The organism is Streptomyces sp. DG2A-72 (genome assembly GCF_030499575.1).
Taxonomy (GTDB): domain Bacteria; phylum Actinomycetota; class Actinomycetes; order Streptomycetales; family Streptomycetaceae; genus Streptomyces.
In genome coordinates, this window is record NZ_JASTLC010000001.1 from 1 (window position 1) to 113,046 (window position 113,046).

The 113,046-nt window shown below is 69.0% G+C and carries 113 protein-coding genes and 19 pseudogenes; 70 read left to right on the forward strand and 62 right to left on the reverse strand.

The features are described from left to right. From QQY66_RS50135 to QQY66_RS00025, 6 genes and pseudogenes are all read left to right on the forward strand, one after another. Positions 1-358 (forward strand): annotated as a pseudogene (locus QQY66_RS50135) (hypothetical protein); the annotation flags it as partial. Beyond that, complete coding sequence (locus QQY66_RS50140) at positions 355-711, forward strand: hypothetical protein (protein WP_367666945.1); 357 nt, start codon at positions 355-357, stop codon at positions 709-711. The pseudogene QQY66_RS50135 and the gene QQY66_RS50140, both read left to right, overlap by 4 nt. Positions 712-1,389: 678 nt before the next feature. Next, positions 1,390-1,572, forward strand: coding sequence for a hypothetical protein (locus QQY66_RS00010; protein WP_301976951.1), 183 nt, complete (start codon positions 1,390-1,392; stop codon positions 1,570-1,572). Further along, on the forward strand, positions 1,542-2,069 hold the full coding sequence (locus tag QQY66_RS00015) for a hypothetical protein (protein ID WP_301976952.1): 528 nt from the start codon (positions 1,542-1,544) through the stop codon (positions 2,067-2,069). Before QQY66_RS00010 ends, QQY66_RS00015 begins: the two co-directional genes overlap by 31 nt. Then, the gene (locus tag QQY66_RS00020; RefSeq protein WP_301987075.1) at positions 1,991-2,206 is read left to right on the forward strand and encodes a hypothetical protein; all 216 of its coding nucleotides are present in this window, start codon (positions 1,991-1,993) and stop codon (positions 2,204-2,206) included. The genes QQY66_RS00015 and QQY66_RS00020 overlap by 79 nt, the downstream gene beginning before the upstream one ends. A gap of 97 nt (positions 2,207-2,303) precedes the next feature. Further along, a complete protein-coding gene (locus QQY66_RS00025) occupies positions 2,304-3,191 on the forward strand; it encodes a hydroxymethylglutaryl-CoA synthase (RefSeq protein WP_301976953.1) in 888 nt (295 codons plus the stop codon). Positions 3,192-3,212: 21 nt separating this feature from the next. Here the strand turns inward: QQY66_RS00025 and QQY66_RS00030 are convergent, their stop codons facing one another. Beyond that, positions 3,213-3,353 carry a hypothetical protein gene (locus tag QQY66_RS00030; protein ID WP_301976954.1) on the reverse strand — a complete coding sequence of 47 codons (141 nt, stop codon included), beginning with the start codon at positions 3,351-3,353 and terminating at the stop codon, positions 3,213-3,215. 252 nt (positions 3,354-3,605) lie between these two features. Here QQY66_RS00030 and QQY66_RS00035 point away from each other — a divergent pair. The 6 genes and pseudogenes from QQY66_RS00035 to QQY66_RS00060 all read left to right on the forward strand — a co-directional run. Next, positions 3,606-4,642, forward strand: a pseudogene (locus QQY66_RS00035) (3-oxoacyl-ACP synthase III family protein). A gap of 139 nt (positions 4,643-4,781) precedes the next feature. After that, positions 4,782-5,065, forward strand: a pseudogene (gene tatA / locus QQY66_RS00040) (Sec-independent protein translocase subunit TatA). 150 nt (positions 5,066-5,215) lie between these two features. After that, complete coding sequence (locus QQY66_RS00045) at positions 5,216-5,551, forward strand: hypothetical protein (protein WP_301987076.1); 336 nt, start codon at positions 5,216-5,218, stop codon at positions 5,549-5,551. Then, positions 5,452-5,805, forward strand: a complete 354-nt coding sequence (locus QQY66_RS00050; protein ID WP_301976955.1) for a twin-arginine translocase subunit TatC — start codon at positions 5,452-5,454, stop codon at positions 5,803-5,805. The genes QQY66_RS00045 and QQY66_RS00050 overlap by 100 nt, the downstream gene beginning before the upstream one ends. A 10-nt stretch (positions 5,806-5,815) precedes the next feature. After that, the gene (locus QQY66_RS00055; protein WP_301976956.1) at positions 5,816-6,061 is read left to right on the forward strand and encodes a hypothetical protein; all 246 of its coding nucleotides are present in this window, start codon (positions 5,816-5,818) and stop codon (positions 6,059-6,061) included. Positions 6,062-6,463: 402 nt separating this feature from the next. Continuing rightward, positions 6,464-7,055, forward strand: a pseudogene (locus QQY66_RS00060) (malonic semialdehyde reductase); the annotation flags it as partial. Positions 7,056-8,007: 952 nt separating this feature from the next. Here the strand turns inward: QQY66_RS00060 and QQY66_RS00065 are convergent. The 7 genes and pseudogenes from QQY66_RS00065 to QQY66_RS00095 all read right to left on the reverse strand — a co-directional run bounded on the left by QQY66_RS00065 (position 8,008) and on the right by QQY66_RS00095 (position 14,354). Then, on the reverse strand, positions 8,008-8,253 hold the full coding sequence (locus QQY66_RS00065) for a hypothetical protein (protein ID WP_301976957.1): 246 nt from the start codon (positions 8,251-8,253) through the stop codon (positions 8,008-8,010). A 73-nt stretch (positions 8,254-8,326) separates the two neighbouring features. Beyond that, positions 8,327-9,583, reverse strand: coding sequence for a condensation domain-containing protein (locus QQY66_RS00070; RefSeq protein ID WP_301976958.1), 1,257 nt, complete (start codon positions 9,581-9,583; stop codon positions 8,327-8,329). A gap of 544 nt (positions 9,584-10,127) precedes the next feature. Beyond that, positions 10,128-11,000, reverse strand: coding sequence for a hypothetical protein (locus QQY66_RS00075; RefSeq protein ID WP_301976959.1), 873 nt, complete (start codon positions 10,998-11,000; stop codon positions 10,128-10,130). A 957-nt stretch (positions 11,001-11,957) separates the two neighbouring features. After that, positions 11,958-12,290, reverse strand: a pseudogene (locus QQY66_RS00080) (sec-independent translocase); the annotation flags it as partial. A 170-nt stretch (positions 12,291-12,460) separates the two neighbouring features. Then, on the reverse strand, positions 12,461-13,414 hold the full coding sequence (locus QQY66_RS00085) for an aromatase/cyclase (RefSeq protein WP_301976960.1): 954 nt from the start codon (positions 13,412-13,414) through the stop codon (positions 12,461-12,463). A 188-nt stretch (positions 13,415-13,602) separates the two neighbouring features. Further along, positions 13,603-14,106 carry a thioesterase II family protein gene (locus tag QQY66_RS00090; RefSeq protein WP_301976961.1) on the reverse strand — a complete coding sequence of 168 codons (504 nt, stop codon included), beginning with the start codon at positions 14,104-14,106 and terminating at the stop codon, positions 13,603-13,605. Continuing rightward, the gene (locus QQY66_RS00095; protein WP_301976962.1) at positions 14,088-14,354 is read right to left on the reverse strand and encodes a hypothetical protein; all 267 of its coding nucleotides are present in this window, start codon (positions 14,352-14,354) and stop codon (positions 14,088-14,090) included. Before QQY66_RS00095 ends, QQY66_RS00090 begins: the two co-directional genes overlap by 19 nt. Before the next feature lie 432 nt (positions 14,355-14,786). Between QQY66_RS00095 and QQY66_RS00100 the strand changes: the two genes are divergently transcribed. Continuing rightward, positions 14,787-14,999, forward strand: a complete 213-nt coding sequence (locus QQY66_RS00100) for a hypothetical protein (protein ID WP_301976963.1) — start codon at positions 14,787-14,789, stop codon at positions 14,997-14,999. Then, positions 14,989-15,655, forward strand: a pseudogene (locus QQY66_RS00105) ((Fe-S)-binding protein); the annotation flags it as partial. The gene QQY66_RS00100 and the pseudogene QQY66_RS00105, both read left to right, overlap by 11 nt. Before the next feature lie 557 nt (positions 15,656-16,212). On the opposite strand, the gene QQY66_RS00110 reads toward QQY66_RS00105, so the two are convergent. The 5 genes from QQY66_RS00110 to QQY66_RS00130 all read right to left on the reverse strand — a co-directional run bounded on the left by QQY66_RS00110 (position 16,213) and on the right by QQY66_RS00130 (position 21,621). Further along, a complete protein-coding gene (locus tag QQY66_RS00110; protein WP_301976964.1) occupies positions 16,213-17,034 on the reverse strand; it encodes an AfsR/SARP family transcriptional regulator in 822 nt (273 codons plus the stop codon). Between the two features lie 800 nt (positions 17,035-17,834). Continuing rightward, complete coding sequence (locus tag QQY66_RS00115) at positions 17,835-18,677, reverse strand: AfsR/SARP family transcriptional regulator (RefSeq protein WP_301976965.1); 843 nt, start codon at positions 18,675-18,677, stop codon at positions 17,835-17,837. Between the two features lie 265 nt (positions 18,678-18,942). Beyond that, on the reverse strand, positions 18,943-19,632 hold the full coding sequence (locus tag QQY66_RS00120; RefSeq protein WP_301976966.1) for a ScbR family autoregulator-binding transcription factor: 690 nt from the start codon (positions 19,630-19,632) through the stop codon (positions 18,943-18,945). A 74-nt stretch (positions 19,633-19,706) separates the two neighbouring features. Then, positions 19,707-21,293, reverse strand: a complete 1,587-nt coding sequence (locus QQY66_RS00125; protein WP_301987078.1) for an acyl-CoA carboxylase subunit beta — start codon at positions 21,291-21,293, stop codon at positions 19,707-19,709. Positions 21,294-21,432: 139 nt separating this feature from the next. Continuing rightward, a complete protein-coding gene (locus tag QQY66_RS00130) occupies positions 21,433-21,621 on the reverse strand; it encodes an acyl-CoA carboxylase epsilon subunit (RefSeq protein WP_301976967.1) in 189 nt (62 codons plus the stop codon). 335 nt (positions 21,622-21,956) lie between these two features. On the opposite strand from QQY66_RS00130, the gene QQY66_RS00135 reads away from it, so the two are divergent. Then, a complete protein-coding gene (locus QQY66_RS00135; protein WP_301976968.1) occupies positions 21,957-22,946 on the forward strand; it encodes a ScbA/BarX family gamma-butyrolactone biosynthesis protein in 990 nt (329 codons plus the stop codon). Between the two features lie 150 nt (positions 22,947-23,096). Here the strand turns inward: QQY66_RS00135 and QQY66_RS00140 are convergent, their stop codons facing one another. Further along, positions 23,097-24,011 (reverse strand): NAD(P)H-binding protein, encoded by a 915-nt coding sequence (locus tag QQY66_RS00140; RefSeq protein WP_301976969.1) that lies wholly within the window; start codon positions 24,009-24,011, stop codon positions 23,097-23,099. 262 nt (positions 24,012-24,273) lie between these two features. Here QQY66_RS00140 and QQY66_RS00145 point away from each other — a divergent pair, with 262 nt between their 5' ends. After that, entirely contained in the window at positions 24,274-24,933 is a 660-nt protein-coding gene (locus QQY66_RS00145) for a ScbR family autoregulator-binding transcription factor (RefSeq protein WP_301976970.1), read from the forward strand. On the opposite strand, the gene QQY66_RS00150 is transcribed toward QQY66_RS00145, so the two are convergent. Continuing rightward, positions 24,930-26,687, reverse strand: a complete 1,758-nt coding sequence (locus QQY66_RS00150) for an FAD-dependent monooxygenase (RefSeq protein WP_367667068.1) — start codon at positions 26,685-26,687, stop codon at positions 24,930-24,932. The genes QQY66_RS00145 and QQY66_RS00150 overlap by 4 nt on opposite strands. Before the next feature lie 178 nt (positions 26,688-26,865). Here QQY66_RS00150 and QQY66_RS00155 point away from each other — a divergent pair, with 178 nt between their 5' ends. Next, the gene (locus QQY66_RS00155; RefSeq protein ID WP_301976972.1) at positions 26,866-27,585 is read left to right on the forward strand and encodes a DUF2625 domain-containing protein; all 720 of its coding nucleotides are present in this window, start codon (positions 26,866-26,868) and stop codon (positions 27,583-27,585) included. On the opposite strand, the pseudogene QQY66_RS00160 reads toward QQY66_RS00155, so the two are convergent. The 3 genes and pseudogenes from QQY66_RS00160 to QQY66_RS00170 form a co-directional block, all read right to left on the reverse strand. After that, a pseudogene (locus tag QQY66_RS00160) lies at positions 27,535-28,387 on the reverse strand (IS5 family transposase). The gene QQY66_RS00155 and the pseudogene QQY66_RS00160 overlap by 51 nt on opposite strands. A gap of 67 nt (positions 28,388-28,454) precedes the next feature. Further along, positions 28,455-29,317 (reverse strand): IS5 family transposase gene (locus QQY66_RS00165; protein ID WP_301987079.1). Its coding sequence is split into 2 segments (ribosomal slippage): positions 28,455-28,958 and positions 28,961-29,317, totalling 861 coding nucleotides; the frame shifts between segments, so codons are not numbered across the junction. Positions 29,318-29,657: 340 nt separating this feature from the next. Further along, a pseudogene (locus QQY66_RS00170) lies at positions 29,658-30,662 on the reverse strand (IS701 family transposase); the annotation flags it as partial. Between the two features lie 369 nt (positions 30,663-31,031). Between QQY66_RS00170 and QQY66_RS00175 the strand changes: the two are divergent. Further along, positions 31,032-31,778 carry a phosphotransferase family protein gene (locus tag QQY66_RS00175; RefSeq protein ID WP_301976973.1) on the forward strand — a complete coding sequence of 249 codons (747 nt, stop codon included), beginning with the start codon at positions 31,032-31,034 and terminating at the stop codon, positions 31,776-31,778. Between the two features lie 120 nt (positions 31,779-31,898). Next, complete coding sequence (locus QQY66_RS00180) at positions 31,899-32,435, forward strand: hypothetical protein (protein WP_301976974.1); 537 nt, start codon at positions 31,899-31,901, stop codon at positions 32,433-32,435. A gap of 242 nt (positions 32,436-32,677) precedes the next feature. On the opposite strand, the gene QQY66_RS00185 is transcribed toward QQY66_RS00180, so the two are convergent. After that, on the reverse strand, positions 32,678-32,854 hold the full coding sequence (locus QQY66_RS00185) for a sulfatase-like hydrolase/transferase (RefSeq protein WP_301976975.1): 177 nt from the start codon (positions 32,852-32,854) through the stop codon (positions 32,678-32,680). A gap of 105 nt (positions 32,855-32,959) precedes the next feature. On the opposite strand from QQY66_RS00185, the gene QQY66_RS00190 reads away from it, so the two are divergent. The 4 genes and pseudogenes from QQY66_RS00190 to QQY66_RS00205 all read left to right on the forward strand — a co-directional run. Beyond that, complete coding sequence (locus tag QQY66_RS00190; RefSeq protein ID WP_301976976.1) at positions 32,960-34,837, forward strand: hypothetical protein; 1,878 nt, start codon at positions 32,960-32,962, stop codon at positions 34,835-34,837. Positions 34,838-35,215: 378 nt separating this feature from the next. Beyond that, positions 35,216-35,368 carry a hypothetical protein gene (locus tag QQY66_RS00195; RefSeq protein WP_301976977.1) on the forward strand — a complete coding sequence of 51 codons (153 nt, stop codon included), beginning with the start codon at positions 35,216-35,218 and terminating at the stop codon, positions 35,366-35,368. A 148-nt stretch (positions 35,369-35,516) separates the two neighbouring features. Then, positions 35,517-36,056 (forward strand): annotated as a pseudogene (locus QQY66_RS00200) (LacI family DNA-binding transcriptional regulator); the annotation flags it as partial. A 17-nt stretch (positions 36,057-36,073) separates the two neighbouring features. Further along, positions 36,074-36,541: pseudogene (locus QQY66_RS00205) on the forward strand (substrate-binding domain-containing protein); the annotation flags it as partial. Between the two features lie 58 nt (positions 36,542-36,599). Here the strand turns inward: QQY66_RS00205 and QQY66_RS50145 are convergent. The 12 genes from QQY66_RS50145 to QQY66_RS00260 all read right to left on the reverse strand — a co-directional run bounded on the left by QQY66_RS50145 (position 36,600) and on the right by QQY66_RS00260 (position 45,018). After that, a complete protein-coding gene (locus QQY66_RS50145) occupies positions 36,600-36,971 on the reverse strand; it encodes a helix-turn-helix domain-containing protein (protein ID WP_367666946.1) in 372 nt (123 codons plus the stop codon). A gap of 162 nt (positions 36,972-37,133) precedes the next feature. Beyond that, positions 37,134-38,351, reverse strand: coding sequence for a recombinase family protein (locus QQY66_RS00210; RefSeq protein ID WP_301976978.1), 1,218 nt, complete (start codon positions 38,349-38,351; stop codon positions 37,134-37,136). Between the two features lie 58 nt (positions 38,352-38,409). Further along, positions 38,410-39,051 carry a recombinase family protein gene (locus tag QQY66_RS00215; RefSeq protein ID WP_301976979.1) on the reverse strand — a complete coding sequence of 214 codons (642 nt, stop codon included), beginning with the start codon at positions 39,049-39,051 and terminating at the stop codon, positions 38,410-38,412. Between the two features lie 8 nt (positions 39,052-39,059). Continuing rightward, positions 39,060-39,602 (reverse strand): hypothetical protein, encoded by a 543-nt coding sequence (locus QQY66_RS00220; protein ID WP_301976980.1) that lies wholly within the window; start codon positions 39,600-39,602, stop codon positions 39,060-39,062. A gap of 15 nt (positions 39,603-39,617) precedes the next feature. Continuing rightward, the gene (locus QQY66_RS00225; RefSeq protein ID WP_301976981.1) at positions 39,618-39,998 is read right to left on the reverse strand and encodes a hypothetical protein; all 381 of its coding nucleotides are present in this window, start codon (positions 39,996-39,998) and stop codon (positions 39,618-39,620) included. Between the two features lie 62 nt (positions 39,999-40,060). Further along, positions 40,061-40,729: a response regulator transcription factor gene (locus QQY66_RS00230; protein ID WP_301976983.1), complete on the reverse strand. Its 669-nt coding sequence runs from the start codon at positions 40,727-40,729 to the stop codon at positions 40,061-40,063. Then, complete coding sequence (locus tag QQY66_RS00235; protein WP_301976984.1) at positions 40,726-42,039, reverse strand: sensor histidine kinase; 1,314 nt, start codon at positions 42,037-42,039, stop codon at positions 40,726-40,728. Before QQY66_RS00235 ends, QQY66_RS00230 begins: the two co-directional genes overlap by 4 nt. A 74-nt stretch (positions 42,040-42,113) precedes the next feature. Beyond that, on the reverse strand, positions 42,114-42,533 hold the full coding sequence (locus QQY66_RS00240) for a hypothetical protein (protein ID WP_301976985.1): 420 nt from the start codon (positions 42,531-42,533) through the stop codon (positions 42,114-42,116). 295 nt (positions 42,534-42,828) lie between these two features. Beyond that, entirely contained in the window at positions 42,829-42,969 is a 141-nt protein-coding gene (locus QQY66_RS00245) for a DUF5988 family protein (protein WP_301976986.1), read from the reverse strand. A 130-nt stretch (positions 42,970-43,099) separates the two neighbouring features. Beyond that, positions 43,100-43,267, reverse strand: coding sequence for a hypothetical protein (locus QQY66_RS00250; RefSeq protein WP_301976987.1), 168 nt, complete (start codon positions 43,265-43,267; stop codon positions 43,100-43,102). 172 nt (positions 43,268-43,439) lie between these two features. Further along, complete coding sequence (locus tag QQY66_RS00255) at positions 43,440-44,102, reverse strand: hypothetical protein (RefSeq protein ID WP_301976988.1); 663 nt, start codon at positions 44,100-44,102, stop codon at positions 43,440-43,442. A 226-nt stretch (positions 44,103-44,328) separates the two neighbouring features. Continuing rightward, complete coding sequence (locus QQY66_RS00260) at positions 44,329-45,018, reverse strand: thioesterase II family protein (protein WP_301976989.1); 690 nt, start codon at positions 45,016-45,018, stop codon at positions 44,329-44,331. Positions 45,019-45,245: 227 nt separating this feature from the next. Between QQY66_RS00260 and QQY66_RS00265 the strand changes: the two genes are divergently transcribed. The 3 genes from QQY66_RS00265 (at position 45,246) to QQY66_RS50150 (ending at position 46,359) form a co-directional block, all read left to right on the forward strand. Beyond that, positions 45,246-45,695, forward strand: a complete 450-nt coding sequence (locus QQY66_RS00265) for a helix-turn-helix domain-containing protein (RefSeq protein WP_301976990.1) — start codon at positions 45,246-45,248, stop codon at positions 45,693-45,695. 51 nt (positions 45,696-45,746) lie between these two features. Continuing rightward, positions 45,747-45,947, forward strand: coding sequence for a hypothetical protein (locus QQY66_RS00270; RefSeq protein WP_301976991.1), 201 nt, complete (start codon positions 45,747-45,749; stop codon positions 45,945-45,947). A gap of 97 nt (positions 45,948-46,044) precedes the next feature. Then, positions 46,045-46,359: a transposase gene (locus QQY66_RS50150; RefSeq protein ID WP_367667069.1), complete on the forward strand. Its 315-nt coding sequence runs from the start codon at positions 46,045-46,047 to the stop codon at positions 46,357-46,359. Here the strand turns inward: QQY66_RS50150 and QQY66_RS00275 are convergent. From QQY66_RS00275 to QQY66_RS00300, 6 genes are all read right to left on the reverse strand, one after another. Next, positions 46,346-47,314 carry an SDR family NAD(P)-dependent oxidoreductase gene (locus QQY66_RS00275; protein ID WP_301976992.1) on the reverse strand — a complete coding sequence of 323 codons (969 nt, stop codon included), beginning with the start codon at positions 47,312-47,314 and terminating at the stop codon, positions 46,346-46,348. The genes QQY66_RS50150 and QQY66_RS00275 overlap by 14 nt on opposite strands. A 334-nt stretch (positions 47,315-47,648) precedes the next feature. After that, complete coding sequence (locus tag QQY66_RS00280; protein ID WP_301976993.1) at positions 47,649-48,689, reverse strand: hypothetical protein; 1,041 nt, start codon at positions 48,687-48,689, stop codon at positions 47,649-47,651. A 201-nt stretch (positions 48,690-48,890) separates the two neighbouring features. Beyond that, on the reverse strand, positions 48,891-49,055 hold the full coding sequence (locus tag QQY66_RS00285) for a hypothetical protein (protein WP_301976994.1): 165 nt from the start codon (positions 49,053-49,055) through the stop codon (positions 48,891-48,893). Positions 49,056-49,369: 314 nt separating this feature from the next. Next, positions 49,370-49,861, reverse strand: coding sequence for a GNAT family N-acetyltransferase (locus tag QQY66_RS00290; protein WP_187828854.1), 492 nt, complete (start codon positions 49,859-49,861; stop codon positions 49,370-49,372). A gap of 166 nt (positions 49,862-50,027) precedes the next feature. Then, entirely contained in the window at positions 50,028-50,234 is a 207-nt protein-coding gene (locus QQY66_RS00295; protein ID WP_301976995.1) for a hypothetical protein, read from the reverse strand. Next, positions 50,206-50,886, reverse strand: coding sequence for a transposase family protein (locus QQY66_RS00300; protein WP_301976996.1), 681 nt, complete (start codon positions 50,884-50,886; stop codon positions 50,206-50,208). Before QQY66_RS00300 ends, QQY66_RS00295 begins: the two co-directional genes overlap by 29 nt. Positions 50,887-51,355: 469 nt before the next feature. On the opposite strand from QQY66_RS00300, the pseudogene QQY66_RS00305 reads away from it, so the two are divergent. After that, a pseudogene (locus tag QQY66_RS00305) lies at positions 51,356-51,550 on the forward strand (CorA family divalent cation transporter); the annotation flags it as partial. A gap of 286 nt (positions 51,551-51,836) precedes the next feature. Here QQY66_RS00305 and QQY66_RS00310 read toward each other — a convergent pair. Next, positions 51,837-52,247 carry a tyrosine-type recombinase/integrase gene (locus tag QQY66_RS00310; protein WP_367666947.1) on the reverse strand — a complete coding sequence of 137 codons (411 nt, stop codon included), beginning with the start codon at positions 52,245-52,247 and terminating at the stop codon, positions 51,837-51,839. A gap of 165 nt (positions 52,248-52,412) precedes the next feature. Between QQY66_RS00310 and QQY66_RS00315 the strand changes: the two genes are divergently transcribed. Then, a complete protein-coding gene (locus QQY66_RS00315) occupies positions 52,413-52,814 on the forward strand; it encodes a winged helix-turn-helix domain-containing protein (RefSeq protein WP_301976997.1) in 402 nt (133 codons plus the stop codon). Then, positions 52,775-53,368, forward strand: coding sequence for a transposase (locus QQY66_RS00320; RefSeq protein WP_301976998.1), 594 nt, complete (start codon positions 52,775-52,777; stop codon positions 53,366-53,368). The genes QQY66_RS00315 and QQY66_RS00320 overlap by 40 nt, the downstream gene beginning before the upstream one ends. A gap of 37 nt (positions 53,369-53,405) precedes the next feature. Here QQY66_RS00320 and QQY66_RS00325 read toward each other — a convergent pair whose 3' ends face one another. Together QQY66_RS00325 and QQY66_RS50155 are read right to left on the reverse strand one after the other, a co-directional pair. After that, on the reverse strand, positions 53,406-55,211 hold the full coding sequence (locus QQY66_RS00325) for a cholesterol oxidase substrate-binding domain-containing protein (RefSeq protein ID WP_301977000.1): 1,806 nt from the start codon (positions 55,209-55,211) through the stop codon (positions 53,406-53,408). A 213-nt stretch (positions 55,212-55,424) separates the two neighbouring features. Then, positions 55,425-55,787 carry a winged helix-turn-helix domain-containing protein gene (locus tag QQY66_RS50155; protein ID WP_367666948.1) on the reverse strand — a complete coding sequence of 121 codons (363 nt, stop codon included), beginning with the start codon at positions 55,785-55,787 and terminating at the stop codon, positions 55,425-55,427. 489 nt (positions 55,788-56,276) lie between these two features. Between QQY66_RS50155 and QQY66_RS00330 the strand changes: the two genes are divergently transcribed. Next, on the forward strand, positions 56,277-56,618 hold the full coding sequence (locus QQY66_RS00330) for an HNH endonuclease (protein WP_301977001.1): 342 nt from the start codon (positions 56,277-56,279) through the stop codon (positions 56,616-56,618). A gap of 33 nt (positions 56,619-56,651) precedes the next feature. On the opposite strand, the gene QQY66_RS00335 is transcribed toward QQY66_RS00330, so the two are convergent. Both QQY66_RS00335 and QQY66_RS00340 read right to left on the reverse strand, forming a co-directional pair. Beyond that, positions 56,652-57,338: an HAD family hydrolase gene (locus tag QQY66_RS00335; RefSeq protein ID WP_367666949.1), complete on the reverse strand. Its 687-nt coding sequence runs from the start codon at positions 57,336-57,338 to the stop codon at positions 56,652-56,654. Positions 57,339-57,752: 414 nt separating this feature from the next. Then, on the reverse strand, positions 57,753-58,526 hold the full coding sequence (locus QQY66_RS00340; protein WP_301977003.1) for an SAM-dependent methyltransferase: 774 nt from the start codon (positions 58,524-58,526) through the stop codon (positions 57,753-57,755). A 1,378-nt stretch (positions 58,527-59,904) separates the two neighbouring features. Here QQY66_RS00340 and QQY66_RS00345 point away from each other — a divergent pair. The 4 genes from QQY66_RS00345 (at position 59,905) to QQY66_RS00360 (ending at position 63,534) form a co-directional block, all read left to right on the forward strand. After that, the gene (locus QQY66_RS00345; RefSeq protein WP_301987080.1) at positions 59,905-60,750 is read left to right on the forward strand and encodes a helix-turn-helix transcriptional regulator; all 846 of its coding nucleotides are present in this window, start codon (positions 59,905-59,907) and stop codon (positions 60,748-60,750) included. Next, positions 60,747-61,544, forward strand: coding sequence for an SAM-dependent methyltransferase (locus QQY66_RS00350; protein ID WP_301977005.1), 798 nt, complete (start codon positions 60,747-60,749; stop codon positions 61,542-61,544). The genes QQY66_RS00345 and QQY66_RS00350 overlap by 4 nt, the downstream gene beginning before the upstream one ends. A gap of 254 nt (positions 61,545-61,798) precedes the next feature. After that, positions 61,799-63,007 (forward strand): helix-turn-helix domain-containing protein, encoded by a 1,209-nt coding sequence (locus QQY66_RS00355; RefSeq protein WP_301977006.1) that lies wholly within the window; start codon positions 61,799-61,801, stop codon positions 63,005-63,007. 41 nt (positions 63,008-63,048) lie between these two features. Further along, on the forward strand, positions 63,049-63,534 hold the full coding sequence (locus QQY66_RS00360) for a hypothetical protein (RefSeq protein ID WP_301977007.1): 486 nt from the start codon (positions 63,049-63,051) through the stop codon (positions 63,532-63,534). A gap of 589 nt (positions 63,535-64,123) precedes the next feature. On the opposite strand, the gene QQY66_RS00365 is transcribed toward QQY66_RS00360, so the two are convergent. Then, the gene (locus QQY66_RS00365) at positions 64,124-64,690 is read right to left on the reverse strand and encodes a TetR/AcrR family transcriptional regulator (RefSeq protein ID WP_301977008.1); all 567 of its coding nucleotides are present in this window, start codon (positions 64,688-64,690) and stop codon (positions 64,124-64,126) included. A gap of 86 nt (positions 64,691-64,776) precedes the next feature. Here QQY66_RS00365 and QQY66_RS00370 point away from each other — a divergent pair, with 86 nt between their 5' ends. From QQY66_RS00370 to QQY66_RS00380, 3 genes are all read left to right on the forward strand, one after another. After that, the gene (locus tag QQY66_RS00370) at positions 64,777-65,202 is read left to right on the forward strand and encodes a nuclear transport factor 2 family protein (RefSeq protein ID WP_301977009.1); all 426 of its coding nucleotides are present in this window, start codon (positions 64,777-64,779) and stop codon (positions 65,200-65,202) included. 349 nt (positions 65,203-65,551) lie between these two features. Continuing rightward, entirely contained in the window at positions 65,552-66,250 is a 699-nt protein-coding gene (locus tag QQY66_RS00375) for a uridine kinase (RefSeq protein ID WP_301977010.1), read from the forward strand. Between the two features lie 226 nt (positions 66,251-66,476). After that, positions 66,477-66,947 carry a hypothetical protein gene (locus tag QQY66_RS00380; protein WP_301977011.1) on the forward strand — a complete coding sequence of 157 codons (471 nt, stop codon included), beginning with the start codon at positions 66,477-66,479 and terminating at the stop codon, positions 66,945-66,947. On the opposite strand, the gene QQY66_RS00385 is transcribed toward QQY66_RS00380, so the two are convergent. Both QQY66_RS00385 and QQY66_RS00390 read right to left on the reverse strand, forming a co-directional pair. Then, complete coding sequence (locus QQY66_RS00385) at positions 66,919-67,860, reverse strand: IS5 family transposase (RefSeq protein WP_301977012.1); 942 nt, start codon at positions 67,858-67,860, stop codon at positions 66,919-66,921. The genes QQY66_RS00380 and QQY66_RS00385 overlap by 29 nt on opposite strands. A 280-nt stretch (positions 67,861-68,140) precedes the next feature. After that, positions 68,141-68,278 carry a hypothetical protein gene (locus QQY66_RS00390; RefSeq protein ID WP_301977013.1) on the reverse strand — a complete coding sequence of 46 codons (138 nt, stop codon included), beginning with the start codon at positions 68,276-68,278 and terminating at the stop codon, positions 68,141-68,143. Positions 68,279-68,566: 288 nt separating this feature from the next. Here QQY66_RS00390 and QQY66_RS00395 point away from each other — a divergent pair, with 288 nt between their 5' ends. The 7 genes and pseudogenes from QQY66_RS00395 (at position 68,567) to QQY66_RS00425 (ending at position 77,294) form a co-directional block, all read left to right on the forward strand. Beyond that, complete coding sequence (locus QQY66_RS00395; protein WP_301977014.1) at positions 68,567-72,478, forward strand: HEAT repeat domain-containing protein; 3,912 nt, start codon at positions 68,567-68,569, stop codon at positions 72,476-72,478. Between the two features lie 157 nt (positions 72,479-72,635). Continuing rightward, a pseudogene (locus QQY66_RS00400) lies at positions 72,636-73,115 on the forward strand (DnaB-like helicase N-terminal domain-containing protein); the annotation flags it as partial. 66 nt (positions 73,116-73,181) lie between these two features. Next, positions 73,182-73,927, forward strand: a pseudogene (locus QQY66_RS00405) (hypothetical protein); the annotation flags it as partial. Positions 73,928-73,974: 47 nt separating this feature from the next. Then, a complete protein-coding gene (locus QQY66_RS00410) occupies positions 73,975-74,238 on the forward strand; it encodes a hypothetical protein (protein WP_301977015.1) in 264 nt (87 codons plus the stop codon). 391 nt (positions 74,239-74,629) lie between these two features. Continuing rightward, complete coding sequence (locus tag QQY66_RS00415) at positions 74,630-75,550, forward strand: hypothetical protein (protein ID WP_301977017.1); 921 nt, start codon at positions 74,630-74,632, stop codon at positions 75,548-75,550. A 368-nt stretch (positions 75,551-75,918) separates the two neighbouring features. Further along, positions 75,919-76,299 (forward strand): hypothetical protein, encoded by a 381-nt coding sequence (locus QQY66_RS00420; RefSeq protein WP_301977018.1) that lies wholly within the window; start codon positions 75,919-75,921, stop codon positions 76,297-76,299. Between the two features lie 590 nt (positions 76,300-76,889). Next, entirely contained in the window at positions 76,890-77,294 is a 405-nt protein-coding gene (locus tag QQY66_RS00425) for a hypothetical protein (protein WP_301977019.1), read from the forward strand. An 86-nt stretch (positions 77,295-77,380) separates the two neighbouring features. Here QQY66_RS00425 and QQY66_RS00430 read toward each other — a convergent pair whose 3' ends face one another. Continuing rightward, positions 77,381-77,533, reverse strand: coding sequence for a hypothetical protein (locus QQY66_RS00430; protein WP_301977020.1), 153 nt, complete (start codon positions 77,531-77,533; stop codon positions 77,381-77,383). 60 nt (positions 77,534-77,593) lie between these two features. Here QQY66_RS00430 and QQY66_RS00435 point away from each other — a divergent pair, with 60 nt between their 5' ends. From QQY66_RS00435 to QQY66_RS00445, 3 genes and pseudogenes are all read left to right on the forward strand, one after another. Beyond that, positions 77,594-78,007, forward strand: coding sequence for a hypothetical protein (locus tag QQY66_RS00435; RefSeq protein ID WP_301977021.1), 414 nt, complete (start codon positions 77,594-77,596; stop codon positions 78,005-78,007). 1 nt (position 78,008) lies between these two features. Further along, positions 78,009-79,826 carry a hypothetical protein gene (locus QQY66_RS00440; RefSeq protein ID WP_301977022.1) on the forward strand — a complete coding sequence of 606 codons (1,818 nt, stop codon included), beginning with the start codon at positions 78,009-78,011 and terminating at the stop codon, positions 79,824-79,826. Between the two features lie 23 nt (positions 79,827-79,849). Beyond that, positions 79,850-80,132, forward strand: a pseudogene (locus QQY66_RS00445) (MFS transporter); the annotation flags it as partial. Between the two features lie 143 nt (positions 80,133-80,275). Here QQY66_RS00445 and QQY66_RS00450 read toward each other — a convergent pair. Further along, positions 80,276-80,977, reverse strand: coding sequence for a TetR/AcrR family transcriptional regulator (locus QQY66_RS00450; protein WP_301977023.1), 702 nt, complete (start codon positions 80,975-80,977; stop codon positions 80,276-80,278). 130 nt (positions 80,978-81,107) lie between these two features. On the opposite strand from QQY66_RS00450, the gene QQY66_RS00455 reads away from it, so the two are divergent. The 4 genes from QQY66_RS00455 to QQY66_RS00470 all read left to right on the forward strand — a co-directional run bounded on the left by QQY66_RS00455 (position 81,108) and on the right by QQY66_RS00470 (position 83,543). Then, positions 81,108-81,506, forward strand: coding sequence for a VOC family protein (locus QQY66_RS00455; protein WP_301977024.1), 399 nt, complete (start codon positions 81,108-81,110; stop codon positions 81,504-81,506). Positions 81,507-81,573: 67 nt separating this feature from the next. After that, the gene (locus QQY66_RS00460; protein ID WP_301977025.1) at positions 81,574-82,230 is read left to right on the forward strand and encodes a CatB-related O-acetyltransferase; all 657 of its coding nucleotides are present in this window, start codon (positions 81,574-81,576) and stop codon (positions 82,228-82,230) included. Further along, positions 82,227-83,135, forward strand: coding sequence for a virginiamycin B lyase (locus tag QQY66_RS00465; RefSeq protein ID WP_301977026.1), 909 nt, complete (start codon positions 82,227-82,229; stop codon positions 83,133-83,135). Before QQY66_RS00460 ends, QQY66_RS00465 begins: the two co-directional genes overlap by 4 nt. A gap of 60 nt (positions 83,136-83,195) precedes the next feature. Beyond that, positions 83,196-83,543 (forward strand): YciI family protein, encoded by a 348-nt coding sequence (locus tag QQY66_RS00470; RefSeq protein WP_301977027.1) that lies wholly within the window; start codon positions 83,196-83,198, stop codon positions 83,541-83,543. Between the two features lie 733 nt (positions 83,544-84,276). On the opposite strand, the gene QQY66_RS00475 is transcribed toward QQY66_RS00470, so the two are convergent. After that, positions 84,277-85,167: an NAD(P)-dependent oxidoreductase gene (locus QQY66_RS00475; protein WP_301977028.1), complete on the reverse strand. Its 891-nt coding sequence runs from the start codon at positions 85,165-85,167 to the stop codon at positions 84,277-84,279. Positions 85,168-85,393: 226 nt separating this feature from the next. Here QQY66_RS00475 and QQY66_RS00480 point away from each other — a divergent pair, with 226 nt between their 5' ends. The 3 genes from QQY66_RS00480 (at position 85,394) to QQY66_RS00490 (ending at position 87,173) form a co-directional block, all read left to right on the forward strand. Continuing rightward, positions 85,394-85,729, forward strand: coding sequence for a helix-turn-helix domain-containing protein (locus QQY66_RS00480; RefSeq protein ID WP_301987081.1), 336 nt, complete (start codon positions 85,394-85,396; stop codon positions 85,727-85,729). Between the two features lie 61 nt (positions 85,730-85,790). Then, complete coding sequence (locus QQY66_RS00485; RefSeq protein ID WP_301977029.1) at positions 85,791-86,567, forward strand: transposase; 777 nt, start codon at positions 85,791-85,793, stop codon at positions 86,565-86,567. 75 nt (positions 86,568-86,642) lie between these two features. Next, positions 86,643-87,173: a ferredoxin gene (locus tag QQY66_RS00490; RefSeq protein WP_301977030.1), complete on the forward strand. Its 531-nt coding sequence runs from the start codon at positions 86,643-86,645 to the stop codon at positions 87,171-87,173. A 68-nt stretch (positions 87,174-87,241) separates the two neighbouring features. Here the strand turns inward: QQY66_RS00490 and QQY66_RS00495 are convergent. Beyond that, a pseudogene (locus QQY66_RS00495) lies at positions 87,242-88,456 on the reverse strand (IS110 family transposase). Between the two features lie 295 nt (positions 88,457-88,751). On the opposite strand from QQY66_RS00495, the gene QQY66_RS00500 reads away from it, so the two are divergent. The 3 genes and pseudogenes from QQY66_RS00500 (at position 88,752) to QQY66_RS00510 (ending at position 90,524) form a co-directional block, all read left to right on the forward strand. Further along, positions 88,752-89,327 carry a DUF317 domain-containing protein gene (locus QQY66_RS00500; protein WP_367667070.1) on the forward strand — a complete coding sequence of 192 codons (576 nt, stop codon included), beginning with the start codon at positions 88,752-88,754 and terminating at the stop codon, positions 89,325-89,327. Positions 89,328-89,448: 121 nt separating this feature from the next. Next, a pseudogene (locus tag QQY66_RS00505) lies at positions 89,449-90,328 on the forward strand (GNAT family N-acetyltransferase). 61 nt (positions 90,329-90,389) lie between these two features. Further along, positions 90,390-90,524: a hypothetical protein gene (locus tag QQY66_RS00510; protein WP_301977031.1), complete on the forward strand. Its 135-nt coding sequence runs from the start codon at positions 90,390-90,392 to the stop codon at positions 90,522-90,524. Between the two features lie 340 nt (positions 90,525-90,864). Here QQY66_RS00510 and QQY66_RS00515 read toward each other — a convergent pair whose 3' ends face one another. Further along, positions 90,865-91,710 (reverse strand): IS5 family transposase, encoded by an 846-nt coding sequence (locus QQY66_RS00515; protein ID WP_301977032.1) that lies wholly within the window; start codon positions 91,708-91,710, stop codon positions 90,865-90,867. Between the two features lie 425 nt (positions 91,711-92,135). Next, a pseudogene (locus QQY66_RS00520) lies at positions 92,136-93,071 on the reverse strand (IS256 family transposase); the annotation flags it as partial. A 195-nt stretch (positions 93,072-93,266) separates the two neighbouring features. On the opposite strand from QQY66_RS00520, the gene QQY66_RS00525 reads away from it, so the two are divergent. Next, positions 93,267-94,082: a hypothetical protein gene (locus tag QQY66_RS00525; protein ID WP_301977033.1), complete on the forward strand. Its 816-nt coding sequence runs from the start codon at positions 93,267-93,269 to the stop codon at positions 94,080-94,082. A gap of 50 nt (positions 94,083-94,132) precedes the next feature. On the opposite strand, the gene QQY66_RS00530 is transcribed toward QQY66_RS00525, so the two are convergent. The 4 genes from QQY66_RS00530 to QQY66_RS00545 all read right to left on the reverse strand — a co-directional run bounded on the left by QQY66_RS00530 (position 94,133) and on the right by QQY66_RS00545 (position 95,913). Further along, positions 94,133-94,657, reverse strand: a complete 525-nt coding sequence (locus tag QQY66_RS00530) for a DUF6262 family protein (RefSeq protein WP_301977034.1) — start codon at positions 94,655-94,657, stop codon at positions 94,133-94,135. Next, a complete protein-coding gene (locus tag QQY66_RS00535) occupies positions 94,654-94,893 on the reverse strand; it encodes a hypothetical protein (protein WP_301977035.1) in 240 nt (79 codons plus the stop codon). The genes QQY66_RS00530 and QQY66_RS00535 overlap by 4 nt, the downstream gene beginning before the upstream one ends. Positions 94,894-95,049: 156 nt before the next feature. Then, positions 95,050-95,763 (reverse strand): hypothetical protein, encoded by a 714-nt coding sequence (locus QQY66_RS00540; RefSeq protein WP_301977036.1) that lies wholly within the window; start codon positions 95,761-95,763, stop codon positions 95,050-95,052. Continuing rightward, the gene (locus tag QQY66_RS00545; protein WP_367666950.1) at positions 95,764-95,913 is read right to left on the reverse strand and encodes a hypothetical protein; all 150 of its coding nucleotides are present in this window, start codon (positions 95,911-95,913) and stop codon (positions 95,764-95,766) included. Positions 95,914-96,687: 774 nt separating this feature from the next. Between QQY66_RS00545 and QQY66_RS00550 the strand changes: the two genes are divergently transcribed. From QQY66_RS00550 to QQY66_RS00565, 4 genes are all read left to right on the forward strand, one after another. Continuing rightward, entirely contained in the window at positions 96,688-97,710 is a 1,023-nt protein-coding gene (locus QQY66_RS00550) for a GlxA family transcriptional regulator (protein ID WP_301977037.1), read from the forward strand. After that, positions 97,707-98,468 carry a DJ-1/PfpI family protein gene (locus QQY66_RS00555; RefSeq protein ID WP_301977038.1) on the forward strand — a complete coding sequence of 254 codons (762 nt, stop codon included), beginning with the start codon at positions 97,707-97,709 and terminating at the stop codon, positions 98,466-98,468. The genes QQY66_RS00550 and QQY66_RS00555 overlap by 4 nt, the downstream gene beginning before the upstream one ends. Positions 98,469-98,873: 405 nt before the next feature. After that, positions 98,874-100,133: an ISL3 family transposase gene (locus tag QQY66_RS00560; RefSeq protein ID WP_301977039.1), complete on the forward strand. Its 1,260-nt coding sequence runs from the start codon at positions 98,874-98,876 to the stop codon at positions 100,131-100,133. Continuing rightward, a complete protein-coding gene (locus tag QQY66_RS00565; protein ID WP_301977041.1) occupies positions 100,130-100,447 on the forward strand; it encodes a transposase in 318 nt (105 codons plus the stop codon). The genes QQY66_RS00560 and QQY66_RS00565 overlap by 4 nt, the downstream gene beginning before the upstream one ends. 183 nt (positions 100,448-100,630) lie before the next feature. Here the strand turns inward: QQY66_RS00565 and QQY66_RS00570 are convergent, their stop codons facing one another. The 4 genes from QQY66_RS00570 to QQY66_RS00585 form a co-directional block, all read right to left on the reverse strand. Next, on the reverse strand, positions 100,631-101,650 hold the full coding sequence (locus QQY66_RS00570) for a hemolysin family protein (RefSeq protein ID WP_301977042.1): 1,020 nt from the start codon (positions 101,648-101,650) through the stop codon (positions 100,631-100,633). Beyond that, positions 101,647-102,990 (reverse strand): hemolysin family protein, encoded by a 1,344-nt coding sequence (locus tag QQY66_RS00575; RefSeq protein ID WP_301977043.1) that lies wholly within the window; start codon positions 102,988-102,990, stop codon positions 101,647-101,649. The genes QQY66_RS00570 and QQY66_RS00575 overlap by 4 nt, the downstream gene beginning before the upstream one ends. Before the next feature lie 245 nt (positions 102,991-103,235). Beyond that, positions 103,236-104,258 (reverse strand): hemolysin family protein, encoded by a 1,023-nt coding sequence (locus tag QQY66_RS00580; protein ID WP_301977044.1) that lies wholly within the window; start codon positions 104,256-104,258, stop codon positions 103,236-103,238. Beyond that, the gene (locus tag QQY66_RS00585; protein ID WP_301977045.1) at positions 104,255-105,589 is read right to left on the reverse strand and encodes a hemolysin family protein; all 1,335 of its coding nucleotides are present in this window, start codon (positions 105,587-105,589) and stop codon (positions 104,255-104,257) included. The genes QQY66_RS00580 and QQY66_RS00585 overlap by 4 nt, the downstream gene beginning before the upstream one ends. A 382-nt stretch (positions 105,590-105,971) precedes the next feature. Here QQY66_RS00585 and QQY66_RS00590 point away from each other — a divergent pair. The 4 genes and pseudogenes from QQY66_RS00590 (at position 105,972) to QQY66_RS00605 (ending at position 108,704) form a co-directional block, all read left to right on the forward strand. Next, positions 105,972-106,191 (forward strand): annotated as a pseudogene (locus QQY66_RS00590) (hypothetical protein). Positions 106,192-106,287: 96 nt separating this feature from the next. Beyond that, a complete protein-coding gene (locus tag QQY66_RS00595) occupies positions 106,288-107,295 on the forward strand; it encodes a sporulation protein (RefSeq protein ID WP_301977046.1) in 1,008 nt (335 codons plus the stop codon). A 469-nt stretch (positions 107,296-107,764) separates the two neighbouring features. Next, positions 107,765-108,220, forward strand: a complete 456-nt coding sequence (locus tag QQY66_RS00600) for a tellurite resistance TerB family protein (protein WP_301977047.1) — start codon at positions 107,765-107,767, stop codon at positions 108,218-108,220. Between the two features lie 202 nt (positions 108,221-108,422). Then, on the forward strand, positions 108,423-108,704 hold the full coding sequence (locus QQY66_RS00605; protein ID WP_301977048.1) for a hypothetical protein: 282 nt from the start codon (positions 108,423-108,425) through the stop codon (positions 108,702-108,704). 90 nt (positions 108,705-108,794) lie between these two features. Here QQY66_RS00605 and QQY66_RS50160 read toward each other — a convergent pair. The 3 genes and pseudogenes from QQY66_RS50160 to QQY66_RS00615 all read right to left on the reverse strand — a co-directional run. Then, positions 108,795-108,944: pseudogene (locus tag QQY66_RS50160) on the reverse strand (transposase); the annotation flags it as partial. Positions 108,945-109,057: 113 nt separating this feature from the next. After that, complete coding sequence (locus QQY66_RS00610) at positions 109,058-109,990, reverse strand: M56 family metallopeptidase (RefSeq protein ID WP_301977049.1); 933 nt, start codon at positions 109,988-109,990, stop codon at positions 109,058-109,060. A 6-nt stretch (positions 109,991-109,996) separates the two neighbouring features. Further along, positions 109,997-110,386 (reverse strand): BlaI/MecI/CopY family transcriptional regulator, encoded by a 390-nt coding sequence (locus QQY66_RS00615; protein ID WP_301977050.1) that lies wholly within the window; start codon positions 110,384-110,386, stop codon positions 109,997-109,999. Positions 110,387-110,575: 189 nt separating this feature from the next. Between QQY66_RS00615 and QQY66_RS00620 the strand changes: the two genes are divergently transcribed. The 4 genes from QQY66_RS00620 (at position 110,576) to QQY66_RS00635 (ending at position 112,985) form a co-directional block, all read left to right on the forward strand. After that, complete coding sequence (locus QQY66_RS00620; protein WP_301977051.1) at positions 110,576-110,842, forward strand: GlsB/YeaQ/YmgE family stress response membrane protein; 267 nt, start codon at positions 110,576-110,578, stop codon at positions 110,840-110,842. Between the two features lie 156 nt (positions 110,843-110,998). Then, positions 110,999-111,574 (forward strand): TerD family protein, encoded by a 576-nt coding sequence (locus tag QQY66_RS00625; RefSeq protein ID WP_301977052.1) that lies wholly within the window; start codon positions 110,999-111,001, stop codon positions 111,572-111,574. A 93-nt stretch (positions 111,575-111,667) separates the two neighbouring features. Further along, entirely contained in the window at positions 111,668-112,321 is a 654-nt protein-coding gene (locus tag QQY66_RS00630) for a hypothetical protein (protein ID WP_301977053.1), read from the forward strand. 79 nt (positions 112,322-112,400) lie between these two features. Beyond that, positions 112,401-112,985 (forward strand): TerD family protein, encoded by a 585-nt coding sequence (locus QQY66_RS00635; RefSeq protein WP_301977054.1) that lies wholly within the window; start codon positions 112,401-112,403, stop codon positions 112,983-112,985. Positions 112,986-113,046: the final 61 nt, after the last annotated feature.

The following is a 113,046-nucleotide window of genomic DNA, read 5'->3' on the forward strand; positions in this document are numbered from 1 at the left end:
AGGGCGTCGGCGGCGCGGCCAAGCCCTCGGAGCAGGCGGTGGCGACTGCGGCATCGCCCTGCTGGACCCGGGCGCCCCGCACGACATCGCGCACGTACACAGGCGGTGGGCCGCGGCCGGGGTGCTGCCCCTGCCGAACGCGCCCCGCCCCGGAAGGGAACGAGGAATGAGCGCTTCACGCAAGGATGACCACGTCCGGCTCGCCATGGAGCAGCAGCATGCTCACACCGGACACAACCAGTTCGACGAGGTGTCGTTCGTCCACCACGCCCTGGCCGGCATCGACCGGCCGGAGGTGTCCCTGGCCACGACCTTCGCCGCATCACCTGGCAGGCGCCGCTCTACATCAACGCGATGACCGGCGGCAGCGTCAAGACCGGTGCCATCAACCGGGATCTGGCCACCGCCGCCCGGGAGACGGGGCTGGCCATCGCGTCGGGATCCATGCACGCCTACTTCAAGGACCCCGGCTGCGCGGACACCTTCCGGGTCCTGCGCCGGCACAACCCGCACGGGTTCGTCCTGGCGATGCTTAATGCCACCTGCTCGGTCGACAACGCGCGGCGCGCCATCGACCTGCTCCAGGCCAACGCCCTGGATCCACATCAACACCGCCCAGGAAACGCCCATGCCGGAGGGCGACCGGTCGTTCGCGTCCTGGCCCGGGCAGATCGAAGAAGCATCCGCGGCGTCCGTCGACGTCCCCGGTGATCGTCAAGGAGGTCGGCAACGGGCTAGTCGGGCAGACCGCCTCTGCGGCTTGCGAACCTGGGGTGCGCGCGGCGGATCTCAGCGGCCGGGGCGGCACGGACTTCGCCCGCATCGAGAACGGCCGCCGCGAAGTCGCCGACTACGCCTTCCTGCACGGCTGGGGCAGTCCACCGCCGCCTGTCTGCTGGACGCGAGCGATGCCGGCCGGCCCGTCCTGGCCTCCGGGGTGCGCCACCCCCGGACGTCGCCCGCGCGCTGGCGCTCGGCGCCGTTGCCGTCGGCTCGTCCGGGGCTTCCTGCGCACCCTGCTCGACCACGACGTCTTTGCGCTGATCGCGCAGATCTCTAAGGTGGCTCGACCAGCTCGCGGCACTGCAGACCATGCTCGGCGCGCGTACCCCCGCCGACCTCACCCGCTGCGACCTGCTGCTGCACGGCACCCTGCGCACGCTGACCGGGGCATCGACACACGGCGGCTCGCCCAGCGTTCCAGCTCCATCGACGCCCTTACCGAGATGACGGGAAGCACACGATGACCGAAGCACACGCGATAGCCGGGGTCCCGATGAAGTGGGTGGGGCCCCTTCGTATTTCCGGGAACGTCGCCACCACCGAGACCCACGTGCCGCTGGCCACCTACGAGTCGCCGCTGTGGCCCTCCGTGGGCCGGGGGGCGAGGTGTCCAGGCTGGCCGAGCAGGGCATCGTCGCCACCCTCGTCGACGAGCGGATGACCCGTTTGGTGCTCGTCGAGGCCAGTAACGCGCAGACCGCGCACACCGCCGCGCGGATGATCGAGGCACGCATCGACGAGCTGCGCGAGCGGAGGTGGTGCGCGGCTGCAGCAGGTTCGCCCAGCTGATCGGCATCCGGCACGAGATCACGGCCAACCTGCTGTTCATCCGGTTCGAGTTCTCCACCGGCGACGCCTCCGGGCACAACATGGCGACGCTGGCGTCCGACGCGCTGCTGGGGCACCTGCTGCAGACCGTTCCCGGCATCGCCTACGGATCGATCTCCGGGAACTACTGCACGGACAAGAAGGCCACCGCGATCAACGGCATCCTCGGCCGCGGCAAGAACGTGGTCACGGAACTGCTCGGCGCCGTGGGAGGCGGTGGAGGGCGTCCTGCACACGACGGCCGCGAAGATCGTCGAGCTGAACATCCGCAAGAACCTGCTCGGCACCCTGCTCGCCGGCGGATCCGCTCGGCGAACGCCCACTACGCGACACGCTGCTCGCGTTCTACCTGGCCACGGGCCAGGACGCGGCCAACATCATCGAAGGCTCGCAGGGCGTCGTCATGGCCGAGGACCGCGGCGGCGACCTCTATTTCTCCTGCACGCTGCCCAACCTGATCGTGGGCTCCGTCGGCAACGGCAAGGGCCTCGCCTTCGTGGAGACGAACCTGACCGGCTCGGCTGCCGGGCCGAAGCGTGCGCCCGGCGAGAACGCGCGCCGGCTCGCCGTCATCGCCGCGGCCACCGTGCTGTGAACTCTCGCTGCTCGCGGCCCAGACGAACCCCGGTGAACTCATGCGCGCACGTGGCGCTGGAACGCGACAACACGACCGTAAAGGTAGGTGCATAGGCATGTCCCTCTCCATCGGAATACACGATCTGTCGTTCGCGACAGCCGAGTTCGTCCTGCCGCACACGGCACTGGCCGCCTACAACGGCACCGAGATCGGCAAATACCATGTGGGCATCGGCCAGGAGTTGATGAAGATTCCGGCCGCCGACGAGGACATCGTGACCATGGGGGCGGCGGCGGCTGCGCCCGTCATCGCCCGGGACGGCAGCGACCGGATCCGCACGGTCGTGTTCGCCACCGAGTCCTCCATCGACCAGGCGAAGTCGGCCGGTGTGTACGTCCATTCCCTGCTCCAGCTGCCCTCGGCGACCCGGGTCGTGGAGCTGAAGCAGGCCTGCTACGGGGCGACGGCGGCCCTGCAGTTCGCCATCGGCCTGGTACGGCGTGATCCCGCGCAGCAGGTCCTCGTGATCGCCAGCGACGTCTCCAAGTACGAGCTGGACAGCCCCGGTGAGGCCACCCAGGGCGCGGCGGCGGTGGCCATGCCGGTCGGCGCGGATCCCGCCCTGGTGCGCATCGAGGACCCCTCCGGCCTGTTCACCGCCGACGTCATGGACTTCTGGCGGCCCAACTACCGGGATGCTGCTGGTCGACGGGCAGGAGTCGATCAAACGCGTATCTGCAGGCCGTCGAGGGCACCTGGAAGGACTACGCGGAGCAGGGCGGCCGCACGCTCGAGGAGTTCGCCGCGTTGCTACCACCAGCCGTTCACGATGGCCTACAAGGCGCACCGCCACCTGCTGAACTACTGCGGCTACGACACCGACAAGGACGACATCGCGCGCGCCATCGCCCGCACCACGGCCTACAACACCGTGATCGGCAACAGCTACACCGCGTCGGTGGCCTCGCCCTCGCCGCGCTGCTCGACCAGGCAGACGACCTGACCGGCCGGCCCGTCGGCTTGTTCAGCTATCGTCCGCAGCGTCGCCGAGTTCTTCGCCGCCACCGTGGTCGCCGGCTACCGCGAGCACCTGCGCACCGGGCAGAACCGCCAGGCGATCGCCCGGCGCAAGCCCGTCGACTACGCCGGCTACCGCGCGCTGCACGCGCGGTCCTTCCCGACCGACGGCGGCCACCACGCCACCGAGGCACAGACCACCGGGCCCTTCCGGCTGGCCGGGTCAGCGGCCACAAGCGCCTCTACCAGACGCGCTAGCAGCACCTTGAGTACCCCGTCGCGCTGCGTGGGCAGCCTTCTCGGCGGGTTCTGCGCAACGGTCTTAGTCATGGCCGCATACCTGCCGGCCTTTCACACCTGTGTTCACAGACCCATTAAGGATTAAGGGGAGGGCACGCGCATGAGGGATGTCAAGAACCTCGGTCCGGTGCCTGATGGGCCGGACCGGATCGTCGGCGCCATCGATGTCAGGATTCTCGGTACGGGCGCCTACGTGCCGCCAAGGGTCGTCTCCAACGACGAAGTCGGTGCGCCGGCCGGGGGTGGACGACGCCTGGGTCACCCGTAAGACCGCGATCCGCCAGCGGCGTTGGGCCGCCGTCGGGCAGGCCACCTCGGATCTGGCGACGGCCGCGGCGCGTGCCGCGATGGAGTCGGCCGGCATCACCGCCGAGCAGCTGTCCGTGATCGCGGTCGCCACGTCCACGCCGGACCGGCCCCAGCCGCCCACGGCGGCCTATGTCCAGCAAAACCTCGGCGTCGGCATGGCGGCGTTCGACGTCAACGCGGTGTGTTCCGGCACGGTGTTCGCGCTCTCCGCGGTCGGCAGCGTGATCCTGCGGCGGGGCGGCTATGCGCTGGTCATCGGCGCGGACGTGTACTCGCGCATCCTGAACCCGGCCGACCGCAAGACGGTCGTGCTGTTCGGGGACGGCGCCGGCGCGATGGTCCTGGGCACGACCGAGAAGGGCCCGCTCGTGCGGCATGTCGCGCTGCACACGTTCGGTGACCTCTCGGGCCTGATCCAGGTGCCCGCGGGCGGCAGCCGGCTGCCCCTGGACCGGGCCGGCCTCGACGCGGGCCTGCAGTACTTCGCGATGGACGGGGCGGGAGGTGCGCCGCTTCGTCGTGGAGCAGCTGCCGCAGCTGGTCAAGGGATTCCTCCACGAGGCCGGTGTTGAGCCCGCCGACATCAGCCACGCTACCATCCCGCACCAGGCCAACGGCGTCATGCTCGACGAAGTCCTCACGGACCTGGCCATGCCCCGCGCCACCATGCACCGCACGCTGACCCACTACGGCAACACGGGAGCCGCCTCCATCCCGATCACCCTGGACGCGGCCGCCCGCGCGGGCGCCTTCCGCCCGGGCGAGCTGATCCTCCTGGCCGGCTTCGGCGGGGGCATGGCGGCGAGTTTCGCGCTGGTCGAATGGTGAAGAGGCCCTGGAAAACGGCTCAAGAGACAGTTGCACGGCCACCCGACGGCCTTCCTCGCATCATATTCTCCTCTCGTCGTGCTCCATTTGGCCGGTACCTCCACCGACACATCCTGCTTCGGCAAGAAGGAAGTGGCACATGACAGGCAATCTGAAGCCCCTGGAGATCGTTCTGATAGTTGCTCGCATCGCGCTGCTTTTCGGCGCGAAGAAGCTCCCGGAAATGGCCCGGTCGCTCGGCAAGTCCGGCTCGCATTCTCAAGAGCGAGGCCAAGGCGATGAAGAAGGACGACGAGGCGGCGGCGATGGCGCACAACCCCGCTGAGGCCGCCGGGCAGGCCGCGCCCCGCACCCTGAAGGCCGCGCCAGGACGCGACGGGCTCCCGTGCGGTGACCGAGCCGCGCCACACCATCCACAGCTGACGCCGCGTTCCGACGGCCGCCGCACGAGACGGAGGAACGTGGGGTGCTCAAGACTGCCCGCAAGCAGGACAAGAACGCCGAGGGGCGCATGCCCCTCGCGGAGCACTGCGCGAGCTGCGTAACCGGCTGCTGAAGTCGGTCCTGGGCGTCCTGGTCGTCACGGTCGTCGCCGCTGTCTTCTACAAGGAACTGATCCACTTCCTGCTGAGGCCGATCCTGGACTCCGTGGGCTGTGCGGACCGCTCGCGCCGGCAGGTGAGTGGCGTGCCGTGCGCCGACATGACCGTCAACGGGCTCATCGCGCCCTTCTCGATCGCGCTCAAGGTCTCGCTCATGTCCGGCGTGGGCCGGCATCGCCGATCTGGCTCTACCAGCTGTGGGCCTTCATGGCTCCCGGCCTGCACACCCGTGAGAGGAAGTACGCGCTGGCCTTCGTCGGCGCCGGTGTGCCGCTGTTCCTCGGCGGTGCCGTGCTCGCCTACGTGATTCTTCCGCAACACCCGCGACCGTCCTTTTGGGGCTTCACCCCCCAGGACACCAGAATCTGCTCCCGGTCGACGACTACCTCTGCAACTGGTGACCGCATGGTGATCGTCTTCGGGCTCGCCTTCGAGCTGCCGCTGCTGCTCGTGCTGCTCAACATCACCAAAGTGCTGACCGGGAAGCGGCTGGCCGGCTGGTGGCGCGGCATGCTCATGGGCATCGCCCTGTTCTCCGCGTTCGCCACGCCGACCGGGTGACCCGCTGACCATGCTGTCGCTGGCCGCCCCGATCGCGCTCCTGTGCGTCATCGCGCTGGTCATCTGCCTGCTCAACGACAGACGCCGCGCCCGCAACGACCCCGACGCCGGCCTGGGCGACGACGAAGCGTCCCCCCTCGGCCTCTGCCCGCAGGACGTGGACGCGGCCGAGCTGGTGTACGCGGCACCGCACGTCACCGCGCAGGCCGGCCCGGACCAGGAGCGGCGGCTGAACGGCCACGACGACATCACCTGACGGGCCGCGGCGGTGACCAGCAGTCCCCGCGGTGACGAAGCAAGGCCGCCCCGTGGCCCGGGCGGCCGAAAGGGGTCACGCCTTGCGCAGCGGCCGCCATGTCACGACCTGCACCGCCGTGTCCGCCCCGCACCTGCTGGTCGCTGCGCCCGGGATGCTGCTCGGACAGCTCGCCTGCCCGCCGGCGTCCGCGCTCGCCGGGATCGGACGGTTCGCCGTGCCGCGTCCCGTGCGCCGGCCGCCGCCGGCCCCCGGCACGTTCGCAATCCGGCCGGCGCGTTCAGCGACCGGGGCCGCACGGTGAGAGCGATCACGCACGACCGGGGGTTCCCGGGAGACACAGGCATGCTCCGCGCAGTGCCCGCACGCTGGTCCACCGCCCCTGACACAAAGGTTGCAGCCATGTCGCTTGTCCTTGGCACCACCGCCCAGAACCTCCTGTTCCGGGAGGCCAGAACCGCCAACACGTTCACCGACGAGCCGGTGACCGAGCAGCAGGTCCAGGCGATCTACGACTTGGTCAAGTACGGCCCGACCGCCTTCAACCAGGCCCCGCTGCGCATCGCCCTCGGTCCGCTCCCGCCAGAGGCCCGCGGCCGCCCTGGCGCAGCACATGGCCAGGGCCAACCGCGCGACGACCGCCACTGCCCCGCTGGTCGCGATCCTCTCCGTGGACAACGAGTTCCACGAGGAGCTGCCCAAGCTGCTCCCACACTTGCCCAGCAGGTCAAGGACATGCTCTACGCCGAGCGCCCGGTCCGCGAGCGGTCCGCCCTGGTCAACGGCGCCCTGCAGGCCGCGTACTTCATCATGGGCGTCCGCTCCGCCGGCCTGGCCGCCGGCCCGATGGCCAGGGTTTCGACTTCGCCGGCGTGCAGAAGGACTTCCTCGGCCGCGCAGCCATGGCCCCGCCTGCAGTGTCCTCGTCAACATCGGCAAGCCGGGCCCGGACGCCTGGGTGCCGCGCTCCCCGCGGCTGGACATCGACGAGGTGCCATCACCACCGTCTGGACCGGCCGGCCCGGCCGGTGGTCGGCTGCCGTCAAAGACCCGCCGTCCGGCGCGGTACGTCCGGCCACAGCTCACGGGCGAGCTGCCGCTCCGTCCTCGAGAGCGGCAGGTCCGCGCGCAATCGCTGCGCGGGGTGGGCGGGGCGGGCGGGCCTTGCCCGGGCGTGTGCGAAGGGATCCTGGAGTGCACGAGGCCGAAGAGGGGCCGCCCGCCGCGTCATACGCCTCGGGGCCGGCGTGGATGGCCCCGGAGGTCACCAGGGACCGCCACAGCGGGCGCAGGCAATGGTCCGCCATCGCCTGCCGGCCGCGACGCAACAACCGTTTCATGACCGCTCCCTGCACCTTCGCTCGCGGCTGTCTTCGCAGGCTGTCAAGGTCCACTCGCACCTCGGTCGAGGATGCCCGGGCCGCAGCGACTCGCCTCGCCGCCCGGGCCGTCCTGGCAATCAGTCGCACACCGCGCACGACGTGGGGCTCCCAAGGTGTCGTCTTCGTCGATTCCGGCAAGCCGGAGCGGCGGGACGTGCGGCAGGGAAAGATCCATCCGCTCGTTGGGCATCCTGCTGCCCTCTTCTGCGTGTCGTACATCCGATCCTCCTGTCCGGCCGGCTCACGTGGGGTGGCGGCCGGGCTTGTACGGCCGCCGGCCGTGACGCCGGCGCCGTGCATGAGGCTCCCGACGGCTCAGAGCTCCTGCGGACGAGTCCGGCAACCGGGCGGGGGCCGCCCGTGCATCAGCCACCCTGCACAACGTCACACGAAAAACGCTCGAAAAGCGGTGGGGAAAACGCTTGAGGAGCGGTGGGGAAAACGGCGGGCAGGCAGCGCCCCGGCGGGCACCGGGCGCACCCCGGGGTGCGGCTGCCCCGCAGCCGCGGCCGTCGGGCACGCGTGCGGGGCCGCCCCCCCGGGGTGCCCCTCGCGCCGTCGGCGTCAGATGGCCCCTTCGGTGGCGGCCTTCAGGGCTCCGGCCAGATCGCGGGCCCGCTCCCACTCGTCTGCCGTCGCACCGGCGAGTACCACCCGCGGCGGGCGGCCGCCGTCCGCCGCGATGCGCCGGGCGATGTCACAGGCGCGGGCGCCGGCTTCGGAGAATCCGCCGAGCAGCAGGGATTGGTCCCTGCCGAGCGCGGTGAGGGCGGGCTGTGCGCCGTCAGGGTCGGCTTCGGCGGGGAGCACCAGCAGTTCCTGGGGGCCCGGATAGGCGTGGGCCAGCAGGTCGTAGCAGGTCGGGGGGCGCCCGGCGGCGGTATCAGGGCAGATCGTCCCCCGCCTGGTCCTGGCGCGCCGCGCGCAGGGTGACCAAGGGGGTGTCCTGGCCGTCCCTGAAGGCGTCGGCCATGAGGGGTACGGTGCTGCCCTCAAGGAACTGCAGGGCTTCTTCGACCGTGGTGGACTCGTCCGCCCACAGGGGAAGTTCACGCAGCAGCAGGGCACTGTGCGCCAGCAGCGCGCCGGCCGCCTCCTCCCCGAGCTGGGCCCGGTTGTGTACCTCCGTGAGGACCAGGCCGCCCGCGCTGTCGTGGTGGGCCAGCAGCCCGACGGGGAGCACGGAGGTGGGCGGGCAGGATGCCGGGAACTCGGCCCGCAGACCGTGGGCGGCGAGTTCGGCCTCCAGGCCTTCCACCGGATGGGGCGGATCCTCGAAGGCGATGACGGTGTCGGCGTCCACGCTGCTGTGGCTCCAGGCGCGGATCCAGTCGGCGGGTACCCATTCGTATGCGGACATCTCCATGGCGCGGTCGCGCAGTTGCCGCAGCAGACGCGGCACGGTGCCCGCCGGGTCCACCTCGACGGTCATGGGGAGCGGGTTGTGCAGCGGCCCCGGTATCCGGGCCGCGCCGTCCAGCGGTATGCCGCGTCCCGACACCGTCACCGCGAAGCAGACGGGGGCCGCTTTGGTGGCGCCGGAGGCCCAGTAGATCAGCATGGCCCAGACGGCCTGCAGCACGCTGCTCTCGGCCGTGCCCCAGGTGCCGGCCCAGCGGGCGAGGCGGGCGGTGTCGGCGGGATCCAGGCGGAGCCGGGCGCGGCCGGCGCCGGTCAGGCCGGTGGCGGCGGGCCGGCCGGGCCGCCGAGGCCGCACCGTCGGGGGGCGCGCTGCGCGCCCAGAACCCGCGGGCGGGCTCCGGGTTCTGGGCCGCGACCCAGGCCGTGTAGTCGCGCAGGTCGGGGCGGCGCTCACCGCCGGGCAGGACGCCGCCGGCGAGATAGGCGCGGTAGAGCCGCGCAGCAGGATGTGCGCGCTCCAGGTGTCGAGCAGGGCCCGGTGGTGCTGACCAGGATCCGGGGTGGGGGCGATGGCGGGGGCGGGCGGGGTCCGCTGCGCCTCCAGCAGGGTGAGGCGCAGCAGTGCGGGGCAGTGCAGGTCGAAGCCGCGCAGCCGGTCCCGCTCGAGGAAGGGGTGCCAGTCGTCGTCGCTGATGGCCCGGCGGGTGATCTCGGGCGTGACCCGGTCGTGCACCACGAGCAGCGGTTCGCCGCCGCCGGTGAACGCGGTGCGCAGCACCGTCTCGCGGTCGAAGACCGACTGCCAGGCTGCGGCGAAGCGGCCGGCGTCGAGCGGGCCGTGCCAGAGCCATACGAGCTGCTCGACATCGGCGTCCGGTGCCGGGCCGTCCCTCGCCGCCCGTGTACAGCGCCGACTGCTGGGGGGTGGCCCGCAAGACGAGCGGAGCCGGGGTGGCGGGCTCGTCGGCCAGTTCTGCCAGCAGATCCTGCAGCAGGTCCTTGAGGGCGGCCACCGATGTGTCGGTGACGCCGTGGGCCGGGGCGGTGGCCCAGTCGAGAGTGATGTGCAGCCGGCCGTCGGCGAGCTGGGCCCCGGCCTCGACACGGTGCAGGGGCCGGCCCGGCGCGCCGGCGCGCGCGGGGCGGGCGGAGCCGGGCAGCAGTTCGCCGGGGGCCGGGCACGGTCAGACACGTCCGGGCGGGCGGCAGTTGCGCGCAGCCGGCGCCGCGAGCAGCGGATCGGGGCTCCACTCGCGGCAGGCTCCGAAGTCGCGCCGCCCGGGCGCCGCCCGCGCAGTCGGCCAAGGGGCCGGCCAGAGCGGTCAGTTGGCGAAGCGGGTCGAGGCCTTGGTCCGGTGTGAGATGGACCGGGTAGGGGTCGGGTGAGCCGGCCCACGCGGGTGTCGTAGGCTCCGCCGGCCGCTGCGGGGGTCGCTGCGTACGTCGAAGCTGACCTCATCGGATCCCTGCCAGCGGGCAAGGGCGAGGGCGAACACGCCGGTCAGCACCTGTGCGGGGGTCAGCGCGAGCCGCCGGGCCAGGACCTGGACGATCCGCTCGGTGTGGTCCTCGTCCAGGACGAACCCGGTGCGGCGGGCCTCCCCAAGCCCGGCCGTGCGGGCGGGCGCCGGGGCGGCGTCGGGCGCATCGCCCGGCCTGGCCGGCGGGGCGGGCCGGCGGGAAACGCCCGCCCGCTGCCTGCGCCCGGCGACCAGGCTCCAGCGCCGCGCCTCGGCGGGGTCACGGGCCAGCTCCCGCAGTTCGCCGATCCAGTCGGCCAGGCCGTCGGGCCGGTGCTGCGGCCGCGCCGGACGTCCGGCACCAACCGCGTCGAGGGCGGCGGCCAGGTCGTCGAGCAGGATGCGCCAGGACGCGGCGTCCACGGCGAGCTCATGCGCGACCACGGCAAGCCGGTCGGCACGCGGTCCGGCCGGACGGCGGTCCCTGGCGAGCAGCGCCCGCAGCTGGATGCCGGCGCGCGCGTCGAGCGTGCGGCCGGTGAAGTCCACAGCCGCGCCGAAGTCGGCCTCGTTGGTGAACTCCCTCTCCACCAGCGGCGACCCTGGTGACCTGCCGCCCCGTCCTGGGCCTGGGCGGTGAGCCGGCCGTCCGGGCCGCAGATGCGGGCAGCGCAGCTGAGGGTGGGCGGCCAGGACGGCACCCAGGGCCTCGCGCAGCGCGCTCGCGTCCGGCACAGCGTCCGTGTTGCGAGCAGCACCGCCTCATAGCGGTGCGCTGCGCCGGATGCGAGGACCGCGCGCTGGGCGGTGGTCAGCGGGTGGCCGGCGGCCGGCGGCGGCTCGGTGAGCCGATCGGCGAGGCGGCCCGAAACCAAGGCGGCGGGCCCTGCCTGCGTCGCCCACAACCGCAGCGTGTGGTGGTCGGGGCCGTGCCGCAGCAGCTGGTGCTGCGGCACCGGCCGATCCAGGTCATCGGCGCTGAGCTCGCCCAGGATGTGGTCCAGGGCGGCACGGTCGAGCGGCCCGCGCAGCTCGAGGTCCCACCGGCTCGCGTACGGGGCGGGGCCGGGGGCGACGAGCACGGAGATCGGCGCGTGGGGGCAACGGTGAACAGTCATGGTGGCCGGGGTGTGCGGTCCGTCGCGAGGGCCGGGTACCCTCTCTCCTTTCTGCGGGCGCTGAACGGGCACGTGCGGGCTCCTAGAACGACCCGGCCGCCGGGCCAGGCGGCGGCGGCCCGGCCGGGGCGGCGGACGGATCACGTCCCCTCGCGCCGTACAGGGGCCGGGGCGGCGGCACGGTGGAAGGCCACGCACCGGCCCGGGCAGGCGGGGCTGGCAGGGGTGGATGCGGCGCGGGCGGCGCAGGGCGGCGTATGCGTGGGCCGGGCCGGGCTGTCGTGCCTGTCCCCCATGACGGCCTCCTGGCCTGGACGTCCACAACGGTCGGGCTAAGCACGCGTGAGTTGCCGGGCACGCGTCGGCGTTCGTTTTCCCAAGCGGGTGTGCAGCGGGGGCCGAGCGGTGCCCCAGGGCAGGGCCCGTGACCACACCAGCCGGGGCGCCGGGCCCAGCCGCGCCGGGCCCAGGCGGGCCGAGCGCCCGGCCAAGGGGCGTTGCCTCAAAAAGGGGGGGCGGGGCGGGGACGTTCAGGTGGCGGCTACGGCGGCGAGGGGGGTCCGGGCCTGCGGGGCGACTCGCTCTCCTGGCCGTTCACCGCGTCGGCGACTTCTGCCGCTTGTGTGCGCAGGTCGAAGCCGTTACGGATCTCCTTGAGCCCCAGTTCGTCGTCGCCCAGCTGCTTGCGGATGAACGTCTTGGGATTCAGGTCCTCGAAGTTGACGTCCTTGAACTCGGGGCCGAGTTCCTCGCGGATGTCCTGCTGGGCCTGGTCCGAGAAGGCACGGACCTTCCGGATGATCCGGGCCGCGTCCTGAATTACCTTCGGCAGCTTGTCCGGGCCGAAGATGAGCACGGCAAGAATCGCGAGCATCACCAGCTCAAGCGCGCCTATGTCATTGAACATTGCAGCTCCTCGCCATGTCCGGGCAAAAACCACGGTACGGGGTGCCCGGCGAGGCACTGCTTTCCTTTGTGCCGCGGCTCGACTCCTTTCCAAGGATTCCCGCAGCACACCGCTGCCGTTTCCCGTGCGCAGGGCTGCTTTTGGGCGCGGCCGCCCGCGCCCGGCCGCGGTCACAGCATGCGGACGGCGCTTTCCGCGTGCTGCTTGGCCAGGGCCAGCAGGGCCCGGCAGTTTCGGCCGAGGGTCTGGCGCACATGCCAGCGGGCGTGTGCCAGGCCCGCCTGCTCGCCCAGCACGGCGGTGATGTTCTCCTCGCGCAGCACGACGCTGTGCTGCGCGAGGACGGTCACCCCCGTCTCGTCCGGGACGACGGACCATTCGCCGGTGTGTGCCCCCAGCAGGGGGGAGGTCGCGGTCTCCTTGTAGACGATGCGGCCCGCGTGCGGGAAGCAGATCCGCACCGACTCGGCGCTGTGCGAACCGGACTCGGTCAGCGTCTGTACGGTCATGCGCTGCACTCCGGGCGCGTCCTCGGCGAGGTCGACCCGGGTGACGTGCGGGACCAGTTCGGGCCAGGCCCCGGCCCGGTAGAGAAAGTCGTAGACCAGCTCGGCCGGGCCGTGGATGCGCACCGAGTCCTCGAAGGACAGGACCAGTTCGTCCAGGCGCGTCCACCGCTCGGCGAAGGCCTTCACGTCGGCGAGCTGGGCGCGGCTGTTGCCGCCGGTGGCCCGCTGCGCCCACGCCACGTCATCGGGCCGGTCCCCGGTGATGCTGTAGTCGTACAGCAGTTCCAGCTCGGTACGGTGCGGGCCCTGCGAACGCACGTTCAAGGTGCCGCCCATCGAGTCGAACGGGGACGCGGGCAGTTCCTGCCGGAAGTCCACGCGGCGCTGCACCGGGTCCAGGTGCCGCCACGAGGTCCACGATTTCAGCAGGCCGTCCATGAGGGACCACATCCTCAGCCACCCCCGTTCGCCGTCGAAGTCCAGCTGCTCCACATGGATGACCGGGGAGAAGTAGAGCGGCCACTTCGCCGCGTCGGTAATCAGCGCGTAGACCACACCGGCGGGTGCGGACACGTGCACCGTGTGCGCGGTCTTGTCCGCGAGCTCAGCAGACATCTGGACACCTCTCTCCTTGCCTTACGCGGACGGGACGGGGACGCGAACAGAATTCGGACGGCCGGATGAAAACCGCTGGAGCATGAGCGGGTGAAGCGCTGCCCCCGTATCCGCCGGCTGACGTGCATCGCACTGTGATTCCGAGGGCGCAGGCGCTCCTGCCCGCACCGGGTGGCCGGAGCGCGGGCTCAGCCGACGGGCACGCGCTCGCGGGCGAGGCGGCCGGCGACGCGGCAGGCCCGGCCCAGCAGCCGCGGCAGTTCACGGCCGCCGCGTACGAAGAAGTGACGTCCGGGGACGGTGCGCGAGCGGACGGGCCCCTCGGTCCACTGCCACCAGCCGTCGGTGATCGCAGGCGGCGCAAGCGGGTTCGCCTGCGAGGCGAGGACGAGGACCGGTGTGCTCAGCGGACCCCTGGACGAGGGGGTGCGGGCCGCCTCTTCCAGGGCCTTTGCCAGCTCCAGGTCGGCGCGGAGCACCGGCAGCATGGCCCGCAGCCAGATCCCTTCGTCGCTGCCGGGCGGCACGGCGCCGTTGCCGCCCAGGATGTGCAGCACTTCGGCATCACTCGCCCCGCGGACATCCGCCAGCGCGCAGGGCACGTGGGGCGGCGGGCAGGCACTGACGGCAAGGAGCGCGGGGCCGGGCATCCCCGCCTCGTGCAGGGCGCGCGTCACGGTGAGGGCGACCATGGCGCCCAGACCGTGCCCGTACAGGACGTAGGGGCCCGAGCACGGGTCGGTGAACTGGGCAGCACATCGGCGAGCAGCGCCTCGTGCGTGGTCACCCGGGGTTCGGACCGCCGCCGTTCACCCCCCGGCAGGCACAGCGCCCTGACCTCCACCCCGGGTCCGGCACGCTCCGCCCAGCCGTCGAAGACGGAGACACCCCCCGCGGAGTGCGCGAAACAGTGCAGCCGCACTGGCTGGTCGTCCGGCATGGCATCCTCCTTGGCCTCCCCCCTGGGGGCGCAGGGGTGCGGTTCGAGAATCGCCGGACAGCCTCAAGCATCCCTGGAGAGCGGGCTGAGGCCCGCCCGAAGGCGAGCAGCCGCGCACAGCCCCCGGGTGCAGGGCAAGGTGAAAGACCCTCGATTGCCTCTGGAGCCCGCAGCGGTGCCAGACCTGCCGGCCCGGCGGGCACCGCACCGCTGCGCACCGCAACTCCCCTGGCCGTGCAGGCCCTTGGGGCGTGCAGCCGGGCTGCCGGAACCGCCGCAGCCGGGGCGGGGCCCGCGACACCGATCACCGCGGCCTGGCCACCTTGCGGAGTCCGAAGTGGGTACTCTCCGACCGAGCCCACAAGTTACCGCCCAGTAGGCCCGTTCTCGCCGGTACGGGGAGCCCGCCCATGCAACTCGCCGCGATCATTGTTGCGCTCCTCCCTTGCCGTCGTCGGCTCGGCGCTGTTCGCACGCGCCATCGGCGAGTTCATCCGGTACTTCAAGCTCGGACAGCCGGTGCCGGCCCGCACCCGGACCGACCACCCCTGCCGGCGCGGCGCGGCCCTGGTGAAGGAGTTCCTCGGCCACACCCGGATGAACCGGTGGGGCGTCGTCGGTGTGGCGCACTGGTTGCACCGGTGACTCCGCCCGCCGCCTGGGCAACGAGCCGCTGTTCCAGGAGCTCGGCATGGAGAACGTGGCCGCGCTGAACATGGCGTTCGGCGAGGACGACGAGGACGAGAGCACCAAGAAGCCGAAGTCCTCGAAGAAGATCGTCGCCACCTGCCCGCACTGCCTGAACACGATCGGCAACGAGTACCCGCAGCTCGGCGGCGACTACGAGGTCATCCACCACACCCAGCTGCTCCAGCACCTCGTGGATGCGGGCAGGCTGGTCCCCATCACCCCGGTCACAAGATCTACACGCCCCCGCGCGAGATCATCGCCAGCGTCCCGGCATCCGCAACGAGGAGATGCACCGCCACAAGGAGCGCGGCTTCTGCTGCGGCGCCGGCGGCGCGCGGATGTGGATGGAGGAGCGCATCGGCAAGCGCATCAACAACGAGCGGGTCGACGAGGCGCTGTCGGTGAACCCGGACATCGTGTCCACCGCCTGCCCGTTCTGCCTCGTGATGCTGACCGACTCCGTCAACGGCAAGAAGAACGACGGCAAGGCGAAGAAGTCCATCCAGGTCGTCGACGTCGCCCAGCTCCTGCTGGACTGCGTGAAGACCCCGGCCGATCCGCAGGACTCGGCCAAGACGCAGAGCACGCCGGAGCCGGAGCCGGTGAAGTAACAGCGGCCGTACGACGCAACTGACGCCTCACGGGCATCTGGTACGAACGCTGCGTGAGGCACGAGGCGGACCAGCCCGCGGCGTGTTCCCGGCACAACGAGACACGACCTGCACAGGACGCAGCGAGCGCGGAACCGGGCGGCTCCACCGTTCAGAGCCGGTATCCGATGCTCCTGCGGTCGGTAGGGCCGAGAAGATGACCGCAGCCTTCGGGCAGTGCCCCCTCCCGCCCGGGGAATCCGCGGGTGCGGTGGTGGCCCGTTCGAAACCTGGCGGTGCACCGCCTCGCGCACGGCTCACCCGCCCTGCAGGTGGCCCGCCGCCCCGGGCGGCAAAAGGGCCGCGCCGGCTCGGGACGTGGACAGTGCGCGCGCCCACACTGCCGGGCCATGCAGGGTGTCAGAGCGTGTGGCCGGGCTGCAGCCGCCGGCCGCAGCCCCGGGCACACACGCCCGGCCTCCTCGCAAATTCCCACCGGGCTCAGGCCACCAGGCCTCTCAGAATCCGGGCTCACCCATAGGCACTGAGGACGGCGCAGGCCCCCGCTCCGGCCGGCCTCAGGCGGCGTAAAGATCGAAGGTCGAGCTGCGCCGCACTCCGGCGACGACGTCCAGTTGCGGGTCGACGGCCAGCATGGCCTGGTGCAGCCGCTGCACCTGCGGCGAGGGCTCGACGCCCAGTTCGTCGATCAGCCGGTTGCGCAGCTGCCGGTAGACGGCGAGGGCCGATGCCTGCCGCCCCGACCGGTACATGGCCACCATGGCCTGCGAGTGCAGCCCTTCGTGCTGCGGGTAGCGCGCCGTCAGCTCGGCGAGTTCCGCGATGAGTTCGGCGTGCCGGCCGAGCCGCAGATCGGCGTCGATCCGCCGCTCGACGGTGCCGAGCCGGCTCTCCTCCAGGCGCATGACCTCGATCCCGAGGATCGGTCCGACCCGTACGTCGACCAGCGCGGGGCCGCGCCACAGCTCCAGCGCCTGCCGGAAACGGGCGGCCGAGGTCGCGTCGTCCCCGGTCTCGAAAGCCGACCTGCCTTCGGTGACCATGCGTTCGTACTCGTGCACGTCGACGCTCTCGGCCGGTATCTGCAGCAGATAGCCGCCGTGGCGGGTGGCCAGCACTTCCTTGGCCGTGCCGGGGGCGTCGGGCCCCATCGCGGTGCCCAGGCGCCGGCGCAGTTGGAGGATGTAGGTCTGCAGCGTGGTGAGCGCGCTCTGCGGCGGCTCGGTTCCCCAGATTTCCTCCATGAGCATGGGAACGGGCATCACCCGTCCCGGGTAGAGGGCCAGCAGGGAAAGAATCTGCCGCGGCTTACCGGCCGTCGGGACAATCGATCCCCCATTGACCTCGGCACTCAACGGACCCAGAACCTGAATCTTCACTGCTTTCCTCCGTAGCTCGCCGAGTTCCTCTCATGGCTGAATTCCGTCACCGTCAGCACACTAGCCAAAATCGCGCCACACCCTCCTTTCTTCGACCAGAGCTCGAGGATGTTTCAGCGGAACACCTGGATCCGCACAATTGATCCGCTCAGGAATAGCGGACGCCTCCTGGCACCGGACGCGTCCGGCGTATCACGGAATACTCTTTCCGGTCCCCGCTCCCGTGGAGTTTTGCTGCAGAGAAACCGAAATGCGGGAACCCGGCCGCTCCGCCCGCCGGGCATGCCCGGCGGGGACGGGTGCCGTCTGTCCCCGCGTCAGGGGAAGCGCGCGGCTCCGGCGCAGCCGGTGGGGGGAGGGCCCGGATGCGTGATCAGCGGCCCGGGCGGCGGGAGGGCCGGCCGTCCGGGGGCAGGGCGGCGAAAGCCGGCCACGGTGTGCACCGCGGCTTCGGCGGCCGGGGGACGGCACCGGCGGCAAGGCGGGCGGGCCGGGCCGGGGCAGGGCGGGGCGGGCTGCGGTGTCCTTCTGCGCGCTCAGGGCCGTGACGGCGCAGACGGTGGCGGCCGTGGCGGGAGAGCCGGCGTACGGTCCGTGCGGGCCGCGCTGCCGGGCCACTGCCGGATCCCCCAGGGGCGCCCGGCGTGTTCGGGCCGTGCACCAGGGGCGGCGGCGCGCCCGCGGATCAGGGCGGCGTGGACGGCTCGGCGGCCTCGGGGGCCGGCGCCTGCCGCGTTCCGGGGCGCCGGCCACCGGGTGCCACCCGCTGCGCGCAGGCCCCCGGGGGCGGGCGCGGGCACTCAGCTCGTCGACACGAGCCGCTCCTTGGCCGCGTGAGGTGCCGCCGTGGACTCGGGGCTGGCCGTCAGGACGGACCGCTGCAGGCGCTGCAGCCCCGCGGACGGCTCCAGACCGAGGTCGCGTACGAGCGTGGCACGCAGCCGCTGATAGGCCTCCAGGGCCTCTCCGCGCCGCCCCGAGCGGTACAGCGCGAGCATGAACTGGCCGTGCAGGCTCTCGTGCGTGCGGTAACGGTTCACCAAAACCGTCAGCTCGGCCAGCAGTTCACGGTGGCGTCCCAGCCGCAGATCGGCCTCGATACGCTGGTCAAGAGCGCACAGCCGGCTCTCCTCAAGACGCTTGATCTCCGTCTCCAGCTGCTCCCCGACCTGCACGTCCGCGAAGGCGGTGCCGGACCACAGCGTGAGCGCTTCGCGCAGCTGGCGTGCGGCGCCGGGGAAGTCACCCGCGTCCATGGCCCGGTATCCCATGCCCGCAAGACGCTCGAACAGGCGGACGTCACTGGGTCCGCCGCCGCTGGCCAGCAGATAGCCGCCGGGCATCGTCACCAGCACGTCCTTGGCGGTGCGCGGTGCGCCGGGTCCGTCCGCACCGCCGTGGCCGTCCTGCTCCAGGGCCACGGCGATGAGTTCCCGCAGCTGCAGGACGTAGGTCTGCAGGGTGGTGCGGGCGCTGCGCGGCGGGGTGAGGCCCCACAGCTCCTCGATGAGGGCGGAGACGGGCACCACCCGGTCGGCGTGCAGTGCCAGCAGAGCCAGAACCTGGCGCGGCTTGGGGGCCGTCGGCGTGATGGAGACGCCGTTCTCCGTGACGGCCAGTGCGCCCAGTACCTTGATGTCCACGCGATCTCCCCTGTCTTATGCACGAGCTCCGGTCAGTCCGTGGCCGCCAGCAAAGGCCAGTCCGGCTCCCTGCCAAGACTAAAAACAGCACGTGCGGTATGTCAATATCAAACCGCGCATCCTGTATCTCTTCCGCTCCGAGTCGAGGTCATGCGTCCCCCGAGCAGGCCGGATGCTCGATCTCCAGTGGAACTCAAGGCGTTCGCGGGGCATCCTTGAGGGATCCTCAAGGGGTAGCGGGGAAGATGCAACTGAGGCCCAGGTCTTAAACAGACCTCTTGGTATGCAAATTTGGGGGGCTGGCCCGCGCGGACTGCTCCTGCGGGGGGACGGCGGTCAGCAGGTTCGAGCCCGCGCACACCAGCCCGTCCAGGTTCTGCCGGCCGGCGAGCAGCGGCAGCAGGACCTCCCAGAAGCGGGTGACGCTGCGGCGGGAGAGCCAGGAGACGTCCTCGCCGCCGAGGATCTCGAAGCCCGCGGTCGCGGCGACGATGACGCGGGCGCCGTCCGCGGCGGACACCCCTTGGGCCAGGGCGCCGCTGCGCTCGGCCCGGCGCAGGCTGTCCTCCACCCAGCGCTGCCACTGCCTGCGCAGGGAGGGCCCGCCCCGGCGCGCGGCGTCGCCGGCGAGTTCGAAGCCGCCGCGGACCACGATGTCGCGGGCGAGGCTGTCCATCAGCTCGTGCGTGGCGTCCACCACCGTCTGCAGGGAGTCGCCGTGGCGGGCCCGCGCCGTCTCGGTGATCCGCCCGAGGGCCTCGGCGGCCTGGGCCCGGACCGCTTCGGCGAGCCTGTTCTTGCTGGCGAAGTGGAAGTGCAGCGCACCGTTGCTGACACCGGCCCGGCCGCTGATGGTGCTCAGCGAGGCGGTGACGAAGCCTTCCTCGGCGAACACCGCGGCCGCGGCCTGGATCAGCGCGTGCCGGGTGCGCACCGCTCGCTCCTGTTTGACCATGTGCACTCTCCTACACAGAGCGGGAGACCGGGGGCCGCCGCCGCACCGGCGTCCCGCGTCCCGTGGGCGTGGTGCTACTGCGGGGGATTGCCGTGCTTGCGGGAGGGCAGGTCGGCGTGCTTGCTGCGGAGCATGGCCAGGGAGCGGATGAGGACCTCGCGGGTGGCGGCCGGGTCGATGACGTCGTCGACCAGGCCGCGCTCGGCCGCGTAGTAGGGGTGCATGAGCTCGGTCCTGTACTCCTTGACCATCTTGTGCCGCATGGCCTCGGGGTCTTCCGCCTCGGCGATCTGCCGGCGGAAGATGACGCCCGCCGCGCCCTCGGCGCCCATCACGGCGATCTCGTTGGTCGGCCAGGCGTAGGTCAGGTCGGCGCCGGTGGACGCCGAGTCCATCACGATGTACGCGCCGCCGTAGGCCTTGCGCAGGATCAGCGAGATCCGCGGCACGGTCGCGTTGCAGTAGGCGTACAGCAGCTTCGCGCCGTGCCGGATGATCCCGCCGTGCTCCTGGCCGACGCCGGGCAGGAATCCGGGGACGTCCAGCAGGGTGACGAGCGCGATGTTGAAGGCGTCGCACATCTGGACGAAGCGTGCGGCCTTCTGCGACGCCTCGATGTCCAGGACCCCGGCCAGGGACTGCGGCTGGTTGGCGACGATGCCGACGACCTGGCCGTCCAGCCGGGCCAGCGCGCAGATGATGTTGCGGGCCCAGCGCTCGTGGACCTCGAGGTACTCGCCGTCGTCGACGATCTCCTCGATGACGGCGGCCATGTCGTAGGGCCGGTTGCCGTCGGCCGGCACCAGGTCCAGCAGCACCTCCGAGCGCCTCTCGGCCCGGTCACCGCCCAGCGCCCTCGGCGGGGCCTCCCGGTTGTTCTGCGGGAGCATCGACAGCAGGTAGCGCACCTCCGCCAGGCACGTCTCCTCGTCGTCGTAGGCGAAGTGGGCCACACCGGAGGTCTCGGCGTGCACGTCCGCGCCGCCCAGGCCGTTCTGCGTGATCTCCTCACCGGTCACCGTCTTGACCACGTCCGGGCCGGTGATGAACATCTGCGAGGTCTCACGGACCATGAACACGAAGTCGGTCAGCGCCGGGCTGTAGGCCGCGCCGCCCGCGCACGGGCCCAGCACCACCGAGATCTGCGGGATCACACCCGAAGCCCTGGTGTTGCGCTGGAAGATGCCGCCGTACCCGGCAAGCGCCGAGACACCCTCCTGGATACGGGCCCCCGCGCCGTCGTTCAGCGACACCAGCGGCGCCCCGGTGGCAAGCGCCATGTCCATGATCTTGTGGATCTTCGTGGCGTGGGCCTCGCCCAGCGCACCGCCGAAGATGCGGAAGTCGTGCGCGTACACGAAGACCGTACGGCCCTGGACCGTCCCCCAGCCGGTGATCACACCGTCCGTGTACGGCTTGTTCATCTCCAGCCCGAAACCGGTCGCCCGGTGCCGGCGCAGCTGCTCGACCTCCCGGAAGGAACCCGCGTCCAGCAGCAGCCCGATCCGCTCCCGCGCGGTCAGCTTGCCCTTGGCGTGCTGCGCCGCGGTCGCCTTCCCACCGGGACCGGCCAGCGCCTGCTCACGGATGCCGTGCAGTTCCGCCACCCGCCCGCGGATATCGGTGGGCCCCGGTCCGGCCGGTGCCAGGGCAGTCGTCATCGCCATGTCAGGTGCCTTCCTGGGACAAGACCGTTCAGGCCCCGTCCCGGATCGTGACAGCATAATAACAAACCGCACGCGCGGTTTCTATTGTACGTATTGCGGGGGCCGCCGCCGGCCTCAGCGCCGGCCCCCGGCCTCAGTGCCAGCCGTCGGGCGCCGCGTAGGCGTCCGGCGTGCGCCACCACCGCATCCCGGCGACCGGCGGCTGCCCGGGCGCCTGGCGTGCGGGCGCCCGCACGGCGAGCAGCACCGCGACCACGGCGGCCAGTTCCGCCTCGTCGGGCCGGCCCCGCTCCACCCTGATCAGGACTTCCCTCCCGTCCATCCGACCGCTCCCCCTTCACCTCGGGCCTTAGGGACACGGTCGGGCAGGCCGCTCAAGAATGGCTTTGAGATCACTTGAGGTGCGCCGGCGGGCCGCCCCTGACCCGCCCCGGCAGACACCAGCCGTCACACGGCCCGGCGTGCGGGGACGACCTGCGGGTCCCGGGCGGGCCACAGGCCGCCAGGCGATCACCCGCACATCGGGGAATGCGCCGCTCCTTTTCGCGCCGGGCGGAGTGCCGCGTTCCTTCTAGAAATTAAACCGGGTGGTATGTATCTTCGCTCTCCTGAGGGCTCTGCCACTTACATTCAAGCCACAGCGGCTCAGGGGGAATCATGTCTGCGAGCACGTTCCACAGGAACCGCGCGATACGCAGCGCGGCACACACCGGGAGCGACACGGCCCTTACCGGGACCGGTGCCCTGCCCCACCGGTCCCTGACCACCACGGTCCCCAAGGAATTCGTCCACCGCGCGAGCGTCGCCGAGGTCATGCTGACCGACTGGGCGCGCATGGACGACGATCATTTCTGCGTCGAGGCCCAGTGGCCCCGCGGACACAGCTTCTTCGTCAACGTGGACGACTGCCACGACCCGCTGATCGCTGCCGAAACGATCCGCCAGGCCGGCATCCTCCTGGCGCACACCGAGTACGGCGTCCCGCTCGGCCACCACTTCCTCATGTGGGACCTCGCGATCGACGTCCGGCCCGCGCACCTGCGGGTCGGCAGCGCACCCGCCTCGCTCGAGCTGGACATCACCTGCCACGACGTCAAGTGGCGCCGCGGCAACCTGGCAGGGTTCCACTACAACGTCACCATCCGCCGGGGCCCTCACATCGCCGCAACGGGACGCGCCGACTTCACCTGTGTGCAGCCGGCGACATACAACCGCCTGCGCACCCAGCAGCTGGACGGGGGGCGGCCCGCGCTGCCCCTCACCGCCCCGATAGCACCCCAGGACGTCGGCCGGGTCTCCCCCATGGACGTCGTCCTGTCCCCCATCGGGCAGCCCAACTCCTGGCAGCTCAGGGTCGACACCCGCCACCCCGTCCTCTTCGACCACCCCACCGACCACGTACCGGGCATGGTGCTGCTCGAGGCCGCCCGCCAGGCCACCGCCGCCACCGCGGGGCGCCCGGTCATCCCCCTGGACATCACCAGCGAGTTCAAGCGCTACGCCGAACTGCACACGCCCTGCCTGATCGAAGCGCGCCCTGCGCCCGGCACGGACACGGACCGGCCGCAGTCCGTGCTCGTGACCGGACACCAGGAAGGGCAGCTCGTGTTCCGCTCCACCGTCACCATGGCCCCCCTCACCCAGTGAGCCAGCGGCCCGTGCCATGACCCGCCCGGCGCGGCGGCCGCCCCGCCTCATCCGCCGCGCCGGACGCGAACACCGCCACACGGCCCATCGCCCAGACACCGAAAGTTCCGGCACGGCTCGTGACCCGCTCCACCGTCACCATGGCCTGCCTCACCCAGTGAGCCAGCGGCCCGTGCCATGACCCGCCCGGCGCGGCGACTGCCCCGCCTCATCCGCCGCGCCGGGCACGAACGCCGCCAGATGGTCCTTCGCCCAGACACGGAAGGTTCTGGCCGGGCGGCCGGTCACCGCGCGCACCGTGTCCTGAACCTGCGCCTTGGCTCCCGCCCGCTGACGTTCCGCGCTCTGCAGCAGCGCCTCGACGACCGGCACCGGATAGCGCCGGCCCAGCGCGAGGCGCGCCTGGCCCGGGCTCAGTTCCTCCAAGCGCAACGGCACCCCGAGCAGCCGGCCGAGCTGATCCACCTGCTGAGCCGCACTGAGCGCCTCCGGCCCGGTCAGCGTGTAGGCCCCTCCCGCGTGCCCGTCCTCGGTCAGGACGCGCACGGCCACCTCCGCGACGTCCCGGGGATCCACGCAGGCATTGACAGACGACCCATACAGCGCCCGGACCACGCCTTCGCAGCGCACGGACCGCGCCCAGGACAGCGTATTGGACATGAACGCGCGCGGACGCAGCACAGTCCACTGAAGACCCGAGGCACACAACACCTCCTCACCGGCACGCTGCCACCGGGTGACCAGGTCATCGGCACAGCGGTCAACAACAGCGGCCGCCGAGAGCTTCACCACCCGCCCGACACCGGCCATCTGCGCAGCACGAATGAACCGGACATCGTCACCGCCGGCGACATCACCGGTCACCAGGAACGCCGTGCGAACCCCCGCCAGAGCCCGGCCAAGCGACCGCGGATCCCTGTAGTCCCCCGCAACTATCTCCGCAGTCTCAGACGCCCCCCTCACCCGTGCCGGATCCCGGGCCATGACACGAACGCCCACATCCGCCCCCAGCAGCCGGACCACCTCCCGGCCCACCGTCCCGGTGGCCCCCGTCACGAGAATCATCACACCCCTCCCCACCCACCCGCATGCCTGCCCGCATGCCCGCCTGCCTGCCACACACCGACCGCACCTGCCGCGCCCCACAGCCCCCTCGTCCCTCGTCCGTCGTCCGTCGTCCGTCGTCCGTCGTCCGCCTGCAGGCTTCACGCCATTCCTTGAATTCGGCACGACCGGAGGGCTGCGCACCACGCGACTACCTGTAAGATACAAACTAGACGGTTTTTTTGTAAGGGGTCTCCGGGCTCATCGATTGGAGGAGGCCGACATGGTCAAGCAGGACCGGGCAATCCGGACACGGCGAACGATCCTCGTCGCCGCGGCCAGGATCTTCGAGGAACGCGGCTACCAGGCCGCGACCATCAGCGAGATCCTCGCCGCGGCCGACGTGACCAAGGGGGCCCTGTACTTCCACTTCCCCTCGAAGGAACACCTGGCCCAAGGAGTGCTCCACGAGCAGGACCAGCAGCTGCCCATCCCCGACCGCGCCTGCAAGATCCAGCAGATCGTGGACACCGTGCTGCTGCAGGCATACCGGCTGCAGACCGACCCGATGGTACGGGCAGGCGTGCGGCTCTCACTCGACCAGCAGGCCCACGGACTCGACCGCAGCGGCCCCTTCGTACGCTGGGCCGAGGTCGTCACCGAACTGCTGGAAAAGGCACAGACCCAAGGCGAACTGCTCCCGCACGTCCAGCCGAAGGAAACCGCCGACGTCATGGTGGGCTCCTTCGCCGGCGTCCAGGCCATGTCCCAGGCCATGTGCAACTACCAGGACCTGCTGAACAGGGTCGCCGCCCTGCTGCGGCACCTGCTGCCCAGCGTGGTCCTGTCCTCCGTCCTGACCTCCGCAGACCTCACCGAGAGCCGCGGCGCAGCGGTCTTCGAGGAACTTCAGGCACTGGCCACATCCGCACGCCGGCCCTAGACACCCCAGCCAGCCAGACCCCCCGCCACCACACCCCGGGCACCCCCGGCAGCCGGGGCAGCCGGGGCAGCCGGGATGCCCGGGGTGACCGGGGTGACCGGGGTGACCGGGGTGTCCGGGGTGTCCGGGGTGTCCGGGGGGCCGCCGAACCACTGCCCCAGCGCCGCCTCAAGCCCCTCACCCCCCGGCCCCCAGGCGACATACCCGTCGGGCCGCACCAGCAGCGCCTCGCACGGCAGCTGCGGCGTCCGCGCCGCCCGCACGATACGCAGCAGCGAGCCCCAGCCCCGCGCCTGCCGAAGATAACGGCCGCCCCGCTCACCGAACAGCAGCAGCAGGGGCCGGCCCTCACGCAGCAGCCCGATCACATCAGCAGGACCCTCACGGGTAGCCAGCTGGACATTATGCAAAAACCTTCCCTCCCACGGAGAGGGCCGCGCGGTACGCGGCGGAAGAACCGTGTCCTGGGCACTGACCATGGCCGCCAGCGCGCCACCCTCCCCGCCACCGGCCAGCAACCGGCCGAACAGCACACGCAGCCGGTCGAACTCGGGCCCCGGCCGCATCAGAGCCAACTGGGCCCGCGCACTGTCGATAACCCGCTGAGCAGCAGGCCGGCGCTCGGCATCATAGGTGTCCAGCAGCCCCGCGCCCGCACCGCCACGCACCGTAAACGCAAGCTTCCAGCCGAGGTTGACCGCATCCAGCAGCCCGGTAGACAGCCCCTGCCCACCGATCGGGAAATGCACATGCGCCGCATCCCCCGCCAAAAAGATCCGCCCCCTGCGGTAGGACACCGCCAACCGGGAGAAATCACTGAACCTGCTCAACCACCTCCCCTCCCCCAACGCGACATCCCGCCCCGCGATCCAGCACACCTCCCGCCGCAACTCCTCCAAAGTCAGCGGCACACCACGCTCAACATGCGCACCCCCGCAATTAAGAGTCCGCAACCGCACCACACCCCCCGCCACCTCCTTGGCAACAATCCACCCCCGCTCCGTACGATGCCACCCCGCCTCAAGAACCCCACCCCCCACCACACGAACATCACCCGCCAACGCCGACACCGTGGCCGGACACGTCCGCGACACAAAACCCCCCTGCTCCCGCACCACACTGCGCGCACCATCCGCCCCCACCAAATACCCACCCACCAACCCCACCCGCCCCCCCGGACCCTGCGCCGTAACACCCACCCCCTCCCGCCCCTGCCACACCCCCGTCACCCGATACCCACGCAAAACCCACGCACCAGCCACCCGCGCCCGCCACTCAAAATGACGCTCCAACTCCTCCTGCGAACACTTCAACACCGCCTCCGGCTCCCCAGCAGGAACCGAAATCACCAACCCCGGAATCCCCCCAAAATGAAACAAACCACCCCCCACACCACCCCCACCCACCAACCCCCCCAAATAACCACGCCTCACCAAACACTGCACCGCACGCGCATGCAACGTCGTCGCCTTCGGCCACCCCGACACACCCACAGCCGACTCCACCACCACCGTCCGCACCCCAAACCCCGCCAACTCCGCAGCAAGAACCAACCCCACCGGCCCCCCACCCACAACCACCACCTCCACCCGCAAACCCCACACCAACCCCACCCCCCCAACCACCCACACCAACGAACCCACCAACGAACCCACCAACGAACAAGAAATATACCGGTTGGACGGTTCTTTGCAAGCCATTGACCGACCTACACAACCAACCACCAACCCCACACCCCACACCCCACACCCCATGCCACCGACCACCCACACACAGACCCACAACCCCCTCCCCGAAACCCGCACCACCCAGGGCCACCGCCGCCCCCTGCGACAGCAGCCAGAGTCGGCTCAGAGGCCATCTCCATAGGCGGGTGGCTGGTCGAAGCGACCTGCCGATTGGGACGCACAGTGCGGGTGCGACGATGCGGGCATGCGTGAGTTGAGCCAGCTGATCGATGTCGAGGAACCGGCCTGGCCGGAGCTCAGGGAGACACTTGATGCAAGTCCGGTGTCTGTCGAGGTGCTTCCGCTCGATGCTGATCTGGGCAGTGCGTCGATTCTTCAGCTGCAGGTCACGGCCAGGTCGTACCTGGGTGCGGTGGCTCTGCACTGCGGCGGTCTGCTGGTGGACGACGGATGGCTGCGGGTCTTCGGCAGCCCCGAAAGTGAGGCTGCGCACGGGGTGCCGAGCCTGGCTCGCGTGAATCAGTTCCCCGAAACGTTCGACCCGGCGTGGCAGCCTGAGATGGGTTTGGTCTTGGCACACGACGTGCTGGGCGGCGTCTTCGCTCTCAACGGCGCTGCTCCCGCCAGTGCCGGCCAGCCCGGCGAGGTTGTCTACTTCGCCCCGGATTCCCTTCGCTGGGAGGCTCTAAGTGTCGGTCACTCGACGTGGCTGGCCTGGCTGGTGTCCGGGGCACTCGATGAGTTCTACGCCGATCTGCGCTGGCCCGGCTGGCACGAGGAGGTCCGGGCGCTGGACGGTAAGCAGGGCTTGTCACTGTTGCCACCATTGTGGTCTGCCGAGGCGCGCCAGGACATCTCCGCCACCAGCCGCCGAGCCGTATCCATGAGGGAGTTGCTTGGCGTCGCCAGGGACTCATGCCGACAGTTCGATGGCGTTGATCCGGGCTTTCTCGGCGCCGTGTGAATCGGCCGCCCCGTCCAGCCGGCGATAACAGATCAGGGCAGCAGCGATCCCGGCGAAGGCCAGGAAGTGCTCCGCCTTGCGCTCATAGCGACGATGCAGGCGGCGGCAACCGGCCAGCCAGGCCACCGTTCGCTCCACGGTCCAGCGGTGGCGGCCCAGCCGCTGGGAGGACTCGATACCCTTGCGAGCAATGCGCGGGATGATGCTCCGGGACCGGAGCCATCGGCGCAGGTGATCATAGTCGTAGCCCTTGTCACCGCGGAGCTTGGCCGGCCGTCGCCGCCGTGGCCCGCGCCGGGAGCGGATGGGCGGGATACCCCGCACAAGGGGCTCCAGCCCCTGGCGGTCGTGGGTGTTCGCGGCGGAGAGACCGATGGAGACAGGCAAGCCGCTCCGCTCTGTAATCAAGTGGATCTTTAATCCCTTCTTGCCGCGATCTACGGGATTCGGACCCGTCAGGTCCCCCCTTTCGCTGCCCGCATATCGACCGAGTCGATCGCGCACCGCGACCAGTCCAGGATGCCGCGGGCGCCGAGCTCGTCCAGGATCAGGCGGTAGAGCTTGCCCCACACCCGGGCCCGCTCCACTCGGTGAAGCGCCGGTGTGTGGTCGGCCCGGACAGGCCGAAGTCCGGCGGCAGTTGCCGCCACGCGCAGCCCGCCGTGGCCACGAAGACGACGGCCGCCAGCACCTGCCGATCTCCATACCTGCGTCGACCACCACCCTGAGGCCGTACCGGGGCAGCCCGAACCACCCCCTGGAACAACTCCCACAACCCATCCGGCACCAGACGCTCCACCATCGCCATCACGGCCGCCAGACAAGTGACCAAGCCAGTTGAGACGACCTCTTAGCACTAGGGTCCGTCTTCAAACGGATCTTGCCCAGAGCAGGAATGACGCGAGTGTGACCGCTGCTTCGTAGGAGGCGGCGGTCTTCTCGTATCGGGTGGCGATTCCACGGAAGCCTTTGAGCCGGTTGAAGCAGCGTTCGACGACGTTGCGTTGACGGTAGACCTGCCGGTCGAACACCGGTGGCCGCCCGCCGCGACCGCCACGGTTGTGCCGGTGTCGCTGCTGGTCGGTCTTCTCCGGGATAGTGTGCCCGATGCCGCGTTTACGCAGGTAGGCGCGGAAGCCGCGGGAGCTGTAGGCCTTGTCTGCGATGACCTGATCAGGCCTGCAACGGGGTCGGCCCGGTCCGGTGCGAGGGACACGGATGCGCTCCAGAAGAGGGCGCGCGCAGATGCTGTCGTGACGTTGCCCTGGCGTCACCAGGACTGCGAGCGGGCGCCCCTTGCCGTCGCAGGCGAGATGGATTTTGGTGGTCAGTCCGCCTCGGGATCGACCGAGGGCGTGATCGTCCGGTTCGTCCGGCCGATGGTGCCCCCTTTTCGGCCGGTGGCGGCCGCGTGCTGGTGGACGCGGACGATGGTGGAGTCGATCTGGACGAGCCAGTCGATGTCGCCGGCCGCGTCCGCACCAGCTTGGATCTGCTGAAGAGCCCGGGTGAACACGCCGTCCAGGGCGTAGCGGCGGAAGCGGGTGCAGACGGTCTGCCATGGACCGTAGCGTTCCGGCAGGTCACGCCAGGATATCCCGGTCCGGATCTTGTAGACCATCCCGTTGATGACCTGCCGGTCCGACACCCGCGGCCGGCCCGTCACAGCCCGCGGTATCAGCGGAGCGAGTAACTCCCACTCCTGATCGGTGAGTTCATGACGACGTATCATCCCACCATGATCCACCACTCGATGATCTTTGAAGACGGACCCTAGCTGTAGATCGCTATTCGCGCTGGTCAGAGGCGGCTTCTCGGAGTCTACTGGCTGACGCTGCGTCATGTGGTTGGAGTTCGTGACGCCGGGCGCGGCGTTGATAGTGACAGCGTTGGGCGGTGGCCTGATGGCGGCGTCGGAATCGGGACCATCTCAGTGCGCGATCGCGGTCGGGACCGTGTGCTGGGAGGGCAGACCTAACTGCCAGGAGCCGCCGGATCTCCGCCAGGGTGAGGGGTGCGAGGGCTGATCCGTTTCTGCGGCCCCCCCTTGCGCTTGCCTGGGCAGCCATGGCGGCGAGGAAGGCGTGGGCGAGCATGGCCAAGGTGACGTGCCGATACCAGCCGGGGTAGCGGCGGACCTCGTATTGGTCCAGGCCGCACTCGTTCTTCGCGCTTTGAAAGCACTCCTCGATCGCCCACCGAGACCCGGCGACGGCGACCAGCGTCTCGATGGTCGTGCCGACGGGGGCGTAGGCCATGTAGTAGGCGATCTCCTCAGGGCGGGCCAGGCTGCGGCGGGCCAGCACCCACCGGTCATGGGTGGGAGTGTCCCCGTCGAAGAATGGAACGGCCGGCAACTTGGCCGCGGCCCAGTCGTAGACGCGCGGGCCCTTGGCGCCGTCACCTGCCGAGAGCCGCTGCCAGGCATCGTCGGGTGCTTCGGCGATCAGTTGGTCGATGCGCCAGATCCCGGCGAGCGACTTGATCTGCTGGGATTTCGGCACGGCCAGCACGTCGCCGACTCCGGTCTCCTCCAGCATCCGGCGAAAGCGCCACTCCTGCCCGTAGAGGCTGTCGGCCGTCACCCACACGATCGGCAGCGTCGAGGCGAGCGCCCGGGCGATCATCGCCTTGGCCAGCTCACCTTTGGTGGCGAACGCCCGCTCATCGGGAACCTTCGCCGCACGGCACCGCTCCCGATCGTCGGTCCATGACTTCGGCAGATACAGCTCCCGGTCCACCAGCGTCCGGCCCCGGCGGGATGCGTAGGCGGCGAACACCCCGATCTGGCAGTTCTCGGTGCGTCCGGCAGTCCCGCTGTACTGGCGCTGCACCCCGGCGGAGGTGGTGCCCTTCTTCAAGAACCCAGTGTCGTCGATGATCAGCACGCCGTCATCGCCCCCGAGGCGCTCAGCGACGTATGCCTGCAGGTCATCGCGGACCCCGTCCGCCTCCCAGCAGGCACGGTTGAGCAGGTGCTGCAGCCCGCCGGGACCATCGTGACCCGCGTACTCCGCCAGCTGCCAGCCGATCTTTCTGTCCACCGGCCCGAGCAGCCCGCGCACGTATGCGCGCATCTGCCGGCGCAGATCGACCCGGGAGAACCGGTGGCCGACCCGCACCAGCGCCTCATCGAGCTGTGCCGCCCATTCCTCGGCGTATTCCCATTCCCGCACGACCAGTTCAACGGGCCGCCGCGCCCGGCGTCACGAACTCCAACCACATGACGCAGCGTCAGCCAGTAGACTCCGAGAAGCCGCCTCTGCCCAGCGCGAATAGCGAACTACCGCTGGAGTATTAGGGCTCCTAACAAAAGTGGTGGGCTTGACCTGGTCAGCGGTCGGTGTCGTGCACGAGGCCGCCGGGTAGCGGGACGCGGTCAGCCGCGTAATCGCACGCGATAAACCCGGCGACGTCGGCGATCATCTCCGGGAGACTGGTCGCCCATGGATGAGGTCAAAGTCGTCGTCGCCCATTCCGAGCGCGCGACTCTGCGCGTCGGTGACGTGTTCTTGAAGGTGGACGCCGATCAGGCGCGTATCGACGTCGAGGTCGAGGCGATGTCTCTGGCGCCGGTCCCGACCCCGGAGGTCCTGTGGCGCAAGCCGCCCGTGCTCGCGATCGCCGCACTCCCGGGGACGACGCTCGGGCGCCTCGGAGGGCCGTCGACCGGGTCGCCGGCGGCGTGGGCCGCGGCGGGTGCCGCCATCGGGAAGCTGCACGAAGCGTCCCTGCCGCGCCTGCCGGGCCGGGCCGGGCGGAGCATCGTCGCGTTGGCGGCGGAACTCGACGACGAGTGCGAGTTGCTCGTGACGAACGGTGTCCTGCCCGCTGACCTGGTCACCCGCAACCGCCAGGTCGCCGAGGCCGCGCTCCGGCCGTGGACTGCGGCGTTCACACACGGCGACCTGCAGATCGCGCACGTCTTCGTCGACGGCGACGAGGTCACCGGCATCATCGACTGGTCCGAGGCGGGCCAGGGTGATGCCCTGTACGACCTCGCCACCTTCACGCTCGGACACGAGGAGCACCTCGACGACGTCATCGCCGGCTATGGCAGCGACATCGACCTCGACGTGATCCACGCGTGGTGGTCGTTGCGAAGCCTGCTGGCGGTTCGCTGGCTGATCGAGCACGGCTTCGACCCCTTCGCGCCGGGCTGTGAGGTCGCCGTGCTGAGATCCCGGATGTGAGGCTGCGCGGGCCCGACTGCTACGTATGCGTGTCGACGCATCGAGCAGGCCATCCCCTGGGGCGACCGCCCGCCCTTACTCTCAACAAAGCAGTTCACCGACAAGCTGGGCATCGGGCCGATGCTGGTGCCCGAGAAGGGCAAGCCGGTGGCGGCGTACCGGCCGCCGCAGGAAGGTGTCTTCTGGATCTCGGGAGACTCCAAGCGGGTACGGGACGCGAGCAGGCTGCTGGAGTACTTCACCCTGCCGGAGCACTACGTGAAGCTCGCGGAGAAGATGGACCAGCCGCCGCTGGACCTGTCCGCGATCGACAAGGCCGACGTGCACCCGGCGTACAAGAAGGTTGTCGCGCTCTTCCAGGACGCGGTCTTCAAGGCCCCGGCGCCGGCCAGGCGGAACCCGGGCGTGGCCGTGGTGCAGGCGGAGCAGAAGGAGATTCAGCCGCAGTTGGGTGAGGTCGTGCAGGGGTTGTTCAGCGGCGACCTCACCTCGGTGCGCGGTGAGCTGAAGGCGCTCAGCGACCGCAGCGAGAAGAACCGCGAGCAGGCGCTGGCGAAGGCGAAGAGGAAGGGCGCGAAGGTGGACCTTGAGGACTGGGCCTTCTCCAACTGGGAGCCTCGGAAGGACTACACGGCGGAGATGTACGAGAAGGCGTAGGCCGGGCTCACGGCAGCGTGGTGCGTAGGAGCGCGTCGAGCGTGGCGGTCTGAAGATCGCGCTGTACGGCGGCGGCCTCGGCAGACCGGCGAGGTTGTGGACCTCGCCGGGGTCGGAAGCCATGTCGTGCAGCTCCGTGTGTGATGCCCAACAGATTCGGCAGCTGCGGCGACAGCCACGCGACTTCCCGGAGGTTGCTGTACGCCCTGTGGTTACGCGGATAACGCCCCGTCAGCAGCGAGCTACGGCTCGGCAGACACCACGGACTCGCCGTGTACGCCCAGGCCGAGGACCGTCCCCTCCCCCGCCAACCGGTCCAGATGCGGCGTCCCCACCGCCCGGCCCCCGTAACACCCCAGTGCATCCCGCCGCAGCTGATCCGCCGTGATCAACAACACCGCGGGCCGGTCGGTGGGCATCGAATCACTCCTCCCGGCCGTCTCAAGACAGCGCCGGGGTTGGCAAGTTGAGTATTACGTTGTACACGCAACGGCAGTGACACCGCCACCCCGGAGGGGAGCAGGATGCACCGACGTACAGCACTCGCCGCAGCACTCGGCGGCGTGCTCGTTTTCACCGCCATCACCCAGGCAGGACCCGCCTCCCGCGAAGCGGAGGCGGCAGGCGTCACGATCACCGTCGGCACGGAGCCGACCGCCGCCCCCGTCCGCGATGAGATCGTCGGCGCCAACCACCGCTGGCTGCGCAACGGGCTCGGGATGTGGGACGCCGAACGAGACGAGCCGTCCGCCCGCATGGTCGAGCTGGCGAAGAAGACCAAGCTGAAACTCGTCCGATATCCCGGCGGCACCGTCGCCAACCTCTACGACTGGAAGCAGGCGATCGGCCCGCAGGACAAGCGCGGCTGCCAGGTCGGCGGCGGCTTCGTCGGCGGGGGCGGCGAGCCGATGGACAGCAGGTACGGGCCGGACGAGAACGAGCGCTTCGTCGACGTGATCGGCGCCCGCACCACCGTCATGACCAACGGCACCACCCAGACCCCGCAGGACGCCGGCGACTACGTCGAGTACATGAACGCCGAGGTCGGCGCCAACCCCAACGGCGGCACCGACTGGGCCAAGGTCCGCGCCGACAACGGCCACCCGGCCCCGTACGACGTCCGCGTCTGGGAGGTCGGCAACGAGCTCTATCTCCCCAACCAGGCCTACTGGCGCGCCGAAAACCTCGACACCCGGCTGCGGCAGTTCGCCTTCGGCGGCACCCAGCGGCAGCAGGACCAGCCCGTCGGTCACAGGTGCGACCACCGGCCGGAGGCCGGGGTGAGCGACGGCTCGGCCGGACAGGACTTCCAGGTCTGGTATCCGCCCGTCGTCCCGGGCAGCGCCACGGTGCGGGTCGGCGGCGAGACCTGGCGCCGGGTAGCCGACCTCGGCTCCGCCGGTCCCGACGCCGCCGTGTACGAGCTGGACGCGAAGACCGGCCGGGTCCGTTTCGGCGACGGCGAACACGGCCGTATCCCGCGCGCGGACGCCCCGGTCCGGGCCGACTACGACTCCGGCCCGCACGCCGGATTCACCGACTTCTACGCGGCGATGAAGAAGGCCGACCCGTCCATCTCGGTCTGCTCTCCCTGGGAGAAGACCAAGTTCGTGAAGCTCATGGGCCGCGAGCACGCGTACGACTGCCTCAGCCCGCACCTCTACCTGAACAAAGAAGTGAGCGGCGCCCCCGCCGAGATCCACGACCGGTTCATGCCGGAGGCGGACAAGGTGGTGGACGAGGAACTCGACGCGCTCGAAGCGGCGATCGAGCAGTACGGGCCGGGGGGCGGCAAGCGACCATTCCTCGAGGTGAGCGAGTACGGGACGATCAACTCGGGCAGCGCGGGCAGCACCCCGGAGGGATGGGCCGGGTCGATGACCAATGTGCTCATCCAGAGCGGACACGTCATCGGAATGATCAACCACGGCGTGCCCCTCGCCGTCTCCTCGAACCTCAACTCCGGCAAGCCCGTGGCGGGCGAGCTCTTCGGCGGCGCGCCCGAGTTCACCGACACCGGTCGCGCCCGCATGCTCGCCCTGGTGAGCAAGCTGGCCGGCTCGGCGCCGGTGAAGCGCGAGGTGCGGAACAACCCGCAGGCCACCGGCGGCGGCTACGCGGCGCTGCGGGTGCTGAGCACCCGCGCCGGGGACGGCACGGTGCGGCTGTTCGTGCTGAACCGGGACCGCGAGCAGGCCGTGACCGCCGGCCTTGCCCTGCCGCCGGGGTCCGGGGCCAAGGCCACCGTGCACACCCTGAACGGCGCGGAGATCTCCAGCTACAACAGCGCCACCCATCCCGACGCCCTCAAGGTGACGTCCACCGAGAAAGACGCCGGAGACGGCGGACTCCAGCACAGCTTCCCTGCTCACTCCGTCACATTGATCGAGGTGAATGCATGAGAACGCGACTGAGGAACGCGCTGCCACCGGGCTCGCCCTGGCGCTGACGGCAGCCGGGGTGACGGCGGCGGCCGTCAGCAGCGACGGCTCGCCGGCCGCAGTGACGCCACCGGCGAACGACAGCCGGTCGATGGCCGGGCTGTGGCGCGGCGACTACGGCGGCTGGGCCCGGGACGCGGCGGGAGACCGCGCGCGAAGGTCACGACGAGCACATGCTCGGCGAGAAGCGGGCGGTGCGGCCGGTGAAAGATCTGCAGCAGGACGTCGCGGTGCACAGCACCGGCGATGCCTACGTCGCCACGACGGAGTTCGGAGCGCTGTGGTTCGGCGGCCAGGGCGACGTCTCGGCGTTACGCAGGGAGGATCGGTGTCTCCACGGTGGCCGGTGCAAGCTTCACCAGCTACAACAGCGGCGAGCATCCCGACGACGTACGGCTGGCGCAGAGCACGGCCGAGGTCCCGTCGGGACGCTTCGAGCACAGCTTCCCGGCTGCCTCGGTGACGGTGCTGGAGCCGGCGAAGGCGCCGTAATGGGGGTGGGCGGGCCCGCCGGTGCGGACCCGCCCGCGCCCGGGGCAGAATGCTTCAAGTCGGCGGGGGCCCGCCTGTGCGGCGGGGTGCGGGGAGAGCGGCAATGAGCGCGACAATCAAAGACGTGGCCCAACTGGCGGGCGTGTCCATGAAGACGGTGTCCAACGTCCTCAACGACTATCCGCATCTGACGCCGGAGACCCGGGGAAAGGTCGAGCGGGCGCTGACCGAGCTGGACTACCGGCCCAACATCGCCGCCCGCAACCTGCGCAGTGGCCGCACCGGCCTGATCGCGCCGGCGGTCCCGACGACGATCAATCCGTACTTCGCCGAAATCTCGCACCTGATCGTCAAGGAGGCCCAGGACCGCGGCCTCACCGTGCTGATCGACTGCACGGAGGGCGATCTGGAGCGGGAGAAGCACGTCGCCGAGGGCTTTCGCAGCCAGATGCTCGACGGCATGATCCTGCAGCCATGGTCGCTGTCCGCCACGTATCTGCGCAACCGCGCCGACCGGACGCCACTGGTGCTGCTCGGCGAGCGCAAGGTCCGCTCCGCGGACAGCGTGGCCATCGACAGCAAGGCGGCGGTGGCCGCGGCCACCGGGCACCTGGTGGGCCTCGGCCGCCGGCGGATCGGCGCGATCGGCCCGCCGCCGACCCGGCGCACCGGCGCCCCACAGGAGCCGCGGCAGCGGCACGCCGGCTATCTGGCCGCCCTCACCGCGGCCGGGATCGAGCCCGACCCGGCGCTGGTCGCCCACCACCAGCCGAATGCCCGCAGGACGTCACCGAGGCCGTGGTGGACCACCTCCTCGCGCTGCCGGAACCGCCGGACGGGATCTTCTGCTTCAACGACCGCACCGCACTCGCCACCCTGAGCGAGCTGTGCACGCGAGGCGTCCGCGTGCCGGACGACATCGCCGTCATCGGCGTGGACGACGTGGAGGGCGCCCGGCTGTCCACCCCCTCGCTGTCGTCCATCGCGCCGGACAAGCAGGGCATCGCCCGTACTGCGGTCAGCATGCTCATGGAGCGCATCGAGGGCGCCGACCGCCCGGCGCGGCAGGTGGTCGCCGGCTTCGAGGTGATGGCGCGGGAGAGCACAGTGGGCACGGACACAGACGTGCACGGCAACCCCGCCGCTCCCCCGCCACACCGCCTCGCTCGGTGATGTGGCCGACCGCCACCGCGGCCGAGGTCTCTCCGCCGGGCGCGCGCCCACCCGCGCGTCACCGGCCATCGGTGGCCCACACACCGGGCCCGCCCGCTGTAGGGGTCGCCACCGTCACTGACCGCCCCTCCCCTGCCTGGCGTTTCGCAGACGTAATCCGGACGGGCGGCACAGGAGGAGGGACGAATCCGCGAACTGGCCATCGGACAGCCTGGAGAAGCTTCGGCGGCCCCGCGGAGGCGAGCACGGCCATCCCGCTCTCCCGCCCTGCACGCAGCCAGCGTTCCACCGACCGCTCACTTACCCGCAGATCCTTCGCGATCACTGCGGTCTTCTCGCCGCGATCGAACCGCTCGCCCGCCTCGTACCGGATCCCCTCGCGAAACCGCCGCCGCTCCGCGGTCAGTCCGCCACCCTGCGCGTACCGCATACCCCCGGCCTACCGCAGGATCACCACACGTACGACCCCCGACAACAATCCGAAGAGCTCAGTAGCCCTCAGGGCTTGGAAAACGAGCTTGTTGAGGTGTGCTGGGCACAAGGGAGCCGGGAATGAGGTGTGTACGAGGAGTGCTTCGCCCCACTCCCGACATCACCCGGCACGCGTCTTCGGTAGGTGCGTCGACGCGGTCACCGCCACCGCATCTCCGCAGGTCACAGGGGGCGCAGCCCGACCAGCCCTTGATTGTGGCTCCCGCCGGGGGCGCTCTCTTATGGGCTGGCCAACGGCCCGAGCGACCGCCGCGGCCCGTTCCCCGATCTGGGCGAGATCCGGGGCGACAGCGCCCAAGATCGTGGCTTGGAGTTGGACACCGTGGTCCCGGCCGTCGTAACGGACGCGGAGCTGGAAGGCATCGAAGATCTCGCGCTTCAGGGCGTCCGGGAGCTGGGCGAACCGGAAGCTGAGCTGTGGGATCGCCTCAATGAGTTCTACGTCTCCGGGACCATCCGATGACGCCGCTTCTTCGCGGTACTGCTTCAGCTGGGCAAGGACTTCCCGACGCTTGTGTTCCAAGGCGTCGAAGCGCTTACGAATGCCCTTGCGGAACTCCGCCGCTGTCTCGGGATCACCGCCGTCTGCGTCGGGCGATGCCAGCTGGTCGAGGAGGAGTTCCTTGCGGTGGGCGAGGCGGTCGGACTCGTTCTGGAGGCGCTGGATGTCGGCTGACCTGTCCGGGCTGGTGGCTTCCGGTGCCGCGGCCATGGCAGCTGCGAGGAGCTCACGGCGCTGGGGGCCGAAGAGGCGGTCTTCGAAGAAGGTGTGGATGGCTTCGAGCATAATGCGTTCGCTGATCCAGACCGCTTTGGGGTGGGAGGCGTACCAGGCGGCATCCTGGTGTTGGTCTTTCTTCGGCTGGCAGGCGTAATACGAGCGTCCCTTGCTGTCCTTGCCGTACATCCGGTGGTTGCAGAGTGCGGAGAAGAGGTAGGAGCGCAGCACGTAGAAGCGGTCGGCGGAGGCTGCGGCGGCGCGGGCCCCGCACTCCTTGCGGATTTCGGGGTGTGCGGAGGTGCTGGGCCAGGCCGCGTCGAAGAGCTGCGGGGTGATGAGCGGCTCGTGCGTGGGCCGGGGAGACCAGACCCACTCGCTGACGGGGTTGGCGCGGTTGCCGCGCTTCTTACGGGCCTTGCGATTCCACACCTGGTAGCCGGTGTACTTGGGGTTCTCCAGGATGGAACGGACAGCGGAGCGGGTCCAGCGGTGCTTGGCGGTGGCGGCCCGGTTGGGCCGGGGTGGCGGGTACTTGCGCAGGTCGGTGTTCAGCTTGGCGGCGATGCGCTCGTAGCTGAGTTTCGCCAGGACCCGCAACCGGAAGATCTCGGTGACAACGTGCCGCGCTCCGGGTCAGGGACGAGACGGTGCTTGGTCAGCCCTTGCTCACGCTTGGCAGGCACGGGGTGCGGGACGCGCTCGGCGAGGTAGCCGTAGGGTGGTTGCCGATATTCCAGCCCTGCTCGATGTGCTGGATGAAGCCGTCCCAGGACAGCTCCAGCATCTGCAGGACGTACCACTCCGAGACGGCCTGTTTGACACGCCGGGTGAGGGTCGGGGTGGCCCGTCTGGCCCGCGCGTCGGTGAGGATCGGCTCGTCAGCCGCGCACAATGCGACGCCGGTCTGTTCCAGCTCGTACTCAATCTTCGTGCCGAAGTAGGTGCGGCGGGCGACACGTTCGATGGACTCACAGATCACGGCGGCGAAACGCCGGTCGGGGGCCTTGGCCTCTTGGAGAAGGTCAGCGATGCCGCCGTCTCGCGGAATGGACATGTTGAAGCGCTCGTGGGCGCGGCTGTGTCCACGAGCATCGAGGTCCTTACGGCCGGATTCGACGTCGTAGAAGTGGGCGACGATCACCCAGCCGGGCGAGAGCGCGGCGCGAGCGTTGCGTAGTTGGCGGGGCAGGGAGAGTGTCGGGTCCTGCGCGTCCTCGGTCGACGTGCGGTCCAGCCAGGCGACCGGCACTGTGGTCTGCGGTGCCGGCCGGTCCAGTTCCAGCGATGACCAGGGCACCACGGCCTTCAGGCGGGGCTGCGCCCCTCACGCACGGCGTTCCAGGCCCGTATGAGATAGGCGAGGTTGCGTTCCTCCGAGCGGCTGCCCGGGCGGATTGCCTCGTCCAGCAATCGCTGACGCAGTGCCAGGATGGGGTGCTGTGACGGCAGTTCGGCGCCGTCGCCCAGGCGGGCGAAGAACCAGTTGGCCGTCGGCTCGTCGATCGGTGCGAACAGGCTGTGTGCCAGGGCGCAGGTGGACGGCGGCAGCTGGCGGAAGCGCTCGTGGACGTACTGGGCGACTTCGACGCTGACACGGATCTCCGGCCGCCTTGCCAGCAGAGCGGCGCATTCGATGGTGGTCGGCGGGGCTCGCGCGAGTTTGCGGTCGCCGCGCTCCCACATCCAGACCCGCCGCAGTACGGCCGCCAGGACCGTCGCGCCTCGTCCGCCCCTCAGTGCGAGGACGTCGCCTGTGGTGCGGCGGGCCCCGGCGTCCATCGTCTCCTGCGCGGCTAGCGCCAGTCCTTCGATCACCAGCATCCGCACCGTCTTCCCGGAGACGACCACGGCCTTCAGGCGGTGCTACCCATCCAGCAGCGTGCCATCGGCGGCGAACTTGATCGTCTCGCCGTTGTCCATCCAGCGGCCGGCGTGCATGTCCCGAGCGTAGGCCGCGACGACACGGGGACGCAGCGACCGGTTGTGAGTGTTGTGCTCGGTCAGCCAGTGCCGCGCCAGGGCGGGAGAGACGTCGACGGGGCCTATCCGCAGATCGTCGACGCAACTACGCGGAGGGATGGGGCTGTTCTCCTTCTTGAGGCTACTGGGCGGTTTCCGGTGGGCAGACGGCCCGTCGCGGTCGGCGAACGCAGATGTCGCGCCGCCGACCGGGCCCGGGCATGAGCGGGGTGAGCCGAAGGACAGGGTCGTGTGCTCCGACGGTGATGAGGGGAGGGCTTTCACACGGCCTGCCCGCGAATGAGGTTCCGGCGGGCAGGCCGACCCGAGCTTCCGCGGGCGGTCCGTCAGCGGCTGTTCGGGGCTTCGGGGGTTAGCAGGCCGCGGTTGTACGCCTCGGCCACGGCAGCGGCGCGGTCGTTGACGGAGAGCTTGGCGTAGATGTTGAGGAGGTGGGATTTGACCGTGGCCTCGCTGATGAAGAGCGTGGCAGCGGCCTGGCGGTTGGACTGGCCGCCGGCGACCAGCTTGATGACCTCCATCTCGCGTTGGCTGAGCAGCCTGGGCGCGGCGGGCTCGGCCGGGGTGCGCACCTGTGTGAGCAAGCGTGAGGCCACTGTGGGCGAGAGCACGGCCCGGCCTTGAGCGGCCTCGCGGACAGCTCGGATCAGCTCGGATCGCGGAGTGTCCTTGAGCAGGTAGCCGGTGGCACCCGCCTCGATGGCCGGACGTACGAAGCTGTCGGTGTCGTAGGTGGTCACGACGAGGATCCGGGAGGGTACTCGGCGTCGGACCAGCTCCGTGATCGCGGTGACACCGTCCATGGTGGGCATGCGGAGGTCCATCAGGATCACGTCAGGGCGCAGCGCCTCGGCCACACGGACCGCTTCGGCGCCGTCGCCGACTTCGGCGACCACTTCGAAGTCGGGGTCGCCGGCGAAGATTCCGCTCAGACCGTCGCGGACCACCGGGTGGTCGTCGGCGATGAGGAGGGTGATCAGGGAGGCGTCGGTCATGGCAGCATCTTCGAAGGCAGTAGGGCCGGGTCGGGGATGGGCAGTGAGGCCGAGATCGCGGTGCCGAGGCCCGGCTCGGACTCGATCTGAAGCGTGCCGGAGAGCGACTCCACACGCTGCCGCATGGCGAGCAGCCCGAAACCGGACCCGCCGCCCTGGCCGGGGGATTCCTGGAGCTGTACGCCGGCCGCGTCGAATCCCCGGCCGTCGTCGCGGACGTCGAGGGCGACCTCGTGGTCGAGATAGGACAGGGTCAGACCGACCCGGCCCGCCCCGGCGTGCTTGGCGATATTGGCGAGTGCCTCCTGAGCGATGCGAAGCAGGACGGTGTCGGCCTCGGCCGACAGGGGACGAGCTGTCCCCGTGGTGGTGAACTGCACCTGAACACTGTTGAAGGTCGACCACCGGTCGGCCACGTCGGCCAGGGCCTCGCTCAGGTGGGCGGCATCCTCCAGCGGGCCGGGGCGCAGGGCGGCCACCGAGCGGCGGGCCTCGGTGAGGCTCAGCCGTGCCAGATCACTCGCCGCGGCCAGATGCCTGCGCCATCGGACCGGGTCGGCCGCGGCGTGCTCGGCGGCCTCCAGTTGGGTGACGATGCCGGTCAGGCCCTGGGCCAGGGTGTCGTGGATCTCGCGGGCCATGCGCTGCCGTTCGTCGAGCACGCCGGCCCGCCTGGCCCTGTCCACCAGTTGTTCGTGCAGACCGGCGTTCTCCGCGTAGCTCTCCTCAAGTCTGCGGTGTGCCTCGCTGAGTTCGTCGAGGGCCATCCTGCGGCGGTTGGACTGCTCGTAGCTGTTCTGGTCCGCCCAGGCGAGACCGCACATGGCCAGGATGTTGAGGGCCAGGATGATCAGGTACGAAATCACGCCGGACGACGTGGTCTTGGGCACGTCGTGGGCCTGGGCGGTGCCCGCCAGTACGGCCGCCGCGGCTACTCCCGGAAGCCGCCACGGCCACGGCAGCACGATGAAGGCGTAGGGGAAGCAGACGACCGCGAAGATTCCGAACCATGCGGTCTGGAAGGTCAGAACCCCCGTGATCGCGATCAGTCCGACGTAGAACACCGCCATGATCGCCGGCCGTCCCGTCCACTCGGGATGGAGGGTGATCATCAGCAGCAGCCAGAGCGCGGCCAGGGCACACAGGACCAGGTCGATGACCAGGTCATGCAGGGGTGGACGGTCCTCGAACACCAGGACGAGGGTAAGGGCGGCGAGCATGAGGTAGGGCACGACGGTCAGCAGCGGAGGCCACCAGGGATCCCGCACATACCGCCGCGTGGAGCGCTGGGCCGGGCGGCTGTTCAACATCGCGCTCCTTTCAGGCCTGCGCCGCTCTGCGACGGCGAACCTGCCAGCGGGGACTATCAATCCGGCACGGGTGATCAACGGGAAGCAAAGTACGAGCGCACACGCTTGCCGTTGGCGAGGACGGCGATTCGCAGCAGCAGCAGACCGCACACGGCCTGCTCGACCTTCAGCCATGTCGGGAAGGTGCCGTGCACGCTGATGATCACTGCGATAGCCACGATCATGACGATGGAGACGATCCGCAGGCGCAGCAAGCCCTTCGCGTTGCCGCGGGCGGCGAAGGAGTACGTCAGCACGGCGCTGGCGGTGACGATGATGCCACGTGTCCAGGCCGCGTCGTTCACCAGGTTGTGGTGGTCGCGGAGCAGGTAGAGGGCGACCAGCGTGACCACGCAGAGCCCCAGGTAGTAACCGACCACGGACTTGATCTTGCTGAGCGCCGCCCGGGCGTCGGGGTCGGCCACTATGGGGGCCCGGTTCTTGGTGTTGTTCATGGTGGGTCGGACCTTTCTTCTCGTCTCACGTCTGTTCTGCATTTCCGTCTGTTCGACGCTTGATAATCAGCATGGCGCCAGAAGATCGCCGCGGGCATCGACCAGTCGGTCACACACTGGTCCGTACCGGCGCATCCCTCGAACCCACCGATTGATGGAGCGAACCCACCGATCGGTTGATTGACACGGACGCCAGGAATTGTTGGTCGATATCGAAAAGGACGGGGCCGGCCCCATGAATTGAGGCCGGCCCCGTCCCTGCGGGCACGATCCTCATACAGTGCTCGACCGATGATTATTCGGCCACGTAGGTGGTCCGGGCCCAAGCGAACACGTGGAGCAGGCCCAGGGGATGCCGCATGGTGTCGGCGGTGGGATGGAAATGCTCGTAGCGGTTTCCGCACAAGATCTTCACCGGCTGGTGCAGGTCTTGCACGTATCGGATGTACTCCCCTGGGGGCAGCTCTCCGTTCTTCCGATCAACAGGGCGTTCGGCTGTGCGTCCATGGCCATGCAGGGTCCTCCGGACTCGGGCTGATACTCGCTACTCGGATACCAACGGCTCGTCAGAGCGCGGAGAACCCTGTCTCCTGCTCCTGCTCTTTGCCCTGCGCGGCAGCCCGCTTTTCCAGCTCACGGGCGACCCTCATCCAGGTCTCGGCGTAATGGCGCGCCAGGCAGCTGACCAGCTCCTCGCAGTGTGAGGGCACCGCGTCGGCGAAGTCGGAGCGCACGGCGGCCGCGTTCTGCTGAAGTACCCGCAGCAGCGACCGCCCTCCTCGTTCAATCGCAGAGAGGGGTCGCGGAGCAGCTTCTTCAGCGTCGCGACCGGGTCCGGCCTCGACGCCACGGCGCCTCCCTTTCCGCCCGCTGCTCCAGCCGGTTCCCGGAGCAGCTGCGGGGAACTTAAGAGGTCACGGGCGGCGAACGAACGAGGGCTGGAGCCGCCGCGAGCGGTCCGGGCCGGCTCGGGAGCCGGTGGCTGACCCCGTTCCAGGCGTCGGCGCACATCGCGACGGTGCCCGGCGCGACTCCGGCGATGCGCGCCACCTCGCGCAGCGAGGCCTGCGGGTTGCTGGCGATCACCTCAGCGGCTCGGCGACGCCCTTCGGCGGCACAAACCGGTCTGAGACGTCCGTCGCGGCCCAGCCTGGCCTTCACCTCAGGCAGAGAACCACTCAGAGTGCACCACAGGGCGGCCACGGCCTTGTTGCCAAGGCCCGCGGTTCGGGCGATAGCGCGGTCGGACAGCTGTGGATGCGAGATCATGATCCGCTTGGCGGCGGCCTGGCGGTCCGCCAGAGACAGCGGCAGGCCGTGCACGACGTTGAGCTCGACGGCCCGCAGGAAAGCGTCATCGGGGGAGCCCTCGAAGTACTCGACTTCGATGGTGGCCTGACCTCGCAGCATCGCGGCCGAAAGGCGGTGCATCCCGTCAACCACATGCATGTCGCGGCGGACGAGGATCGGCGGCATCGGAACCACGGTCTCGGCGAGCCGGGCCACATGCTCCCGGTCAAGGCCGGCCGTGCGGGGCGAGTCCGCGGGTCTGAGCAGCGCCACCGGCACGACGGCGGACTCCGCCGCTTCGTCGGTACCTGATCTCTTCGTCAGGACAAGGCGATATCTCGGTTACTCATGTGCGCTCCCACTGGTTAGAACAATCGCTGCCCAACCCGGGATGAGGGCGTCATCGGGATGGGGTACCGGGCATGCGGCGTCTCGGCGTCTGGACGGGGGCCAAGGGGCGGGCGCACGGTGGCGCGTTGCCGGGCAACGACAGCAGCGGCCGGATCTACAGGGCTTCCGTTCGGATCCGGGGCTGCGCTGGGTGGGGGTTCTGCGGCGCGGGAGCACTGTCGCAACGCCTCCGTGGGGGGGATGATCGGGAAATCGCTACCAACCGGGACAAGCGTCGCCACGTACCGAGCTGACCGCCCTCTGAGCCGGGCGCAACACAGCTCGCCTTCGGCTGCTCCCGGTACGGACCGGGAGCGGCTCGCTCGGACGCGGTCGATTTATGGCAGGAAAGGCCGCAGGTGGGGGGCGTCGGACGCGGCGGTCGCATGTGACGGTCCAGCAGCGCGACGATCCGCTCCATCTCGTCGACGAGGTAGAAGTGCCCGCCGGGGAACACCTCCTTGTCGAAGGAGCCGGTGGTGTGCTCACGCCACTCCCCCGCCTCCTCCACCGTCACCTGGGGGTCGTCGTCCCCGGTCAACACGGAGATGGGACAGCCGACAACGTCCTCGGGCGCGGCCCGGTAGGTCTCCACCGCTCGATAGTCGGCACGGAGCGAGGGCAGCGCGGCACGCATCAGCTCGGGGTCCTCGAGAACCACCGCAGAGGAGCCAATCAGCCGCCGGATCTCCTCGACGATCGCATCGTCGGGGCGGAGGTGGACGGCATCCCCCTCCTCGCGGACGGCGGGCCGCGGCGGCCGGAGACGATCAGCCGAGCGGGGCGCACTCCGTCCGCTTCGCACAACCGCGCGACCTCGAAGGCAACGGGGGTGCGCTGTGACTCCCGTGGACGTGGCAGATCTCCCGCCCGGATGGCGCATGGAGAAGATCGGAGACCTGTTCGACTCCTGGGGGGCCTGACTCCTTCGAAATCCAACTCTAGTGGCTCGTCTCGCATCGTTGGCCGGGTAATCGACGCGCCGCCCGACGGTCAGCAGACTGCCTCCAGGACCTGATCTTGGAGGTGGTCGTGGGACGTCGACCGAGTGTGTTTGTCCGGCCGGTCAGCGTGGAGGAAGGCCGCAAGCTGCAGCGGATCAGCCGGACCGCGAAGGATCCGGTCCGGCTGCGGAGGGCGATCGTGGTACTGATATCCGCCCAGGGCCAGACCGTCAATGACATCACCTCGCTGATGCAGGTCGGCGAGGACTACGTCCGCGACGTGATCCACGCCTTCAACGAGCGGGGGTTCGCCGCGCTGGACCCAAAATGGAACGGGGGACGCCGACCAGCGATCAGTAAACGGGTGCGCGAGCACATCTGCCTGATCGCCCGGACGTCCCCCACCGACTGGGGCATCACCGGATTCGCCACATGGAGCCTGTCCAAACTCGCCGCCCGCCTGGCCGAACGGCACGTGGTCCCACGGATCAGCCGGGAGACCCTGCGCCGCATCCTGCACGAGGCCAAGGTCTCCTGACAGACCACGACCACCTGGAAAGCCTCCACAGACCCGGACTTCCTCGCCAAGATGCAACGGGTCCTGGCCATGTACGACGGCCCGCCGGCCGACGGGCGGGTGATATGCGTCGACGAGTTCGGCCCGCTCAACCTCCAGCCGCGCAAGGGCAAAGCCTGGCACCCCACGGGCAGGCCCCGCCGGCTGCGGGCCACCTACAACCGGTACAGCGGCGTGATGCACATGCTCGCCGCCCTGGACCTGGCCACCTGAAAGCTCTACGACCGGATCCGCAAGCGCAAGCGGTGGCGCGAGTTCCTCGGCCTGCTCAAGGCGAGAGCGTTGGCCTGGGGAGAAGCTGTACATCGTCCTGGACAACTTCTCCCCGCACCGCCACGCCGATGCCCGCACCTGGACAGCAGACAACGACGTCGAGCTGGTCTTTCTGCCGACCTACGCCTCCTGGCTGAACTGGATCGAGTCCGAGTTCGCGGCCCTGCGCTACTTCGCGCTCAACGGCACCTACTACCGCACTCACGATGAGCAGAACGCCGCCATCGCCGCCTACATCCACTGGAGAAACCGTCGCGCCGAGCCGAAGACCCGCTTCGCACCCGAGTCACCGATCCGGCAGTGGACCGATCATCCGGCCAAGGCTGCGCGACAATCCACTAGAACGCGTTGACGCCCGTCAACTCGGCGGAGACGGACCACAAGCGGGCGGCATGCGCGGGGTCAATCGCGTAGTCGCGTATGCCCACCCAGGAGTCGTCACCGGGCAGGGCGGGCTCGGCGATGTCGCAGTCCTCGCAATAGACGCCGCCCATGCCGTCCAGTAGTTCGGAGGTCGCCGCCCATACCTGGGTTGCCGCGCCCTGCTCGGGGGTCTTGAAGGTATCGCTTACGTTGCCCTTCTCGTCGATCCAGCCGCGCTCGATCCTCTCTTCCCGGGATGTGTGGCGGACCAGTTCGGTCAGGATCTGACCGGGATGCAGCGCGAACGCCCGCACCCTGGACTCCCGGCCCAGCGCGTCCAGGTGGACGGCGAACAGCACGTTCGCGGTCTTCGCCTGGCCGTAGGCCGCCCACTTGTCGTACGGACCGTGCTGGAAGTGGATGTCGTCCCACCGGATATCCGACAGGTGGTGCCCCCGGGAAGACACGGAGACGACCCGGGCTCCACCCCGCGCGATAGGCGCCCATAGGCGGTTGACGAGCGCAAAGTGGCCAAGGTGGTTGGTGGCGAACTGCGCCTCCCAGCCCGCCTGGCCGACCCGGGTCTCGGGACAGGCCATGATCCCGGCGTTGTTGACGACGATGTCGATATCCCGGCCGGAAGCGAGGAAACGGTCGGCGAAGTCCCGGACGCTGTCCAAGTCAGCGAGGTCCAGTTGGTCCACCTCGGCCCCGTCGATGCTGCCGACCGCTTTCTCCGCGACCTCCCGTCGGCGGGCCGGGACGACGACCCGTGCCCCGGCGCGGGTGAGCGCGCGGGTGGTCTCCAGGCCGAGGCCCACGTAGCCACCGGTGACGACGGCGAGCTTGCCGGTCAGGTCGGTGCCGCGCAGGACGTCGTCCCTGGTGCTCCTGGCGCCGAAGCCAGTTCCGATCTTGTGTTGGGGCGTGGGTGCGTACGTCATGTCCCCGGACGCTACGGCTTGGAGGGCGCTCTATCGCAAGGCGTGGCAGCGGCTACGCCTGGAAGCCAGTCCTCGACGCAAGCCGGCTCAGAGCAGATCCTGAGCAGTCTGCTGACTGCCGACCAACACGTCGATTTGCCCGGCCAAGGATGCGAGCCGAGCCACTAGAACGCCCGGAGCGTGCTCGTGGCGCGCCTGGCGTTCCTGAGCCCGCTTCTTGACCCGGGACATCTTCCTGATCCATAACCTCGCCTCTTGCCACTCACTGTCGGTTAGCCAGTCACCAGCGGTTTCCACCGCTGAGGCCAGCTCTTCCGTCAACTTCCGCTGCTCGTCAGCAGAGAGATGGAAACGCTGGTCGAGGCGCTGAAGGATGCTCCTGGCCTGGACCACGGCCGCGCGGCGTGCTCGCCGCTCTTTCCGGGCGCTGTTCGGCTCCTTCTTCGGCTCCTCCTTCTTCGGCGCCTTCTGGGACCTGGGTGTTTCCTGCGGCTTGGAGCGTTTGCGCTTGGGGCGCGGCGGCGGGGGCAGGGTGAGGGGAGTGAGCACGGTCCGGCCCGAGCCGGCTGCGAGAAGGCCGTCTTGCTCCCGGAGTGAGGCGCGGGCTGCGGCCAGGACGCGCTGCTCGGAGGCGCTGGCACCGCGGCGGGTAAAGCGAGGTGGCTGTGGGCAGCTGGGAGCGCACGTCGAAGGCGCGCTTCTCGGTGACCGCCTGGTCGAGTTCGGCGAACACGCGCTGCTGGTAGTCCTCATGGCCGGTCAGCCACGTCCGGGCCTCCTCCACGGCCTGCTCGGCTTCGGCGCGTGCTGCTCCATCGAGGCTGTCGAGGAACGGGCCGCTGCCGGCGCACAGGCGCCGCACGTGCTCGACAGTGCCAGAGCGCTGCGCTGCCTCCAAGCCGCGCACGAACCGGATGACGCTCTGCGGCAGTTCCCCGGAGCGGCGTCCGGCCTCGGTCGCCGTGCGGTCGGGAACAGCGGGACGTTCACGCAGAATCTGCGCGGCGGGCGGGGTGATCAGGCCGTCGTCGGTCCAGGCGCAGTCGCTGAGGGGGACCCACTCGGTGGGACGGGCCAGGCTCTGGGTGCCGATCCAGACCCGGCGGTCGGCGCCGTCGCTCTCGCACCGTACCCGGTACACGTACGGGCAGCTCGACAGCACGCTCAGATCAGGCACCACGCCGGGGCCCAGGACGACCGTGCGGCCGCCTGCCCAGTCCGGCGATACCGAGCCGTCCATGTGGACCCTCAAGGAGAGGCCATCTTCGAGGTCCACGTCCAGTAGCGAGCCGATCGGCTGTGGGAAGGCGAACCGGCCGGCCCGGTCGTGCTCCAGCAGCGACTCGGACATCGCCGACTTCACATTCCCTGTCAAGTCATTGTGTTCAGAGTTTCACCCGACCGATGAAGGTGGACGGGACCCCACAGGAAGCCCGAGGGCTCAGGGCCGTCCGAGCGCGCGATAGGTCCAGCCAGCTCGTTGCCTGGCGTCGGGGTCGAGCGTGCTGCGTCACGCGGAGTCGCGGAGTCGATGCTCGGCGGGCCAGTCGGCGCGGGGTCGGCGCCGCGCCGAGCCTCAGGCTGGGGCGGCCGGACGGGGTGAAGCCGCTATCGAGCGGGCCCGGTCGTGGACGGCGCGGGCGTGGGGGAAGTCGTCCAGCGCGTGCTGCCAGTCCGCGCAGGCTTCATCAAGGCGGCCGATCTCCAGCTTCCGCTCGGCGAGCAGCGCGAGGTGGCGCACCCTGCCGCGCCGGTAGACGGAGTGGCGTAGCTGGTTGGCGTCCTCCAGCGCGGTGACCGCGGCCTGCTTGTCGCTGCTGTTTCCGCTTAGGCGATGCGTCCCGGAGACTGACGCCGGACGTGCGTGTCCTCAGGCCGGTGCGGAAGTCGTCGGGTGTCAACCGGGCGCATTGACGGGGCGCCCGGCATAAACACTGTCGTGGCCTTCAGCACGGCTTGCGTGCTTGGCTGCGAAGTCCTGCTTAGTGGTCTGTTCCGGAAGTCCTTCGGGGGTTGACCTCGGAGTCTGTGTTGTGCATGTCGTCTACACCGGGCCTACTGCAGATCGAGCAGCATGGTGTCGGCATGGTCGCGGCTCTCGACCACCCGGTAGCCCTCCGCGTAGTAGAGCGCGGCAGCAGGATTAGCGCGTTCCACGCTGAGGCTGATGTACTCCAAGCCGTGCTGTCGGGCGGTGTCGGCCAGCGCCCGCAGCAGCGCACGACCCACACCGCGCCCCCTCCAATCAGCCACAACGCCGATCGCCAGCTCGGGGATGTCGGCATGGACGAAGCCGTAGGCCGGCTCAGCCTCGGTGAAGAACCTCAGCCATGCCGCACCGACGGCGCGCCCGTCGACCTCGACGGCCACCACACCGAGGTCGGTAGCACGCGGCCACCCGTTGACGTAGCGCGCAACCTCCGGGGCGGCCAACGTGTCCGCTCGGCTCCGCCCCGGGTGACTGGGCGTGTTCGCCGCCTCAACGAGCATGTCCTGCAGGAACGATGCGTCAGCAGTCATCGCCGCGCGGATCACGAAATCATTCATGGCCTCGAGTGTTGGAGTCGCATGAGGTCCACTGCAACTGAGTAAACGTTGAAAACCACCGCTGACCGATCAGGCTGCCGCACCGTGATCAATCCTCAGCACTCACCAGTGCTACGCAGTGCTACATGTCAGGTGACGGCAGCTATACGAGAACTGGGCCGTCTGGTCAGATGCCGGGGGCGGTGAGGTGGACCCCGCAGGAGCAGTCGAGGGCGTCTTCGGGGCTGCCGGCAAGGCCGCCGGTGGGCAGCAGGGAGTCTTCGTAGCGGTCGCTGCTGGCGTAGTAGAGGGCGAGTGTGCTCCACGCAGATCCGGCGGGAGGACTGGCGGCGCCGCTGCTCGCGTCAGGCGTGGTGCTCGCCCAGCGGCGCATCGTCCTTCGGCTTCCTCGGCGGGGCGCTGACCTGGGCAGGGAACTCGTTGGCCAGACCCCGGTAGCCCTCGTCGACCTCGGCCCTCACCGTCGGGTGCCAGCGGAACTGCTCGGCGATGCCCTCGGTACGCACGGCGGTCTGGTCGTGCATCCGGCCCGGCCTGACCGCCCCGCTGAACAGGGTCCGCCCCTGGCCGTCGCTGAACGTGGTGGTCTTGATGGTGTTCTGCTTCTTCTTGCCGTATACGAACGCCTTGCGGCCGGGACGGCCTGCGCGCGGGCGGCGGACCTGCACCTCGGTTCCGTCGATCCTCAGCTCAACGCCTTCTGCGTCGGCGTAGGCGAACAGGTCCTCCAGCGTGCGCAGCCGCATCCCTGGACGGTCGGGGATGGCGAAGCCGCGAGCGGCCAGCAGCGAACGGACCTCGCGGATCGTTCCGGATACGGTGGAGCGGTCCACCCCGTACAGCTCGGCCAGCGCCGCGTGCGGCAGTCCCAGCCGTAGGTGGACCAGCGTGGCCAAGAGCCGGTCGGTGAATACCAGGCGCTGCTTGGGCCCCGCGCCAGCGGCCCGCCGCCGGTTACCGCCGCGGCGCTCGTGGAGCGCCGACTCCCGGGCCGCTTCCCACTTCGGAGCGAGTTCTTCGAGCAACTCGCCGAAGTGTGCGCGGGAGATGCCGGACAGGGCACGATGGGAACAGGCCGCACGGGCCTAGGCTTGTGTCACAACTTGCCCAACCCGTGCGGCCCTTCTCACGTCACAGCCCGGCACGAGGCGCGATACTCCACCAGTGAAATCGATCTACCGCAGTACGACGGGCCAGGAGCTCATCCGACGCTGGTGCCTCGACCAGCTCGCCGCATGGCCGGTGCCGCACGAACGGAAGACGGTGACCGCCAAGGGCACACCGACTCACGTGGTCCTCGCCGGCTCTGGCACGACGACGGTCGTGTTCGTCCCGGGCACCAACTTCAACGCCGCTGCGTCCCTGCCGCTGGCCACGGCCCTGGTCGCCACCGGCTACCGGGTCCTGCTGATGGACGTCCCCGGCCAGCCCGGTCTCAGTTCTGGCGAACGTGGTCTCTCCGGCGGCCGGTTGTCCTGGTATGGGGCGTGGCTGAGCGAGGTGATCAAGAAGATCTCGTCGTGGGCTGCCATTTTGTTCGCTCCGACGCTCGTCGGCACCATCTACGGGATGAACTTCGCGCACATGCCGGAGTTGCGCTGGGTGTTCGAATACCCCTTCGCGATCGTCCTGATGGCGGTTGTTTGCACCAGTTTGTACGTCATCTTCAAGCGGCGGGACTGGCTCTGAGTAATCGACTCGCGAGTGCTGGCCTACCGGGCTCAGCGGCGCGAACATGGCTGCCACAGGCACCGTTCAGACCGCTGGGGAGAATCTGGGGAGATTGAAACGCGCCCCGCTTCGGCCGGCCTTCCCCATCGCGAGCACGACGCCTTGATCATTCCTTCCGCCCCATTGCCTACCAGGAGCGCTGGCCGACACGGAGAGTGAGCAACCGGCTGGGCAACGAAACGCCGAGGAGGGGCGCAGCAGTGCTGCGCCCCTCCTGTTCCCACTCCATGGGGAATCGTTTCTTCTATGCGGCTGCGGAAGGCCGGTCGAGCAGGGTGTCGATGGCACCGCCCCCCTTCCCGCCGGCCTCGGGCATGAAGTGGGCGTAGAAGTCCAAGGTGATGGTCGGGCTGGAATGCCCGAGCCACCGCGCAAGGGTGACGACCGATTCTCCCGCTTCGAGGATGACCGAGGCGTACGTGTGCCTCAGCACATGGAAGCCGTCTTTGCGGGACGCCTTCCAGCGCTCGCCCTGCTTCCGCATGGGGATCACACCGGCCGCGGCCAGAGCGGGCTTCCACACGTCGACGTTGAAGATATTCGCCCGGATGGCGTTGCCGTACGTCGTGGTCAGGATGAGCGGGAACTTCTCCCTCTCGCGATCGGGCTCCGGACCGCCCCACGGCAGTTCCACCTCGACTGCGGGGTACTCCATGAAGTACTCGGCTACTGAGGTTTTCGGATTGGGGTGACGGTGATCTCGGTGGCGGGTGTATCCCGGTGTCATGCGGTATCCCGATGGGGGTGGCCTGACCGCGAAGCAGCGGGCCCGGCGAGAGCAAGTGCGGTTCGAGGCCGCCGAGTTATTCACACGCAAGGGGTGGCACCGCCGCAGGTCGCGCTGCGGTTACGGGTCTCGCGCAACTCCGCCTATGCCTGGCATGCCCGCTGGCGGGACGGCGGTGTGGAGGCACTGCGGAGCAAGGGGCCGTCCGGGTGTCCGTCACGGATGAAGCCCGAGTGGCGTTCATGGCTGGCGGCGGAGCTGGAGAAGGGACCGGCCGCGCACGGCTGGACGGAGGACCAGCGTTGGACCCTGGCCCGGGTGGCCACCGTGATCGCCCGGCGCTTCCACGTGCGCTTCAGCCCGGCCCAGACCTGGCGCATCCTGCGCCAGATGGGCTTCACGGTGCAGGCGCCGGTGCGGCCGGCCGCCGAGCGCGACGAGGAGGCCGTGGCCACGTGGATCAAGGAGACGTGGCCGCGGGTGGAAAGACGGTGAGGGACCGGGACGCCTGGCTGTGTTTCGTGGACGAAGGGCAGCTGCTGCGGCCGCCGAAGGCGTGCACCTGGTCCCGCCGCGGCCGTCCGCCCCTGGTCAGGGTCCGGGCGGCCGGCTCGGGTCGCATTTCCATGGCAGGCCTGGTCTGCCGCAAATCTCATCAGCGCACCCGGCTGGTCTTCCGGATGCTGGTCCACCATGGCCGCAAGGGTGAGAAGAAGGGCTTTCGGGAGAAGGACTCTGCCTCCTTGCTGGACGCCGCCCACCAGCAGCCCGGCGGCAACATCGTGCTGATCTGGGACAACTACAGCCACCACGTCGACGCCACCATGCGCGAGCTGATCGGGAAGCGGCCGTGGCTGACGGTCTTCCGCTTCCCGACATACACCCCCGACCTCAACCCGGCCGAGGGCACATGGGCGCACCTGAAGAAGAGCCTGGGCAACCTCGCCCCGTGCGGTATCGATGACCTCGCCGGGCTGGTCCGCACCCGCCTCAACGGATGCAGTACCGACCGGACCTATTCGACGGGTTCATCGCCGAGACCGGACTGATCACGCCGCCGCCATGACGTCACCCGAAACGAAAACCTCAGTAGCGCACCAGTTGATCCGTGAAGCCGTTTCCGAAGACCCGGTGGGGATCGAGCCGGTCCAGGATGGAGACGGCTTCGGACCACTGCCCGGCGCCGTACGAAGCGGGCACCGCGGACTCGATGATCTGCTCGTCGGCCCAGGCTGCCGTATCCGTATAGCCCCAGCCCTTGGACCACTCGACGCGCGTGAGCGCGTAACCGCCGTCGAAGGTGCTCATGAGAAAGCGCTCCAGTTCCCGGTAGAACTCGTGGGCTCCGGGGGAGGTCGGCTGGGTCAGTACGTCCACCCACACCACGCAGTCGTACTCCGCATGGTCGGGGTGCGGGCGGATGACGGAGAGCAGTGGCGGGCGGGCGCCGGGCGCCGCGGAGTCGTCGGGCTGGTCGAGGCCGCTGACTCTGATTTCCACCTGCCCGTTGATCGGGAATCTGCCCGCCGCGGCCCAGGCCGCCAGCCGTTGCTGGTAGTAACCGGCGAACTCGGAGACGACGCGCTGGACGTCGGCGCGGCGGGTGAGGATCCCGTACCCGTTGGCGGTCTCACGCAGTGTCGTGGGGCGCAAGTAGAACTGGAGGGTGTGCGAGGGGCCCCACAAGTCCTTCGCGACGGTGGCGGTCAGTCCGGTCGCCGCCACCGTGTACTGCGCGGCGCCGAGAACCGGCGCGAGATGCCAGGAGCCTCCGACGAGCAGCCCGGACAGTCGGGCGACCGGGGTTGGGACGACGTCGCTGAACGGGTAGTTGTACGGGGCGTGCACCGGCCTGGAGGTGGCCGGGCGCTCGGGGCTGAGACTCCACACCTTGAGCCAGGGCCGGTCGGTGAAGGCGAACCAGATCGTCTCCACCCGCCCCGACTCCGCCATGAAATCCGCGAAGGTGTTTCCCCGGGTGGCGAGGGCGCTGCCCGGGGCGGCGAACAGTTCGTCGGCGGTGAGGTCGACGCGGCTCTGGCAGCGCAGCGGGATGTCCTCGCCGGCCTGGATCTCGGCCTCCACGATGAGGCCGCGCCCAAGGTGGGTGGCCAGCGCCTCGCACTCCTCGTCGGCTCCTCGGTGGAAGGTCTTCACGACGTAGGCGTCCTGGGCGGAGTCCCAGACGACGGCGGTGAGGGACAGGACGAGGTTGCTGAGGCTGCCGTAGGTGTGGCCGGGGCGGGCGGACTCGCCGTCCGCGGGGACGCTGGTGCCATGGGCGTCAATGGCCAGTGTGCCGCCCAGGGTCAACTCCCCGGGGGCGGGAGTGTTGGTGACGCCCAGTCCGTGGTCGGCGAGGAAAGCCATGAGCGTTTCGAGGGTCACTCCGGCCTGGGCCCGCACCGCGCCGGGGGCGCCGGGGGGCGGGGTGGTGAGTTCCATGCGCGTCAGGTGCTCGGTGGTGTCCAGCAGGAGGACCTGTGCGTCGGGCTCGGTGGCCGAAGTAAGGGTCAGCGGAGACCAGTTGTGCGACTTGCCCCGGGCACGCAGCCGCCAGCCGTTTGCATGGGCCCAGTTGGCGAGGTCGGCGAGGTCCTGCCCCGTGCGGGGCGCGCAGGCCCACAGCCCGCCGTGGGTGATCTCACCGGACCAGTTGATGTAGGGAGAGAGGTAGGGCACGAGCCCGGCGGGTAGTTCGGGTGCGGCGCTCGGAACGATGGCGGGCGCCGCTGCGGCAGGGGAGGCCCCGGCTATGGCGGCGCCGAGCGGGATGCCTAACGCTCCGGCAGCCGCCGCGGCGCGCAGAACACCACGGCGGGAGAGGACGGAGGGCTCCGAGGGACCCGAGGAGGTGACAGGACGTGAGGAGAACTCCGATTGATCAGACATGACTTAAATGTACGGTGAGCCAGCTTGTCACTGACGCTCGATGACATAACCCGCCGAGAACCGGCACTTGGACATCAAACGGCAAGCCGTACCCGTCCGATCGGTTCGTAGCCGCGCAGTCTGCCTCGTCGCCGCACTGAGTGCGGCGCGTTGGGGGCGGTGAACTTGTCCCGTCTCGCTGTCACGGGAATGGCATTTCTCCGCCGCCAAGCCTCAGCGGGAGCGGCACGGCCTCGACAGGACGAACCCGAAGCTGAGGTCGGGCCGTCCTGCTGAGCAAGGAAACCTGTGTCGTGCCCAGCTGCGGCCGGGCTGGCAGCCCGCTGATGGTCTGCCTGCTACTGAGGTTTTCGACCACGTGGCCACGGCCTCCTCGTCGCGCTCGGCGGCCCGCCGCACCGGCGCCTGCACCGTGAAGCCCATCTGGCGCAGGATGCGCCAGGTCTGGGCCGGGCTGAAGCGCACGTGGAAGCGCCGGGCGATCACGGTGGCCACCCGGGCCAGGGTCCAACGCTGGTCCTCCGTCCAGCCGTGCCGACCTGGCCGACGACCCGTTGGCCCCTCATCCGGACACATTGGAGGTCATCAATGGCCGCCATACCAGTCGTGGGCAGATCAACTACGCCGTCCCCGATGCTCTCCAACTCCAGCGGCCTTCCGCCGTTACCACGCAGACCACGGTGTCCAGCACGGCGACATCGTCGCGATAGCGCTCGATGCATTTCTTCGTGCCAAGGGCTACCCGCCCGAACTCCCCTCTGCTAGGGCTGACGCCTCGTGAGAGGGGCATCCGATCAACTCCTGCTGGGGGACGTCGCTCCCGCCCACCGTCCCTCGGAAACTCGGGCCGAACAACTCTCGCTCCTTGGGGAACCAATACCGGTTCGGCTCCCTGCGGAACTCTGGCGTGCTTGGTTGAGCGACGAGGACGTTGTCGCTCGGTTCGAAGCCAAGCGTAATGCCAGGTCGGCGCACCAATGTGCGCCGTGGCTCGGGGCCGTAAGTTCAACGGGCCACGGATCTTTCCGCGCAGCGAGCCTTCCTGGGCCGTCCCGGCGCGGAACCGTGCCAGCTCATCTGTTCGCCTACCAGCTCGCTCATGGAGTGATAGACCGAACTGGCTGGACCGCTGCCGACGACTCGGTCGTGTGTCATACGTGCGATTTCCACGGCTGTACCAATCCTGCCCATCTACGGCTCGGGACAGCAGCAGAGAACCGCGTGGAGTGGTCGCTGCGCCGGGGCAATCCCCGCAGTCCGCTTGCGGATACACGCGGGGCCGCTGGGCGGACACGAGCCATTGCTGAGGCGATTCGTGCAGGGCTCTGCGCGGGTGAGCTCGCCGAGCAGATTGAGCACCGCATTCAGGCCGCCGAGGAAGCAGGCCACCCACTCACCCTCTGGTGAAGTGCTCGGTGCCGAGGGTGCCCCGGTGCTGGCCTACATGGTCTGTTTCATGCTGTGGGTGTGCACTATCGCCAACGCGGCAGCCTCGGCCAAGGTCTCGGCGACAGGTAGGCCAGTCTGCCGAAGGATGCCGGCGTGGGTCAGGCCCCCGGCGTACGGCACCGCGTGCACGCGGTTGGCGAACGCGGCACGGACGTCATCCAGGGCGTCCCCGATGACCACGATCGGACGGTCTCCGATGATTTCTCGCAGCATCGCCACGTGCTTCGCAAGGGGCTGCTTCTTGCTCCTGGCGGACGGACCCGTCCGTCCGCCGACCCGCAGGAACAGGGAGGCGATGCCCAGTTCTGAGATGTGCCGTGTCAGCCTGTTGTGGGCGCTCAGCGACAGTATGGAATGGCTGCAACCGCTGCGGATCAGTCTTGCGAGCAGCTTGTCGGTTCCGGTCGTGAGCTGGGCCGACGGTCGTCGGGATTGGTAGGTCTCGAAGGCGACGCTCGCGTTCACTCGCTCCCGATCCGTTAGGGCCCGGCAGAGTATGGCAGCGCACAGGGCGGGGGCTGATGTGGCGAAGTGGCGACGGACCGCGTCGAGATCGACCGGTTCAGCGCCCAGAGAGGCCAGGGCTGCGTTCACCGCTCCGACTTGGTGCTGGGCGTCGTCGGCGAGGGTGCCCCTCCATCCCCACACTAAGTGTGGGCGGTTGAAGTTGCGTGGCACAGGAAGTGATTCCTCTCTTGATCTGGCCCGGACATTCAGCGGAACTGGGTGAGCTCACGCCCTGACAGCGTGTGACCGTTCCCGCGTCGACCAGCTGTCAGCACGCCGAGCGTGTCTGCCGACAGGGCTGGGCGGCTGGTGCGGGGTCCGCCGCGTGGTGCATACGGGTCCTCCACAACTGCATAGAGGGCCGGGAGGCCCTTCGCTCCCCGGACCACCGTCCGCTCTGAGTGCCGAGAGGCTCCCGTCCGCCGAGCAGGGAGTCGGGATTTCGGTGACAGGTCCGCGACCCCATGCCCCCGGTAGGGGACGACACCGGGGCTGCCGTGTGCGGCAGTCAGCAGTGCTCGCGGGCACGGACGCCCGGCATCGGCTGCTGAGACTGCTGGCACGAGACACGCAGCGCCTGTCCGGTCAGCGCACGCGGGCAACGCCTCCGTGGATGTCGGTGGGTTCCGGCGAGGTTCCGGGGTCAGGACGCCACAAGGGACACGAGACGATGCCCGGTTCAAGCGTGTCTAGGCCGCCGTAGAAGGCGGTGAGCTGTCCGGGGCTGCGCAGCACGTAGGGAACCGCTCCGGTGTCGTTGTATCCCTGCTGAGCCTTGACGAGGTCCGGGTCGGTGTCGATGCCGTCGTAGTGCACAAAGTAGCTGCCCGGGGACAGCGCTGCCTGGAGGTGGCGGACGATCGCCATGGCTTCTTCATGGTCAGGTATGTGGCCGAGTACGCCCATGAGCATCAGGGCGATGGGCTGGTTGAAGTCGAGGATCGGGCCGGCGGCGTCGAGGATCTTCCGCGGGTCGTGCAGGTCGGCGTCGGCGTGTGCGGTGACGCCCTCGGGTGTGCTGTAGAGCAGGGCCTCTGCGTGAGCCAGAACGATCGGGTCGTTGTCCACGTAGACGACCTTGGCGTCCGGGGCGATTCGCTGGGCGACCTGGTGAGTGTTGTCCTCGGTCGGAAGGCCAGTGCCGACGTCGAGGAACTGACGCACGCCCAGATCGCCTGCGAGTGTGGTCACCGTGCGGATCAGGTACCGGCGCGACTCTTGAGCCATCGTCACCACTTGAGGGGCGATCTGGCTGTAGGCGTCGCCCGCCTCACGGTCGACCTCGTAGTTGTCCTTGCCGCCCAGCCAGTAGTTCCAAATGCGTGCCGAGTGCGGGACGGAAGTGTCGATAGTGCGCACGGTGTTCTCCGGAAAGATCGAATCGGGATGCTGATCCGGCGGAACAGCACCAGGGACAGGAGCGGCCCCTCCCTCGGCAACGAGAAGGCCGGGTGGGACCGGCGAGCAGGGCTGCCCGCGACGGGGGTGACGTTGGGCTCGCTTGCCGAGGTCAGGGGCTGGACTATCAACCGCGGAGGGCAGCCCGACGGACGCCCGGGCGGCGTGTCTCCAAGATCCGGTAGCCCGGTCTAGGCGCGGACATCGCTACCAATTGCGGTGAGACTGCGAACGAGCTGGCTGGTGGCCGGTTCGACTGAGGTGCCTGTAGAGAGAAGCCCAGCAGTGCCGCCATCACGGCATGCCCGATCTCCAGACCGCTCCTGCGGATCAGGAACCACACCACCACCGCCCAGCCCAAGGACAAGGGAAATGCGGAAGCTCACGCAGGTGCGCTTCTGCCGGAAGCGTGTTCCCAAGATGTCGGGACAGACGGCGGCTCGGGACTGCGAAGCGGAGGCAAGCCGGGTGCTTTCCGGACGGCGGGTTGGGATGCCAGCTGCTAAGGCCGCTGGAGTGAGCCGTCGAAATGGGATAATTGTGGGCACGCGGGCATCCCCTCGTGGTGTGCGGGGAGCTCCTGCGTCAGGAGTGGGCGGCCAAGGAGGACAGTTCCCACCTCTGGATTGGCACGTCTATCCTGAACACGGCGCGTGCTGCTACACGCTGCCGGAGCTCCACCAGGGCTGATGTTGGATTCGCGTTCGGGTGGTGCCGTGAGTTGGCTCAGTGATGGCCGTTCCTTCGCCAAAAGGGGCGGCCATTGCGCTCCGTGCGGGGTAGCGCTCATCTGCAGCCGACCGGCATCAACGGTCAGCCGGTGTAAGGATGGTTGAGAAAAGTGGCGGCTGGCCTGGTGCGGCACCGCCAGTTGCATCAGTGGAGCGAGGAGTTGCTGGGCCCCAGCGGTCGGCAACTGGCCGGGCAGCAGGCTGACAAGCCGCCGCCTCGGGTTCCCCCGTCACAAGCCCAGTGCCCCGGTATGTGCACTTGGCAGGGATGCGCAGACCCGCGTCACTACTGCTGCCAGGACCGCCGGCGTTCTCCCCGCTGACGGCGCCCCTTCCCTGCGCCGGCTGGCGCGGATTAAGCCCGTTCATTCGTCCTCCCGGTCATGCCCCGTAAGCGTCGACCCCACCCAACTCGCTACAGGGCACAGTTCAACCACGCGTACGCGAAGGGAGCCCGGCGGCTGGGCCGCACAGTCTCGCGGCATCCCTCCACCCGCAACTGCGCGGCCACTGCAGTGGGTTACACACTCAACGGGTTGCGCACAAAGATTGCAAGATGCAAGGTATGCACTGTCAGCAAGTTGAAGAAAATGCCGGAAGGGGGTTCTGTGGCTCGCGAAAGGTCTGGTAGGACCGTCGCGCACCTCGTTCTCGCCACCCGGCTCAAAATCCTGCGCGAATCCGCAGGGATGTCTCGCGGGGACGCTGCCACCGCCCTCGGAGCCCACGTGGCGACCGTCCGCCGCATCGAGTTGGCTGAGACATCTCTAGATGAGGGTCAGGTCCACACCCTGCTGACGGCGTACGGCGCGAGCGCTGACGAGATCAAGGAGTTCCTCGGGCAGCTCGCGACTGCCAATCTCCCCGGCTGGTGGCATCCTTGGCGTTCTGTCATGGACGCCTGGCAGCTGGACCTGATGAGTGTGGAGTCCGCGGCCCGGATCATCCGCGTGTGGGAGCCAGCGCTCATTCCTGCGCTGCTGCGTACACCGTCCTACGCTCGCGCCGTCGACGACGTCCGTAGACCTGACCTGTCCCCTGCGGACAAGGACCGGCGGACTGAGCTGCTCGTGGAACGCCAGAAGCAGTTGCGTGACCAGCACACGCGCATCTGGGCAGTGATGTCGGCCGCGGCGCTGCATACTTCCGTCGGCGGTGAAGGAGTGATGGCCGAGCAGCGGCAGGCACTGAGAGCAGCCGTCGAGCGCCCTGACGTGACCTTGCAGATTCACCCTCTGGAAGGACCATTCCACGCCATGATCGGCATGCCAACCGTGACCCTGTACCGGGTCGACGTGCCCGAGATCCCCGACCACGTGGTCCGTGAAGGAGGTCTGTCCGGAGCCGCTGAAATCTCAGACGCCCTGCAAGTGGTGATGGCATATCGCGTGCTGCTAGACCACACCAGCGTTATCGCGCCCCATCCTGACAAATCAAAGGAAGCATTAGAATGACCGAACCGACCCGTTTATCCTCGCAGATCGACACGTCCGTCGCTCATAGCGCGCGCGTCTGGAACTACTGGCTGGGTGGCAAGGACCACTATCCCGCAGACCAGGCCGCCGGCGACGCCTACAGCAGCAAGTACCCCAACATCGTCCCGTTCGCAGGGGAGTCCCGGGACTTCCTGCGGCGCACGACCACGTTCCTGGCCAAGGAAGCCGGGATCCGGCAGTTCATCGACCTGGGGGCCGGGCTGCCCACGAGCAACAACACCCACGAGGTCGCACAGCGGATCTCCCCCGACTGCCGAGTGGTCTATTTGGACCACGACCCGATCGTGCTTCTCCACGTCCACGCGCTGCTCACCAGCACTCCCGAGGGCGCTACGGCCTATGTGCAGGCGGACATGCGTGACACGGACGCGGTCTTGACAGGTGGAGCCAAGACGCTGGACATGACTGAGCCGATTGCTCTGGTCATCAGCGATGTGCTGGGCCACATCGTGGACTGGGACGAGGCCCGGGGTCTTGTTCGCCGGCTGGTTGACCGCCTTCCTTCGGGCAGCTACCTGTCGCTGAGCCACTCCACCGCCGCGGACGAGAAACATCAAGCGGTACAGGACGAATACAACAGCTCCGGGGCGATTCCCTACATCTTCCGTGAACCATCGGTGGCCATCGAGCTCTTCGAGGGCACCGAACTAATCGAACCTGGGTTTACGAGTTGGCCGCGCTGGCGCCCAGACGCCAATACCGGCCGACTCACCGACCGCGCGGGCTGGGGCGGGGTGGCGCGGATCTCATGATGACGGGCAGTGAGGGGCACGCGCCTGTCTCTCCCGTGGAGGTGACGCGGTGTCAGGTAGTGCGACGGCTCACCCGTGCAGCGGCCCACTCGGACGCTCAGCTGATTGCTCAGGTGGCCGCCCTGGCCGGGGGTTGGGCCGTCCTTGTCGACCTCATGGGAGGCGTCCTCTGCAGCAGCCCTCACACCGCTGGACCCGAGGGGGTGCGTGCTGCCGCGCACCCCCCGCTCTACCCGCACCTGACGATCCGCAAGATGAACGGTGCCGTCCTCGTCGTCAGCCCCGGCACTGCGCAATCCGCATCCCGCATCGACCTGGTCATGCGGACCACCGTTGATCTCCTCAGAATGCAGGCCCGGGTTCGCAAGGCAGAGGAGACGCACCACGCTGAGCAGCGGCTGCACACGGTCGTGTTGCGTCTCCTACTGAGTGGCCAACCTCATTTGGCCACCGACGTGCTGGGCTGTACCGGAGTCACGCATGCCACGGTGTTCCGGCTAGCCGGGCCGTCAGTACATGCCGCGTATCGGGCTCATTGGAGAGCAATGCAGCCCAGCGCATCCCTCAGTGACCCCGGAATGCTGGTGTGTGTGAATGGCCATGAATTGGTGGTCGTCGCTCTCCACGGCATCGGCGGTGACCGCCACTCGGCACACTCCCTCGTCACGCGCATCGCCGACCGGTATCAGCTGGCCGGTGGTGCTTCGGACTCGTTGCCGCTGGACATGGTCGCTACCGCGTGGGCCGAGGCCGGGAATGCGCGTCACAGCGCAAGGGCCGGCAGCCTGACGTGCGCGACCTTTCTGGGCCCGCGCGGGCTGCTTCGCGCTGTTCCTGCCCGTCGGCTCGTCTCTTGGTCCGCAGCAATCCTCAGACCCCTTGATCGCCAGCAGCACAGGACACTGGAGGCATACCTGCGGTCGGGATCCGCTCAGGCCGCCGCGTCAGTGCTCGACGTGTCCGAAGGCACCGTGCGCATGCGGCTGCGCGTCATCGGTACTTTGCTTGCCACCGAATTGGACAACCCCACCGTGCAGGCCCAGCTGCTGCTGGCGGTGCGGGCGCCGACCGCTGCTAGACAGATCGCCTCGCCTGCACGCCTTGTGCCCGATCCCCCGCTGCCCGCCAGTCTCCTCAGCCCCGAGGATGCCCGCCGCTGGGCGTCGGCCCTGCTCAAACCGCTGGACCGGCCACTGCGGATCGCCCTTCGCTGTTGGCTCCAACACCGTGGCCGCACGGCTCCCGCTGCCTCCGAGCTGGGCCTGAGCCGGAGCACGCTCAGCGACTGGCTGAACAAGTGCGGCAGGGCGCTGTTCCTCGACCTGTCGTCCACCGCAGTACGGGCGGAACTCCACCTAGCCGCCGAGACGATCGCGACTCCCGACGACGCCCCGGCTCTGTTGCCACGGCGGGGAGGCAGAACCTATCGAGGGGCACACTCGCATGATCATCACAAGTCGTGATCACTCGGCGTTGCGCCGAGGTTTAGTGGAGAACTCAGACCGTGGTCCTTGCCCCCCGGCACCAGGGCTCGCTGGAAGGCCGCGCGAACGTCGTCGTCGCTGTCCGCCCGCGGGACGCCTGTGCTTCCCGCCCGGCCTCGCGGCTTGACGACAACGGGATGGCCAAAGCCTTCGACCTGGCCGGGCTGTCCGGCCTCACCCGCACCGGAACCACCGCGGGCACGGTCGCCTACATGCCCCGGGCCCAGCTGATCAGCTTCAAGTACGCCAAGCCCGAAGTCGACGTGTGGGCCACCGCGGCCACGCTCTACGCCATGCTGACTGGCACTACACCGCGCGATTTCGCGCCGTCCGCCGATCCCATCCTCGTAGTCCTCCAGAAACGGCCAGTCCCCATCCGCCAACGAAACCCGTCGCTGCCACGCCGTCTCGCCGAAGTGATCGACGAAGCCCTGATCGACAACCCACGGATCACCGTCACGTCTGCAGACATGTTCAAGCGACCTCTTCAAGAGGCCGTGTCATGACTACCGCCCGCAGGACTACCCCCACCTGCGTGCTCAGCCCGGTCGAGTACGAACACCGCCAGACGCCAGCAGCGTGGCCCGGTCGTTTGAGAATGCCGGCCTCCTGCGATCCAATCGTCCTGGCACCAGCAGGTCAGGGGCTCGCCATCTGGCAGCGCTGCTACGGGACACGCTTGCCCCTCCTGCCCGGCCCCAGGATTCGGAGACGGTCGTGAGAATGAACGGCTGGACACGGCGTGAGACACCGCGAGAAGCCGCAGGTCACAGCACCACGACGTGACACGGATCGTGAGTCCCTACAACTCAATCGAGTCGTTTTCTCAACGAACCGAGTCGTTCGGGCTTCTGTCTCAGCGAACCTAGTCGCGCGACTGAGTGCGCTGGGGGTGCGGGATGGCTGTACCGGCTGGGGTGGATCAGGCAGGGCCGTGTATCGAGTTGTCGTACGTGGACGCGGTACACGGGCGTCGACGGTGTCCGTTGCGGGACTGCGTGACGAGCCGGTTCGAGGATACGGTGGAGCCCCCGTTCCACCCCTACTACCGCTGCTGAGCCTGAACACAGCCTCCGCCCAACGGAGGCGTTGCGTTCAACCCGGCGGTCCGGCCAGAGCCTTGATGGCCGGGCGGAGCAACGCGGCGATGTCATCCGCAGGGGCCTCACGAAGCGCGGCCAGGCCGAGGAGCTGGTGGCCGATGGTCACGCCCAACAGCGCGGTGACAACCAGTGCGGCGCGCAGTTCGGGATCCTCGGCAGCGGGCAGGGCGGCACCGACGCTGTCGATCTGCCGGCCGAGAGCGGCACGGACGTGATCGGCTGCCGCCTGGTCGGTGAGCATCGACCGCATCATCGCCAGCGTGCCCTCGGGAAGACCACCGAGCTTGAGGCCGAGCGAGGCCAGCAACTGATCGACGAGCTCGTCGGTATGAGTGGCCGTCAGCGCGGCGGGGACCACCTTCACGGCTTGGCTGAACAGCTCCCGCTTCGAGCCGAAGTACTGCATGACCAGAGCCGGATCGACGCTCGCCGCAGCCGCCACGGCGCGAATGGTGGTGCGCTCGAATCCCTTCTCGGCGAACAACTCCCGAGCGCTGTCGAGGATGCGCACCTCGGTCGCTCGGCGTCGATCGGCGCGGGACTGGCGAGGAGTGGACACCGATTCACTCTACAGCCGTTGACCGAACTTCCGGCCGACCCTACGGTGAGTGGGTCAACAAGTGTTGAGCGAATGGAATAACCCCCGTGTCACATCTGGATACACCTGCTGCTCGCACCCCTCACGAGGTGCTGACCTGCTACTACCAAGCCATGCTCGACAAGTCCCCAGACGATCTCGCCGATCTCTACACCATCGACGCGGTGCACGAGTTCCCGTTCGCCTCACCCGGCTTCCCCCCATGCTTCGAGGGTCGTGAGGCCGTGCGCGCCGGATACCGGGCAGCCTGGGGCGCCAGCCCTGTCCAGGTGGAGGAGGTCAGGAGGGTCGCGGCCTACGAGACCGCCGATCCGGAAGTGATCGTCGCCGAGCATGTCGTGGTGGGAACGCTGACGACCAAGGCCACCACGTTCACCGTCCCCGGTCTCCTGATACTCCACGTCCGCAACGGACTGATCACGCGAGTCCGCGACTACATGGACGGCTTGGGCGTCGCCAGCGCCAGAGCGTGAAGGCCACCCGACCAGTGCAGCAGCCGACCTGGGACCGGACAGTACTGTCCCGTCTTAAATGATCTGGCTCCGAGTCGGGGTCCTGACCTGCGGCGACCAGTTCATCTGAGACGTGGAGGCGCCGGGAATCTCAGATGATGTGGTCCTGGGCGAGTGAATGCCGGCTGCTGTCTCAGCCGATCTGGTCAGCCTCCGCTGTTTGGACGTCCAACGCGTACTCCCAGGCGGATACCGCCTCCGCAGGCTCGCCCATGTGCCCTCCCAAGCACTCTGGCCGTAGTGCGAGGGGGAACAACTTCGAGCGTCCGAAGGTCCAGAAGGCGGAGGCGTCACCCTAACGAGGGATGACATGCATCGGGAGGTGGGTGCCGTGGAGGGGCGATTGTCGCGGGCCGGACTGGTCGGGGCTCTTGTGGAGCTCATCGCGTCGAGGAGGCCGGAGCATGTGCTCCGCGTTGCAGTGGATGGTCCGGACGCTGCTGGTAAGACCACCTTGGCCGACGAGCTGGCCCGGAATCTGGCCGGGCGGCGAGCGGTGATCCGAGTGGGGATCGACGGATTCCACCGGCCCAGGAGTGTGCGGCTCCGACGTGGGAACCTGTCGCCCGCCGGCTTTTACCATGATTCGTTCGATTACGACGCTGTCCGCAGGGCAGTCCTGGATCCGCTGGGCCCCGGCGGTGACCGCCGATATCGCACTGCCGTGTTCGACTACCGGATCGACGCGGCCGTCGAGGAGCCGGTCCGGGTCGCGCCAGAGGGCGCGGTGCTGCTGTTCGACGGGGTGTTCATGCTCCGGCCGAAACTGCGTGAGTGCTGGGATGTGAGCATCTTCGTCGATGTCAGCGCGGAGGAGGCGCTGCGACGGGCGCTGGTCCGTGACGTAGAGGCACTCGGCGGGTCCGATGTCGTACACGAGCGTTACGAACGGCGCTATCTGCCCGGACAGCTGCTTTACCGCGTGATGGCCGAACCTGAACTGGCTGCCGATGTGGTGATTGACAACGACGACCCTGCCGAACCCCGGGTGGTGAAATGGCCAGTCTGACCCTCTTTGTCGATATGCCAGGGTCAGCTCTGGGTGGCGGATTAGGACAGATCACCCGCGACCACAAACGAATCAGACCAGATCAACTGAGACGTGGACCAGATCGTTAGACGCCATCCGCTTTCCGAACGTGATCGTTTAGTTCGGGTGGGTGGGCATGAACTCCGGTTCGTGGCGGGAGAGATGGGCGTGGTTCGTCCGCTCATCTGGCTCGTGGAGGTCGCTGGTGGCGTCGGTGCTCGGTCTACTGGAGGCCAGGGAGAAGCGGGTCCGGGAGGAGATCACGCGTTTGCGGGAGAAGGCCGAGCGGGTGCAGGCCGCGCTCGGTGAGGCGGAACGCGAGCTTCAGCGGCTGGTGGATGCCCGGGTGACAGTGACCGAGGTGCTGGCCGGGCCGTCTTCGGCGGTCACGGAGCCGACGGAAGGCGCGGTGGCGGGTTCGACGGTGCCCCGGCGGGAGACGGGCATGGCGGCGACAACCCTCGCGCCGGACTACCAGCGGATCTTGTCGGTGCTGGAGTCTGAAGCGGGTCGGGAGGGCATGCGCTGCCAGCAACTGGCCGTCGCGCTGGGGCTGGAGGCCATCCCGGCGAAGGTCGAGGGACTGCGTTCGAAGGCGAAACGCCTGGTGGAGCGAGGGTGGGCACTCCAGGTGCGGCCGGGCGTGTTCACCGCTCTCGCGGTGTCGGCCGTCTGAAGCCGGCCGGGCGGCGTCCGGCCAGGCGACCGCTCATGAGCATGGTCATCGACCACAGCACCATGGCTTCGTGCATGGCCGGCAGTGTTTCGTAGTCGCGCACCAGGCGCCGCGAGCGCATCAGCCAGCTGAGCGTCCTTTCCACCACCCACCTGCGCGGCAGCACCACGAACCCCGCTGTGTCATCGGTGCGTCTGACGATCTGAAGGGTGAGCCGGGGCTTCTCGCGGGCCCAGTCGACGAGCCGGCCGGCATAGCCGCCGTCCGCCCACACCAGCCGGATGGAGAAGTGCTGCCGTCGCAGCCGCTGAAGCAGCGGGACGGCGGCGTCGCGGTCCTGGACGCTTGCCGCGGTCACCGCGACGGCCAGGACCAGGCCGAGGCAGTCCACCACCAGGTGCCGTTTGCGGCCGCCCACCTTCTTGCCGCCGTCCCAGCCGGAAGTCGAGCGCGGGATGTTCACCGCCGCCCGCACCGACTGGGAGTCCACGATCGCGGCCGTCGGGTCCGGAAAGCGGCCTTCCTTCTCCCGGACACGGTCGCGCAGTCGGTCGTGGAGTTCAGCGAGCAGCCCCGTGACCTGCCAGCGGCGGGCGAAGGCATGCACGCGTCGATACGGCGGGAAGTCCGCGGGCAGGTTGACCCACTTCACGCCGTTGTCCACGACATAGCGCACCGCGTCGAGCATCACGCGGTGGCAATAGCCCTCCGGCCGTCCGCCCCGCCCCTCCAGCCAGGCCGGAACCGGAAGCAACGGCCGCATAACCCGCCACTCCGCCTCCGTCATGTCGGAGCCATAACTCGAGGTGCGGTCCGGCCCGTCCGCCGCGTTGCCGAACCTGTGCGCGAGGCAGTCACACGACGGTGGCAGCGAGTTGGACTCCACGCACGCGGACGCGAAAGACTGCGGCAACAGGGCCTCCTGGTACTCGGTTGGGATCGCACCCCCGAACTACCAAGAGGCCCTGCTGCCATGCGTCGGCCCTCACGCGATCACCCGATCAGGAACCCTGTTCGACCAGCCCAGCCCCGTGATCGATAAGCGGATGACGTCTAGCTCACTCGCAAGCCGATGCGGTCGCGTAGGAGGGCCGGGTCGTCCGGCCCTCCTTTCACACCACCGGACATGCGGGCCCGCGTCGATCGGTTCACCGTGCTGATCTCAACGACAGGGGCGCGGTGGCGCTTGGCCCTTAAGGCGCGTCAGGGGCGTCGCGGCCGTCGTTCGGTGTGCGGCGGGTGCCGCGGAGGGCGGTCGCCAGGGTGATGGCCGAGGCTGCCAGGGTCAGGACGGCTGTGCCCAGTTGGAGGACGAGTGTCCAGTGCTGCATGGATGTTCTCCCCTGCGGAGTAGTGAGGAGGGGCCGGCCTGGTCCCGTTGGTGTATGCAGCCTGGAGGGGCCGGGAGATCAGCGGCGTTCTGCCGCGTTCTCTCTGATGGGCGGCCTATGCTGCCGCAGGCAGGTTCCGGGGTGGGCGTGCAGGGACAGAACGCGTGCAGGACGGGAGAGAACACCTTCACGTGTCTGTCTCGCTGGGTGGGGAAGGAAGGCAGCGTGGGACGAGGCAGGAGGATCAACCGCTCCGACTGGCCCGAATCAGGGCCGCACCGTGACCTGTTGGAGCGGCTCGACGCCGTTCACCTCGCCAACGGCGTGAAGAGCATGGCCGATGTCGCGCAGGGTATGGGACTTTCCGCCCGGTCACGAGCCAATACGCTGTTGCGGGGAACTAACGGTTCTCTTCCCGCCGACGAGGCGCAGTTGACGCTGCTCGTGCATGCTCTCGGCGGGGGCGACGACGACGTGCGGATCGCCTTAAAGCTCTACGGAGCCGCGGTCAGGGCACGGGACTACGAAATCCCGGTCGCTGCATCCTCACCCGCCGAACAGAAGGTCACCGACGCCGTGGCCCACTATGCGGGCCGCGCAGTGCAGGTGTACGGGCGCCTGGACCTGGACGTGCTCGCCCCGGTGGGGGAAGCCCCGTCGGCGGTCCGGCTGCCCGAGGTGTTCGTCGCCCCGACCGTGCGGGCTGACCCGCCCCCTGTACAGCTGCCCCGGGAACTGCAGAGGCGCGTGTTGGAGTCCGGTGGACTCCTGGACGACGAACTCCTGCCGGGGTCGGACACGGATGCATTCGAGCGCCTACGGAACTCTTACCTGGAACGCCCCGAGCAATGCGTGCTGGAGACGCTGGCCGGGCCCTCGGGCAGACGGGCGGTCCTCCTGGGTGATCCCGGCGCAGGCAAGTCGACCCTCATCCGCTACCTGACTCTGATGCTGACCTGCGGCGAACTTGATGGCGCCCTCCACCTGCTGCAGGGCCTGGTGCCGCTGGTGGTCGAACTGCGGCAGTACGCCGACGACCGCTGGCATCACAGCAGCTTCGAAGACTTCCTCGACCACCAGTACCGCGACTTGGCGCTCGGCGTTCCACCCGCTGTGCGGGACCATCTGCTGGCCGAGGGCCAGGCACTGATGATCTTCGACGGTCTGGATGAGATCTTCGACGTCAGGGCGCGGACGGAGGCCGTACAGCGCATCGCCGGTTTCGCCGCCCGCTGGCCTGCAACGCGGATCCTCGTGACCTCCCGGGTCATCGGCTATCAACGTGCGGTCCTGGACAGCGCGGGCTTCGCCCACTTCAAGATCCAGGACCTGGACGATGCGCGGATCAGCACGTTCGCCGACCGTTGGTACAGCAACACCTGCCCGGATGACGCCGTGCTGGCGCGGGAACGGTCGGAACGGCTCACGTCGGCGATCGAGACGTCACGGCCGCTGCAGGAGATGGCAGGCAATCCTCTCTTGCTGACCATTCTGGCCATCATCGGCCGACACCCTTCCCTTCCACGCAACCGGCGGGGCGTGTACGAGCACGCGGTCACGGTCCTGGTCGCGCACTGGGACGAGGCCACCAAGATGCTCAAGGCGCCCCTGCCCCCGGCCGTCGCCGAGGCAATAGAGGTACTGGGGCTGGGCGAGCGGCTGCGGCTGCTGCGCCTGGTGGCCCGCACCATGCAGGAAGGCCACCACGGCATCGCCGGCAACCACATTCACGCAAGCGACCTCGAACGCGTCTTCCGCGACTATCTGCAGCAGTACGCGCTGGAGCCCGTCCAGGCCACCCTTGCCGCCCGAGCCATGATCGCTCAGCTCTACCAACGCAACTTCATCCTGGCCCCCTACGGCGGCGACATCTATGGTTTCGTACACCGCGCCTTCCTTGAATACCTGACAGCAGCCGATATCACCCACCGGTACCAAGACGAACGGCATTGGACGCCCAAGGGCCTGATCGATCAGGTCGTGAGCGTGCGGGCCGCTGACCCCGCGTGGCACGAGGTACTGCTGCTCCTCATCGGGCAGCTGGACATCAGCGACGCGACCGCCGCCATCGACCGGCTCCTGGACCTCCACGCTCGGCGCACGGATCCCACTGATGCCCGCTATGTGATCCTGGCCCTGCGCGCGCTGGCCGAGGTGGACAAGAAGGCCGCACCGACCGTCCAGAGCACCACCGCCGTCGACGCCGTCACCGCGGTTCTCAATACGCGCGGTTCCAAGGGGCCATCGCTACTGGCCCAAGCATGGTCCGCGTTGGCCTCGTTCGGCCGGTACTGGGCCGGGCGCGTGCCCTACCTGCGCTGGTACCGCCTGAGCGGACAGTTCTCCCCCAGCGATGAGCCGACCGACGTCCTGGCCTTCGCCCTCAAAGCGGACGACGACGAACTGGCGGCACTCGCCCGCGGCTGCTACTACGGCTTCGACCGTCTGACGTTCCTCCACGTGCTGGGGCAACGAAAGCCGGACGACGACGCCATCCGCGAACTCGTCCTGCGCGAGGCAACGCTCCATCCCGGTCACCGAGTCCGTTCCATGGCGCTGGAGGTACTTGGCGAGGTGTGGAAGGACCGGAAAGACGTCCGCGCCTTCCTGATCACCCGCGCCGCCGAAGATCCCGAAGCCAACACCCGCGGCAGGGCCCTGGAAGTCCTCGGCACCTGGTGGTCGGATGACGACCACGTCCGTGACCTGATCGTCCACGCAGCCATACACGGCAACCATCCGTTCGTTCGCAGCGACGCGCTGCGAACCCTTGGCCGGCAGTGGCACGGCCGTGAGGACATTCGGTCCGTGCTCATCCGACGTGCCCGCGACGACCAGAACGACAACACGCGCGGCACAGCACTGCGGACGCTGAGCCGACACTGCACCGGTTACCAGGACGCTCTCGACTTTCTGACACAGCGCGCGGCCGACGACACCGACCCTGATCTGTGTCGGCATGCGATATGGGTCCTCAGCCAATGCGTACACGGAGACGACACGATCCGCGATCTGTTGATCGAACGTGCCGCCGACTCGTCCAACAACGGCGTCCGTGAAGCGGCCTTGAGGACCTTGGCCAAGAAGTGGCCGGGGCATGCCGACGTCCGCCACACCCTCATGCGTGCCGTCACCGACGATCGCTGTCCACGTGCGCGTGAAACCGCCCTTCAGCAACTGGGCGAGCGGTGGTCCCGACACGAGCGCGTCCGTGACCTGATCCTGCGCCGGGTCCACGAGGACGCGGATGAAGCAGTGCGTGGCGCTGCCATAGAGGTGGTGGGCAACCGCTTCCGCGACGATGACGACGCCCTCAGCAGCCTCAGCCGCGCAGCCACCGGCGATCCGCACGAGGGAGTCCGGGAGCGTGCCCTGCACGTGCTGGCCAAGCAGTGGGCGGGGCAACCGGAGATCCGCGACCTCCTTATCCGGTCCTGCACCGACGATTTGGGCGGATGGACCCGTGCGACCATACTGCGGGGCCTGGTGGAGAACTGGCCCGATCGGCAGGACATTCACGAGCTGCTTCTGGCCTCCGCCGATCACCTCTACCGCTACACCAGCTCCACCACGCTCGACGAGTTGCAGGACCACTGGCCCAACCGCGACGACGCCCGCGCGGTCCTGATGCGGACCGTTACCGAGCACGATGACTATTTGGTCGGTAGCTCCGCGATAAAAGTGCTGACGAAGCGGTGGATGGACCGTGCTGATGTCAAAGCCTTCGTGATGCGTGTTGCCGCGGACTCTTCGCACCGCTACCAGCGCGCAGTGCTGGACGTGCTGTGCGAACACTGGGCCTACCGCGAGGACGTTCGGGACATCCTCATGCGCGCGGCCTCAGACCATTCCGCCAAAGACACCCGCGCCGAGGCGGTAAAGGTACTGGGCCTTCGCTGGAGCGACCACGAGGGCGTTCAGGATCTGTTTCGCCAGTGCGCTCTCGTCGACCCGGACCCCGATGTGAGGTTCTCCTCGCTCCGTTGGTGGGTGGTCAAGGCCGGCGAAGACGAGGGGCTAGCGTTGGTCAGCACGCGGGCTGTCGAGGATCCCGACCCGGAGGCGCGGCGCAAGATCATTCACATGCTCGCCCTGGGATGGCCAGCACATCCACGGACGGCCGCTGTACTGCAAGACCGAATCCTGCATGACGAAGACGAGAGAACGAAAGCCGCCGCAGACGACCTCTGGGCCCGTTGATGGAACTCCTGGATTCAGGAAGCGCCATTAACGCACCGGCCACTGACCGAGAACAACGGCCCTACCTGCCTGATCCGATCCCCTCCCATTGGACAAGGCCCAGATCGGGCTGATCGGCCCGGCGGACGAGGCCGCGTTCGGGGAGATCAGACAGATCGTCCGGTGGCTGCTCCCCGAGGACTTCAACCGGCCGCTGCACGCCGGGCTGTGGCAGTGCCTGACCACCCTCGCTCGCCGCCACGAGCCCGTCGACCCCGTCACCGTTCTGTGGGAAGCCCAGCAGCGCGGTCTACTGGACGACAGAAGTGAACCGGGCGAAGTGCTCCGCCTGCTGGCCGAACCGGCTGGGTCCGTGGAGCACTGGGGCGAGCGGATCCTGCAGCGTTCCCTCCTGGCCACCGCCGAGCACACCGGCCGGCACATCGAGGCGTACGCCGGCGACCCGGCGAACACCCCGTTCCAGCTCGTCGTCGGCGCCCGCCGCTCCCTCGCCGACATCGGCGCCGTCCGCACCCGCTGGCAGCACGCCACCGGAACCATCCCGCCGCAGCGACCGCGACCGGCGCCCACCACCCGCGCCGGCCCGCCGACCACCACGGCCGCGCGCACCGCCCGCGCCGCGCGAGCAACCCGATAGCCCCCCGCATACGCCGGTGGCCGGACCCGAAGGCCCGGCCACCGGCAGAAGAGACGACACCCCCACGTGACTACCACCATCGACGCAAACGTCCGCCTCGACACCCACCCCACCCATCCCAGCGCCGTGACCGCCGTCCTGACCGGCACCCAGGCCCACATTGCCCACCTGGGCCTGGAGGCAGCCGACTGGACCGTCGTCGCTCACAACGTGCTGGTCCTGGTCCGCATCGACCACGAGGAACCCCACTGGGCGCAGGACGCAGCCAAGCACCTGACCGCCGAAGGCATCACCGTCGAGATCACCCCTCGGCTCCGGGAGGCCATGGCCGAGGAATGGACCTGGGCCAACTACCCGATGCCCTGATGCACCCGCAGCGAAATCCGCGAAGTCTCCAACGAGGCCCAGAAGATCCACGACGACATCCGCCACGGCCAGCTCCTCGTCCACGCCCACGACGGCCACACCACCGTCGCGGTCGGCACCTACCTCGGCCGCAACGGCAAGTCCGTCTATCTCCACGGCGAGGACCACCTGCGCCAGGTTGCCGACACCTTCGACTCACCCGCTGGGGCCCTGCTCGCCTTCGAAAAGGTCCACGGCGCCGAGATGCGCCCGGGCCGGCGCCCCTGACCGACACCGAACGCGCCGCCGCCGAAGCCCGCACCCCACTCGCCGTCCCCGCAGCCAAGCCCGAACCGGCCCGCCCGAAGCCGGAGACCGTTCCGGCCTACCTGGCCGATGCCGGCGACCACGACGCCCTCCTCGACACCTTCCTCGATGCACACAGCGACTGGGAAAAGTGGCGGACCATCCCTATTGAATCGGCGTGTTGAAGCCGATCTGACAGGGTGGCGCGATGAGCAAGTGGCGTGTCTTTTGGGTTCCCAAGTCGGCACCGCCCACCCCACCGCGGTTATCCGTTCTGGCGGGGTGGGCGGACCTGGCGGAGCGCGAAGCGTCAACCGGGATCCGGCCCGGCGACCCGATTCTGCTGGCGCCGGACTACCGCATCGACGAGCTCCTCAGCCTGTACACGCGCAGTAGCCTGTTCCGGGGGTACACACGAGAGACGAAGCGGAACTACATCACGGATCTCTGCCTCTTCTTCAACTTCCTGTGACAACGCGGAAAGGTCTGGACGCAGACGGTCGAGACAGACGTCGACGACTTCCAGTTCTGGCGCCAGACGTCGCCCGACAACCCGGTGCGGGTGAGCGGGAACAAGTGGAATCGTGAACTGGCCGCGCTGATGAACCTGTACACGTGGGCGACGAAGCCGGGCAATGAGTTCTTACCGCGCAACCCGGTGCCGACGCATCGCGTGGTCGGCCGGCATGGGCAGATCGTCGAGGTGCCGGACGGTAAGGCGAAGGACGCCCGGGGCAGCAACGTTCACTGGCTGACCCCTCGAACATTCCGGCTCTGGGTGGACATCGGGCTGCGCGGTTGCGGCACTGACGGCCTTCCCTCGCCGGCCTGGGTGGGCCGCCTGGAGGACCGCAACTGCCTTCGTGCGCCTGCTGACCTCGTCAGGGGTACGGCGGCTGGAGGGCGCCTCACTGCTGACGTTCGAGGTGCCGTCACTGCGCCTGGAGAGCGGCCGTTACTACACGGGACGCCTCGCGGCAGCGGTCACGCGTTCCAAGAAGGCCCGTACTTACTACGGCGAGGCTCATGTGGTGGGCGATATCGAGAACTACATCGACTCCTCGCGCGCCGAGGCCATCCGCAAGGCTCAGGCCCGAAAGCGATACAACGGCATACCGGGCATGCGCCTGGTCACCCGGGTGAGCCGAGGACCGAAGCCGACGGTCTACTGGTGCGACCGCCAGGGCGTCACGGGCCGCATCGCGCTGACGGAGGCAACCGCGGACGAACGGATGACGTGGTACGCCGAAGGCCCGGAGGGACCTGAGCCGTTGTGGCTCTGGCTGAACGAGATGGGCCTGCCGTTCCAGCCGCATTCGTGGAACAACGTCTTCACTACGGCGAACCGGCGGTGCCGGGCGGTCCTGGATCCGGAGCCGGAGCGTCGGCTGGACCCGCATCGCAGCCGGGCGCCGTATGCGACGCCGCATTCCTGCCGGCACAGCTTCGCCCTGTACATGCCGGTGATCCTGCACCACTTGATGGACCAGCGGTTCGGTCTGAGCCCGGAGGAGCGGCGGGACCACCGGCTGCTGTACGGCGATCCGTGGCGGATGGTGCAGGACCTGTTGGGTCATGCATTCCTGGAGACAACCCGCGAGCGATATCTGGCCCCGGTCGCCGACCTGCAGCTGCGGTCGCTGCTGACTACCGCGCCCCCGTTCCACGAAGGAGAGCGACCGGCACGGGGTATTGATGAGGTCTTCGCTCGTCTGGCGCGGGAGGCCGAAGGCATCCAGGACATCGACGCCAAGCTGCAGGTCGCCCCGCGGGCGGATCGATGAGCCGGCGCGGGCGTCGGCGCCGCTGCCGACAACGCCGGGGCGCAGGACGCCGGTTGTGGTGGGCGACGGCCTCGTCGTCGAGCACCGCGACCGAACGGGAGCGGTCGCGGTCTACGACTTCCGTGCGCTGCCGGTCTCAGACGCCCTGCGCCGCTCGCTGGCCCGCCTGTTCGCCGCTCGGTGCGTGCCGAGCCGGTGGACCTCGCACCACAGCAGCAGATACTTCTGGCTCCCCTTGCAGGCGTTCACCGCGTACCTGGCCACCCTGGACACGCCGGTGGCCGACCTCGACCAGCTGACCGCGGGGGTGTGGCAGCAGTGGAGGCTCAGCCGGCCGAACTCGGCTCGGCTACAGCCAGATCACCACCGTGCGGGGTCTGCTGCTGGACGACCCGCGGCTGTCCGCAGCGGCACGGGAAGCGCTCGCCCGCCGCGTCCTGTCACCCACAGCGAAGGAAGTGTCCTTCCAGGATGCCGAATTCGACTCGATCGTCACCACGGCGCAGCGGATGTTCCGCGCCCCGCACCTGCGGATCACGGACAACGCCCGCCACCTCGCCCAATGGCAGTCGGGCGCGTTCCCTCGCGGCGGCGAGGCATGGCTGCTGGGTGAGGCACTGGACTGTCTGGCCCGGACCGGTGAGGCACCCCACGACCCCGGGGCGGCCAGCGCGGCCGGGTGCTCGCCCGCTATGCGCGGGTGCTGGGCGGGGAGCGGCCCGAGCACACTTGGCAACGGCTGTTTCTGACCCGGATGGAGACGGTCGCGCTGGGGGTGCTGCTGCTGGCAGAGCACGGCTGGAACCTGTCGGTGATCAACCGGCTGAAGTGCCGCAAGCGGCCCCGGACACTGGCAGCGACGGCCCGCGAATCTACCGGGTCGAGCTGGAGAAGCACAAGCGGGGCGTCGGCCGGTACTTCGAGACCCGCAACCTCACCGACGACGGGGCCGCCTCCCCCGGCCGGCTCATCACACAGGCGCCGGAGGCGACCGTGTTCGCCCGCGCGGCCATGTACGCGCTGAGCCCAGGGACGGACCGCTTGCTGATCTGGCGCTCTGCCAAGGCCCCGCTGAACGACCACCCGCGGGAGGAGGCCGGCAAGAGGTCGGGGATCGGGGTGTTCGGGTTCGGGATCTCCGGCTGTACGGCCCATCGTTGGGCGACCCAACAGGGTTTCTCTTCCTCGCCGTTTCGCAGGGGGCAGCGGACGGTGAACACGCTGCACCGGCGCGCGCGGACAGAACAGCCAGGCTACCCACGACCGCATCTACGCGCTGGCCGACCCTCAGGTCCGTCAGGCAGCGATCCCGGTCATCGCCGAGGCAGCCGAAGCCGTCGTGGCCAAGGCCCGCGCGACCGTGTTCGCCGCCGAACTGCGCGAGGAAGCCGATCCAGCCGATCAGCCGACTGCCACCGGCGACTGCCACGACTTCGGCAACAGCCCCTATCCCGGCCCCAGCGGAGGCTGCTCGGCCTCCTTCCTGATGTGCCTGGCCTGCCCCAACGCCCGGATCCACCCCGCCCACCACAGCCGCCTGGCCCACCTGCACCGCGCGCTCGACAACCTGCGCACCGCCCTCGAGCCGGGTCAGTGGCACGGGCAGTGGGAGGACGCGCACGCCCGCCTGGAATACCTCAAGGGCCAGCTCGGCGCCGCGGTGTGGACCCGCGCCCTGGCCAACGTGACCGTCGCCGACCGCGAACTCATCGCCCTGCTGCTCAACGGAGACCTCGACCCGTGACAGCCACCCCAGCCGCTGCTCCAGCCCTCGTTCTTCCCGGCCCGGACACCCCCCCCCGCCATCCCCGCCCACCGGATCGTTGACGGCTACTGCGGCCCCATCACGCCGTACGCGGCGTCGGTCTGGCCGCTGATCCCCATGAACGCCAACCCGGGCGTCACGCACAGCACCATCCACTGGCCTGCGTTCCCCGGCACATTCCGGGAGGAGATGCGGCTGGCCGCCTGGACCTTGATCAACGGCGAACTGCCCGCGGTGTTCCTGCGGGAGCACCATCCCACCTGGCGCGCTCGCGCCAGGTGCCCAAGGCACTCTGCCAGACGATCGGGACCTGGTGCCGACTGGCCGTGTGGCTCACAGGCCGGGGCATCACCACGCTGAGCGCCTGCACCACTCAGGTGGTGGGCGAGTACGGCGAACACGTGCGAGACAGCGGGGCGGCCCGCATCACGGTGCACAGCGTGCTGTCGTCGCTGACCCGGCTGTGGGTCTTCGACCAGCTCAGCGGCCATCCCAGCGGCATCGGCTGCCCGCCGTGGGAGATGGAGGGAGTGGAGGACTACCTGCCGCCGGCGACACCGGGCGGCGAGAACGCCACCGAGGCGATCGCCGAGCAGACCATGGGCCCGCTGCTCGTCTGGGCGATCCGTACGGTCGAGGACTTCAGCGACGACATCCTGGCCGCCTGGGCCGAACCGCAACCGGCTGCGTGAGATGGCCGCCGCGAACATCGCCACGCCCGCCTCACGCGCTGCTCTTCGGGCCTTCATGGACCGCATCGACGCCGGCCAGCTGTCGATTCCGACCACACGGTGGCTGGGCCGAACCACGATCGCGGGCGCCTATGTCGCCGCGCTCACCGGCGCCTCCTTGGGTCAGGTCTACAGCGCCACCCGCGATTACGGGTGGCGGCAGGCCGCCCTGGAGCGTCCCGGTCCCTGCCCGCTGCGTGTCCGGGTCACCGGCAAGCTCGGCGGCACCACCTGGAGAGAGGCCGTTGACTACACCGAAGCAGGCTTCCTGATGCGCCAGTTGGGCACGGCGTGCTTCATCGTCATCGCCTATCTGACCGGGATGCGCCCCGGAGAGGTGGCCGGGCTGCACAGCGGCTGCTGCCCCGACCCGGAGCCGGACAGCGCGGGGCGGACAGGGCGGCACTTGATCACGAGCACCGTGTACAAGACGGCACGCGACGAGGACGGCAACCACCGCTCCGAAGGTGAAATCCGCGATGTCCCCTGGGTGGCCATCGCCCCCGTCGTGAACGCCATCCGGGTCCTGGAACGCATGGTGCCCCCAGGGCAGCTGCTGTTCGACCACCACGCCCACGACCTGCGCGGCACCCGCAGCGGCACCGGCTCCCTCACCGTGCACACCCTGGGCATCCGGGTGGAGGACTTCATCACCTGGGCCAACCAGGAGGCAGCCGCCCGTGGGCTGGCCCACGAGGTCATCCCTCCGGATCCGCACGGCAGGATCGGTACCGAACGGTTCCGTAGGAGCCTGGCCTGGCACATCGCCCGCCGTCCCGGCGGCCTGGTCGCGCTCGCAATTCAGTACGGCCATCTGCGGACTTCCGTAGCGGCCGGATACACCGCGCGCAGCCGGGACGGCATTCACGACCTCCTCGACGTCGAGACGGCCCGTGCCACCATCGACACCGTCGCCGACCTGAATGCCGCGCTCGAGGACGGCCTCGGCATCTCCGGTCCTGCCGCCCGCCGGGCCATCAAGGCCGCCGCCACCGCACCCCAGTACACCGGCGCCGTCATTACCGCCCGGCAGGCCCGACAGATCCTCGCCAACCCTCAGTTGGCTGTCTACGACAGTCCCCACGCGCTGCTGATGTGCGTCTACAAACGTGACAAAGCCCTGTGCCACCGCGGCCTCAAAGACACCCCAGCCTCGACCAGTGCGTCCCTGCCTGCGCGAACATCGCCCGCACCGATCAGCACGCCACCGGCCTCCGCCACCGCGCCACCGCACTTGACCAGCAGGCTGGTCACGTCCCCGGCCCGCTGGGCGAGCGCCTGCGCGACAACGCCACCCGGCTGCGCGACCTCGCTGACGCCCACCACCGCACCCGCATCACCCTCTAGGACGGCCCCGTATGAGCCCCGCACCCGACGAACGCGAGCGTATCCGCGCGGCCATGGACCGCATCCTGCGGGGAACCTCGCAGCACTCCAACGGCGCGCTGACGATTGTCGCCCTGGCCAGGAAGCCTGCGTACCGCGCAACGCGCTCACCCAGCGCCACCTCGACCTCAAGAACGACTTCTATAGGCAGGTCAGGGCCCGCGGACAGACGCCGGACTCCGAGATCCGCCTGCGTCGGCAGATCGTCAAACTGAAGGAACTACGCGCCGAGGACGCCATCGAGCTCGCCCAGCTGCGGACCGATGCCGAGCAGTTGGTGCGCGTCGTAAACCAACTGACGGCGCACAACCAGCAGCTGCTCCGCGCCCTGTCGAGCCCCGATTCCCCGGTCCGGGCCTTGCCGACCCAGCCACATCCAGGCCGCAGCCACTGAGTCTCTGTCTACCTCCGGTTCAGGTGAGGTGGCGCCTCGGACTCGCCGGCATCGGCTTCGCCCTGACCATGTCCCCACTGACAGGCGCCGCCATCCAAGCGGTCAGCTCGCAGGAAGGCGGGCCTCGCCTCAGGCATCAGCAGCACCACCCGGCTTATCGGCGCGGTGCTCGGCGTGGCCGTACTCGGAGCCATCGTCCGCACCCGGCAATCCGACGGCGCCTCCTTTGAGGCCGGCCTCAACAGCGCCTTCGTCACGGCCGGCGCGATCACCTTGGCCGCCGCGGTGTTCACCGGACTGTGGCTCGCGAGCCCCAAGCTGGTGGAACGCTCCGCGACACCGGGGACCGCCCGCCGATCCGGCCGCCGGCCAGGACGCGGTCACCGCCCCGAAGGAGGCATCCGTGAGCAGTCGTTGACAACAACCACAGCCTTGCCCGTATCGCCGGCTCACACAGCGGCATACTCGGCGAGCGAAGGCTCGAGAAGGTCGAAGGCGCTGTCCGACTCGGCGGCGACCGTGGCGGAGATCCGGGCGTTGTCCTGGCCGGCGAGGGTGAGTTCCTGGATGCGCTGGAACAGGGTGCGGTGCACGGCGCCGAGCAGGGCGGCGGCGGTACGGGGCGTGATGTCGCCGCGGGGTGCCCCGGTGGCGTCGGCCAGGGCATCCGCCAGGGCGGCCTCCCGCAGGTCGTGCAGATCGCGCAGCCGGGCGGACAAGGTGGGGCTGTCGGCGACCATCCGGGCGAAGCCGGGGCCGGAGAACCCGGCGACCGGGTCGACGTTCCCGACCGCGTCCGCGAAGGCACGACGCAAGGCCGTGAGGGCCGACTCGCCGGGTCGGCGGTCGGCCACCGTGGCGGCGAGCGAGGCGGTGAAGACGTCCTGGTGGTCAAGGGCCAGGTCCTCCTTGCGCGGGAAGTAGTTGGTCACCGTCTTCTTCGCCACCCGCGCCGCGGCGGCGATCTCGGCGATGGTGGTCTGCTCGAAGCCCCGGTCGAGGAATAGGCCGGTGGCGACGTCGGAGATGAGCTGCCGGGTCTCCTGCTTCTTGGATTCCCGCAGGCTGGCGGGGAGCGCGGACGAGGCAGCGCCGGCGCCGGTCGGGCCGGTCTTGTCCGTGGTCGGCTCGGTGTTCGCGTCAGTAACCATGAAGCAATCTTACACTCGTAGTAATTTTATGTTGACACCCTTCGCAGCCCTGGGATAACTTTACGTCCGTCGTAAATATTTCGTGTCCGTGGGGCGGGCGGACAGCCCGCGACCACCGAGAGGAATCACCTTGCAGATCACCGCGTCCACCGTCTCGCTCACCGTCGACGACGTCGCCGCGTCCCAGCGGTTCTTCACCGCTCACCTCGGGTACGCCGAGCAGGCCGCCGCCGACGGATTCGCCTCCCTGGCGCGCGACGATGCCGCGATGGACGTCGTCCTGCTCGCCCGCGGCACCGAGGTCCTGCCCGCCGACCAGCGCGACCGGCACGCCGCCGGCCTGATCCTCGCCTTCACCACCACCGGCATCGAGTCGGAGGAGAAGCGGCTGCGCGCCGAAGGCGTCGAGATCACCATGCCGCTGCGCGAAGAGCCCTGGGGTGAACGCCTCTTCCAGGTCACCGACCCCAACGGCGTGATCGTCCAGTTCGTCGAATGGGCCACCCCGTCCGCCCGCGAGAACGCATGAGGCCCCACCCCCACCGGCATCCCGCACCCCGGCCACCAACCCTCAACTCCCGTGAAGGAACCCAGCTTTGTCTCCTGACCCGGCCACCGTTCACCCCCTGCCCGCCCACGACCGCGTGGTGTTCCTCAAGCCGCTGGTCACCTCGCCGAGCATCGTCGTGGGCGAGTACACCTACTACGACGACCCGGACGGCGCCACGGAGTTCGAGCGCCGCAACGTCCTCTACGCCTACGGGCCGGAGCGCCTCGTCATCGGCAAGTACTGCGCAATCGCCACAGGAACCACCTTCCTGATGGCCGGCGCCGAGCACCCGACGATGGGGGTGTCCACCTACCCGTTCACCATGTTCGGCGGCCGGTGGGCCGAGCAGACCCTGGACATCGTCACCGCCATGCCCAGCCGCGGCGACACGGTCATCGGCAACGACGTCTGGTTCGGATACCGGGCGACCATCATGCCCGGCGTACGGATCGGTGACGGCGCCATCATCGCGGCCGGTGCCCTGGTCACCGCCGACGTCCCGCCCTACACGATCGTCGGCGGCAACCCGGCCCGACCGATCCGGCAGCGCTACGACGACGCCGACATCGAGCGGCTGCAGCGCGCCGCCTGGTGGCACTGGCCCGCCGACCTGGTCACCGAGCACGCCCGCACGATCATGGCCGGAACCCCGGCAGACCTCGAACTCATCGCCGACAAGCACGGATTGGGGCAGTCTCTTTGAGTCAGACGACCCAGGTTTCCATCGAAGAGCACAAGGTGGCCGACAGCGCGGCCGGACCGTACGCCCTCACCACGGGACCGGACGGCGCGCTCTGGTTCACCCTCGTCCACAGCGGCCGCATCGGCCGGCTCGTCCCCGGCGAGGAGCCGACGAGCCACCGGCTCGCCCCGGACAGCGGGCCGACCGTCATCACGACCGGCCCGGACGGCGCGCTGTGGTTCACCGAGTACCGGGTGGACCGGATCGGGCGGATCACGACCGACGGCGTGATCGACGAGTTCGACGTGCCGACGCCCGGCTGCGGCCCGTTCGGCATCGCCGCGGGACCCGACGGCGCGCTCTGGTTCACGGAGACCGCCGCCGACCGCATCGGCCGCATCACCCTCGACGGCAGCGTCACCGAGTTCCCCCTGCCCGTCACCGGCGCGTTCCCCTCTGCGATCACCGCCGGCGGCGACGGCGGCATGTGGTTCACCCTCAACCAGGCCAACGCCATCGGGCGGATCGGCATGGACGGTGCGGTCACCCTGCATCCCCTGCCGACGGAGGCGGCAGCGCCGGTCGGGATCGCCTCAGGCCGTGACGGAGCGCTGTGGTTCGTCGAGATCGCCGCCGGGCAGATCGGGCGAATCACTCCCGACAGTCGGATCACCGAGTTCCCGCTGCCCGACCGCACCGCCCGACCGCACGCCGTCACCGTCGACGGCCACGGCACCGCCTGGTTCACCGAATGGGGCGCCAACCGCGTCGGCACGATCACACCCGACGGCTCCGTCACAGTCCACGACCTGCCCACACCCCACTCCGAACCGCACGGCATCACCGTCGGCCCCGACGGCGCCCTGTGGACCGCACTGGAGATCGGCGCACTCGCCCGCATCACCCCAGCCGACAGCACCACCTGAACAGCCCCCTCCCTCACCATCAGCAACGGTCGCCCGTACGACGGCCGGAGAGGAATTCCCATGAAATACGCACTCGTGATCTTCGAGACGGACGAGTCGCGCCGCCGGATTCAGGCCGACCGGGCCGCATACCGCAAGGAGTACGAAGGCTGGATCGGCGGACTCGCCGCAGCCGGAAAGCTGGCTGGCGGCAACGCCCTGGAGACCGAGCGCACGGCTCCCGCGACAGTGCGTACTGCGGCCGACGGGACGTCGACGGTGACCGACGGACCCGTGCACATCGGCGAGGAGACCCTCGGCGGCTGGTTCATCGTCGACGTGGCCGACCGCGAGGAAGCCCTCGAACTGGCCAAGAGCCTCCCCACCCCGGAGACCGTCGAGATCCGCCCGATCCTCGAATCCGCCTGAGCAACACCGAGGACCACCCCGACGCCACGACAGCGCCCGGCCGCAAAGCTGCCGCTGTCGTGCCGTGCGGCTTGCCCTCCGGGACGGGCAGGCCGTCGCCGCGTAGCGGGCTGAAGTCAACGTCCAAGTATGGGTCGCACGCCTCGGGCTTAAGGCCGAGATCGTGGATGGAGTGGTCGCCGAAGCGGCGGATGTACTCGATACGCTGCCTCCACTTGCTCGACAGGGTCGTTGTCGGTGACGACGCCGCCGTTGATAGGCCAATCGCCTGGGAGAAGGTTGAACGCCCCGCCTCGTTCGTGGCGGCGCTGGTAACTGCAAGAACAACCCCCGGCACGAATGAGGCTACGGTCGGAATCAGCAGCCTGCGCCGGGCTCACGCTGGGTGCGCCATCTGCCCCGCCTTGGCCACAAGACCCGCGTGCGTATGGATTCAACACGCTGCACTTGACAGACATCCCATGAGCTGGAGTGTCAAATCAGTAGGTGCGTGGGTTGCCTTTGTCGCGCGGGCGTTCAGCTCGAACGGATGCCCTAAGGGTTGTCCCGTAACTGAGATGACGGTTGCCGAGATGCGCGTGCCCTCCAACGGGGCGCCCGGACTCTAGCGTTGCTCCTTGCCCCAGCGGGTGTCGCAGCAGTTTGGTATGGCTGTAGTTGGGCGTGCCCGGCCTGCGATCTGGGTGGCTGGGTGATTGACCCCCTTCCCTCACCAGTTGTGTGCGTCCCCGGGTTATGCGGTCGGCGCCGGGTTCTTGAGTATCTCTGTCAGGGCGGAGATGCTGTGGTCGCCGTAGCCGGCCTCGACGGCTCGCTTCAGCAAGTCGTGGAAGGGCTTGTGCCACTCCATGTCGAGGTTCGCTTCTTTGCCGAGTTCCTCGTCGTGCGCGGCTCCAGCCAGGAACAGACTTACCGAGGACGCGGGCTTGCTGTAGTCGCCGCGGTCAATCTCCTCTGCGAAGACCGGCAGCACCGAGTTGATCATCTCGAACCACTTGATGCTGAACCGCACCATGGAGGCCACCTCAAGTCCACGCGCCTGCACCGCTGCCGCACCCTGGAAGAAGCCGACGAGCGCAGGCAGCAGGGTGCCGCCCACCGCCATCTCGTACAGGGCGGCGAGATCGGCGTCGGTACCGAGGTAGACGGTGTCACCGCCCAACACCCGCAGCGTCGACGCGAACTCGTCGAAGACGGTGTTGTCGCCGCCGTAATACAGGAGGGTGTCCTCAGCTCCGACGGCAGACGGCACGTTCTTGATCGCCCCGCCGAGGTAACGCGCGCCGTGCCCGAGCGCCCATTCGGCCATCTGACGGGCACCGGCCGGCGAACCGCTGTTCAGGCTCACAAGGGCCCGCCCCTTGAGCGTGGCAGTAGCCGGTTCCAGAGCCTCGATGGTGCTCTCGTATGTGGTCAAACAGGCGATGATCAGCGGACTCGCCGCGACTGCCTCGTCCATCGTCTGCGCGTGAACAGCGCCCTTGGACACGAGCGGCACGGCCTTCGATGCTGTCCTGTTCCAGACGGTGGTCCGGTGTCCTGCGTCAATGAATGCCTCAGCCAATGCGCTGCCCATCGAGCCCAGCCCGACGACGGTCACGGGAGTGCGGTGGTGCCCGGTCATACGTTTGCTCCTGCCTGATGCCTATGCATCTGAAGCGCGAAATGGGTCGAATAGCTCGCATCCCAGGGAGTTGCTGCCCTCTCGGTGCGACGCCTGATCCATGCTGCGGCGGCACCAACACTTCTACAAGTACCTACAATTCTGTCTGGTACCCACAGTTTTGTTAGGGGAAGTGCTGGTGCGGAAGCAGAGTTATAGCTGCGGCCTGGATGCTGCCATCGACGTCATGGGAGGGAAATGGAAGGGATTGATCCTGTTCTGGCTCGGCGAGGGGCCGCTGCGCTTCGGCGAGTTACGCCGAACGGTGGTCGGCATCAGTGAGCGGATGCTGATCCTGCATCTGCGGGAGCTGGAGGCCAGTGGCCTGGTGCACCGTGAGGTCCATCACCAGGTGCCACCGAAGGTGGAGTACTCACTGACCGAGTTCGGTCACTCGCTCCTTACCGCTCTCACCCCGCTCGGCCAGTGGGGCGAGGACCACATGGAGCGTCTCGAAGCCCTCCTTGAGCCGGGCCCACGGGAAGGCAGTCGAGAACACCGCCGCGACACCTCCGCTCCTTGACGTACTGCCCGGCCCTCACAAGCCACCCCATAACTGATCTTGATGTGCGACGATCCCGATCGTGGCAGGTGTGATCACAGCATCAGAGACGGCCTGGATAGCCCCGTTCACAGGCCTTAGCCCACGGCTCTTCACTCGTTTGGTGGCCGCAGTGCGCCGCGAGAACGCGGCTGCGCCCGCGCGGGGGCGGCCGTGGAAACTTCCTCTGGAAGACCGAGTGCTACTCGTGACCACCTATTGGCGCACCAACCTGACCTTGCGTCAACTGGCCCCGTTGTTCGGCATTTCGAAGTCCGCTGCAGACCGTGTCATCGACCACCTCGGGCCAATGCTCGCCCTCCAGCCACGCAAGCGGTTCCGCAAGGACACCGTCCTCATCGCGGACGGCACCCTGGTGCCCACGCGTGATCACTCGGTGGCCGAGCAGTCGAAGAACTACCGGTACTCCACGAACCACCAGGTCGTCATCGATGCCGACACCCGCCTCGTGGTCACGGCCGGCCGGCCCCTGCCCGGCAACCGCAACGACTGCAAGGCATGGGAGTTGTCCGGTGCGAAGGCCGCTGTCGGCCAGACGACAGTAATCGCCGACGGTGGCTACCGCGGCACCGGGCTGATCATCCCGCACCGTCCCGAACCCGGCCAGAGCGAACTCCCGGGCCGGAAAGAGGAGCACAACCGCTCACACCGCAAGGTCCGCGCCCGCGTTGAGCACACCTTCGCCCGAATGAAGGAATGGAAGATCCTGCGCGACTGCCGCCTCAAGGGCGACGGCGTTCACCACGCGATGCTCGGTATCGCCCACCTCCACAACCTCGCCCTCGCCCTCGCCGGATAGACCGAGGACGCCCAGCCGCACAGGCCATCTGACTCGCCCAACCGATCATTGCGGGACAAGCCTTAGTCTCGGCGGGTGACGCTCTACTTCGACCCGATGACTACCGTCCACAGCAGGGACCACAATGCGTTTCGGGGCCGCTGGGAGGACCGGCTGTGGCTTAACGTCCCCGGGCCTTTCTACGGCGGGGAGACCGACACCTGCTGGACTGGACGGCTTGCAGCGCCCGCCCACGTCCTCTACGGGGGTGAATACCTTACCGAGTATGTCTATCGCCAGCCCAGAACGCCTGCGGAGACCGCCGTGCTGGTCGACGCGGCAGGCGACGACCCGTTCGGGGGGTACGGCTGTGACGGCGACTCCCGGTGGACACCGGAAGCCGTCCGGGAGTGGTGGCGTAACCGCGGACAGGTCCTGCAATACCTGTCCGACCAGCGGAGCACATGGGATGAGAGCGATGCCGCACAGGGCCAGGACATCGCTGCTGCCGTCCGCGACTTCGAGTCCTACATCGGCGGCGGCCTGGCATCCGACCTGCAGATCTACCTCTACTGGCTGGAGAAGCGACAGTCTCCCGATCCCGGTGACCGGCTGCCCGAGTTGTAGCCGAGGGCATTTCGCGGCAACAAGGCCGCCGATCCGCGAGGAACGCAGCGATCCCAGGGGCTGAGGTGTCACGCGGCGAGTGCGTGGGCTCGGTGGGACCAGGCGGTCGCCTCGTCGTACGGTGTGCCGGTTTTGAGGCAGCCGTGCAGGATGCCCACGAGCCGGTTGGCGAGTTGGCGCAGGGCGGCGTTGAACTCGATGCCGCGGGCGCGTTTGTGCTCGTAGTAGGCCCTGGCGCCTGGGGAGACCCGCAGTGCGGAGAATGCTTGGGCGATCAGGGTCGATGAGCCGGTCGTTGCGGACGTGCCGGGCGGTCACGACCTTCTTCTTGCCGGAGGCGCGGTGATCGGGCTGGTGCCGGCGTAGTTCTTGCGGGCCTTGGCGCTGGCGTAACGGTGCGGGTCGTCGCCGAATTCTGCGAGTACCCGGGCGCTGAGTATCGCTCCCAGTCCGGGCTGAGACCGGATGATCTCGGCGCTCGGGTGCTCGCCGAAGAAGTCCTCGACCTGCGTGTGCAGAAACTTGACCTGCTCGTTCAAGGTGACCAGCATCGAGATGAGCGCGAACGGAGACGGCGTAGGCCGCCGTCACAGCGGTGGGCCGGCCCAGGTGCTTGGCGCGCAGTACGGCTTGGATCCTGGTGACCTTGTCGGGGATGCCGCGTCGGCGGGCGCGCTTGAGGGCCGCACTGATTTGTGTGGTCGTCAGCTTCGCAGCGGCGACCGGATCGGCTGCCTTGGCCAGTAGTTCCAGGGTGTCGGGGGCGTCCAGGTCCTCGAACGCCTCCAGGGCACCCGGAAAGTAGTCGAGCAGGGCGTGCCGCAGCCGCTGCCTGGTGCGGGTGCGTTCCCAGATCAGGGTCTTATGCGCGCGTGTCACGACCTTGACCGCTTCGGCGTCGGCAGTGTCCCCGGAGATCGGGCGGAGCTGGTGGGAGTCGGTACGCACCATGTCAGCGAGCATGTGCGCGTCGGCCCCGTCGCTCTTGGCCCCCGACACAGCCAGGCATCCCGGTACCGGGATGCCTGCAGCGGATTGACCGCGTACACCGTGTAGCCGGCGGCGATCAGCACCTGCACCCACGGGCCCCGATCGGTCTCGATTCCGATCACGACCTCGGCTTTGCTGTCTTCGCCGAGCTCCGCACCGATCATCGAGTGCAGTCGTTCGATTCCCGCGACGCCCTCCGGCAGGCGAGCCTTGGACAGCCGACGACGGCCTGCGGCGTCCATCAACTCGACGTCGTGGTGGTCCTGGGCCCAGTCGTCCCCAACGAACAGCAACTCGTCCTCCGTCATCGACCTCGATCGGCAGTAGCCCGTAGGAGAACCATCAGCGACCTAATAAGGCTGTGCTCACGCCGCAACCGGGCGGGCACGACATCCCATCAGCGATTTCGCTCCTGGCCGACCAGCAGGGGCACGATCTGTCAACAGGACTCGGAGTCCAGGGAACAAAGAGTGCTCACCTGATGGCGGCTACCAGGCACCGAGTCTGCCGGATGGAGCCTCGGTAGGTCTTATTAGGGAACACACCTGGTCCGACGACACCACCCACGCGATCCACGAATCCCAGACCCTGCGCATCGAGCGCGTCCACGAAGCCCACCCCCGCGAAACCGCCTGGACCGTGGCCGCGTACGAGACGCCCGTCTCCGACCGGATGTGGCACCTCACCGCGACCGGCACCACCCCCACCCCTGTGCTCCAGACCCTGCTGCACCACCTCGCCGAAGGCGACGCATGGGACACCGCCATCGGAAGTCCCGTCGACGAGAAGACCGTCACCGCCGCCACCAAACCCCTCACTGACGCCGGATGGAAGCACACCGTCGACGGACGCTGGATCCGGTGGACGAACCTGTCCGGGGACGCCGGCATCCAGTTCGACGCGTTCGCTGCCCAGAATCCGAACAGCCCCCTCACCACCTGGACCATCTGGGCCGGCCTCAGCATCGATCACCCCACCTGGACCATCACGGCATCCCCGTACACCCCCAGCTCGCTGATGGCCAGCCTCGCCGAGACTCTCGCCCACGCAACCGGCACCCGCCAGACCAACACCTCGCAGCGCGTGCGTGGCGCACATCTCGGCACCACGCCACCGGCTCTGCCACCGGCAACGGCCGGCTACCCGAGCGGCCGATCCCTCTGATGTCCGACCGATTCCTCCAGGGTTCTTCGACGGGTGTCCGGCGCGCGGAACGCCAGGCCCTGTCGCCACACTCCAGCGGAAAACCGCAGGCGCACGCCAACAGCGCGAGGGATCAGGAGGCATGCGCCCGGATGACTGGCACCTCACCGAAGACCTCGACGCCTTTCTCACCCGAGCCGGGGACTTCCTGCGCTCGCGCCCTGCCCTGCACACCGTCCCGCTGACAGTGACCGAGGCACTGCGTACGCGTGGGGTGGACGAGTACGGCGCTGAAGCCCCTGTCTTCGGCTGGCTGGAGCAGGCGGGCGAGGTCCGCGCGGCCTTCTTCCGCACCCCGCCCCGCCGCCCGTACCTCACCCCTCTCACCCCCAAGGAGGCCGACGCCCTCGCCGCCCACTTGGCTGGCCTCGGCCTTCCCCTCCCCGGCGCCAGTGCGGACCACGACACCGCCACCGCCTTCGCCGATGCCTGGGCGCGGCACATGGGCGCCACGCCGACGCTCCACGAGCGGGGAGCGCCTGTACCGCCTCGGCACGCTCACACCACCGGAGCCACTCCCGGAGGGCCGAAGCCGAGTCGCGGGCGAGCAGGACCGTAAGCAACTCATGCTATGGCACCGCGAGTTCATCACCGACATCGGAGGAACCCCCGCTGCGGACAACGGCTCATGGGCGGATACACGCATCGCCCCAGGACGCGTCACGCTCTGGGAAATCCCGGACAGCACCGCCGTTTCCATGGCGGGCGTGACCCCGATGGTCGCCGGCCAGGTCCGGGCGGCTCCCGTCTACACCCCGGCCCACCTGCGTGGCCGCGGTTACGCGGGCGCCGCGACGGTCGAGGTCAGTCGGGCCGCCCTGGCCGCAGGCGCGGAGGAGGTCCTGCTATTCGCGGACCTGGCCAACCCCACTAGCAACGGCCTCTACCAGAGGATCGGGTACCGCCCGGTCACCGACTTCGCGGTGTACAACTTCAAGTGTTCCGCGCCGGAAATCCGTTGAAGACCTCGCTGGACTTTCTTGAACCACCACGATCGCCAGTGAGGGCGGGTCCGCGTAACGCGTGAGCTTCACCGTCCTGTTCCAAGCCGCCGCCGACCAGATAACCGCCGCGCGGGGCATCGGCACCGCCGATCCCGTGTCGCTGATCGGTTATCGGGCCGTGCTGGACAGCCTCCTGCCCGAGCACTCTCGCTGACGGAGCCAACAGGTAAACACAACGGTGTTGCACTCGGCGGGACGCCATCCGGCGCATACGTAGTGACCCCTCATAGGGGCGATATGAACGGGTACAGCGTGGACATCCAGCCGTACACGGCACGTTATGACCCCTCGTAGGGACGATGAGGACGGGTCCGGGACGCCACGGGGCAGGTATGGCGCTACACGTTGCGACCCCTCGCAGGGACGACGAGGACGATGCCCGCCTTCCCCGGCACGCACGTGCACACCGTGTTGCCCCCCGTAGCGGCGAAAAGGGCGCATCGGGGAACAGCGCGCCCGCCTCGCCGACATCTAGAGGGCGTCTGAAAAGCCTGTCAGCGGGCTGGTCTTGCGAGGCGGCGCACGAGGAGCATGGCCATGGTGAGGTAGATGGCGTTCTCCGAGCAGACGCGCAGGTACTCGTAGTCCTTCGACAGACGGCGGCACCGTCCTAGCCAGGCAAACGTCCGCTCTACCACCCAACGCCGTGGGACCACGGCGAAGAGGCGCACTGCCGGAGGCGGTGCTCCCACCCGAGCCCAGGTCGAGCGGAATCCTCCGTCGCGACGCTGCACGACCTCCACGGTGATGCCGGTGGCCTCCTGGGCCCAGGCGTGGAAGTCCGCACCGCGGTAACCCTGGTCCGCCCACACGTGCCGCAGACGCGGAAAGGCATCGGCAGCGCGGGAGAACAGCACCACGGCACCATCGCGATCGCCGACGCTGGCCGGGCTCACGCAGGCCACCAGGACGGTGCCGCGGGTATCGACGAGCAGGTGACGCTTGATGCCGCTGACCTTCTTGCCGCCGTCGTACCCATGCAGTCCTCCGCGCTCACTGGCCCGAACGCTCTGGCTGTCCACAATGGCTGCACTGGGCGTGGGATCCCGGCCGACCTGCACCCGCTCGCGTTCGCGCAGCCCCGTCAACATCCGCTCCCACACGCCCTCTTGCTGCCACCGCCGCCAGTAGTGGTAGACCGTCTGCCACGGCGGCAGGTCATGCGGCAAAAGTCTCCAGGCACAGCCAGCGCGCACCCAGTACGCCAGCGCGTTGAGGATCTCCCGCCGCGCGTGTTTCGCCGGCCGTCCACCGGGCTTGACCGCCGGAACCAGCGGACAGAGGATCTCCCACTCCGGATCGGACAGATCCGTCGAGTAACGGGTACGCAGCCCGCACACCCCAGCCCCCGAAAGTGCGCCACCGCCCCGCTACCAGGCGACTTGCCCGCTGACAGGCTTTTCAGACGCCCTCTAGTTGTGACCCCTCCCAAGGGCGATGAGGACCTGTCGGCATCGGCATTCAGGTCCTGGACGGCGTCAAGTTGTGACCCCTCGTAGGGACGCTGAGGACCATAACCGTCCGCGTAGACAAGACGAAGGATGACGAGTTTTGACCCCTCGTAGGGACACAGGAAGGATGAGGATCCCTCACCCAGTCTGGGTACTGGATCATCAGGTCCTGGGGACGTTCACACCCTACGCCGCGTCCCAGCTCGCCGACGCATCGTTGTGACCCCTCGCAGGGACGATGAGAACTCAACCCTCACGACGTCTGCGACCTGGCTGGGTGTGTCAATTTAACGGCTGATCTTGATTGTTGAGTGTCAGCTGTTGCTCGGGGTCAGGCGGCCCTCGAAGGCGATCTGGAACGCGTTCAGGGGTGCCTTCCAGCGCATGGTCCACCTCTTGGGACCCTTCCCCGTCGAGTCCAGGCTCATCAGCGCCATGTAGATGCACTTGAGGGCGGCGGCTTCGTTGGGGAAGTGGCCGCGGGCGCGAACGGCCCTGCGGATGCGGGCGTTGACGCTCTCGATCGCGTTCGTGCTGCAGATGACCTTGCGTATCTCGACGTCGAAGGAGAGGAAGGGCACGAACTCGGCCCAGGTGTCCGACCACAGCTTCACGATCGCCGGATACTTCCGGCCCCAGGACTCCTGGAACTCCAGGAACCGCTCCGTCGCCGCGTCCTCGCTGGGTGCGGTGTAGACGGGCTTGAGCGCCTTGGCGACCTTGTCCCAGTCCTGGCGGGCGGCGTATCGGAACGAATTCCGCAGCAGGTGAACCACACACGTCTGGACAATCGTGCGAGGCCAGACGGTCTCCACGGCCTCGGGAAGGCCCTTGAGCCCGTCACAGACCAGCATCAGCACGTCGTTAAGGCCGCGGTTCTTCAGCTCGGTGAACACATGCAGCCAGTACTTGGCACCCTCTCCGCCATCGCCGGCCCAGATGCCGAGGATGTCGCGGGTGCCGTCCACGGTCACCGCCATCACCACGTAGATGGGACGGTTCGCGACCTGCCCGTCTCTGATCTTGACGTTGATGGCGTCCACGAACAGAACCGGGTAGACACGGTCGAGGGGCCGGTTCTGCCAATCGGCCATGCCCTCCATCACTGTGTCGGTGATGGTGGAGATGGTCTGCTTGGACACCTCGGCGCCGTAGACCTCGGCCAGGTGAGCGGCGATCTCGCCGTGCGTGAGCCCCTTCGCGGACAGCGACAGCACCATCTCGTCGACCCCGGTCAGCCGTCTTCTCTGGGGGTAACCGTGTGGCGCGAGGCGAGTGGAGACAACTTTGTGCAGCTCAGCGCCGGTGTGAACGACAGTATCGTGTGCAACATGTGTGGCGCTACTTGTCGTGAGAGTCGCTGAGTTTCAGCAGCGCTCGTCTCCGCCGGGCAAGGCTGGCTGATCGCCCCTGGGATTCACACGAATTCGACTACGGTCGGGCGCATGGATCGCCTATCCGAGATCACGTTCCTTCTGCCCGACGCACCCGAATCGCGTAGTTTCCTCGACGAGCTGCGCTCGCTGTTCGCCGAGGTGACATACGCCGACTTCACCGGGGATGCGAGCACGGCCGACGGGGTGGGTGACCGCCTGACCCTCACCCCGCCGCGGCCCGCCGATGCCCGTCCCGTGACGATATTTGAGCTGGCCAGCGTGCGTGCGCCTGAGATCGTCCTCGACACAGGCCACTCCATCGGTGGGTGGGGTGGCACTGACTTGCACGAGACGCGGGCCCTGCCGGCCCGGATCGAGATGGCAGAACTGACCCGCCGCATTGCCGGGCACGTCAAGCGCGTCGATCACACGGGCGTGAACGTGCCCGCCTGTGCCACTTCACCCGAGCAGTGGAGCGACCTCACCACTGCGCTCGCCTCGGCGTCCACCATGTACCGCTATCCCACCGGTGAGGACTGGCCGTTTGTCCTTCCGTCGACATCGGATGAGCTCATCGACGACATCCGTGACTTCGTCATCGGCCGCGAGCCTAGATTCGAGCTGGTTTACGACCAGTGGCTGACGCAGACGCAGTGGCAGTTCGCCCTCTGGACCGACCTGACCCGCGCAGACCTGGAGCAGATGTTTCCTGAGCCCGAAGGGATGACGTTCCCGGAACTTGAGGAGATCTTCCGCGTCGTACCTGTCCTCAGTCCCTGGCCATGCCTGGATATCCGATTCGACCTGTGCTACCGGATCGAAAACGGTCCGTCCGACTGGGAAACCGGCGAATGGCTCGTCACGGAAGGCGGCCGAATCCGCTGACACCGACGCGATCCGGCCGCCATGGTGACCGGATCGCCTCGTCTGCGAACTCAGCCGCGTTGGTTCAGAGCTCTGGTCAAGTCCCGGTTCGCCTCCCTCGCGGCATTGAGATCAGATCGGGCCTCCTCCAACGCGGAGGTCAGTTCGACATTTTGCTGCTCCAGCCTCGTGATCTTCCGCTGGAGCTCGTCGATGTCCGCTGGGGCTCCGAGCCCGGACTCCTGCCATGCCTGAGCACCCAGCGCCTGCGACAGTCGCTTCTCCAACTGCTGAATGCGTGCGGCCAAGCGGGTGTTGCGGGCCTGGGCGTTGGCGAGGTCGGCCTGGAGCGAGGCCCGGCTCACCGGTGAGCCGCCGGCCGGGTCCTGGGCTGCCGGTTCGAGTTCTGCGGCGTGGACGATTTCGAGCAGGTCGCGGTGACGGTAGAGGAAGCTGCGGTCCACTGCGGCTTGCCGGGCGATGGCCGAGACACTGATCGGGGTGCCATTCTTCCCGGCGTTTTTCACCGCTGTGGCAACCCGCTGGCGGCGGCGCTCAGTGTCCGCTTGACGGCCATCACGCATGGCGGGGATCACGGCAGCCTCCAGGGCCTGACATCAGGAAGTGGCTGCCCGACACGGGGCATGCCCAGCATCACCACACGGCCGCGGCGGACCACGGCGACGGCTTCCTCGATCTGTGCACGTTCCTCTTCCGACAGGTCGTCCAGGTCTGCCTTGACCCGGTTGAGCAGACGGCGGACGCGGCCAATTTCCTCTTCGGAGGGCATGGCCTCGCTGCGGGCCCAGTCGTCGGCCTCGAAGGCCGACATGAGCCGCTCGCGGCTGCGGAGCAGATCAGAAAGGTAACGCTCGAGGTCGGGAAGGTAGGAGACGTCGGTGCGGAAGTGGTCACAGCCGACACAGCGGAACCGAATCGGGCAACTCTGGCCCCCGGCCGCGACGTTGTGCGGTTCCAGGCAGATGCCCTAGGCCGTAGCCACTTCCCCGATGGCCCGGCGCACGTGTTCGGAGTCCAGCATCCACTGCGCCTTGCGCCAGACACGGTTGCCGCGGCGGTCGAACTGCAGGGCAGTGACCCGGTCGACAGCCTCGCGCCGTCGTTCCTGGCTGACGCGGTAGTACGCCTGAGTTGTGGAGAGTTCACGATGGTCCATCAAATCCATGAGCACGTCCGGGGCGATGTCGCTGTCCGCGTGACGCTGCGCGAAGGAATGCCGGTAGGCGTAGGGGAAGATCCTGGACTTGTCGAACGGCAGCATCTTCGTCACGAGCTGCCCGTCGACCAGCACCACGACCGGCATCATGATGTCGGGCAAGTCATCGACCCACGCTCGGTGAGCCTCGCCGATCGAGCCGATCGGCTTCGTCCCCGCGGGGTTGGCCACCGGACTCGGCAGCAGCTTGAGCTTGCTGGTCGGGGTGTCGGGGAACCGCTCACGCACCCGTTCCTGCTGCGCCGCAATCACGGCGGCGGTCGCCTGCGCGATCGGCAGACGACGGCCCAGCCGGTAGTCCTTGGAGTTGTCGTAGACCAGATGGGTGTCGCCGGGACCCCTCCCTGGAATGGCGCTGGGACCGCGACCCGCAGTGGAGCGCTGCCTGACTTCTCTTTCGGGTTCCGCCGACGCTCGCTCCTCGACGGTGAAGGCTGCCAGACAGACGTGTTCGGCGAGGCGCAACTACTGCTGCCAGCCCTCGGCAAGTCCTTGGTACATCTCTGCTCCCAGCAGTGCCGCATTGGCGAGAATCAGAGTGAACACGGTGAGCGCGAACCATCGGGCCGCAGTGACGGCGCAGGCCCGTTGCGCCAGCGCCCGTCGGACGGCCATGTAGCTGTGGCCGTAAGGACGTGGTGGTCCAACCGGCGGCGACGGTTCTGTTGAGCGATCACACTCCAGAACAGACTTCTCCAGCACTTGTAGATGCGACGCGTGGAACGGGGCTGGTTTTGTATGTGGGAGCTGACACCACTTGTTGCTCAGAGCGGGGACTGCCCCGTTTCGAGGGAGGGCGATCTCTCTGAGTTCTGACAACGCCCGGGGCTTGCGGTGGGAGCATGGACGTGCTTTGCGGAATTAGGCTGCGATGGCACCACCGAAGTCCAAGGTCGACTTGTACGCGGCGATCCGCCGTGACGCCCGGGCAGGGTTGTCGTACCGGGCCTTGATACGGCGAGTACGGAGTCGAATTCCGCACGGTCAAGACCGCGTTGGAGTCGATCCGGCCGGAGCCGCGGAAGAAACCGCGGCCGCGCTGGACCCGCCTGGATGCCTACAAACCGTTGATCGACGAGATGCTCCGGGCGGATCTGGCTGCGCCCTGCAAGCAGCGTCACACGGTCAAGCGGAACTTCGACCGGCTCCTGGGCGAGCACGGGGCGGAGGCAGTGATCTATCCGATGGTGCGGGCTTAGTCGCCGACCGGTGACCCCAGATCGCCCAAGAGGCTGGCCGCGGGTGGTGCGCGCGTTGATTCCGCAGCCCCACAGGCCGGGGGCCGAGGCAGAGGTGGACTTCGGTGACCGTCCGCCACGCCGGCCCGCTTCCAGGAAGCCGTCCACGGTCTTGAACCGTCGCTGCCGCGCTGGCAGGTGGCGTTGCGGGATGTGCTGGTATCAGGGCATGGACAACAAGCGGCGCGTGCTGATCGTCGCCTACGACGATGCGCAGATTCTCGACATCGCCTGCCCCAGTGGCGCGTTGGACATCGCCAACCGGTACGGCGCCGAGCCGCCGTACTCCATCGAGCTGGGGACCCTGGGCCGTCGGGTCGCCCGTAGCTCGGCGGGGATTCTGATGGGAGCGGGGCAAAGGCTTGAGACGGTCGCCGGGCATCTGGACACCCTGTTCGTGGTGGGCGGCATCGGCTGTGAGGACGCGGCGTCGGACGAGCGTCTACTGGGCCAGGTGCGCCGACTGGCCGGACTCAGTCGACGGATGGCCTCTGTCTGTACCGGCGCCTACGTGCTCGCCGCCGCCGGACTGCTGGACCACCGGCGGGTGACGACCCATTGGGGGTGGGGGGAACGACTTGCCGAGCGTCACCCCGCCGTGGCCGTGGACGTCGCTCCTCTCTACATACGCGACGGCAACGTCTACACCTCGGCCGGGGTCACCAGCGCACTCGACCTGACGCTGGCGCTGATCGAGGACGACCACGGGCCGACGCTGGCTCGTGCCGTCGCCCGGGAACTCGTCACGCACCTGCACCGGCCGGCCGATCAGGCGCAGATCTCCATGTTCCTGGCCGCTCCGCCGCCGGAGGACCGGCTGGTGCGGGACCTGGTGGGCCATATCGCCAGTCATCTGGCCGAGGACCTCACACCCGCCACCCTGGCAGCGCGGGCGGGAGTCAGCCCTCGGCACCTGACACGCCTGTTCACCGCGCACCTCGGTACGACTCCGGCACGGGCCGTGCGCGTGGCGCGTACCGAAGCAGCGGCGCATCTGGTGCGGTCCAGCGGACTGTCCATGGCGGCGATCGCCCGTCGCTGCGGTTTCGGGTCGGCGGAGACGCTTCGGCAGGCGTTCCTGGACCACTACGGGAATACGGGGGACAGGATTCGCAGGATGCCGGACATGCCAGCTGCGCGCGTCGCACCGAGGCAGAAGACTCCCGGGCCATGAGGCATTCGACGACACGCAGAAACGTACTTCGGGGGACCGTGGCCACCGCCGCCCTCGCCGCCACGGCTGCGGCCCCGACCGGGGCGCACGCCGTTCCGCGGGGCGGCGCGGGACCGAACATCGGAATCCTGCTGTACGACGGCTACAGCCTGCTGGACCCGACCGGTCCGGCCGAGGTGCTGTCCCGGCTGCCAGACGCGACTGTGACGATGATCGCCGAGCGGCGCGGCGCGGTCCGCACGGACACAGCAGACGTGGCCGTACTCGCTGAACAGTCCATCGACGAGGTGGACCGTCTCGACGTCCTCCTCGTGCCGGGCGCGGGCAACCGCGGCACCGTCGCGGCGATGAACAACGAGGCGCTTCTGCGCTGGATCCGCCAGATCCACCGGCACAGCCAATGGACGACCTCCGTGTGCACCGGCAGCATCATCCTCGCCGCGGCCGGGCTGCTGGACGGAAGGCGGGCGACGACCTACTGGGCTTCCGCCGAGTACCTCCAGTCCACGTTCGACGTGACCTACCTGCCGCAGCGCTACGTACGCTCAGGGAAGATCATCACTGCGGCCGGGGTGTCGGCGGGAGTGGACATGGCCCTGTATCTCGCCTCCCTCATTACAGACGACGACACGGCCAAGGCGATTCAACTCGCCGTCGAATACGACCCCCAGCCCCCTTTCGACTCCGGCAACGCCGCAGAGGCCAGTCCCCAACTGAAGGAAAAAGCATTGCAGTTGCTCGCCGCCTCGCAGGTGTAGCCGAAGCGGGAGCCGCTGAGCGGACAGCACTTACGTCGTGGTGAGCACCTCCGTGAGCGTTCTTTTCCTCTCTGTGTCCACCGCGGCCGGACCTGCAGCGCGACGTCTGTGAGTTTGGTCAACGCCCCCTTCACTGCCAGCTGCCCATCGTCATCCGGCCCTTCAAGCACCGCCGGCTTCACCGCCCCCAGGCATGGATCAGTTACGGCCTCCGGTGTTGTCACGTCTCGGTTCTGGCACAGATCTTGGGGAGCGGTTGCAGAAGGTGACCACGCTGTTCGATTGCGATGCACCGATCGAGTGTGAGACCGCGTACGCCGAGCCGTAGAACGGCAGGTAGTGACGCTCCGTCAGGTACCTGTAGGCATCCGTTGCTTGCGGTCGTGGCCGGTGACGGTGCTGGTCATGCAGGCCGACGTATCGTTCTGGGACTCGCTGGTGTTCGACGGGATCGACGAGCTCGTCATCGAGGCGGTGACGGCCGCCTTCGGCACAGTCGACGTGGTGGCAAAAAGCCGAGGGGTCGGAGCATCCTGCCCGGACTGCAACGGCTTCTCACATCGGATGCACGACTCCTACGAGCGCAGGCTCAGAGATCTCCCGCTCGGTGAGTTCCGCGTCGTGATCCTGCTGACGGTCCGGCGGTTCATCTGCGGCTCGGTCCACTGCCCGCGCCGGACATTCGCCGAGCCGTTCACACAGTTGACCAGCGCGTACGCACGCTTCACCCGCCGGCTCAACCGCACCCTGGAGCGCATCGGGCTGGCGCTGGCCGGACGGGCCGGCTCCCGGCTGGCCGCCCAACTCGGGTTTGACGCAGGGAGGATGACCTTGCTGCGCCGGGTCATGGCGCTGCCGGATCCGCAGTCCAGCACGCCGCGGGTGCTGGGTGTGGACGATTTCGCCACCCGGCGCGGACAGTCGTACGCCACCGTAATCACCGACGGCGAACGCCACCGCCCGATCGACGATCTCCCCGGCCGGGAAACGGCACCGCTCGCCACGTGGCTCACCGCGCATCCCGGCGTGGAGATCATCTGTCGGGACCGGGCCGGCGCCTACGCCGAGGGAGCCCGGCTCGGCGCCCCCGATGCCCTCCAGGTCGCCGACCGGTTCCACCTGTGGCAGGGCCTTGGCCGGGCCGTGGAAACCTGCGTCGCCGCCCACCGCGAGTGCCTCCGCGTTCCGACGCCGCCCACGCCGCCGAACACGGACAGACCGCAAGGAGATCCGGGGCCTGCCGGCCGCCGGGCCCAGCGCAAGAAGGCCGCGCACGCCCTGGTCCATGAACTGCTCAAGCAGGGCCACTCCCGCCGGGCGATTGCGCGGCACTTGGGCTGGGGCCTCAACACCGTGCTGCGTTATGCGAGTGCCCCGCACTGGCAGAACACCCTCCGCGAGAACCGCCCCAGGCCCAGCCGGTTGGATCCCTACAAGCCCTACCTGGAACGACGGTTCACTGAAGGCTGCACCAGCGTCACCCGGCTGCACCGCGAACTGCTCGCCGAGGACGCCCCCGTGACCTATCAGATGGTCCGTGCCCACATCGCCTCCCTGCGCGTCTCTCCGCCCCAAGTACCGCCACCACCACCGACGGTGCGGCAAGTGACCGGCTGGCTCACCCGCCACCCCACGGCCCTGAGCGAGAGGACCGCGCCGTCTTGAAAGACGTCCTGGCCCGCTGCCCCGAACTGGACACCGCTGCCGGACACATCCGCGAGTTCGGTGAGATGCTCGCCGACCGCCGTGGCACCACGCTCCCCACCTGGATCGACAATGTCGACGCCAGCCAACTACCCGGCCTCACCGGCTTCGCCCTCCACCTGCTTCGAGACCTCGACGCAGTGACCGCCGGACTCACCCTGGAATGGAGCTCCGGAGGCACCGAGGGCGCCGTGAACCGCATCAAAAAGATCAAGAGGCAGCTCTACGGCCGGGCCGGATTCGAACTACTCCGCAAGATGATCCTGCTGCAGTGACACTCTGCGACCACTCCCCAAGATCTGTGCCAGAACCCAGCTCCCACCCACGAAACCACGGGGCCTCAGGGCGGGCGACATGGGCTCCTGCTCGCCCACCTGGTGTAAGGACCTGGAAGCCACAGCAGGGGCGGGCATGGTGCCCGCCCCTGCTGTGGGTATTGCTCACTTGGACGCGGGCGGTCAGGCCGCCTGCGGCTGAAGGTAGCGGGCGAGCAGGTCGTCCAGGCTGACCAGGCCGGTGAGGCGGCCGGTGTCGTCGCAGACGAGTGCGAGCGAGGCACGGTGCCGGCGGAGCAGGTCGATCGCGTCCGCGACGGTGGCGTTGGCGGTCAGCTCCGGTACGGGGCGGGCCAGGGCGCGGGCGGTGACGGTACGGCCCTGAGCGCGGGCGACCAGCGCGTCGCGGGCGTGGAGGGAGCCGAGGACCGTGCCGCCCTCGCGAACCAGCAGCCGGGTGCGGTCGTGGTCGGCGGCGGTGCGCAGGATGTCGTCGATGCCCGTGTCGCCGTCGACCGAGGTGATCTCGGCGGCCGGGACCTGGAGGTCGCTCACCGGGGTCTCGGGCTCGGTCAGCGAGCGGGTGATCAGCTCGGAGTCGGACTCGCTGATCAGGCCGAGCCGCTGCGACTCCTCGACGAGATGGGTGAGTTGCTCACGGTTGTGGACCGAGGCCAGCTCGTCGCGCGGGCTGACCCGGCACAGCCGTACCAGGGCGTTGCTGATCCGGTTCAGCACCCCGATCAGCGGGCGAACCACCTTCACCACGGCCCGGAAGGGCGGCGAGAGCAGCATCGCCGAGCGCTCGGGGTGGGCGATGGCCCACGACTTGGGCGCCATCTCGCCGACCACCATGTGCAGGAACACCACGACGATCATCGCGACGGCGAACGCCACACCGTAGCTGAGCGCGCTCGGCAGGCCCAGGTCGTGCAGCAGCGGGTCCAGCTCGTGCGAGATCGCGGGCTTGGACACCGAGCCCAGGCCCAGCGTGCACACGGTGATGCCGAGCTGGGCCCCGGCCAGCATCAGTGACAGCTCGCGCATCCCGGCCAGCGCGGCCTTGGCACCGCGCTGACCTGAAGCTGCAGCCTTCTCCATCCGGTGCCGCTTGGCGGCGACCAGCGCGAACTCGGCAGCGACGAAGAAGGCGCTGCCGATCAGCAGCAGCACAGTAACGAAGAGCGCCATCGGGAAACTCATGCCTGCTCCTCCTCATGCTCAGCCACGGGCAGTCGCTCGAGGCGGACCCGCTCCGGCACGTGCCGGTCGAGCGTGCGTACGTCGATCACCGCGCGGCCGCCATCGGGCAGAGCGACGGTCAGCCGGTCGCCGATGGCCGGGAAGCGGCCGAGGCGGTCGATGACCAGACCGGCCACGGTGTCGTAGTCCTCCTCCTCGGGAAGGTCGATGCCGGTGGCGTCGGCGACCTCGTCGAGGCGGCGTCCGGCGTCCACCCACCAGCCCGTGCCGTCGGGGACGGCAAGTTCGGTGACGGTGTCGGTCTCGTCGGCGATGTCACCGACCAGTTCCTCGGCGATGTCCTCGTACGTGACGATGCCCGCCACCCCGCCGTGCTCGTCCAGCACCACGGCGAACTCGTCGTCCAGCTCACGCATCCGCCTCACCGCGTCCGGCAGCGGCAGCGTGTCCGGAAGAAGGAGCGGCCTGCGGGCGAGCGCGTCCGCAGTGGCGGTGGCGAGGCGGCCGGCGGGCAGCCGCATCAGCTCGCGCACGCCCACGACACCCGCGACGTCGTCCGGGTGATCGCCCAGGACGGGGTAGGTGGAGTGGCCGTGCTTGCCAATCAGCTCGACCGCTTCGGCGGCGGAGGCGTCCTTGCGGACGAAGACGGCGTCCACTCGCGGCACCATCACCTCATCCAGCGTCCGCTCGGAGAACTCCAGAGCGTGGTCGATCAGGTCGGCGGTGTCCTTGGGCAGCTGGCCCTGTTCATGGGACTCGCCGATCAGATGGCCGAGCTCCTCCAGAGTGGCACCGTGGTGCAGCTCCTCGACGGGCTCGATGCCAACCTTGCGCAGCAGCCCGTTCGCCGCGCCGTCGAAGACCCGTACGACAGGGCCGACGACCTTCAGGTAGCCGAGAGTGGAGACGGCCAGCGACTTCGCCAGCCGCTCCGGCACGGCGATCGCGAGGTTCTTCGGCGCCAGTTCGCCCAGCACCATCTGCACGACCGTGGCCAGCACGAAGGCAAGGACGACGGAGATGCCGGAGACGGCCCCCTCGGGAATGCCGATGCTGGTCAGGGCGGGTTTGAGCAGCGCGGACACGGACGGCTCGGCGATGAAACCGACGACCAGGCCGGTCACGGTGATGCCCAGCTGGGCGCCGGACAGCATGAACGACAAGCGCTCCAGCACCTTCAGGGCGCGGGCCGCCTTCTTGTCGCCCGCCTCGGCCTCACGCGTGAGGGCGAGCCGGTCGGCGGAGACGTACGCGAACTCCTGGGCCACGAAGTAGCCGGTGCCAGCGGTGAGGACGAAGACGGCCAGCAGGCCGAGTACGGCATTCGCGGTACTCATCGAACACCACCCCGCCGCGCACCGCGATCAAAACGATCATTTGAAATCTGGCGGGATGGTCGGGGACTGTGCCCCGGGGAGTCCGTCGATCTGGCGGACACGGGCTTGCTCCTTCAGTTGGCGTGCGGCAGGTGAACGATTGTGACTGAGTACGCGTTCCCGAGCGCTTCCGTGCAGACCCACCGGGCGCCGGCAGGCCGTACCGGGCCGCCGCGTGCGGGGGCGCACTCGGGGCGGCCCGGCGGTCAGGCGGTGGCCGGGGTGGGGCCGACCAGTTCGGACAGGACATCCTCCATGGTCACGAAGCCGATGACGGCGCCCGTCTCGCCAGTCACCGCGGCCAGGTGGCTGCCGTCGGTGCGCAGGGCGGTGAGGGTGTCGTCCAGCGGGGTGTCGATGCGGACCCCGGTGACCGGGTGCAGTGCCGTGCGCGGGAACGGCTGGCTGCGGTCGGTGATCCCGAGGGTGTCCTTGATGTGCAGGTAGCCCAGCAGGGTGCCGTTCGGGCCGGTGACAGGGAAGCGGGAGTAGCCCGCCCCGGCTGCCGTCCGCTCCAGCTCGGCCGGGGTAATGGTGTGGGGGACCGTGCGCATCTGCTGCGCGGGGACGAGGATCTCGCCCACCGGCCTCGTGCCCAGCTCCAGTGCATCGCGCAGGCGTTCGCCGTCCGCGGGCGCCAGCAGGCCGGCCTGGCTGGAGTCGACGACCATGCGCGCGAGCTGATCGTCGGTGAAGACCGCCTCCACCTCGTCCTTCGGCTCCACCCGGAGCAGCTTCAGCAGGGCGTTGGCGAAGGCGTTGATACCGAAGACGACCGGCCGCAGCGCCCGGGTGAGGGCGACCAGGGGCGGACCGAGCAGCAGCGCGGTGGGGACCGGCGCGGCGAGCGCGATGTTCTTCGGGACCATCTCGCCGATCAGCATGTGCAGATACGTCGCCACGGTCAGCGCGATTACGAAGGCGATCGGGTGCACCGCACCGTGGGGGATGTGCGCCGCCTCGAAGGCGGGCTCCAGCAGGTGCGCGATGGCCGGTTCGGCGACCGCGCCGAGCACCAGCGAGGAGACGGTGATGCCGAGCTGGGCGGCGGCCATCATCGCGGAGAGGTGCTCCAGGCCCCACAGGGTCATCCGGGCCCGGGTGCTGCCCTCCTTCGCGCGCGGCTCGATCTGGCTGCGGCGCACGGAGATCAGGGCGAACTCGCCGCCGACGAAGAAGGCGTTGGTCAGCAGGGTCAGGGCACCGATGGTGAGCTGCAGTGCGGTCATCGGGACTCCTCCCCCGCCTGGACCGGCACCCGGACCGGTGCGGTGATGCGGACGCGGTCGGCGCGGTGGTGCTCGACGTCGAGGACATGAAGCCGCCAGCCGTCCAGGTCGAGCTCGTCACCCTTGGCCGGGATGCGCGCGAGGCGGGTGGCGACCAGGCCGGCCACCGTCTCGTTCGGCCCCTCTGGCGCCGGCAGCCCTATCCCGGCGAGCTCGTCGAGGCGGACCGAACCGTCCGCCTCCCACACCGCACGCCCGTCCCCCGTCCTCGGAGCAGGCAGCAGATCGGGGACCTCGACGGGGTCGTGTTCGTCGCGGACCTCGCCGACGACCTCCTCGACGATGTCCTCCACGGTCGCCACGCCCGCCGTGCCGCCGTACTCATCGATGACCACGGCCATCGTGCGTGTCTCGCGCAGCCGCTCCAGCAGCCGGTCGGCGGTCAGGCTGTCCGGCACCAGAAGCGGGGCGGTGGCCAGCTCGGTCACGGGCGTGAGCTGCCGCTTCTCCGGATCCAGGGCGAGCACGTCGCGGATGTGGACGGTCCCGATGACCTCGTCCAGGCTGTCGCGGTAGACCGGGAAGCGGGACAGCCCGGTGGCGTGGGTGAGGTTCGCGGCGTCCGCGGCACTCGCGTGCGCTTCGAGCGCCTTGACGTCGACGCGCGGGGTCATCACGTTCTCGGCGGTCAGCTCGCTCAGGTGCAGGGTGCGCACGAACAGCTCGGCGGAGTCCGCCTCCAGGGCGCCCTCGGCGGCCGAGTGCCGGGCGAGCGCGACCAGTTCCTCGGGGCTGCGGGCGGAGGCCAGCTCCTCGGCGGGCTCCAGGCCGAAGCGGCGTACGGACCGGTTGGCGGTGTTGTTCAGGTGGTGGATGAACGGGCCGAAGGCGGCGGTGAAGCCGCGTTGCGGGCCGGCGACCACTTTGGCGACGGCCAGCGGGCGGGAGATCGCCCAGTTCTTCGGCACCAGCTCGCCCACCACCATCAGCACGACGGTGGAGACGGCCACGCCCAGCACGGTCGCAACCGACGAGGCGGCACCGCCCAGGCCGATGGCCCGAAGGGGCTCACGCAGCAGTGCCGCGAGCGAGGGCTCGGCGAGCATGCCGATCACCAGCGAGGTGACCGTAATGCCGAGCTGGGCGCCGGACAGCTGCACGGTCAGGTGGCGTACGGCCTTCAGCGCGCCTTCGGCGCCACGCTCACCCGCCTCGGCGGCGCGCTCCAGGTCACCGCGCTCGACGGTGGTCAGCGAGAACTCCGCCGCCACGAACAGAGCGCAGGCCAGGGTGAGGAGGAGGGCAAGCAGGAGCAGCAGGACCTCGGTCACCGTGCCACCCCCGATCCCTCACGCACAGACAGCGCGGGCTGCGGACCGGGTACGGCACGGCTGGTACTGGGAGGCTCACCCATTGCGGGACCGTCACTCCTTCTGGGCCTGGAGGGTCAGGCGAACCCACGGTGGTCGACAGGGCCGGGACACACACCCTCCCCGTCATCGTAAAAGACCGGCAAAGCATCGAGGTCAAGTCCCTGGCCGGCCTCGCTCGGCGGCTCTTTTCGGACTTTCCCACCACGGCCGCCGGGACACGGTGTGGACCGGTCCCGACAACCCTATGCTTCTACATACCTGTAGAGACAGCGTGTCGCTGCTACCGGTTGTTCCCCCAAGGCGCACGCTTCTCACCTGCTCGCACTACGGAAGAGGACGCGTGGCTGCAATCAACCTGGACAAGGTGCTCGACCAGGCGTGGGCGGACAAGAGCCTGCCCGAGATCCTGGCCGCGCCGGTGGGCGCGCTGAAAGGAGCCCTCCGACCGCGACGGTGAGCTGTTACAGGAGGCGTTCGGGGTCAAGACCGTCGCCGACCTGGCCGAGTTGAAGTACATCCGCTGGGCGCAGGCGCCGGCGGCCCTCGACGCGGCCAAGTAGCTCACCTCCTCGCATAGTTGTGGTGTCGTGACGCCCGCACGGGTACGCGGCACCGCTCTCAGGAAGCACACGCACATTTAAGGAGTGGACTGCACGATGGTGTTCAAACGACTGCTCGGATCGCTCGGTGTGGGCGGCCCCACGGTCGACACGGTCCTCGACCCCGGCGCGGCTCTCCCCGGCGGCGCGCTGACCGGCCAGGTCCATCTCAAGGGCGGTGACGCCGACTTCGACATCGAGCACATCACCCTGGAACTGGTGGCCCGCGTCGAGGCCGAGCACTCAGAGGGCGAGAGTGAAGGGGTCGTCGCCTTCGACCGGTTCACCATCGGCGACGGCTTCCGGCTCGCCGAGGGCGAGGTGCGCAGCGCCCCCTTCGCCGTGATGCTGCCGTGGGAAACCCCCGTCACCGAGCTGTACGGGCAGGGCCTGGGCATCGTCCTCGGCGTGCGCACGGAGCTGTCGGTGGCCGGCGCGAAGGACAAGGGCGACCTGGACCAGCTGACCGTGGGTCCGCTGCCGGTCCAGGAGGCGATCCTCGAAGCGCTCGGCCAGCTCGGCTTCGGCTTCAGGTCCGCCGACCTGGAGTACGGCCGTATCGGCGGCGCCGGCCAGCAGCTGCCCTTCTACCAGGAGATCGAACTCACCCCGGCCCCGCAGTACGCGCAGGCTGTGAACGAGATCGAACTGACCTTCCTCGCCAACCCAGGCGGCATGGAAGTCGTCCTGGAGGCCGACAAGCGCGGCGGTTTCTTCTCCGAAGGCCACGACGCGCTCACCCGCTTCACCGTCTCCCACGACGGGGCCGGGCACCAGGACTGGAACACGATCGTCGACGGCTGGATCCGCCAACTCGTCGAGCACCGGGCGTCCTACAGCTCGCATGCCACCTACGGCCACGGTGGCCCGCACACCGGCAGCCATGGCGGGCACTACGGACACGACGAGCACCACGGCGGCCACCGTTCCGGCCCCGGCATGGGCACCGCCGTCGCCGCGGGCGCGGCCGGGCTCGCCGTGGGTGTCGTCGGCGGCATGGTCGCGGCCGAAGTCGTCGACGAGGTCGGGGACTTCTTCGAGGGCGACGAGGAAGAGGAGGGCTGACAGACCGGGGCGAGCCGACGGGCCGAGCAGCTACTGACCGTGCGCAGAGACTGATCGGCGTCGCCCGGCTCGCCCCGGCGGCCGACCTGAAGCCAGGATCCGTCGGCGAAGCGGATCCTGAAGGCGGCGAACCCGCGCGGATGCGGCGCGAGACCCGCATGACATGGCATTAGAGGTGGAGCGAGTGACCGCAGGAGCAGCCGCAGCCGGCCCGCTGTCCGGTTCCAGTCGCTGCCGAGGAGGCCGGAGAGATGCTGCGCCAGGCCGGGGCAACTCCGCGCCCGGTGGACCCACACCAGACCAGGGCATGAGGCTCCCCCAGGACTTTCCGGGGCCGCCACTTCACCCGAGCCTCTCGGAAATCACGGGAACTTATCCGCCGAGCCGCTAGTTTCTACGTTGCTGTAGATATTGCTGGTGCACCGGCCCGCTCTCGGAGCGGCCCAGCCCTCGACCGTATGGAGTTCGCATGGCCCTGTGGGACCGCCTCAAGGAGTCCGCATCGACGATGCAGACCCAGCTCATGGCGAAGAAGAACGACCTCAAGAGCGGCGCCTTCCGCGACGCAAGCATGGCGATGTGCGCGCTCGTCGCCGCCGCCGACGGCACCATCGACCCCTCCGAGCGCCGCCGCGTGGCCCAGCTCATCGCCACCAACGAGGTGCTGCAGAACTTCGACGCCACCGACCTGCAGCGCCGCTTCGACGACAACCTCAGCAAGCTCACCGCCGACTTCGACTTCGGCAAGGTCAGCGTCCTGCAGGAGATCGCCAAGGCGAAGAAGAAGCCCGCCGAGGCCCGAGCGGTCATCCAGATCGGCATCGTCATCGGCGGCGCCAACGGCGACTTCGACAAGACCGAACAGGCCATCGTCCGCGAAGCCTGCTTCACTCTCGACCTGCCGCCCCACGAGTTCGACCTCTGATCTCCTTACGACGCTCGTGCCGGGTCGACCACTGGTGACTGGCGCCCGGCACGCCGTCCCCTTCGGGGACGCTTCAGTCAGCAGGACTCCGTGAGCGCCGATGCGTTCAGAGCCGGACAGATGGCGGTAAGGAAGCAACGAAGCCGCTGTACGGCTGATGGCCCCTCGGTGGCGTACCGGAATTCCAGCGCGAGAGGACGGCATGCCGCGACAGGACGCCGAACCCCACGGGGCCGCGCCCCGCAACCGCCCGGGAGACACTTCCCTCACCCTGGGCATTGTCGCCCTCGTGGGTTCCTTCATCCCCGTCATCGGTGACTTCGTCGCCGCGCCCCTCGGGCTGCTCGCTCTCCTCCTGGGAGTGCTGGGGGTCTGGAACAACGAGCGGGGCCTCGCCACGAACTTCGGCCCGTCCCTCATCGGCGCCACTCTCGGCGCCCTAGCGCTCTTCGTCGTCCTACTCATGTTCGCCGTCACCCGCTGAACGACGCCCTGAGCGCGCAAGCACAGCCCCGGAAGCCTGATACCCCGAAGCGCCCCGCCCGCCGCTGCCCCGTGAACAGAAGGCTGCTCCGTGCGGCAGGAAGTCCCACTGGCAGCCGGTCCGTGACTGGTGCAAGATCGCGTTGACGATCTCCCGCTTCGCGTACTTGCCCCGATGGCCGCCGATCAACGGCCACCGCTCGTCCGACAAGTCGCTGCGGCACGGCTTGCGTTCGCTCACCCCGCCACCCCCGCGCGCCCAAGCCCGCGGACCAGCCCCATCACCCCAGACCCACACGTTCAGGCGACAACAGAACGGTCAACAGTTCACAAACACCCCTGAGAGGTGCGTCCTCACAGGGGCGTCGCCGCGTGCAGGATGAGCACCATCGTGACCGCGGAGTTCGCGGACGACAGCGCGGAGACCGCGGTCCCCGCCGCTGCGCCCCAGGCGGCCAGGCCCACCGAGGTGAATACCGACGGCCAGCTGCGCATCGCGGGCGCAGGGCCGAGCAGGGCGGCGACCCGGCGCGGCACCGGGCCCGGCGCGGCGAAGCCCGCGAGCGTGGGTACCGGGGTTCCGCGGGAGACCAGGGCCGCCTTGCCGATCGCGCACGCCACGGCCCTGCGGCTGCCGACCGCCTGCGCCGCCTCCTCGTCCGCCCATCGCTCCGTCGTGTAGGACACGGCCGTACGCAGCGGCCGCAGGAACGGGTTGGTGCGCGCGGCCAGCTGGACGGCGAGCAGGAACCGGTGGTGCCGGGCAGCGAGGTGGGCGCGCTCGTGGGCGAACAGGGCGCGCCGTTCGGCGGGTTCGAGGCAGGACAGCAGGGCGGTGGTCACCACCACCCGGTCCCGTCGCCCGCCGGGCAGGGCATAGGCGTACGGCACCTCGTCGGGCAGGACGGCCACCTCGGCGCCGGGCAGGCCGGCGAGTGCCCGGTGGGCTCGGCGCCGCACCTGCCGGTGCCGCCACAGGGTGCGGCCGCAGGCCAGTAGCACGGCGAGTAGCGCCGGGATGGCCAGCTTCCCGGCCACCTCGTCGTACGGCACCGCCTCGCGCACCTCGGGGTCCGACCAGGCGTCGGGCAGCGGGTTGCCGGGCAATTGCGCGGTGCCGACCACCATCAGCAGCCCCAGGCACACGGTGCTGCACACCGCCATCACCGCAGCCAGCGCAGTCAGCAGCCGGGTGGCGGTCCGCGGATGCAGCCGCTGCTCGGCCAGCCGCGCGATCGGCCACGCCGTCAGCGGCAGGACCAGCGGCAGAAAGACGAACACCCCCATGAGGCTTCAGTCTTCCCTCTCGTCCTTGGCCCGGCCCAGCAGTTCGCGCAGCAGCCGCTCGTCCTGCGGCGCCAGGGAGGTGACGAAGCTGGCCAGCACCGCCTCCCTGTCGCTTTCGGCGTCAAGCACCTTGCGCATCTTGTGCGCCGCCAGGCCCGCCTGGTCCGAGGCCGGCGTCCAGGCGAAGGACCGGCCGGCGCGCTCGCGGGTCACCGCGCCCTTGGCCAGCAGCCGGGTGAGGATCGTGATCACCGTCGTATAGGCGAGGTCTCCGCCGAGGCGCTCCTGCACCCACCCCGCGCTCGCCGGGCCGTCCGCCTCGCTCAGGGCCGACAGGACGAGTGCCTCCAGTTCACCCTGCCCCCGCCGCCGGGGACGCTGCCGCTGGTCCGTCACGCCCTGTCTCCCTTCCGCTGACCCCGAGTTCACGGGTGGTCCATCGTATGGACGTACCACGGCCGACCACCGCGCCACGGTGCTCCGCCGCCCCTCACCACAGCATCTACATGATTGTAGAAGCTACGCTGCCCGGACAGGTTCTTCCGTGCCGCACGGACGGCAACGACACAAGGAGAGACGGTGGACATGGGCGTCATCGCATGGCTGGTTCTGGGGCTTCTCGCAGGGGCCATCGCCAAGGCCGTCCTGCCCGAGCGCGATCCGGGCGGACTCATCGGTACGACGGTCATCGGCATCGCGGGGGCCTTCCTGGGCGGCTGGCTCTCGGCGAGGTTCCTCGACCGGCCGGTGCAGCGGGAGTTCTTCGACGCCGCCACCTGGGGCTCGGCCGTCGCGGACGCGCTGGTCCTGCCGATCGGCTACCGCATCCTCTTCGGCAACTCCCGCGACTGACCGGCCACGCCGCTGCACCCGCCACACCATTTCTCGGCCATACGCGACACGGCCGATCTCCGAGGCCACGCAAACCCTTCCTCGTTTTCTACAGTGTTGTAGTTTTTATACCCGGGGCCGCCAGGCCCTGACCTGACGCATCGACAAGGAGTACCCGTGGGAGTTTCCCTGTCCAAGGGCGGCAACGTCTCACTCAGCAAGGAGGCACCGGGCCTTACCGCAGTCCTGGTCGGCCTTGGCTGGGACGTGCGCACCACCACCGGCACCGACTACGACCTCGACGCCTCCGCGCTGCTGCTCGACGCCTCCGGCAAGGTGCTGTCCAACCAGCACTTCATCTTCTACAACAACCTCAAGAGCCCGGACGGTTCGGTCGAGCACACCGGCGACAACCTCACCGGTGAGGGCGAGGGCGACGACGAGGTGGTCAAGGTGAACCTCGCGGGCGTGCCCGCCGAGGTCGACAGGATCGTCTTCCCGGTCTCCATCCACGACGCCGAGAACCGCGGCCACAGCTTCGGCCAGGTCCGCGGCGCCTTCATCCGCGTCGTCAACCAGGCCGGCGGCGCCGAGATCGCCCGCTACGACCTGTCCGAGGACGCGGCCACCGAGACCGCGATGGTCTTCGGCGAGCTGTACCGGGGCGGCGCCGAGTGGAAGTTCCGCGCGGTCGGCCAGGGCTACGCCTCGGGCCTCGCGGGCATCGCCACCGACTTCGGCGTCGGCGTCTGACACAGGCTGCCCGCCCCCGGGGTCTGATCCCCGCGGGCGGGCCCGGCACACCCTCGTCCAGCGCCGAAGCACCCCTACCCGTCAGGAGACCATGTGGCCGACCCCTCTGGCCTCCGCCCCCAGGACCGGGCGGACTTCGAAGCCGTACTGCACCTGGCGCTGAACACCCCGGACATCCTGGGCGCCCTGCGCGCCGACCCTACCGGCCGGGCCACCACGCGCCTGCGCCTGCGGGCCCTCGCCGACGCCGACGAGATCACGGCGGCGGCCTACGCCGAGTACCGCACCTATCTCACCTGTTCCGCCTCGAACGCGTCCGCCGAGGAGACCACACCGCGCCGACCCGCCGCCGGCCTGGTTACCGCCCTTGCGGTGCCCACGCCGCCCGTGGCCGCCTCATCCGCCGCTGTCCTGCTCCTCCTCGACTACCTGCTCCAGCTGACCGACGTTCGGGGCACACTGCCCGGCTCGCTCATAGCCGCCGGCTGGATCCTCACTCTCATCGCGGCCTTGAGCGCACTCATCGCCCTCACCGCGCTGCTGGGCACGGCGATACGCGGGCGCGGCGCCTCCGCACACCCCGCCCGACTGGAGCAGGCACGGCTGGACTGGCAGCAAGCCCTGCTGGAGCGCGGCATGCTGCCCCACCTACGCCGGTCGATCGGCGAGGATCCGCTCCTCCACCCGGCGCCGCCCACTGCCACGCCTACCACCGACTCCAAGAGCGGGCCCCCGCTCACCGGCTAGCAGCCATGCCGTCCGGACGGCCGAGCAGACGGTCCCGGACAGTTCCCTCAACAGCGCCAAACCCGAAGGAGAAGCCCCCATGTCGGTCAACATGACCAAGGGTCAGCAGATCAGCCTGAACAAGGCCGACGGCAGCGCCCTGAGCTCCGTCCGGATGGGCCTGGGCTGGCAGGCCGCGCCCCGCAAGGGCTTCCTCGCCAAGCTCACCGGAGGCAGCGACATCGACCTGGACGCGTCGGCCGTACTCTTCGCCGCCGGGCAGCCGGTCGACGTCGTCTACTTCCAGCACCTGGTCAGCGACGACGGCTCCGTCCGGCACACCGGCGACAACCTCACCGGCGGGGCCGGCGCCGGAGGCGACGACGAAGCCGTCCTCGTCGACCTGGCCCGCGTCCCCGCGCAGGTCGACCAGATCGTCTTCACGGTCAACTCCTTCACCGGCCAGACCTTCGCCGAAGTACAGAACGCGTTTTGCCGCCTGGTCGACGAGACCACGGGAGCCGAGCTGGCCCGCTACACCCTCACTGGCGGTGGCAAGCACACCGCCCAGATCATGGCCAAGGTCCACCGCACCGGCAGCGGCTGGCAGATGAAGGCCATCGGCGAACCCGCCACCGGCCGCACCTTCAAGGACCTGCTGCCGTCCATCGCCACCCACCTGTAGACGGGTGACAGACCGCAGGTCCAGCGGCCACATACCGGGCACGGCAACCGATCACAGACCC

Bases quoted from the DNA above. Each gene is read 5' to 3' on its own strand.
- QQY66_RS50140 (WP_367666945.1), top strand. From the start codon at position 355: ATGACCGGCGGCAGCGTCAAGACCGGTGCCATCAACCGGGATCTGGCC.
- QQY66_RS00025 (WP_301976953.1), top strand. From the start codon at position 2,304: ATGTCCCTCTCCATCGGAATACACGATCTGTCGTTCGCGACAGCCGAG.
- QQY66_RS00050 (WP_301976955.1), top strand. From the start codon at position 5,452: ATGGCTCCCGGCCTGCACACCCGTGAGAGGAAGTACGCGCTGGCCTTC.
- QQY66_RS00055 (WP_301976956.1), top strand. From the start codon at position 5,816: ATGCTGTCGCTGGCCGCCCCGATCGCGCTCCTGTGCGTCATCGCGCTG.
- QQY66_RS00085 (WP_301976960.1), bottom strand. From the start codon at position 13,414: ATGTCTGCTGAGCTCGCGGACAAGACCGCGCACACGGTGCACGTGTCC.
- QQY66_RS00090 (WP_301976961.1), bottom strand. From the start codon at position 14,106: ATGGTCGCCCTCACCGTGACGCGCGCCCTGCACGAGGCGGGGATGCCC.
- QQY66_RS00095 (WP_301976962.1), bottom strand. From the start codon at position 14,354: ATGCCGGACGACCAGCCAGTGCGGCTGCACTGTTTCGCGCACTCCGCG.
- QQY66_RS00120 (WP_301976966.1), bottom strand. From the start codon at position 19,632: ATGGTCAAACAGGAGCGAGCGGTGCGCACCCGGCACGCGCTGATCCAG.
- QQY66_RS00125 (WP_301987078.1), bottom strand. From the start codon at position 21,293: ATGACGACTGCCCTGGCACCGGCCGGACCGGGGCCCACCGATATCCGC.
- QQY66_RS00130 (WP_301976967.1), bottom strand. From the start codon at position 21,621: ATGGACGGGAGGGAAGTCCTGATCAGGGTGGAGCGGGGCCGGCCCGAC.
- QQY66_RS00135 (WP_301976968.1), top strand. From the start codon at position 21,957: ATGTCTGCGAGCACGTTCCACAGGAACCGCGCGATACGCAGCGCGGCA.
- QQY66_RS00140 (WP_301976969.1), bottom strand. From the start codon at position 24,011: ATGATTCTCGTGACGGGGGCCACCGGGACGGTGGGCCGGGAGGTGGTC.
- QQY66_RS00145 (WP_301976970.1), top strand. From the start codon at position 24,274: ATGGTCAAGCAGGACCGGGCAATCCGGACACGGCGAACGATCCTCGTC.
- QQY66_RS00150 (WP_367667068.1), bottom strand. From the start codon at position 26,687: ATGGGGTGTGGGGTGTGGGGTGTGGGGTTGGTGGTTGGTTGTGTAGGT.
- QQY66_RS00155 (WP_301976972.1), top strand. From the start codon at position 26,866: ATGCGTGAGTTGAGCCAGCTGATCGATGTCGAGGAACCGGCCTGGCCG.
- QQY66_RS00175 (WP_301976973.1), top strand. From the start codon at position 31,032: ATGGATGAGGTCAAAGTCGTCGTCGCCCATTCCGAGCGCGCGACTCTG.
- QQY66_RS00180 (WP_301976974.1), top strand. From the start codon at position 31,899: ATGCTGGTGCCCGAGAAGGGCAAGCCGGTGGCGGCGTACCGGCCGCCG.
- QQY66_RS00185 (WP_301976975.1), bottom strand. From the start codon at position 32,854: ATGCCCACCGACCGGCCCGCGGTGTTGTTGATCACGGCGGATCAGCTG.
- QQY66_RS00190 (WP_301976976.1), top strand. From the start codon at position 32,960: ATGCACCGACGTACAGCACTCGCCGCAGCACTCGGCGGCGTGCTCGTT.
- QQY66_RS50145 (WP_367666946.1), bottom strand. From the start codon at position 36,971: ATGCGGTACGCGCAGGGTGGCGGACTGACCGCGGAGCGGCGGCGGTTT.
- QQY66_RS00230 (WP_301976983.1), bottom strand. From the start codon at position 40,729: ATGACCGACGCCTCCCTGATCACCCTCCTCATCGCCGACGACCACCCG.
- QQY66_RS00235 (WP_301976984.1), bottom strand. From the start codon at position 42,039: ATGTTGAACAGCCGCCCGGCCCAGCGCTCCACGCGGCGGTATGTGCGG.
- QQY66_RS00240 (WP_301976985.1), bottom strand. From the start codon at position 42,533: ATGAACAACACCAAGAACCGGGCCCCCATAGTGGCCGACCCCGACGCC.
- QQY66_RS00270 (WP_301976991.1), top strand. From the start codon at position 45,747: ATGCAACGGGTCCTGGCCATGTACGACGGCCCGCCGGCCGACGGGCGG.
- QQY66_RS00275 (WP_301976992.1), bottom strand. From the start codon at position 47,314: ATGACGTACGCACCCACGCCCCAACACAAGATCGGAACTGGCTTCGGC.
- QQY66_RS00290 (WP_187828854.1), bottom strand. From the start codon at position 49,861: ATGAATGATTTCGTGATCCGCGCGGCGATGACTGCTGACGCATCGTTC.
- QQY66_RS00295 (WP_301976995.1), bottom strand. From the start codon at position 50,234: ATGCGCCGCTGGGCGAGCACCACGCCTGACGCGAGCAGCGGCGCCGCC.
- QQY66_RS00310 (WP_367666947.1), bottom strand. From the start codon at position 52,247: ATGGAGTACCCCGCAGTCGAGGTGGAACTGCCGTGGGGCGGTCCGGAG.
- QQY66_RS00325 (WP_301977000.1), bottom strand. From the start codon at position 55,211: ATGTCTGATCAATCGGAGTTCTCCTCACGTCCTGTCACCTCCTCGGGT.
- QQY66_RS50155 (WP_367666948.1), bottom strand. From the start codon at position 55,787: ATGTGTCCGGATGAGGGGCCAACGGGTCGTCGGCCAGGTCGGCACGGC.
- QQY66_RS00350 (WP_301977005.1), top strand. From the start codon at position 60,747: ATGACCGAACCGACCCGTTTATCCTCGCAGATCGACACGTCCGTCGCT.
- QQY66_RS00355 (WP_301977006.1), top strand. From the start codon at position 61,799: ATGAACGGTGCCGTCCTCGTCGTCAGCCCCGGCACTGCGCAATCCGCA.
- QQY66_RS00375 (WP_301977010.1), top strand. From the start codon at position 65,552: ATGCATCGGGAGGTGGGTGCCGTGGAGGGGCGATTGTCGCGGGCCGGA.
- QQY66_RS00390 (WP_301977013.1), bottom strand. From the start codon at position 68,278: ATGCAGCACTGGACACTCGTCCTCCAACTGGGCACAGCCGTCCTGACC.
- QQY66_RS00410 (WP_301977015.1), top strand. From the start codon at position 73,975: ATGAGCAAGTGGCGTGTCTTTTGGGTTCCCAAGTCGGCACCGCCCACC.
- QQY66_RS00440 (WP_301977022.1), top strand. From the start codon at position 78,009: ATGGCCGCCGCGAACATCGCCACGCCCGCCTCACGCGCTGCTCTTCGG.
- QQY66_RS00450 (WP_301977023.1), bottom strand. From the start codon at position 80,977: ATGGTTACTGACGCGAACACCGAGCCGACCACGGACAAGACCGGCCCG.
- QQY66_RS00470 (WP_301977027.1), top strand. From the start codon at position 83,196: ATGAAATACGCACTCGTGATCTTCGAGACGGACGAGTCGCGCCGCCGG.
- QQY66_RS00475 (WP_301977028.1), bottom strand. From the start codon at position 85,167: ATGACCGGGCACCACCGCACTCCCGTGACCGTCGTCGGGCTGGGCTCG.
- QQY66_RS00480 (WP_301987081.1), top strand. From the start codon at position 85,394: ATGGGAGGGAAATGGAAGGGATTGATCCTGTTCTGGCTCGGCGAGGGG.
- QQY66_RS00525 (WP_301977033.1), top strand. From the start codon at position 93,267: ATGGATCGCCTATCCGAGATCACGTTCCTTCTGCCCGACGCACCCGAA.
- QQY66_RS00535 (WP_301977035.1), bottom strand. From the start codon at position 94,893: ATGTCGGCCTTCGAGGCCGACGACTGGGCCCGCAGCGAGGCCATGCCC.
- QQY66_RS00545 (WP_367666950.1), bottom strand. From the start codon at position 95,913: ATGGCCGTCCGACGGGCGCTGGCGCAACGGGCCTGCGCCGTCACTGCG.
- QQY66_RS00550 (WP_301977037.1), top strand. From the start codon at position 96,688: ATGTGCTGGTATCAGGGCATGGACAACAAGCGGCGCGTGCTGATCGTC.
- QQY66_RS00555 (WP_301977038.1), top strand. From the start codon at position 97,707: ATGAGGCATTCGACGACACGCAGAAACGTACTTCGGGGGACCGTGGCC.
- QQY66_RS00560 (WP_301977039.1), top strand. From the start codon at position 98,874: ATGCAGGCCGACGTATCGTTCTGGGACTCGCTGGTGTTCGACGGGATC.
- QQY66_RS00570 (WP_301977042.1), bottom strand. From the start codon at position 101,650: ATGAGTTTCCCGATGGCGCTCTTCGTTACTGTGCTGCTGCTGATCGGC.
- QQY66_RS00575 (WP_301977043.1), bottom strand. From the start codon at position 102,990: ATGAGTACCGCGAATGCCGTACTCGGCCTGCTGGCCGTCTTCGTCCTC.
- QQY66_RS00580 (WP_301977044.1), bottom strand. From the start codon at position 104,258: ATGACCGCACTGCAGCTCACCATCGGTGCCCTGACCCTGCTGACCAAC.
- QQY66_RS00595 (WP_301977046.1), top strand. From the start codon at position 106,288: ATGGTGTTCAAACGACTGCTCGGATCGCTCGGTGTGGGCGGCCCCACG.
- QQY66_RS00600 (WP_301977047.1), top strand. From the start codon at position 107,765: ATGGCCCTGTGGGACCGCCTCAAGGAGTCCGCATCGACGATGCAGACC.
- QQY66_RS00605 (WP_301977048.1), top strand. From the start codon at position 108,423: ATGCCGCGACAGGACGCCGAACCCCACGGGGCCGCGCCCCGCAACCGC.
- QQY66_RS00610 (WP_301977049.1), bottom strand. From the start codon at position 109,990: ATGGGGGTGTTCGTCTTTCTGCCGCTGGTCCTGCCGCTGACGGCGTGG.
- QQY66_RS00620 (WP_301977051.1), top strand. From the start codon at position 110,576: ATGGGCGTCATCGCATGGCTGGTTCTGGGGCTTCTCGCAGGGGCCATC.
- QQY66_RS00635 (WP_301977054.1), top strand. From the start codon at position 112,401: ATGTCGGTCAACATGACCAAGGGTCAGCAGATCAGCCTGAACAAGGCC.